The sequence below is a fragment of the Chitinophaga sp. Hz27 genome (assembly GCF_042263525.1).
Classification (GTDB): Bacteria; Bacteroidota; Bacteroidia; order Chitinophagales; family Chitinophagaceae; genus Chitinophaga.
The window spans coordinates 115,343-230,685 of sequence record NZ_JBHKFJ010000007.1; the positions used below are offsets into that span (position 1 = coordinate 115,343).

Annotated in this window: 108 protein-coding genes (2 of these 108 running past the window's edge); 35 read left to right on the forward strand and 73 right to left on the reverse strand. The window is 40.0% G+C overall.

The genetic code is table 11. The features are described from left to right. The 9 genes from traK to ACE38W_RS17450 all read right to left on the reverse strand — a co-directional run. A protein-coding gene (gene traK, locus ACE38W_RS17410) for a conjugative transposon protein TraK (protein WP_375832599.1) crosses the window boundary here: on the reverse strand, positions 1-64 show its beginning. The gene continues 554 nt to the left of window position 1, outside the view; 64 of the gene's 618 nt are visible here — the first part of the coding sequence; it begins with the start codon at positions 62-64; its stop codon lies off the left edge, out of view. Positions 65-75: 11 nt separating this feature from the next. Beyond that, positions 76-1,281, reverse strand: a complete 1,206-nt coding sequence (traJ, locus tag ACE38W_RS17415; RefSeq protein ID WP_375832601.1) for a conjugative transposon protein TraJ — start codon at positions 1,279-1,281, stop codon at positions 76-78. Positions 1,282-1,291: 10 nt separating this feature from the next. Further along, on the reverse strand, positions 1,292-1,930 hold the full coding sequence (locus ACE38W_RS17420; protein WP_116973988.1) for a TerB family tellurite resistance protein: 639 nt from the start codon (positions 1,928-1,930) through the stop codon (positions 1,292-1,294). Positions 1,931-1,936: 6 nt separating this feature from the next. Further along, entirely contained in the window at positions 1,937-2,578 is a 642-nt protein-coding gene (locus tag ACE38W_RS17425) for a hypothetical protein (protein WP_375832603.1), read from the reverse strand. A 10-nt stretch (positions 2,579-2,588) separates the two neighbouring features. Next, positions 2,589-3,140 (reverse strand): conjugal transfer protein TraI, encoded by a 552-nt coding sequence (locus ACE38W_RS17430; protein WP_375832605.1) that lies wholly within the window; start codon positions 3,138-3,140, stop codon positions 2,589-2,591. Between the two features lie 145 nt (positions 3,141-3,285). Further along, entirely contained in the window at positions 3,286-5,745 is a 2,460-nt protein-coding gene (locus ACE38W_RS17435) for a TraG family conjugative transposon ATPase (protein WP_375832607.1), read from the reverse strand. Next, positions 5,696-6,073 (reverse strand): DUF4133 domain-containing protein, encoded by a 378-nt coding sequence (locus ACE38W_RS17440; RefSeq protein WP_116973984.1) that lies wholly within the window; start codon positions 6,071-6,073, stop codon positions 5,696-5,698. Before ACE38W_RS17440 ends, ACE38W_RS17435 begins: the two co-directional genes overlap by 50 nt. A 10-nt stretch (positions 6,074-6,083) precedes the next feature. Beyond that, complete coding sequence (locus tag ACE38W_RS17445) at positions 6,084-6,425, reverse strand: DUF4134 domain-containing protein (RefSeq protein WP_116973983.1); 342 nt, start codon at positions 6,423-6,425, stop codon at positions 6,084-6,086. A 64-nt stretch (positions 6,426-6,489) separates the two neighbouring features. Next, entirely contained in the window at positions 6,490-6,945 is a 456-nt protein-coding gene (locus tag ACE38W_RS17450; RefSeq protein ID WP_375832609.1) for a hypothetical protein, read from the reverse strand. 462 nt (positions 6,946-7,407) lie between these two features. Here ACE38W_RS17450 and ACE38W_RS17455 point away from each other — a divergent pair, with 462 nt between their 5' ends. The 5 genes from ACE38W_RS17455 to ACE38W_RS17475 all read left to right on the forward strand — a co-directional run bounded on the left by ACE38W_RS17455 (position 7,408) and on the right by ACE38W_RS17475 (position 9,812). Further along, positions 7,408-7,713 carry a hypothetical protein gene (locus ACE38W_RS17455; RefSeq protein WP_375832611.1) on the forward strand — a complete coding sequence of 102 codons (306 nt, stop codon included), beginning with the start codon at positions 7,408-7,410 and terminating at the stop codon, positions 7,711-7,713. Positions 7,714-7,787: 74 nt separating this feature from the next. Further along, entirely contained in the window at positions 7,788-8,960 is a 1,173-nt protein-coding gene (locus tag ACE38W_RS17460) for a HEPN domain-containing protein (protein WP_375832613.1), read from the forward strand. Next, a complete protein-coding gene (locus tag ACE38W_RS17465; RefSeq protein ID WP_116973979.1) occupies positions 8,957-9,181 on the forward strand; it encodes a SymE family type I addiction module toxin in 225 nt (74 codons plus the stop codon). The genes ACE38W_RS17460 and ACE38W_RS17465 overlap by 4 nt, the downstream gene beginning before the upstream one ends. Further along, entirely contained in the window at positions 9,178-9,432 is a 255-nt protein-coding gene (locus ACE38W_RS17470; protein WP_116973978.1) for a SymE family type I addiction module toxin, read from the forward strand. The genes ACE38W_RS17465 and ACE38W_RS17470 overlap by 4 nt, the downstream gene beginning before the upstream one ends. A gap of 23 nt (positions 9,433-9,455) precedes the next feature. Then, positions 9,456-9,812, forward strand: coding sequence for a hypothetical protein (locus ACE38W_RS17475; RefSeq protein WP_116973977.1), 357 nt, complete (start codon positions 9,456-9,458; stop codon positions 9,810-9,812). Between the two features lie 216 nt (positions 9,813-10,028). On the opposite strand, the gene ACE38W_RS17480 is transcribed toward ACE38W_RS17475, so the two are convergent. Beyond that, positions 10,029-10,568, reverse strand: coding sequence for a hypothetical protein (locus ACE38W_RS17480; protein WP_116973976.1), 540 nt, complete (start codon positions 10,566-10,568; stop codon positions 10,029-10,031). A 64-nt stretch (positions 10,569-10,632) separates the two neighbouring features. Further along, positions 10,633-10,989, reverse strand: coding sequence for a hypothetical protein (locus tag ACE38W_RS17485; protein WP_375832616.1), 357 nt, complete (start codon positions 10,987-10,989; stop codon positions 10,633-10,635). A 559-nt stretch (positions 10,990-11,548) separates the two neighbouring features. On the opposite strand from ACE38W_RS17485, the gene ACE38W_RS17490 reads away from it, so the two are divergent. From ACE38W_RS17490 to ACE38W_RS17505, 4 genes are all read left to right on the forward strand, one after another. Continuing rightward, entirely contained in the window at positions 11,549-12,820 is a 1,272-nt protein-coding gene (locus ACE38W_RS17490) for a TlpA family protein disulfide reductase (RefSeq protein WP_375832618.1), read from the forward strand. Between the two features lie 30 nt (positions 12,821-12,850). Further along, complete coding sequence (locus ACE38W_RS17495) at positions 12,851-16,063, forward strand: SusC/RagA family TonB-linked outer membrane protein (protein WP_375832620.1); 3,213 nt, start codon at positions 12,851-12,853, stop codon at positions 16,061-16,063. A gap of 18 nt (positions 16,064-16,081) precedes the next feature. Further along, positions 16,082-17,446, forward strand: a complete 1,365-nt coding sequence (locus tag ACE38W_RS17500) for a RagB/SusD family nutrient uptake outer membrane protein (RefSeq protein ID WP_375832622.1) — start codon at positions 16,082-16,084, stop codon at positions 17,444-17,446. A gap of 98 nt (positions 17,447-17,544) precedes the next feature. Beyond that, entirely contained in the window at positions 17,545-17,733 is a 189-nt protein-coding gene (locus tag ACE38W_RS17505) for a hypothetical protein (RefSeq protein WP_375832624.1), read from the forward strand. A gap of 180 nt (positions 17,734-17,913) precedes the next feature. Here ACE38W_RS17505 and ACE38W_RS17510 read toward each other — a convergent pair whose 3' ends face one another. The 4 genes from ACE38W_RS17510 to ACE38W_RS17525 form a co-directional block, all read right to left on the reverse strand. Beyond that, positions 17,914-18,243, reverse strand: a complete 330-nt coding sequence (locus ACE38W_RS17510) for a hypothetical protein (protein ID WP_375832626.1) — start codon at positions 18,241-18,243, stop codon at positions 17,914-17,916. A gap of 314 nt (positions 18,244-18,557) precedes the next feature. Further along, complete coding sequence (locus tag ACE38W_RS17515; protein ID WP_375832628.1) at positions 18,558-19,727, reverse strand: hypothetical protein; 1,170 nt, start codon at positions 19,725-19,727, stop codon at positions 18,558-18,560. Positions 19,728-19,827: 100 nt separating this feature from the next. After that, on the reverse strand, positions 19,828-20,805 hold the full coding sequence (locus tag ACE38W_RS17520) for a helix-turn-helix domain-containing protein (protein WP_375832630.1): 978 nt from the start codon (positions 20,803-20,805) through the stop codon (positions 19,828-19,830). Between the two features lie 349 nt (positions 20,806-21,154). Continuing rightward, positions 21,155-21,508, reverse strand: coding sequence for a DUF1496 domain-containing protein (locus ACE38W_RS17525; protein ID WP_375832632.1), 354 nt, complete (start codon positions 21,506-21,508; stop codon positions 21,155-21,157). A gap of 347 nt (positions 21,509-21,855) precedes the next feature. Between ACE38W_RS17525 and ACE38W_RS17530 the strand changes: the two genes are divergently transcribed. Both ACE38W_RS17530 and ACE38W_RS17535 read left to right on the forward strand, forming a co-directional pair. Then, positions 21,856-22,062, forward strand: a complete 207-nt coding sequence (locus tag ACE38W_RS17530; protein WP_375832634.1) for a hypothetical protein — start codon at positions 21,856-21,858, stop codon at positions 22,060-22,062. Positions 22,063-22,146: 84 nt separating this feature from the next. After that, positions 22,147-23,208, forward strand: a complete 1,062-nt coding sequence (locus ACE38W_RS17535) for a DUF932 domain-containing protein (protein WP_375832636.1) — start codon at positions 22,147-22,149, stop codon at positions 23,206-23,208. Between the two features lie 234 nt (positions 23,209-23,442). On the opposite strand, the gene ACE38W_RS17540 is transcribed toward ACE38W_RS17535, so the two are convergent. Continuing rightward, positions 23,443-23,796 carry a hypothetical protein gene (locus ACE38W_RS17540; RefSeq protein ID WP_375832637.1) on the reverse strand — a complete coding sequence of 118 codons (354 nt, stop codon included), beginning with the start codon at positions 23,794-23,796 and terminating at the stop codon, positions 23,443-23,445. A 551-nt stretch (positions 23,797-24,347) separates the two neighbouring features. On the opposite strand from ACE38W_RS17540, the gene ACE38W_RS17545 reads away from it, so the two are divergent. Genes ACE38W_RS17545 through mobC form a run of 3 tightly spaced genes read left to right on the forward strand, consistent with a single transcriptional unit; the run spans position 24,348 to position 28,032 of the window. Next, positions 24,348-24,731 carry a plasmid mobilization relaxosome protein MobC gene (locus ACE38W_RS17545; protein ID WP_375832639.1) on the forward strand — a complete coding sequence of 128 codons (384 nt, stop codon included), beginning with the start codon at positions 24,348-24,350 and terminating at the stop codon, positions 24,729-24,731. Further along, on the forward strand, positions 24,716-26,005 hold the full coding sequence (locus ACE38W_RS17550; protein ID WP_375832641.1) for a relaxase/mobilization nuclease domain-containing protein: 1,290 nt from the start codon (positions 24,716-24,718) through the stop codon (positions 26,003-26,005). The genes ACE38W_RS17545 and ACE38W_RS17550 overlap by 16 nt, the downstream gene beginning before the upstream one ends. Before the next feature lie 47 nt (positions 26,006-26,052). Continuing rightward, positions 26,053-28,032 (forward strand): conjugal transfer protein MobC, encoded by a 1,980-nt coding sequence (mobC, locus tag ACE38W_RS17555; RefSeq protein WP_375832643.1) that lies wholly within the window; start codon positions 26,053-26,055, stop codon positions 28,030-28,032. A gap of 150 nt (positions 28,033-28,182) precedes the next feature. On the opposite strand, the gene ACE38W_RS17560 is transcribed toward mobC, so the two are convergent. The 10 genes from ACE38W_RS17560 to ACE38W_RS17605 form a co-directional block, all read right to left on the reverse strand. Further along, positions 28,183-30,987, reverse strand: coding sequence for a M16 family metallopeptidase (locus tag ACE38W_RS17560; protein ID WP_375832645.1), 2,805 nt, complete (start codon positions 30,985-30,987; stop codon positions 28,183-28,185). A 57-nt stretch (positions 30,988-31,044) separates the two neighbouring features. After that, a complete protein-coding gene (locus ACE38W_RS17565; RefSeq protein ID WP_375832647.1) occupies positions 31,045-32,118 on the reverse strand; it encodes a DNA mismatch repair protein in 1,074 nt (357 codons plus the stop codon). 236 nt (positions 32,119-32,354) lie between these two features. After that, complete coding sequence (locus ACE38W_RS17570; protein WP_375832649.1) at positions 32,355-33,758, reverse strand: DNA mismatch repair protein; 1,404 nt, start codon at positions 33,756-33,758, stop codon at positions 32,355-32,357. Continuing rightward, on the reverse strand, positions 33,718-36,024 hold the full coding sequence (locus tag ACE38W_RS17575; protein WP_375832651.1) for a Gldg family protein: 2,307 nt from the start codon (positions 36,022-36,024) through the stop codon (positions 33,718-33,720). The genes ACE38W_RS17570 and ACE38W_RS17575 overlap by 41 nt, the downstream gene beginning before the upstream one ends. 24 nt (positions 36,025-36,048) lie before the next feature. Next, positions 36,049-36,978, reverse strand: coding sequence for an ABC transporter ATP-binding protein (locus ACE38W_RS17580; RefSeq protein WP_375832653.1), 930 nt, complete (start codon positions 36,976-36,978; stop codon positions 36,049-36,051). A gap of 131 nt (positions 36,979-37,109) precedes the next feature. Continuing rightward, positions 37,110-38,039, reverse strand: coding sequence for a hypothetical protein (locus ACE38W_RS17585; RefSeq protein WP_116973955.1), 930 nt, complete (start codon positions 38,037-38,039; stop codon positions 37,110-37,112). A 26-nt stretch (positions 38,040-38,065) separates the two neighbouring features. Continuing rightward, on the reverse strand, positions 38,066-39,490 hold the full coding sequence (locus ACE38W_RS17590; RefSeq protein WP_375832655.1) for a RagB/SusD family nutrient uptake outer membrane protein: 1,425 nt from the start codon (positions 39,488-39,490) through the stop codon (positions 38,066-38,068). A 10-nt stretch (positions 39,491-39,500) separates the two neighbouring features. Continuing rightward, a complete protein-coding gene (locus ACE38W_RS17595) occupies positions 39,501-42,896 on the reverse strand; it encodes a SusC/RagA family TonB-linked outer membrane protein (RefSeq protein WP_375832657.1) in 3,396 nt (1,131 codons plus the stop codon). A gap of 467 nt (positions 42,897-43,363) precedes the next feature. Beyond that, complete coding sequence (locus tag ACE38W_RS17600) at positions 43,364-44,575, reverse strand: FecR family protein (RefSeq protein WP_375832659.1); 1,212 nt, start codon at positions 44,573-44,575, stop codon at positions 43,364-43,366. A gap of 97 nt (positions 44,576-44,672) precedes the next feature. Then, complete coding sequence (locus ACE38W_RS17605) at positions 44,673-45,266, reverse strand: RNA polymerase sigma factor (protein ID WP_375832661.1); 594 nt, start codon at positions 45,264-45,266, stop codon at positions 44,673-44,675. 554 nt (positions 45,267-45,820) lie between these two features. Between ACE38W_RS17605 and ACE38W_RS17610 the strand changes: the two genes are divergently transcribed. Further along, a complete protein-coding gene (locus tag ACE38W_RS17610; protein ID WP_375832663.1) occupies positions 45,821-46,270 on the forward strand; it encodes a TraM recognition domain-containing protein in 450 nt (149 codons plus the stop codon). A 210-nt stretch (positions 46,271-46,480) separates the two neighbouring features. Here the strand turns inward: ACE38W_RS17610 and ACE38W_RS17615 are convergent, their stop codons facing one another. From ACE38W_RS17615 to ACE38W_RS17625, 3 genes are all read right to left on the reverse strand, one after another. Beyond that, positions 46,481-47,554 (reverse strand): hypothetical protein, encoded by a 1,074-nt coding sequence (locus ACE38W_RS17615; protein ID WP_375832665.1) that lies wholly within the window; start codon positions 47,552-47,554, stop codon positions 46,481-46,483. Between the two features lie 3 nt (positions 47,555-47,557). Next, entirely contained in the window at positions 47,558-50,656 is a 3,099-nt protein-coding gene (locus tag ACE38W_RS17620) for a sacsin N-terminal ATP-binding-like domain-containing protein (protein ID WP_375832667.1), read from the reverse strand. A 337-nt stretch (positions 50,657-50,993) separates the two neighbouring features. Further along, a complete protein-coding gene (locus tag ACE38W_RS17625) occupies positions 50,994-52,028 on the reverse strand; it encodes a hypothetical protein (RefSeq protein ID WP_375832669.1) in 1,035 nt (344 codons plus the stop codon). Positions 52,029-52,867: 839 nt separating this feature from the next. On the opposite strand from ACE38W_RS17625, the gene ACE38W_RS17630 reads away from it, so the two are divergent. Continuing rightward, entirely contained in the window at positions 52,868-53,215 is a 348-nt protein-coding gene (locus tag ACE38W_RS17630) for a hypothetical protein (protein ID WP_375832671.1), read from the forward strand. A gap of 102 nt (positions 53,216-53,317) precedes the next feature. On the opposite strand, the gene ACE38W_RS17635 is transcribed toward ACE38W_RS17630, so the two are convergent. The 5 genes from ACE38W_RS17635 to ACE38W_RS17655 form a co-directional block, all read right to left on the reverse strand. Continuing rightward, the gene (locus ACE38W_RS17635) at positions 53,318-53,974 is read right to left on the reverse strand and encodes a hypothetical protein (protein WP_375832673.1); all 657 of its coding nucleotides are present in this window, start codon (positions 53,972-53,974) and stop codon (positions 53,318-53,320) included. A 2-nt stretch (positions 53,975-53,976) separates the two neighbouring features. Beyond that, positions 53,977-55,275, reverse strand: coding sequence for a hypothetical protein (locus ACE38W_RS17640; protein WP_375832675.1), 1,299 nt, complete (start codon positions 55,273-55,275; stop codon positions 53,977-53,979). A 482-nt stretch (positions 55,276-55,757) separates the two neighbouring features. Beyond that, the gene (gene grrM / locus ACE38W_RS17645; protein WP_375832677.1) at positions 55,758-56,888 is read right to left on the reverse strand and encodes a cyclophane-forming radical SAM/SPASM peptide maturase GrrM/OscB; all 1,131 of its coding nucleotides are present in this window, start codon (positions 56,886-56,888) and stop codon (positions 55,758-55,760) included. 3 nt (positions 56,889-56,891) lie between these two features. Beyond that, positions 56,892-57,224: a hypothetical protein gene (locus ACE38W_RS17650; RefSeq protein WP_375832679.1), complete on the reverse strand. Its 333-nt coding sequence runs from the start codon at positions 57,222-57,224 to the stop codon at positions 56,892-56,894. 7 nt (positions 57,225-57,231) lie between these two features. Next, positions 57,232-58,188 (reverse strand): DUF2911 domain-containing protein, encoded by a 957-nt coding sequence (locus ACE38W_RS17655; RefSeq protein WP_375832681.1) that lies wholly within the window; start codon positions 58,186-58,188, stop codon positions 57,232-57,234. Positions 58,189-59,186: 998 nt separating this feature from the next. Here ACE38W_RS17655 and ACE38W_RS17660 point away from each other — a divergent pair. Further along, complete coding sequence (locus tag ACE38W_RS17660; protein ID WP_375832683.1) at positions 59,187-59,345, forward strand: hypothetical protein; 159 nt, start codon at positions 59,187-59,189, stop codon at positions 59,343-59,345. 67 nt (positions 59,346-59,412) lie between these two features. On the opposite strand, the gene ACE38W_RS17665 is transcribed toward ACE38W_RS17660, so the two are convergent. The 9 genes from ACE38W_RS17665 to ACE38W_RS17705 form a co-directional block, all read right to left on the reverse strand. Beyond that, positions 59,413-59,928, reverse strand: coding sequence for a hypothetical protein (locus tag ACE38W_RS17665; RefSeq protein WP_375832685.1), 516 nt, complete (start codon positions 59,926-59,928; stop codon positions 59,413-59,415). Positions 59,929-60,085: 157 nt separating this feature from the next. Continuing rightward, positions 60,086-60,421 (reverse strand): DUF5071 domain-containing protein, encoded by a 336-nt coding sequence (locus ACE38W_RS17670; protein WP_375832687.1) that lies wholly within the window; start codon positions 60,419-60,421, stop codon positions 60,086-60,088. Positions 60,422-60,661: 240 nt separating this feature from the next. Further along, the gene (locus tag ACE38W_RS17675) at positions 60,662-61,027 is read right to left on the reverse strand and encodes an iron chaperone (protein ID WP_375832689.1); all 366 of its coding nucleotides are present in this window, start codon (positions 61,025-61,027) and stop codon (positions 60,662-60,664) included. A gap of 11 nt (positions 61,028-61,038) precedes the next feature. After that, positions 61,039-61,710, reverse strand: a complete 672-nt coding sequence (locus ACE38W_RS17680; RefSeq protein WP_375832691.1) for a DUF998 domain-containing protein — start codon at positions 61,708-61,710, stop codon at positions 61,039-61,041. Positions 61,711-62,279: 569 nt separating this feature from the next. After that, positions 62,280-62,660: a DUF5071 domain-containing protein gene (locus ACE38W_RS17685; protein ID WP_375832693.1), complete on the reverse strand. Its 381-nt coding sequence runs from the start codon at positions 62,658-62,660 to the stop codon at positions 62,280-62,282. Positions 62,661-62,849: 189 nt separating this feature from the next. Further along, positions 62,850-63,836, reverse strand: a complete 987-nt coding sequence (locus ACE38W_RS17690) for a cyclase family protein (protein ID WP_375832695.1) — start codon at positions 63,834-63,836, stop codon at positions 62,850-62,852. Further along, complete coding sequence (locus ACE38W_RS17695) at positions 63,833-64,936, reverse strand: alkene reductase (protein ID WP_375832697.1); 1,104 nt, start codon at positions 64,934-64,936, stop codon at positions 63,833-63,835. Before ACE38W_RS17695 ends, ACE38W_RS17690 begins: the two co-directional genes overlap by 4 nt. Before the next feature lie 44 nt (positions 64,937-64,980). Then, positions 64,981-66,093, reverse strand: coding sequence for an alkene reductase (locus ACE38W_RS17700; RefSeq protein WP_375832699.1), 1,113 nt, complete (start codon positions 66,091-66,093; stop codon positions 64,981-64,983). A gap of 41 nt (positions 66,094-66,134) precedes the next feature. Further along, positions 66,135-67,118: an aldo/keto reductase gene (locus ACE38W_RS17705; RefSeq protein ID WP_375832701.1), complete on the reverse strand. Its 984-nt coding sequence runs from the start codon at positions 67,116-67,118 to the stop codon at positions 66,135-66,137. A gap of 98 nt (positions 67,119-67,216) precedes the next feature. Here ACE38W_RS17705 and ACE38W_RS17710 point away from each other — a divergent pair, with 98 nt between their 5' ends. After that, positions 67,217-68,116, forward strand: coding sequence for a LysR family transcriptional regulator (locus ACE38W_RS17710; protein WP_375832703.1), 900 nt, complete (start codon positions 67,217-67,219; stop codon positions 68,114-68,116). Between the two features lie 156 nt (positions 68,117-68,272). On the opposite strand, the gene ACE38W_RS17715 is transcribed toward ACE38W_RS17710, so the two are convergent. Next, positions 68,273-69,325: a M23 family metallopeptidase gene (locus ACE38W_RS17715; protein WP_375832705.1), complete on the reverse strand. Its 1,053-nt coding sequence runs from the start codon at positions 69,323-69,325 to the stop codon at positions 68,273-68,275. Positions 69,326-69,883: 558 nt separating this feature from the next. Between ACE38W_RS17715 and ACE38W_RS17720 the strand changes: the two genes are divergently transcribed. Next, the gene (locus ACE38W_RS17720; protein WP_375832707.1) at positions 69,884-71,008 is read left to right on the forward strand and encodes an epoxide hydrolase family protein; all 1,125 of its coding nucleotides are present in this window, start codon (positions 69,884-69,886) and stop codon (positions 71,006-71,008) included. A gap of 262 nt (positions 71,009-71,270) precedes the next feature. Beyond that, positions 71,271-71,861 carry an SMI1/KNR4 family protein gene (locus ACE38W_RS17725; RefSeq protein WP_375832709.1) on the forward strand — a complete coding sequence of 197 codons (591 nt, stop codon included), beginning with the start codon at positions 71,271-71,273 and terminating at the stop codon, positions 71,859-71,861. A 139-nt stretch (positions 71,862-72,000) separates the two neighbouring features. Here the strand turns inward: ACE38W_RS17725 and ACE38W_RS17730 are convergent, their stop codons facing one another. Together ACE38W_RS17730 and ACE38W_RS17735 are read right to left on the reverse strand one after the other, a co-directional pair. Continuing rightward, positions 72,001-72,426: a MarR family winged helix-turn-helix transcriptional regulator gene (locus ACE38W_RS17730; RefSeq protein ID WP_375832711.1), complete on the reverse strand. Its 426-nt coding sequence runs from the start codon at positions 72,424-72,426 to the stop codon at positions 72,001-72,003. A gap of 22 nt (positions 72,427-72,448) precedes the next feature. Further along, positions 72,449-72,949, reverse strand: coding sequence for a GNAT family N-acetyltransferase (locus tag ACE38W_RS17735; RefSeq protein WP_375832713.1), 501 nt, complete (start codon positions 72,947-72,949; stop codon positions 72,449-72,451). Positions 72,950-73,108: 159 nt separating this feature from the next. Here ACE38W_RS17735 and ACE38W_RS17740 point away from each other — a divergent pair, with 159 nt between their 5' ends. The 4 genes from ACE38W_RS17740 (at position 73,109) to ACE38W_RS17755 (ending at position 77,440) form a co-directional block, all read left to right on the forward strand. Continuing rightward, on the forward strand, positions 73,109-73,786 hold the full coding sequence (locus ACE38W_RS17740; RefSeq protein ID WP_375832715.1) for an NADPH-dependent F420 reductase: 678 nt from the start codon (positions 73,109-73,111) through the stop codon (positions 73,784-73,786). Between the two features lie 271 nt (positions 73,787-74,057). Continuing rightward, positions 74,058-74,888: a helix-turn-helix domain-containing protein gene (locus ACE38W_RS17745; protein WP_375832717.1), complete on the forward strand. Its 831-nt coding sequence runs from the start codon at positions 74,058-74,060 to the stop codon at positions 74,886-74,888. Positions 74,889-75,184: 296 nt separating this feature from the next. After that, positions 75,185-75,865 (forward strand): hypothetical protein, encoded by a 681-nt coding sequence (locus tag ACE38W_RS17750; RefSeq protein WP_375832719.1) that lies wholly within the window; start codon positions 75,185-75,187, stop codon positions 75,863-75,865. 315 nt (positions 75,866-76,180) lie between these two features. Then, complete coding sequence (locus tag ACE38W_RS17755; RefSeq protein ID WP_375832721.1) at positions 76,181-77,440, forward strand: NRAMP family divalent metal transporter; 1,260 nt, start codon at positions 76,181-76,183, stop codon at positions 77,438-77,440. An 11-nt stretch (positions 77,441-77,451) separates the two neighbouring features. On the opposite strand, the gene ACE38W_RS17760 is transcribed toward ACE38W_RS17755, so the two are convergent. The 3 genes from ACE38W_RS17760 to ACE38W_RS17770 all read right to left on the reverse strand — a co-directional run bounded on the left by ACE38W_RS17760 (position 77,452) and on the right by ACE38W_RS17770 (position 79,127). Continuing rightward, a complete protein-coding gene (locus ACE38W_RS17760; RefSeq protein ID WP_375832723.1) occupies positions 77,452-78,147 on the reverse strand; it encodes a hypothetical protein in 696 nt (231 codons plus the stop codon). Positions 78,148-78,338: 191 nt separating this feature from the next. Continuing rightward, on the reverse strand, positions 78,339-78,674 hold the full coding sequence (locus ACE38W_RS17765) for a hypothetical protein (RefSeq protein ID WP_375832725.1): 336 nt from the start codon (positions 78,672-78,674) through the stop codon (positions 78,339-78,341). A gap of 267 nt (positions 78,675-78,941) precedes the next feature. Continuing rightward, on the reverse strand, positions 78,942-79,127 hold the full coding sequence (locus tag ACE38W_RS17770) for a hypothetical protein (protein WP_375832727.1): 186 nt from the start codon (positions 79,125-79,127) through the stop codon (positions 78,942-78,944). A gap of 103 nt (positions 79,128-79,230) precedes the next feature. Here ACE38W_RS17770 and ACE38W_RS17775 point away from each other — a divergent pair, with 103 nt between their 5' ends. The 5 genes from ACE38W_RS17775 (at position 79,231) to ACE38W_RS17795 (ending at position 84,481) form a co-directional block, all read left to right on the forward strand. Beyond that, the gene (locus ACE38W_RS17775; protein WP_375832729.1) at positions 79,231-80,811 is read left to right on the forward strand and encodes a glycosyltransferase family 39 protein; all 1,581 of its coding nucleotides are present in this window, start codon (positions 79,231-79,233) and stop codon (positions 80,809-80,811) included. Between the two features lie 222 nt (positions 80,812-81,033). Then, positions 81,034-82,152 carry a 5-(carboxyamino)imidazole ribonucleotide synthase gene (locus ACE38W_RS17780; protein WP_375832731.1) on the forward strand — a complete coding sequence of 373 codons (1,119 nt, stop codon included), beginning with the start codon at positions 81,034-81,036 and terminating at the stop codon, positions 82,150-82,152. A gap of 5 nt (positions 82,153-82,157) precedes the next feature. Next, on the forward strand, positions 82,158-82,655 hold the full coding sequence (gene purE / locus ACE38W_RS17785) for a 5-(carboxyamino)imidazole ribonucleotide mutase (RefSeq protein WP_375832733.1): 498 nt from the start codon (positions 82,158-82,160) through the stop codon (positions 82,653-82,655). A gap of 200 nt (positions 82,656-82,855) precedes the next feature. Continuing rightward, positions 82,856-83,323 (forward strand): TspO/MBR family protein, encoded by a 468-nt coding sequence (locus tag ACE38W_RS17790; RefSeq protein ID WP_375832735.1) that lies wholly within the window; start codon positions 82,856-82,858, stop codon positions 83,321-83,323. Positions 83,324-83,404: 81 nt separating this feature from the next. Next, on the forward strand, positions 83,405-84,481 hold the full coding sequence (locus tag ACE38W_RS17795) for a class I SAM-dependent methyltransferase (RefSeq protein WP_375832737.1): 1,077 nt from the start codon (positions 83,405-83,407) through the stop codon (positions 84,479-84,481). A 62-nt stretch (positions 84,482-84,543) separates the two neighbouring features. Here ACE38W_RS17795 and ACE38W_RS17800 read toward each other — a convergent pair whose 3' ends face one another. The 3 genes from ACE38W_RS17800 to ACE38W_RS17810 all read right to left on the reverse strand — a co-directional run bounded on the left by ACE38W_RS17800 (position 84,544) and on the right by ACE38W_RS17810 (position 90,299). Beyond that, a complete protein-coding gene (locus tag ACE38W_RS17800) occupies positions 84,544-87,486 on the reverse strand; it encodes a VWA domain-containing protein (RefSeq protein WP_375832739.1) in 2,943 nt (980 codons plus the stop codon). Between the two features lie 279 nt (positions 87,487-87,765). Next, entirely contained in the window at positions 87,766-89,061 is a 1,296-nt protein-coding gene (locus tag ACE38W_RS17805) for a hypothetical protein (protein ID WP_375832741.1), read from the reverse strand. 272 nt (positions 89,062-89,333) lie between these two features. Further along, on the reverse strand, positions 89,334-90,299 hold the full coding sequence (locus ACE38W_RS17810; protein ID WP_375832743.1) for a GlxA family transcriptional regulator: 966 nt from the start codon (positions 90,297-90,299) through the stop codon (positions 89,334-89,336). 107 nt (positions 90,300-90,406) lie between these two features. Here ACE38W_RS17810 and ACE38W_RS17815 point away from each other — a divergent pair, with 107 nt between their 5' ends. Then, a complete protein-coding gene (locus ACE38W_RS17815; RefSeq protein ID WP_375832745.1) occupies positions 90,407-90,973 on the forward strand; it encodes a hypothetical protein in 567 nt (188 codons plus the stop codon). A gap of 12 nt (positions 90,974-90,985) precedes the next feature. Next, positions 90,986-91,384 (forward strand): VOC family protein, encoded by a 399-nt coding sequence (locus ACE38W_RS17820; protein ID WP_375832747.1) that lies wholly within the window; start codon positions 90,986-90,988, stop codon positions 91,382-91,384. 160 nt (positions 91,385-91,544) lie between these two features. Here ACE38W_RS17820 and ACE38W_RS17825 read toward each other — a convergent pair whose 3' ends face one another. Beyond that, entirely contained in the window at positions 91,545-92,216 is a 672-nt protein-coding gene (locus ACE38W_RS17825; RefSeq protein WP_375832749.1) for an ArsR/SmtB family transcription factor, read from the reverse strand. 98 nt (positions 92,217-92,314) lie between these two features. Here ACE38W_RS17825 and ACE38W_RS17830 point away from each other — a divergent pair, with 98 nt between their 5' ends. Then, the gene (locus ACE38W_RS17830; RefSeq protein WP_375832751.1) at positions 92,315-93,610 is read left to right on the forward strand and encodes an alpha/beta fold hydrolase; all 1,296 of its coding nucleotides are present in this window, start codon (positions 92,315-92,317) and stop codon (positions 93,608-93,610) included. A gap of 58 nt (positions 93,611-93,668) precedes the next feature. Here the strand turns inward: ACE38W_RS17830 and ACE38W_RS17835 are convergent, their stop codons facing one another. The 9 genes from ACE38W_RS17835 to ACE38W_RS17875 form a co-directional block, all read right to left on the reverse strand. Continuing rightward, positions 93,669-94,580, reverse strand: a complete 912-nt coding sequence (locus tag ACE38W_RS17835) for a haloalkane dehalogenase (protein WP_375832753.1) — start codon at positions 94,578-94,580, stop codon at positions 93,669-93,671. 60 nt (positions 94,581-94,640) lie between these two features. Next, complete coding sequence (locus tag ACE38W_RS17840) at positions 94,641-95,228, reverse strand: Crp/Fnr family transcriptional regulator (protein WP_375832755.1); 588 nt, start codon at positions 95,226-95,228, stop codon at positions 94,641-94,643. 141 nt (positions 95,229-95,369) lie between these two features. Continuing rightward, a complete protein-coding gene (locus tag ACE38W_RS17845) occupies positions 95,370-95,612 on the reverse strand; it encodes an acyl carrier protein (protein WP_375832757.1) in 243 nt (80 codons plus the stop codon). A 164-nt stretch (positions 95,613-95,776) separates the two neighbouring features. Continuing rightward, the gene (locus tag ACE38W_RS17850) at positions 95,777-96,259 is read right to left on the reverse strand and encodes a hypothetical protein (RefSeq protein ID WP_375832759.1); all 483 of its coding nucleotides are present in this window, start codon (positions 96,257-96,259) and stop codon (positions 95,777-95,779) included. Positions 96,260-96,269: 10 nt separating this feature from the next. Beyond that, the gene (locus ACE38W_RS17855; protein WP_375832761.1) at positions 96,270-97,349 is read right to left on the reverse strand and encodes an AI-2E family transporter; all 1,080 of its coding nucleotides are present in this window, start codon (positions 97,347-97,349) and stop codon (positions 96,270-96,272) included. A gap of 106 nt (positions 97,350-97,455) precedes the next feature. Next, entirely contained in the window at positions 97,456-98,421 is a 966-nt protein-coding gene (locus tag ACE38W_RS17860) for a zinc-binding dehydrogenase (protein WP_375832763.1), read from the reverse strand. 71 nt (positions 98,422-98,492) lie between these two features. Continuing rightward, positions 98,493-99,083, reverse strand: a complete 591-nt coding sequence (locus tag ACE38W_RS17865; protein WP_375832765.1) for a Crp/Fnr family transcriptional regulator — start codon at positions 99,081-99,083, stop codon at positions 98,493-98,495. A gap of 13 nt (positions 99,084-99,096) precedes the next feature. Next, positions 99,097-100,068 carry an aminoglycoside phosphotransferase family protein gene (locus tag ACE38W_RS17870; RefSeq protein WP_375832767.1) on the reverse strand — a complete coding sequence of 324 codons (972 nt, stop codon included), beginning with the start codon at positions 100,066-100,068 and terminating at the stop codon, positions 99,097-99,099. Between the two features lie 119 nt (positions 100,069-100,187). Next, the gene (locus ACE38W_RS17875) at positions 100,188-100,736 is read right to left on the reverse strand and encodes a hypothetical protein (protein WP_375832769.1); all 549 of its coding nucleotides are present in this window, start codon (positions 100,734-100,736) and stop codon (positions 100,188-100,190) included. Positions 100,737-100,876: 140 nt separating this feature from the next. Between ACE38W_RS17875 and ACE38W_RS17880 the strand changes: the two genes are divergently transcribed. Then, positions 100,877-101,047 carry a hypothetical protein gene (locus ACE38W_RS17880; RefSeq protein WP_375832771.1) on the forward strand — a complete coding sequence of 57 codons (171 nt, stop codon included), beginning with the start codon at positions 100,877-100,879 and terminating at the stop codon, positions 101,045-101,047. Between the two features lie 71 nt (positions 101,048-101,118). Here the strand turns inward: ACE38W_RS17880 and ACE38W_RS17885 are convergent, their stop codons facing one another. From ACE38W_RS17885 to ACE38W_RS17915, 7 genes are all read right to left on the reverse strand, one after another. After that, the gene (locus tag ACE38W_RS17885; protein ID WP_375832773.1) at positions 101,119-102,318 is read right to left on the reverse strand and encodes an exo-beta-N-acetylmuramidase NamZ domain-containing protein; all 1,200 of its coding nucleotides are present in this window, start codon (positions 102,316-102,318) and stop codon (positions 101,119-101,121) included. A 21-nt stretch (positions 102,319-102,339) separates the two neighbouring features. Further along, the gene (locus tag ACE38W_RS17890) at positions 102,340-103,092 is read right to left on the reverse strand and encodes an HAD-IIB family hydrolase (protein WP_375832775.1); all 753 of its coding nucleotides are present in this window, start codon (positions 103,090-103,092) and stop codon (positions 102,340-102,342) included. Between the two features lie 122 nt (positions 103,093-103,214). Next, entirely contained in the window at positions 103,215-103,535 is a 321-nt protein-coding gene (locus ACE38W_RS17895; protein ID WP_375832777.1) for a nucleotidyltransferase family protein, read from the reverse strand. Continuing rightward, positions 103,523-105,481 (reverse strand): DUF4132 domain-containing protein, encoded by a 1,959-nt coding sequence (locus ACE38W_RS17900; protein ID WP_375832778.1) that lies wholly within the window; start codon positions 105,479-105,481, stop codon positions 103,523-103,525. The genes ACE38W_RS17895 and ACE38W_RS17900 overlap by 13 nt, the downstream gene beginning before the upstream one ends. A 6-nt stretch (positions 105,482-105,487) precedes the next feature. Then, positions 105,488-105,868, reverse strand: a complete 381-nt coding sequence (locus ACE38W_RS17905; RefSeq protein ID WP_375832780.1) for a hypothetical protein — start codon at positions 105,866-105,868, stop codon at positions 105,488-105,490. Positions 105,869-105,966: 98 nt separating this feature from the next. Beyond that, positions 105,967-106,995: a threonine aldolase family protein gene (locus tag ACE38W_RS17910; RefSeq protein ID WP_375832782.1), complete on the reverse strand. Its 1,029-nt coding sequence runs from the start codon at positions 106,993-106,995 to the stop codon at positions 105,967-105,969. A 56-nt stretch (positions 106,996-107,051) separates the two neighbouring features. Beyond that, on the reverse strand, positions 107,052-107,402 hold the full coding sequence (locus ACE38W_RS17915; protein ID WP_375832784.1) for a winged helix-turn-helix transcriptional regulator: 351 nt from the start codon (positions 107,400-107,402) through the stop codon (positions 107,052-107,054). A gap of 109 nt (positions 107,403-107,511) precedes the next feature. Between ACE38W_RS17915 and ACE38W_RS17920 the strand changes: the two genes are divergently transcribed. Then, positions 107,512-108,396, forward strand: coding sequence for a PhzF family phenazine biosynthesis protein (locus ACE38W_RS17920; protein WP_375832786.1), 885 nt, complete (start codon positions 107,512-107,514; stop codon positions 108,394-108,396). Here the strand turns inward: ACE38W_RS17920 and ACE38W_RS17925 are convergent, their stop codons facing one another. Beyond that, on the reverse strand, positions 108,397-109,137 hold the full coding sequence (locus ACE38W_RS17925) for an MBL fold metallo-hydrolase (RefSeq protein WP_375832788.1): 741 nt from the start codon (positions 109,135-109,137) through the stop codon (positions 108,397-108,399). Positions 109,138-109,473: 336 nt separating this feature from the next. Between ACE38W_RS17925 and ACE38W_RS17930 the strand changes: the two genes are divergently transcribed. After that, on the forward strand, positions 109,474-109,800 hold the full coding sequence (locus ACE38W_RS17930) for a hypothetical protein (protein WP_375832790.1): 327 nt from the start codon (positions 109,474-109,476) through the stop codon (positions 109,798-109,800). 152 nt (positions 109,801-109,952) lie between these two features. Here the strand turns inward: ACE38W_RS17930 and ACE38W_RS17935 are convergent, their stop codons facing one another. The 3 genes in view from ACE38W_RS17935 to ACE38W_RS17945 are tightly spaced (at most 24 nt apart) and all read right to left on the reverse strand, a layout consistent with a single transcriptional unit that may run on beyond the window. Continuing rightward, the gene (locus ACE38W_RS17935; RefSeq protein ID WP_375832792.1) at positions 109,953-112,064 is read right to left on the reverse strand and encodes a S9 family peptidase; all 2,112 of its coding nucleotides are present in this window, start codon (positions 112,062-112,064) and stop codon (positions 109,953-109,955) included. An 11-nt stretch (positions 112,065-112,075) separates the two neighbouring features. After that, complete coding sequence (locus ACE38W_RS17940) at positions 112,076-113,740, reverse strand: RagB/SusD family nutrient uptake outer membrane protein (RefSeq protein WP_375832794.1); 1,665 nt, start codon at positions 113,738-113,740, stop codon at positions 112,076-112,078. A 24-nt stretch (positions 113,741-113,764) separates the two neighbouring features. Beyond that, on the reverse strand, positions 113,765-115,343 hold the 3' end of the coding sequence (locus ACE38W_RS17945) for a SusC/RagA family TonB-linked outer membrane protein (protein WP_375832796.1). Its footprint extends 1,841 nt past the window's final position; only the last 1,579 of its 3,420 coding nucleotides appear in the window; the start codon falls outside the window, past its right edge — the gene reads right to left on this strand; the stop codon is at positions 113,765-113,767.

Below are 115,343 nucleotides of genomic sequence, written 5' to 3' on the forward strand. Positions count from 1 at the left end.
TCACAATTGTATAGGTCCGGATGTACTTGAAAGCGCTATCAATATTTTCTAGTTGTTTAAACATACCCACACAGTTTACTTACCAGCTATAGAATCGTACATATGAGAACCAGCATTACCTGCTGCACGGCCAATACTTCCTGTTAACCCACTACCAGAACTTTTACCTGATAATCCATCACCAATGTCACCAGGTGCATTAGCAATATTTGCCGCTCCTTGTGCAATCCTGCCTGCTCCACCAGAAGCCACGGACGTAGTAATCCCGGTAATTTTCTGCAATAATGGATTGGCACCCCCTACGTGAATGATATATCCAGCTATACTTGGAACAGTGAAGTATCCAATAATTCCCATTATCAAAAAGATAATATAAGCAGTATCATTGGCCCCAAATGCTGTATCACCGTATTTCTTAATCTGCTCCATATCAAGTTTGATCATGTTAATCTGAATCTTATTGATGATCGCTCCAAAGATATTGGCGACAGGCAACCACATATAATAGTTTATATACCGCCCTATCCAACTCACAATAGACTGCTGAAAACCATCTAGTATGCTCAACCCGAAGACAAGTGGACCCAAAATTGCCAATACAATCAGATAAAAAATACGCACCGTATTTACACACAAGGAAGCAGCTTGAAACAGTACTTGTAAAACCTCAGACATAAACTGCTTTATAGAATTTTTAATTCCGTAGGCTGTTTGTTCAATGCTAAATCTAAGATCATTACCAATTCGTTCAAACATACCTTCCTTGGCTCTGGCAGTATCATTTGGATGATAGTATTTATACCATTTATCCTTATCACCCTTCCCATCGGCCCCCACATACATTTTGTATATATCTGTTTCTTTAATTGCTTGCTCTTTTTCTTGTAGCAAAACAGCAATGGCCGTATCGGAATCATGTACGATGGCAGCAGTAGCAGTAACGGTAGGCTTCAACACACCATTCATTACATTTAGTACCTGAGGAAACATACCAATTAAGATGGTGATAACAAATGGACGTAGCAATGGATAAAGGTCTACTGGTTCAGCACGGGCAATCTGCCCCCAAACCCTACTTGATATATACCAGATGGCAGCAAAACCACCGATAGCCTGGCCGATACCTGTCAACTCACTACACAATGGCATCATATCATCCATCAGCTTATCTAATACTGCGTGTAGTCCTCCAACCCCTTCAGATACCCCTTGAGCATAGCTATGGCCAGGAATTAACAATCCAGCAACCAGGACAACAAAGATCAATCTTGCACATTTCATAACTCACGATTTAGTTCCCGATACCATAAAGCATACGAATTAATCCCACATCATTTCTCTCCTTAGCACGTTGCTGGCCCAACAACTTGGCACCTGAATTAAATTCCTGCAGGAAAAGATACTTATCTTCGATATCTGCATATATTCGATCAATACTAGCCAAACGCTCGTCATCAGACATCCTTAGTTTACTTGCAGTAATAGCCATTAACAGTTCATCGAGATTTTTCAAGCTCTCATTAGTTAATTTTCCATAAACACCAGACATATACTCCAACTCTTCAAGACTAAATAAACTGCTACTTCTGAAGCCACTGTATGCATCCTTGTACTCCTTTAAAATAGCTGTCTGAATGCGGATAATATCTTGTACATGCTTATAGTTCTTAATTGCAGGATTTACCGCCATCAGTCCATTCAAGAAAGTTTCATGTAAATTGAAATTACCTTCAGATAAACTCTTTATAGTATTGTATCCCTTGCTTACAATTTCATATCCCTGGTACATATTCTGCAGAATACTTTTCAACTGGCTAAGTTTCTGGATATTTAGTGCCAGTTGAGCCAACTCATCTGCCTGCGCCCTTACCGGTATGGTAACATGGAGCATTAGCAATAAAAATATCATGGTAACAAAAAACGTCTTCATAACATCTCATTTTAATCCATAAATCTGGCGAACCATATTTGCATCTGATTTTTCGTTTATCCGTTGGCGTTTTAAAACTAAAAGCTCTTGCAGGAAGGTATTAACAAACTCGTCTCGGTCAGATACATCAGCATAAATACCATCTAAGCGGCTTAATCTTTGATCATCTGTTAACTGAAGTTTTCCAGGAACCGCAACAGCCATAAATTGACTCAAAGAACCTTCGTTCTCCCGTTGAATATTTTGCATAACAGTATTGATGTAGGCAACATCTTCAGCATTATACCAATCTTCAGCTCCAACTCTTACCATAACCTGTGCGCATACTTTATCTATCCGAGAAATAGAAGATAGTAATAGTCCTGTCTTAGAATAATGAATGATAGATGAATTAACCAATCCAAGTGACTTAAAGAAAACATCATGCAATGTAAAATCTCCGTCTTTTATCTTTGATATTGTATTCAAACCTGTCTTCGAAATATTATATCCTTTCTTCAGGTAACCTAAATACTGTTGCAGCAAAGCGACCTGTTTGGCCAGATATTCACGCTGTGTCTTCTTCTGCTGGAACCATTCCGCCGTGGTTTGTGCCTTTACCGCAACAGACAGCAGTACTATACTTATCAATAACAAAAAACTTTTCATAACCAACCGTTTATTTAATTCCATAAAGCCGCTTCACCATATCCACCTCCTGAATTCCTTTAGACCGTTGAATACTGATTCCAATATTAAAATCCGTGAATTGCTTCAATGCCATTCTATTTTCTGTAATCTGATCGGCAGCATCTGATATGATCTGTAACCTTTTCCCATCAGACATCTGAGTACTAAAAGAATTAATCACCAACTGTAGTTGATCTATATTATTCAGGCTTTCAGTTAATATACCAGCGTACACCTGGTACATATACTCAATCTCCTGCTCAGTAAAATGGTTATCCTGTTTTAACATCTGAATGGAACGCTGATATTCATTTACCAACGCTACCTGCTGCGCTATTACATCCTTCACTTTCTTGTAGGTAGAAATAGCATTTTTCACCTTCCACAGCTCATCGAAATATCCTGCATATAACTGTCGCTGCTTCTCTGTCCAGTTTCCTATTTCTTCCAGCTTCAGCTTAGACAAAGTATTTTCCAGGGTCTTTTGTACATTCTGTAACGCAATGGTATTGTTCTGCAGACGCTGTACTTGTAGATCCATTGCCTTAATAACCTTTTTTAGCGCGGCTTTAACTACAACCCAAACAATCGCATGGCTCTTTTGAGTTGGCATTATTACCAGAAAACAGCTTAGCATCAACATCAACCAAATCCTTCTTACACTTTTCATAAACAACAGTTTACAGTCAGGCAACATCTCTCACCAGCGCGGCGATTCCTTGTTCTATATCACCACCATATCTGGCTGCATAATTCAGTACTTTTACTTTTTCCGATTCCTCCGTGGTATAAGCATAATACTCTTCCGGGGAAGGTTCAAACCTATATACCTTCATAATCTGTCCGCCCAAATCAATGAATACTTCTCGATATCGGCGGCCAGGTTCATTTGATCGGTTAACCGACAACACCATATCTCTAGCCTTATCTGACAAGCCAAGCATCATCTGTATTTCCTGAAATTTGTTTTGAAACTTGCGTAGATCCAGTAGTATTTTACAATCAGCATTGGAAATAATGGCTTCCTTAACAATATTGGAACTGATCAGATCCATCAACTCCTGGGTAACAGTTATCGCTTCACCAAAATGCTTCCTAACGGTCTTATATAAATACTTCATAAATTCAGCCATACCGCTACGCATAATGGCCTTCCATGCTTCTTCTATAGTAATGACCTTATGCACACCTTTCAGCTTACGCATTTTAGAAATAAACATTTCCATTACCAGTAAGGTAACTGCCGGGAAGAGAATTGGATGATCTTTTATATTATCCAATTCAACCACAACAAATCTTTCTTCCAACAGATTAAGATTTTCTCTAGCATTTAGCAGATAGTAATACTCTCCCCCTTTGTAATAGGGTTTTAGAACATACAACAGGTTATTGATATCAAAATCCTGTCGCTGTACTCTTTCACTCTCCAATACGGGTATATAATCGGTTTGAAGAAATTCATAAAAGGTATCAAAACAAGCAAATATTGACCGATCACTTTCCAGTTTGTCATAGTAGAGCTGCAGAGCATTTGATAATGCTACATACTCAGAGCGTTTAAAAGATTCATCTTCCCGCTTCCATAAAGCCAGCAGCAAGGTTTTAATAGACTCCTTCTTTTCAATATCCAACACATCGTGCTCAGAAATATAAAAGGGATTAAAGCTTATTGGCGATTCTTCTGTATAGCTGAAATAATAACCATTCACCAACTTACACAAACCGGTATAGCTCCCTCCCACATCCAGGATAACGATGTGACTACCCTGTTCATAATAGCTACGCAGCAACGCTTGCATAAACATGCTTTTACCAGAACCACTACCTCCAATTACTATCTTATTGCGGTTGGCTATCTGCGAAAGCCGCATAGGCTCGTGCGTTATATCCACGTTTAGTGGCTTACCTGTCTGACGATCCCCTAGCCGTATTCCAAATGTACTAGGACTACTACGGTAGGCCGTCTCCAATGTCAAAAAACAACAAGCCTGCTCACAAAAGGAATCAAAGCAATCATTTTGCGGGAAATCGCCTTCGTTACCCGGCATCGCTGCCCAATAGATCTGCGGCGCTCCAATAATCTCCTGCTTAGTAGAAGCATCCATTGCTGCAAGTGCCGTGGCTACCTTATTGCGGATATCCTTTAGTTCATCCTTATCAGAAGACCATACACAAAGATTAAAATGGGCTTTTACTGGTAAGCGTTGGTCGCTCACTGCTTCCTGCAGGAAGGCATCTACAGCATCCCTTGCAACAGCATTACTACGGCTGTAGGCGGATAATGACTGCAGACGTAACTTTTTCTTTTCCAGTTGCTGGATCTTCTTGGCAGGATCAGTAATAATGATAAATTGATTATACAGATGATCGCAAGGCAAAAGCTGTCCTAAACTAGCAGCAAAGCCCACACTATATTTATAGTTGTCTGAGGAATATTTATCATAGTTAATTCTGCTACCGCATAGTCCTGGCAAATTTTCTGTATCAGAGAGCGTGTATACTTGCAGGTAATCATCACCAATTCTGATATCATCACCAAAGAGGATATCCTTACTTATAGGATTGGTATCATCTGGCAATAGGTTACAATACCTTTCGATAAGCCCTGCCTTAGTACCACTACTAATCAGGTCTTTATTCTCCAATCGTTCAAGGCGGATCATCCCGCAACCTTCCAGAATACTCTTAAACTGGCCGGCACTATCAAAAAAATCCCGGATCACATTTCTGTCCTGGTGTGCTGCCGGAATAATTGACCTTTTGCACAGATTCGAAAACACAGAACTGGACGGTCGTCTATCACTAACCATCTTTGTCAACATGATATAACAGCGATGGTCCAGAAAAGGACGTTCATTAAAAAACCGGGTACTACTCCGGGAGAGAAAAGATTCCAGCTCTCCCCTACCCACTCCCGAATATTTCTTATTTATGTACCAATCCTGCTTATGAAAAACAGTATGGGTTGGCAACACTTTCATTGCCTTTATAAAAGCCTGATGTATTATTTCATACTCAGTAGCAGACAGCGTAAATATTTCCGGTAACTGCACTTCATACACGACTGTTACATCAGCATTTTTTGACAAGATGGCATCATGCTCTACCCCCATTATCGGCAACATTTCGTTCATCACTCTTTCCATACACACCATTTAAATTGCCAACAAAAAGATCTCTATTTCTGGCTGCACGTATACTCTTTGGCACACTACGTCTTGCCAGTTTTTTTGTTAATCCATACTCTCCATACTTATGACTAAGTTTATAGATCCACATTGCCCAGGAGGCACCCGCAGACAACCCAATCACTAAACAGACATAAGTATTAATCCGGCAGGAATACAGGATAACAAATAGTATCAGTACTCCAAATACACCTACCGCCATATACCAGATATACTGTGCCTTTAAGCCCTTAAACTCTAAGGGGCGGTTGATACCTTTATTGATTGAATAGACACTATTTGCCATACAACATGCTTTACGTAGTGATACCAAAAAAGCTGCGTAATACAGTGGCAACTACAACAAGAAAAATACAGCTTCCAAACCATGCACTGGCCACGCGGCTGGTGTCCGGATCTCCCGACGACCATTTTTGATATACCTTCACAGCTCCGATTAGTCCAACAACGGCACCAACCCCGTACATCAAATCAACGCCAGTTGCAAAATAGCTACGCACTTTATCACTGGCTTCTTTGATGCCTGCTTTACCATCTTGGGCATCGGCAGATAGATAAATCAATTCCAACAATAGCGTAGTACCAACAAGCAACACAACATTCCTGTGTTGTTTTAAATTCAACCACCTCACTTTCATAAACACACATTTTAAAATCACACACAGACGCTTTACATAGCATCACCCAAAAGGGCAGATTACACTACCACAGCATTTTTACTTCATTTTCAGAAAGACTATCAGATCCAAGTCTTTTACATTCTGAGAGAATCACATTGTTAATTGCAACCTGGAAGGCAGGAACATTAAGCTCAGGGTATTCTGCGATAAGCTTTCTTAAAATTGCGACCAGCCCCGCTTTACTATACTTTTCTTCTTTTGCTACCTCTACTACCATCTTAATTCTTGATGAAAGATCGATAGCCAGAGAAAATGGATCAATAGCACGTTCTTTCACTATTGGAATTTCAGGAGTATCAAATAACGATAGTTGACCAGGAGAAGTACTTTCATTTTCCAGTGGCTTTGCAGGACTCTTGCCATTGATAAAATTTCTCACTTCTCTTCTGTAATAGCGCGCAATTACATACAGATAATAAACTGCTAAAAGAAGGGCGGCTACCAGCAGGTAGCACGCCCATGAAATTGAACTCAACATAGGCCGACTATTATTTACACCATTCAAACCACCACACAGCCTATGCGAGAAGTACACCATCCTTTCACACTATCAACTGCATCTGGTACTTTCAACTTTACAATTGCAAATATGGGGTTGATTGAAAGCGAAAAAACCTAGCAACACTAGTAGTAGGGAGGGTAACTATGTGTTTATCAGATTATATATTTTTGGAAATAATTCGTTTCACCGCAATATTTTTTCTACTTCCGAAGATTCAACCATATAGGCTCATACAGAAATGCGGTTTACCTCATTCAGAAATAAACAGGTTAATTGATTTGGTAGTATTGATGATTTTCCTATTTTTAGGATCATATTGAAACTGCCAATATCATTTTGGCCATCTACCTTATCTCTTCTCCAATCTAATATTAACCCGAATAAATTCGGCTTAAAGCCGTTGGGGCATACCTATGCCCTCAAAAAAACGCAGACTATATGGAGAAGATTAAAAAATTGTTTTTACTACTTGAATTATTCCTTAAGCAACCAGAGGATAAACGGCAACGAAAATCCTGGGAAATGTTTAATTCTTTGTTTATTATTTTCCCACCGGAAACTGTGGAAGGAATGATAAACAATATGACAGCATACTCCCAGGAAAGAGAAGAAATTTCTGAGGAGGAAAAATTACAACTACTTGTATTTAGCAAGTACTTAAATGTAACATTGAAGATGTTACATAAGGAAGTGGAAAAGGCTTCATCTACAAAGCCTTTCAGCGGAAACCTATTTTCCGAATAATTTAAATAAGCAACCATTAAATATCGGCTTATTCCCAAAATAGCTGTAATCACTTTAAGTTAAAACCAAAATTTATGTTTGACAGAACCGAAAAATGGCCTGATTGGTTAAACCAGCCTTTTAAACTCAATTCAAATGAAATTGAAAATCCATTGTCTGTTTTAGAAGATTTCTTTGATCATGATCATTTATACGGCAGTAGGTATTGTCTTTGGGAAATGCTCAGGTCAACTATTACCGGGAGTTACTTCAATGGTTTATCTGCCAAGGAGCGAGATGATATGGCACACTTCTATGAATTGTTAGAACGGTTAATTGAGGCCACCTATCTAATCAATGAACATAGAAGAACAGGCAAGATCAGCTATATTCAAAAGACGCTACCGGTATTCAAACCATACAGATCACAGGAAGACTACACGGATGAAAATTACATTCTTGATATATTAAAATATATCGGAAGTCAAATACCCGAAATAGATAAAATCATACTTATAAAATACCATTCTCGTATAGATTACAGAGCTTCTATTCTGGTACTAACTCACCAAACTTTTGGGATAACTCATGAGCAGATTTACAAAATAATAGACGACTTGTTACCTGCAGATTGGCCATTGCATGTTCTGGTCAGATCCGCTAAAGAAGCATACAGCTTATGGAAAGAAGGTAATATTTTCTTTAACCGGGTAATCTTTCAAGATGCTATAAAGTATGATGCAAACAACACAACTCTTCCATTACCTACTATCTATTCTATTGATAATGTAAAACAAAATGCAATAAAGAAATTTGAACGTATTAGTTCAGTAGTACCGGGGTTCATACAAGGGGCCCGAAATTTTGAGGCAGCAAAACACAATGAACTTTCAGCATTCTGTCTACATCAAGCAGTAGAGCATACCATAAGGGCGTTATCATTATCAATTATTGGAATTACAGTAAGTAAACATAATCTCATCACTCACCTGCGGCTATCGCTGTTCCTTACAGAAGATATGGTCAACATCTTTCATACTGAGGACTTCACAGTAGACGAATCTTTTAGTTTGCTAAACAGGGCATATTCAGGGTCAAGATACATAAAGGAAAACCCACTCGTTATCTCCGATGATCAGTTAGCGCTAATGTTCAGGAAAGTAACTGAATTCATAGAAATGACTACCAGAACCTTCCAGGAATCAATCAGCCAAATTGGGGAATTATCATCTTCTACTTACCTGGTCAACCAAAATACTCAATTATGAAATCAAATATCAGAAACGCAAAACTCCACACAAAAATAGTTCCGCGATTAATAGAACCAGTCGAAGTTCCCTGGCTTAACCTCTCTGGGCAATGGTTAGCAAAGGCGGGCTTTCACGCTGGTGACAATATTTCTATTATAGTATCTCGTAATTATTTACGTATAACCAAATTGGACACCCAAGGAAAAGGTATCTCCGTTAATCAAAACGATATCAAATGAAAACATCGCACTTCGATTCAATTATCCATGTCACTTGGCGGACTATCAGTGGCAATGGTTCGGGAATGAATATACCTCAGATTATACTATCAGGAAAATGGCTGAAAGCCGCCGGGATTAGTCCAGATGACAAACTACGTATTCGTATAACACCTGGAAAACTGACGCTTCTACCAGCCAATCCCATACCCAATACTAAGCGGCAGGCCAGGATATATTTAAGACACCTCAATAAGGTATCAAACCATTGATTAACCTAAATAAGACTTAACAGATGCTTACCTACTCAAAGATGCAAATTATTGAAAAGTGTACTCACTTTCTCAAAGCGCGGCAAGACAGGTATCCACCATTTATTTTTGAAGGCACTTATGTGTATGCTCAGAAAATAGCTGAAGAGAAGATTGGTCCAAAGCCTAACATCTATATAATCTCTTTCCTGAATGGAAGTAAGTTATTGGTGAAGGCCCATCGAAATTTTGAACAATCTTACTTCAATGAGTTGAAAACTGGTAAAATTTATCACGCTAACCAAAGAGACATTGAAGGCTATTATAAATGTTTGGTCGTCAGTGATGAAGACATTGATATCCCTGTCCACCTACGGCCATTACAGGATCAAATACTTTAAGAATAGGGGTTAGGACATACATAAAGAATAAGGCAACGTTTAGTCTTACTCAAGCCTTCATTTTAATTATTTTTTTAGACTACTTCAAATATGCAGCATTAAGTACTGCAACGGTCTTTTGTCCATTGTTTAAATCACAAATCCACAGTTATGGTGTATAGTGATCGTTCTAGGGTGTAAAAAAGGCAACGTGCATTCTTGCACAAAGCCTTTCTTTTATTCTATCATAAAATCCAGGTCTGGTTGTTCTACTATCCTCCAGCCATCATCATAGAGAGCGAAATAAGCTTTTCTATTAAGTTTAGGTTCTATTTTCAAAGTAGAAATTGGAACAAACGGAGATACATTTTTATACACTAAAGTATATTCAACAATTGCTTTGGTGTCATTTTTTAACAACCGCATACCAGTAATCGCATCGAAGTGTTGTTCTGCCAACTTCACCCTCTGCATATGAATCTTCTTATCCTTTTCCGATGTTTCCAGTAGAAATGGTTTGGATTTATCTGTAAATGTAACAATTGGAGATCCTAATTCTTCATAACTTACTTTATGCTTGACAGTTACAAACCCCTCCTTCTCTAAGTCGGTATCAATAAGCTTTGCAGCCTCTTCCGGGTTTGCTGTATAAATATTCCAGTCGATGGTATATGGATATCTAGCTTGAATTAATTCAGCGGCCTTTTCTCTGCTTAACTTCTTAGAACCGCATGAAACAAGAAATAAACCTAGTACTAGGATCGATAGCGCTTTCATATCATGGTTATTTAAGGTTACAAAAAAATCGAGGGAATTCTGGCTAACAGTACTAATTTACAGTTTATTTCTTATTAGTCTTAGAAGTTGTCTTCTTTTTTGCTTTCTTCTTTTCTTGTTGCTTAATTGAATTTATTACGTCGGCTTCAGGTATAGCTTCACAATAAGCCAACCATGTACTCAAAGGTATCCCCAATGCTTCTGCGATCTGCTCCAAAGTTGTATAGCTAGGATTGCGCGTACCTACTGAAATCGTATGTACAATATTCCAACTTAAACCCGTGGCAGTTTCTAAACCCCTTAAGGTTGTAATCAGATTAGATTCCTCTCCGCTTTCCCGTGCTGTTTTATCATTTTCATCAATCCATCTACGCAAGCCTAGACCTAATCTATACTTGAAGTAATTTTTGTCTTTTTCCATGTAGTGAAAAGTCCGGACATCTGAAAAATATTTTGATACTCGATCGAGTACTTTTTATTATTTTTCCGTATTTTTACATTGAAATAGGATAATTGTAATACTATATCTTATTGGATATACGAAAACTATTTACAAATGGTAACGATAGTATTGGCAGATACATCTTGATATTGTATCTTGCGGAATTATAATATAATGATATTAAGCGACTTGCTTAAGTTCTCAGGATCGACAAACTACGACGAATGGCATCCAGAGACTGAGTAGTTCGCTCACGCTATGGCGTGGGCGTCTTCTATTCGGTGCCAGGGTGTCGTAGCCCAGTCGGCCGGTAGGTAGATTAGCCCACGCTTTTTTGTGCCCCTACCTCGCCTCATTTCCAATAATCTCGCACCAACTAATCTGGATACTTATTTTTTTTCGCTTTGGATTGAGAAAAGATAAGGCAGCCCGTGAATATCTATTCACATGGGCTTACTAAGCATTTCATTAAACTTCAAATATTTAGACCACACCAGGACAACTTAAAACCAATTCATAACGCTTAAAACTCTTTATCATGAAAAGAATATTTTTCCTGATAGGGCTGCTATTGCCATGCCTCGCCCATTCCGGCCTACCCAATATAACCGCCCTGAGGATCGGAGATTATCTACCAAGCATCACCACATCCGCCACAGTAAACATTCCAGGGGGCAAAATATCGCTTGATAACTATAAAGGGAAACTAGTTATACTAGATTTCTGGGCAACGAACTGCAGTAGTTGCATAGCTGGCCTCAGTAAACTGGATAGTCTTCAAAAGCTCTTTGGTGATCAGATTCAAATAATCTCGGTTACCAGCGAAAAAAATAATATAGTAAAGAAGTTCTATTCTACAACCGTAGTCCAACACCCTCCCCTTCCTACCATAACCGATGACAGCTTGCTGCATAAGTACTTTCCCTATGCAACAATCCCGCATCTTGTTTGGATAGACAAAACAGGGAAAGTTATCTCATTTACATATTCGGAATATTTAACGGCTGAGAATATACGTAGCGTACTTTCTGGTAATGAAATTAACCTTCCCCAGAAAACAGATAAAATTCGCGACTATTCTCTTCCGTTCTTAAAACCGGATATTCCCTTATTGCCGGAGGCACCTACTTATTACAGCACAATTACCGGCTACGGTGAAGGGCTTGTAACCAAATCAGGTATCGATATCGACAGCTCACACCAAACGATACGTAGATATGCTACCAATTGGTCTGTAGTAGAGTTGTACTTAATGGCATTTAACAGGCTAGTAAATTTCCCCCGTAATCAGGTTGTATTAAACCTGGCAAATCCGGGAAGATATTTATATACTCCGGATCAGGGATACAAATATGATTGGGAACGAAAGTATGCACGTTGCTATGAGCTACGTTGCCCATTGACTACTACCAGGAGCGAGTTACAAACCTATATGATACAGGATTTAAATCGCTACCTACACTTATCAGCAACGATAAAGAGTATTCCAGTATCCTGCCTGATTTTAAAACAGATTATACCTGCATTACAAATTCATCATTCAAATAATAAGACATCTGATACTACAGGCAATGATCTGCATGTAGCCGGTAGCACCGTTAGTGCATTACTATATCAACTTAACAATGTACAGGGAATCCCACCCATCATTGATTCCAGCGGAATATGTAAGGTGCAAAATATCGAAATAAATATTCCTCATAGAAGCATCCACGCTTTAAAAGCTGCCTTCGCTGACTACGGCTTTACACTAACAGAAGAAATACGATCTATCGATATGCTGATCATCACAGACCAACCCGTTTTGTAAGAATCAACCACCAACCAAAACTCCACGATCATGAACATACTAAGAACAATAACACGATTTAAGAGCGGATACCTTATCCTCCTTTCCTTACTGATACAGCAGGTAGGTTCCGCCCAGGACATACCCATTAAGATCAATGGTAAATTAGTTGATCATATTACTGGCCAAAACATTCAAGGAGCCTCTGTTTACTACATAATTGCTCCTTATAAGACAAGAACAAGCAAAGAAGGCATCTTTAATATCAGCAAAGCTACTTCAGGTGACACCATCATGTTTTCCTTTCTTGGCTATAATACTTTAAAAATCCCGGTTAATAATCTAACCAATACGGATAATATCATCCGCCTTCTTCCATCACAAACCGGATTAAAGGAGGTAGTAATCAACTCAACGGGATACCAGTTGATCCCAACGGAACGCGCTACCGGAGCTTTTGAGAATATAAATCAGAGCGTATTGGACAGAAGGATAAGCGGTGATTGGTTATCAAAACTTGATGGCAGTAGCACAATTCTGTTTGATCATCGGAATAAAGGACAAGAGTTACTATTTCGAGGAAGAAGCACTTTATTCGGAAACAACTCACCACTAATCGTTGTTGACAACTTCATTGTCGAGGGAGATATGAATCAAATTAATCCGAACGATATCGCTTCCATCACATTACTTAAAGATGCCGCTGCTTCCTCAATATACGGTGCCAGAGCCGCAAACGGAGTATTGGTAATCACAACAAAGAAAGGCAAGTACAACCAATCACAACGCATAGATATAACCTCAAACGTCACCTTCACAGAAAAGCCGGACTTATTCAGGGATAATTCTATTTCCGCAAGCGATTTCATTGATGTTGAAAAAACACTTTTCCAGAAAGGTTACTATAGCGGCCAACTAAATAACTCCTATACACGGCCTCCTATTTCACCTGTTGTTGAGCTATTACAGCAAGAAGCGGACGGTTTTATCACACATGATCAAGCAACAAAAAGCATTGATGCGCTTCGAGGAAATGATATTCGTAAAGACTTTCAGCGATATTTCTACAGAACCGCTGCTCCCAAGCAGTATGCAATGAGCATGCGGGGTGGTACTAATAATGTAAACTACTATTTCAGCGCTGGATTTGACGATCAGCAAAGTAATCTGGTGCGTAATAACATACGTAGACTTACACTTCTTTCTGAAAACACATTTCGAATCACCAAGAAATTAGAATTAACACTAGGATTGCAATACGCCTATAGCAAAACGGTCAATAATAATAACTTAAACATGGTAACACCTGGTGCAGACAAAACCAAGTACTACCCATACGCCGAACTTGCTGATGCTAATGGAAATCCACTACCGATTGTAAAAGATTATCGTTTTGCCTTCATAGACACTGTAGGACATGGAAAACTTCAAGATTGGCGTTATTACCCGCTAAAAGACTTACAACAGTCCGATAATTACACCGATTTAAATGGACTACGGATGAAAGCTGCGGCTTCTTATTCCATTTCAGAAGGACTATCCGCACAAGTTAATTACCAGTATGAGCGCCAGACAAGTTCCTTGTGGAACATGAGTAATTCTGACACATATTATAGTCGTAACCTGACAAATCTGTTTACACAGATAACAGGTAGCAATATCGTATACGGTATACCGTTAGGCGGAATTATAGATCAAAGCACAGAAACCTTAACTACCCATTCCGGTAGAGTGCAACTCAATTACAACAGATCATGGAATAAAAGTCAGATTTCAGCTATTGCCGGTATGGAAATAAGACAATCTCAAACAGTTTCAAACAACAGCAGGTCTTATGGCTATGACCCCAACCTATTGACTGCTTCTAATGTAGATTATGTCAGTTATCTACCTACATTTATGAATCTGAAAGGTGACCAACAAGTTTATAACCCGCAAGATTTCAATAGGTTTATGTACCGTTTTACGTCGTACTATGCAAATGCCTCTTACACATATGATGGCAAATATGTTATTTCTGCAAGCGCCAGAAAAGATGCCAGCAACTTGTTCGGCGTCAGAAGCAATCAAAAAGGTACACCACTATGGTCTACTGGCTTAAGATGGAATATCTCACAAGAGAAATTCTATACTTCCACCGTACTACCAACTTTAGCGGTAAGGTTAACTTATGGGTATGCAGGAAATACCAGCAACAAACTTTCAGCCCTGACTATCATCAGTTATAATCCTGCTGGAACCAACTACCTGATTAATGAGCCTTACGCTACCATCACAACGCCACCCAACCCTAATTTGCGTTGGGAGAAAACTGCTACAACCAATATCGGCATAGACTTTAAAACTAAAAACAGCCTATTATCGGGCAGCATCGACTACTATATAAAGAACAGCATCGATTTGATTGGCAACGCACCGCTTGATCCCACCACCGGAGTTACAAGTATTGATATCAATAGTGCAAGTATTAAGGGGAATGGCATTGATGTTTCACTTACCGCTAAGATGATAGATATAAATCAATGGAGGCTTGAAACCAATTTACTTTTTAGCTACAACAATAACAAAATAACTAAGTACCAATACAGGTACTCAAAGGCCATCAGTTATATGGGATCTGGTATAAATCCCATTGAAGGAAAACCAACTGATGCACTATTGAGTTATCGATGGGAAGGATTAGACAATCAGGGAGATCCTCTTGGCTGGTTGTCCGGAAAGATCAGTAAGGATTATTCCGCGATACGCAGTAAAAGTACATTGGATGATCTAGTGTATTCCGGAAGATCACTACCTCCTATGTATGGTGCTTTTCGGCCTATGTTAAGTTATAGAAATTGGAGCCTTAGCAGCAGCATTACTTATAAACTAGGTCACTACTTCAGACGAAATTCAATCAACTACACGGCATTATTTCAAAATTGGAATGGACACAGCGATTTTTCTAAGCGTTGGCAAAAAACCGGAGATGAAAAAAACACCTTTGTTCCTGCAATGCCCTATCCGGGAAACACTTATCGAGATGAATTTTACTTACAGTCCTCAGTCCTGGTAGACAAAGCTGATATTATCCGCCTGAAAGATATCAGTTTACAATACTCTTTGGGCTTAACCCAAAGTAAATTCCTCAAACAATTGCAATTCAACTTATACATCGATAATATCAGCACCATCTATAAAGCTACCAAAGACATACAAGATCCAGAGTATGGTAGCGCTATACCTCCACGAAGCATATCTATGGGCCTGAAAGCATCCTTTTAATCATTAAAATATTGGGTTATGAATTACTATAAATATATATCCTTGATCTTATTGCCAATTGCAATATTATCATCTTTAAATGCCTGTCGTAAGTTTTTGGAAGCAAAGCCAGATGCAAAAATGGTTGTTCCTTCTACAATGAAAGATTTACGAGCATTACTTGACGATGTGGCTACCATGAATCTCTCATGGCCTATAGCTGGCGAAGTTGCTGCAGATAACTATTATCTGCAGACAAATAATTGGAAAAGCATATCATCACTAACAGACAGAGAGAACTATATCTGGAAAGAAGATGTAAGCAACGACATGGATTGGACCCTTACATACAGAGTAGTCCTCAAAGCTAATCTTATATTGGAAAAGATAGCGGAAATACATCCGTCTCCTGATCAGGTAAAAGAATGGAACGAGATTAAAGGAAGTGCGATGTTTTATCGATCATTTGCCTTTTTCATGATAGCGCAAGAATTTGCAATGCCATACGATCCACAATCAGCGACTTCGGAATCAGGTATACCTATTCGCTTAACCGCTGATGTTAATGAGCCTTCTTATCGCTCTTCACTAAAGGATACTTATAATACAATTATCAAAGACCTGGAATACGCATCGCAACTGCTTCCGATAAACGTTGCTTACAAGACAAGACCTTCAAGAGTAGCTGCATTAGCCTTGCTATCAAGGGTACATCTTACTATTGGAGACTATTCGAAGGCCGCTAACTATGCGGATACTTGCATAAACGCCGGGATACAACTTTTAGATTACAACCAGCTTTCTTCGGCCACTGACGGAGCTTTCAAACGATTCAACAATGAAGTAATCTTTCATATAGCAGCAAATTATTCGTATAGCCTGGATGCTTCTATTTGCAAGGTCGATTCCCTGCTGATATCAGCATACACAACAGGCGATCTTCGGAAACAACTCTTTTATAAAATAAATACAGATGGTAGCTTAGCCTTTTCAGGGAATTATGATGGGAGCAATTCTTATCAGCTCTATGTTGGATTAGCAGCAGATGAAGTCTATTTGACATTAGCAGAATGCCAAGCGCGTACAAGCAGAAACACTGACGCCCTGCGTACACTGAACGAATTCATGAAAAACAGATATGATAAATTAAGCTTCACTCCTATAACGTCAACGGCTAATCTTATAGATATTATACTATCGGAAAGACGTAAAGAACTTCCGTTCCGGGCTATCAGATGGATGGATATACGAAGATTAAATACATTAGCTGGTGGTAACATTACATTGGAAAGAAGGATTGACAATGAGATATATACATTACCTCCCGGTGATTTAAGATACGCGATGCAAATACCTACTAGTGTACTTGCGACTGCACAAAGTATGGAAAGAAATAAACGATAACAGCACTAATGTTTACATGATTGGAATTACGAGCCTATGGGTCAAATAATAATTGGTATATTCAGATTATAATTCTGTAATACTGTAAAAATTCATTCATGAACAACTCAATACCTGCTGGATATGAAAATGAATTATCTGATTATCAAAGCGTTATAACTGATAATTGGTGCGGAGAAACAATTGCCTGGGGATTTAAAATAATTCGTCACCTTGGAGATGAGCGTTTTCATCAACTCCGCAAATACGGGCAATTAGAATGCCTTAATTTGGCCATTGGGTATTAATTACCAAAATCTTAACCTATAAAGAAGCTGAAGAAAAATATGGGGCCATTACAGAAGAAGAATATGGCCCAAGAGGCGGGTGGAAATCAACCACTTTTGGTAGCAAAAAATTTGTTAGTAAGCTAATGAAACCTGAAAAATAAGATATTTGCCGTCCTGCAAAATACAGGACGGCATTTTTTATGGTTTAAACACCACCTTTCCCGCAATTGGGGTTCCTGCGTCAATATCAGACTGAATATTATTCAGTGCTGTAGCGTCCGGAAGTCCTGTACTAGCATTCTTCTCTACCCGGATAGCACATAACTGACTACCATTTAAGCAACCGGTAGAAGTAATTTCATGATAGTTAGCCGGATTCGCTGTACCACCAGAGGTAGTTGGGCTGTACTCAAACCATGCCATGGCACGACTACTGGTATTATGAGCCGAAAACGCTCCCTTAGCATAGGCACCGCCGGCTGCAATGATTAAGACAGCTCCCGCCAAAAGCAATCTGAAATTTTTCATAACATTGATTTTTGAAAGTGAAAGAAATGATTACTGCCTTTCTTTTTGTACTACAGGTGTAAGGCAATACCTGTATTGCGCCGCAATTATTTACCTACAGTTACAGTGTCGTAAATCCATCATGGCAAAGAAAGAGATTAATCAATGCATAAAAGGCTACCAACCCTAGTAGTAGCCCTGCTAAAGCTTTCAGAATCAGATCAAATTATTTCTATTTATATCTAAATGAGAAAACCCCATCAGACAGTAGAAATTACTTTCAACTGTCTAATGAGGTAAACGAATCCAATCCATAGAGGATCACTGCAATATTCTCACAACTTTCTGCTAGTATTTGCTAATTGTATGAACAAATCATAAAGCTGCTGCTTGGTTTTTGGACCTATATCATAATAACTGCTATGAATGTGGATATAACTGATATCATCAGATTTTAGTGTTGTATAATTTGCTGCCACAAATTCTAACATCTTTTTTACGTTAGCGTTACGAATAGCGCCAGCTTCTTTAAATATCCTGAAGATTGCACCTAGCACCGGTACACTGAAAGTAGTCTGCATCTTAAAATCTTTACCTACCACTGTAAGACCTTCCGTGGCCGAACTAACAGGCGGATATAGTAGCTCTATTTCCTCACCCACCAACTGAAATATTTGCTCGTCGATTCCTGGAAGATCCCGAAACAGCTTTCCTTCCGCCGAGATAGTGATTTCAGAAACACTTCTCCGGAAAGCATGCAGCAACTTTACTTTACCGTCAGTCTCAGTAATCGATGCCAGCTTCTTTGGAAGGTATATTTCAGCAAGGTAATTAGTTAGTGCAGGGCTATTGTAATTCAATCTGATAAGTATTTCCAAAAGAATTGGCAATCTCCCCTCTTGCCTGTTGTACACAGAAGAAAAACGTAGCTCATACCAGACCGCTTTCATATATAGAAATATCCGGTAAGGCAGATGAACCCTGGTATTAACGACAAATGAACGAAGGTTATCCAGTATCATTTCTACCAAAGCAGGATCTTGTTTGAAGCTATATAGCTTCTTTTCTAGTATTGGTAGTTCATTCCCTATAAGCTCTCTGCAAACAGCATGATAACTCTCTGGAACTCGTTGTTCTAAATCGAAATACTTTAGAAAGTCATTCTCAATAAAAGCCAAAAGGCTTTCCAGGCATTGCTGCAGTTTTTGACAAAGAAACCTTACAAGCCTGTTTGAGCTGGACACTTCCACCTTGTTGGCCTCGTCTATTAAATGAATTAGCAAAACCTGGTAACGATTAATGAGTACCTGCATATTTTTTTCATCCCTGGTATTGAACATATCTTCCAAAAGTCGTAAACGGATATGCTTTCTTTCTTCTAAAGCTTTTTCTAAAACTCTTCTAATAAATACAGGGTTTACCAGTACAGGTTTTTTAAAGATTTCGGGTAAGGTTTCAGTGATAAACAAATCAAACCATTCCAATGAATACTTTCGATGCTGCATAGGATTAGATGTTTAGGGTGTAACTCTCTTTCTAAATTACAACAGCTATCAGATCAACTATTTAAGCAAAACGGAAAGAATATTAGGCAATCGGGAGCATTTACGATACTGCATTTTTCCTAAAAGCTGCAGGTGTAACGCCCACACGATGTTTGAAGGCAGCAACAAAACTGGATAAATACTGATACCCTGTAGCAGTGGCAATTTCCTCTAAACTCAGATCTGTTTCCTTCAACCACTTTTGAGCAACCTGCATTCGCCTACCCAATTGGTAGTCAAATATAGTTGCCCCTGTTAACTGCTGGAAGCCTTTTTTAAGCTTATACTCATTAATATATACCATGCGGGATAAATCCTTAATCGTATAGTGAATATCCAGATTCTCACCCAGCATATCTCTGACAGACCAAATTCGCTCTCTTTCATCCTGCGACAATAGTATTTCCGTCCTGGTACTTCCTTGTGCTATTGTAAATACCTCTGTCATAATATCCATTATCCTTGCGTCAGTAAACATTCCGCGAAGACTTCCTTTGTAAATACACTGCAGTAATTTTTCAATATTATCCAAAAGAGCCGCGTTGCCAGATAATGGAGTGGCTGTAAGGCTTACTGAGGCCGAAGATCTTGCATTCTCAACAAAACCCTGAAGTATAGGGTAATAACTCATAAAAAGGTCCAAATATGATACAGGCATAGCAATTTCAAGATACCTATACTCGCTATCTGCCTGCAATAGTAACTGGCTGTAAGGACTGTCCTGATAGTATAGTAGAAACTGCCCTGGACCTAACTTAAAAGTATTTATCTCTGGCAACTCAAATTCAAGTATGCCATTTAGTGAAACCCTCAGTATCAATCGTGGTTCCGGATATTTACTGATAAGCAAATCAGTTTTTCTTGAAATCAGCACCTTATACCACAGTGCATAGTCTCTGCAGTCTGAGATACATTGAAATAACAATTCACCATTAGCATAACTGGCAGTGTAAGATTTCTCAGAAACAATTGCAGCCGTTTGTAAATTAATCGGTATTTCATCTAAATATTCTAGTGGTTCCCCACTTAGCAAGGTCACAGTACATAGCATGATTAGTTCCTTTCGATGAATAAATGGGTTGGGTATCAACGGAATACTACATATGTGGATGTACCATACAATAACTAGGATATGAAAGGGGTACGAGCAATAAAATTGTCTATTAAATCCTTATACTGTGTATTCAATATGGAATTTACAAAAATCAACGGTCAATTACCATGTCGTTTCTATACAAGATAAGAAAACTACTACTGCTATCATGCTCTATTACATTTTATCATGCAGAAGTAAATGCACTTATTTAAAAGAACAAAACCATATAGCTTTTGGACAGATAATTAACCAAATACGCTAACAGATTTCCCAGAATTACATAGTACTCTACCTATGGTTGTTTAACCCAATTACCATCGTGACAGATATAATAATAAATTGAATTCAATGAACACGGTGCCCCTTCACTATAAGCCATATTCTGGAACATGCAAGGCTTACAAGTTTTGCTCAAACTTTGATTGTGACAAGGTTTTCCGGCAGCACACCCTTGGCATTGCCACTGACCATTTGAACATTTAAATGAACAAATAGAGTTTAAGCCAGACACAGCTCCATTCGAGTACTTTTGATTTTGATAATAACAATAGTCACAGGTCTGTTGACGAGCAGAAAGGAGCCTTACTGATACAAAAACAATTACAACAGTTATAATTCCAATAATAGACATCTTAAGTATTCTCATATCTCTAATGGGGTTTAGTGATATAATATAATGAAATTACTCCATATTACCCAATACCCAATTTCTTTTTTCTGAAGACCCTGGATATCAAAGCATTCTTCCCCTCCAAAAATTATTACACCCTTCTGCTCATACGAAAGTCTGCGCCTCTGCTGCGCGTCGGCTGGCCTGCGGTTGAGAAAAAATAATCTCCACCACGTTCATGATGTCTTTTTCAGCCGACTGCGGTCGTATTTTTTTTCCTCAAACTTTCTCCTTCCATCCGGGTGTAATGGCTGGTCGCTACGGGTAATTGCAAGGCAGTAAGCCGAGCATGTAAGATTAATTCACCTAAAAATTTAGCGACTATGACTAACAACCAGCTTTCACAACTAATGCTGTTTTCCTGGGAGATCCAGCGAAGCAGGCAGGTAACGCGATCAAAAGCCCTCGCCAATGCCTGGGCCATTTTATTAAATGCAAATTTAACGGTGTGGTATCTCAAAAAAAAGTATAGCCATACCAGTTATCCCAACAGAGACAACAACCTGCAATTAACACTTCTGGCAGACTAGCCACAAACCCACTTCATTTTTTTAATTCTCTTTTTACCGCAGCTTCCCCGTGTGCGGCATATAAACAAAAACGGGCGTGATTCTATGGCACACAATATTAATTTCAACGACAAAACCGGTAAACACAGTTTTTTTTCTGTCAACCAAAAGGCATGGCACGGCATGGGTCAGCTAGTATCAGAGTACCCCACCAGCGCCGAAGCCATCGGATATGCTGGCCTAGATTATCAGGTAGAGAAAAGAAATTTATTTACCCTGGATTCTTTAAATCAGGTAGACGCCGAAAGTGCTAATATTGTGTCATCTGTACCGGTTCCCGGATATTACGCCACTGTACGCACCGACAATGATGTAGTGTTAGGCGTGGTTGGTAAAGACTATCAGATTGTACAGAATAGAGACGCTTTTAGTTTCTTTGATTCTATTGTAGGTGGTGACGGCATCTTTTATGAAACTGCCGGGGCATTGGGCAAGGGTGAACGAATATTCATAACTGCTAAACTACCCAATTATATACGTGTTGCAAATGATGACCTGATAGAACAATATTTATTTCTTACTACCAGCCATAACGGCATGGGTAGTATTACTGCAGCATTTACACCCATTCGCATAGTATGTAATAATACACTAAATGCCGCTATGGTCAATAATTCCAACAGTATTAAAATACGGCATACTGCCAATGCAAAAGACCGACTAGCACAGGCCCACCGCGTAATGGGAATAAGCAACAGGCTTTCCTATCAAATGCAGGACATTTTTAACCACTGGTCAAAAGTTCGTATCACGGACCCGGAGGTTAAAAAACTTATTCAGCTTGCAATGGTGCCTAACAAGGAAGTTTTAAGCAATATTCAAAAAGGTAACTTTGATGAAATATCAACGAGCTTTAACAACATTGTCGAAAACGTATACGAGTATGCGATGACAAACCCAACACAACAAATGGAATCAACAAAAGGCACTGTATACGGTGCATATAACGCGGTAAGCGGATACTTTCAAAACTACCGTTCTTATAAAAATGAAGAAACAAAACTAAATTCAATTATGGGCGGTACGGCTAACCAGCGTTTACAGACAGCTTTTAGCCTCTGCGATACCTTTGCCGCCAAAGGTTTAGACGGTATTATATTAAGTTAGTTGGTCTATATTAATTAACCTGTCTTTCGGACTGGCCCGAAAGACAGGTTTCCCATAAATAAAAACGGCCTGCCCTTGGGGGCAGGCCGTTACTGATACTTAATAAGACCGTGGCATCTTACCTACATAATTATTTCGTATAGCCATTAACATTATATGCAGATACAAAAACAAGCAGTTATATTTAACTATGACTTACTTATCTCCGGAAGCCATAGCTCATACTTACCCGTATCACTGAGTATCCTCTATCAAATGTGCCTCCTTTAAAGACATATTCCCATTTGAATTCTTTTCAATCCTGAGCCTATACAGCTTTCCTACCGGACATTCTCTAAAATCCAATTCTCCCTTATACAATTTGTACTCTTCACTGCGCTTATCCTTGAATACAGTCACCCTAAATTTCCTGCCTGTATCAGGCTCACAAAAAAAGCAGGTCACACCACTGCTTTTCTTAGTCCACACTTTAAAATCCAAACGGGATATTACCTCTCCCGTTGGTATTTGATGTACATCAAACGCATACGCCATGGGTTCCTTCCCTGCATTAACTGCCGTTACATAAGTTATCACATTTACACTCATCACTTTTCAATTTTATACTGGTACGAAAATACCAATTCCATGCAATACAAGCCTGTACAGAATTTACACAAGTGATACTTTGTCAGATCCCTGAGTGTAGATTTGTTTTCGTTACTAGTTTTTTTGTGAAGAAGAAAAAGATGAGAAGATGATTAGTATACTTTCAACTCAGTGGGAAACAGGCTGGATCTATATTATCCAAGCTGTCATTATAGCTTTTCTCCAACCCTGGATATCTCCATTCGATAGTAAGAAAAGAAAACGGTATTTCAGGATGTTTCATCCTCCTTCCCCCTCTCATAACGATTACCTGAAATATCCAGGTAAGTACAAAAAGATACTGCGTACTGGTATATCACCAAAGCAGCAAGACAGGTATATATCCCTCCTGATAAGATCAGGAGGACTAAGCCAAAGGATGCCGGTTCCCGCACCCGGCGAGATGTACCGATGTTGCACATCGGGATCTCGCCCTGCCTCAGGTGTCGGCAGGGTATATCTGATATCCCGCTCGGAACTCACGGGATTTTTTAAGACTAAAGACAATTTATATGGAAAAGAAGACAGACAAATGGATATCCATACGCACCAAGCCAGGCGATTATGATACCATATACAACCGCTTTCAGCAGACCACCTGCCGCAATCTCAGTCAGTACGCCAGGCAGGTATTATTAAACAAACCTGTAGTACTCAAATACAGGAATCAATCTGCTGATGAAATTCTGTCAGCCCTGATCGGTATCAAAAATGAGATCTCCGCTATAGGTAATAACTATAACCAGGAGGTAAAAAGACTGCATACGCTTAAGGATTCACCGGAAATGTTGACATGGATTTTATCTAATGAGCTGCGCCACAAACAGCTACTTGATTTTATCAGAGATATCTTTTTCAAACTTGAAAAAATTCATGAATCATGTATGCAGAAATAGGTAAGCCCACCAGTAACATCTCTAAGATGCTAAATTATAACGAAGCGAAAGTTAAGGCTGGCAGCGCCGAATTGCTATATGCAGGTAACTTCCTGCAGGAAAAAGAAAGGCTGAACTTCTACGATAAACTGGACAGATTTAATTCCTTAAATCAATTAAACACCAGGACAAAAAAGAATGCACAGCATATCATCTTAAATTTTCATCCAACAGATAAGCTGGATGATGATCTTCTACGCACTATCGGCAACGACTACATGAATAGAATTGGATTTGGTGACCAGCCATACCTGCTCTATCGGCATTCTGATACCATCCTCCCCCATCTTCATATTGTCACAAATCTTATAGATGCAAACGGAGACAGAATACCTACTCATAATATCGGTAAAAGATTATCCGAACCAGCCAGACAGGCTATTGAGATAAACTACTCTCTGCAAAAGGCTGCCGACCATCCACAGGAGAAGCAATTCTTTCTTCCAGTTCTTCAGGCACAAAAGCTAAGCTACGGCAAGAGCCAAACAAAACGAGGCATCAGTAACGTGCTGGCTAATGTCGTAGATACTTACAAATATGGCTCCCTGGCAGAATTGAATGCCATTTTACAACTATGTAACGTGTATGCTGATCCATGTAAGGAAAATTCCCGCGTACAACGAAATAAAGGTTTGCTATACCGGATGCTGGATGAAAATGGAAAAAAAGTAGGAAAGCCTATAAAAGCCAGCTCCATTTATTTCAAACCTACCTTATCTTATTTGGAAACAAAATTTCAGGAAGGATCAGTTCAGAAACAGCAACATAGTGGCAGGATCAAATCACTGATTGACTGGCACTTTCAACAAAGTCCAGGATCTGGCTTATCTGATCTATTTGGATCACTGGAACGAAACGGAATTTCTACAGTTCGCAGGATTAGTGCTGATGACAGATTATATGGTATCACCTTCGTTGATCACATCAAAAGAACTGTTTTTAACGGAAGTTCATTGGGAAAATCGTACAGCGCGGCTGAATTGTGTAAGAAAGCTGCAGCCGGCAGTTATCAGGAGCTACAGCCCCTGCAGCCTTTACCATCCATTACATATGAGAAGGATATGGGAGAACGAAATAATCTCATTATCACACCCCAACAAGCTGCTAATAGCGCCGTCCTGGCACCGGATAACAATACAACGCTGGTAGAACAATTACTACAACCAGAATACACTTACCAAGAAGCAGAAACCAAACGAAAGAAACGGCGCAAACGCCCATCTATTAACGATTAAACCTGCCCCGGCGCACATGCTGAGATTGATTTTGGAGGAAGTGAGATATGCGTACAGGAGAAAACGAACAAGGTCTTCGTAAAATCATTGACCTTACCAGGCTAATTAGCCTTGCCATCCTTATTCTTCATTTTTATTATTACTGCTATGCCGCATTTCATGCCTGGCAGTTAACATCTGACATTACCGACAGGCTACTGGATAACATTACAAAAACAGGGCTATTTTCCTATTTTCTTAAAACCAAACTAATTGCCCTGGGGTTCCTCGGTATAACACTTCTAGGCGCGCAAGGAAGAAAAGATCAACATATTAAATACACCACTGTAGTAGTCTATATCAGTATAGGGCTGGTTTTATACTTTATCAGCTACTATGTGCTACTACTCACCTATGATTTGCAGTTCCGGACCTGTGCTTATATAGGCATTACCACCTTCGGATATATCCTGATTCTTACCGGAGGCACACTCCTATCCAGGATTATCAAACTCAATATTGATCGCAATGATATATTCAACCGTAAGAGCCAGACATTTCCACAAGAGGAAAGGCTGATGAAAGGCGAGTTCTATATTAACATTCCTGCTACCTACCAACTGAAGGACCAAGTACGCAAAAGCTATATCAACATAAATTCAGTTAAAGGACTGCTGGTGGCAGGCCAGCCAGGCAGCGGCAAATCCTGGTTTATTTTAGAGGAAATTATCAGGCAACAGATAGAAAAGGGCTATTGTCTTTTCATCCATGACTGGAAATACCCGGACCTGACAACGATTGCGTATAACCATTACCTTAAGTACAGGCATCGGTATAAAGTTCCTATCAGGTTCAATGCCATTATTCCTGAAGATCCGGCAAAATCCGGCAGGTGCAATCCACTTGAGCCATCTACCATGACTGATATTACGGATGCAGCAGAATCAGCCCGTACCATCCTTTATGGTCTTAACCGTAGCTGGATACAGCGAAATGGCGATTTCTTTGTGGAATCACCAATTATTCTGCTAACAGCGGTCATCTGGTATCTGCGCCAATACAGAAATGGTGAGTTTTGTACCCTGCCTCATGCTATAGAACTACTTCAGGTAGATTACGCTAAATTATTTACACTGATAAGGTCTGTACCGGAGCTACAGATCTTAATATCCCCCTTTATTTCTGCTCTCGAAGCCGGTGTAATGGAGCAACTAGAAGGGCAGATTGCTGCAGCAAAAATTGCAATGGCGCGTCTTTCCTCACCAGAGCTGTATTTCATACTCTCCGGCAATGACTTTCCCCTGGATATTAATAATCCTGCAGCACCACAAATTCTGTGCATGGCTAATAACCCACAGAAACACATTACCTATGGAGCAGTACTTTCTTTATACATCAACAGGTTGATAAAACAGATCAATAAAAAAGGGAAATTAAAGTGTGGTATTAATTTCGAGGAATTCCCTACCCTCACAGTGCAAGGCGTTGACGCACTTGTAGGTACTGGTAGATCAAATCAGATTGCTACTACCATTGTCATCCAAAACCTGGATCAGGTAAAAAAGGACTATTCCAGAGAGATGGCAGATGTACTCATGAACCTATGTGGTAATGTAATCTGTGGGCAGGTTGCCGGTGATACCGCCAGGCAAATGAGTGACCGGGTAGGCAGGATTATGCAGGACCGTGCCAGTACCACCATTAACAGCTCAGACACCTCTGTTAACTATTCTCAGCAACTGGATATGGCTATACCTCCCAGCGTTATTAGTAACCTTTCCTCCGGTGAATTCGTGGGTATAGTAGCCGATGACCCTGGGCAGGAGATACCGCAAAAGGTCTTTCACTGTAAGGTAACGAAAGACACCAGAAAAGCCGATCTGGAAAGAAAACTTCAAAAGGAGTTGCCTGTTATCAGGAATTTAGAAAATGGAGTGGTGTATAAGAATTTCATGCAGATAAAAGATGATGTTACCGATTTTGTTGATGCGGAGATCAGCAGGATCATGAATGATCCCATGAAAGCACATTTGATAGTAAAAAGATGAAACGTCCAAAAAATTATATACACAATTGAATACCTTATTACTATATATGCCAGTTAGAGCCATAGCTAAATAATCGGAATACAAAAAACAGTAAAAGGCTGCTCCAATAAATTGGAAGCAGCCTTTTTATTGTCAATCAAAAAACTGTCTTTAATTCTTCTCAGGTAATGCTATAAAATGCATTAAATTTTTACCGCTTAAATAATTCTTAGAAGCAGCCTTAATCGATGCTCCATTTACCTTACCAAGTTGTTTTTCTATATTTGGCAATTCCTTTAATCCTTCTTTATTCTCTATTTGTCCGGCTATAAATTGCATCCAGAATTCATTACTTTCAATTTGCAATTCATACTGTTTTTGAAAACCAACTTTGAATTTCTGTACCTCATCGGCAGTAGCACCTTTCTGTTGTAAGTTTTTGATATCTTCTTCTACCAGACCTATTAAATGATCAACATGCTCCGGAGCACAACCGAAAGATACATTAATAGCAAAACGCGTATCTGGTTCTTTTACCATATTAGCCTTTACAGACGGTGTATATACTTCTCCGGCATTTTCCCGTAAGCTTGTCAGCAAACGGTATTGCAAAATATCTGACAAAGCCTGAAGTTGTACTTTGTTTTCTGGACTATATTGGCAGTCTCCATGGTAAACCAATAATACGGTAGCCTTATTATCTTTACCAGTATAAACCTTTCTCTCCAGTTTCCCTTCAGGTATTTGCTTATGAATCACCACTGACTTTTCCTTCCTATTTAATGATGGTAATGCCCCAAGATATTGCTCTAATAAAGGCTTAATGCTATCCACATCAAAATTACCTACAAATACAAAGTTAGCCTGGGAAGCATCCGCAAAACGGTCACGGTAAATATCATATGCTTTTTCAAGACTGATACTATCCAATCTCGCCAAGGTACCTGGACTTGATCTATAATCATATCCACTTATAACAGCGCCCACTGTATCTTTAAACACATTTCCCGGGTCTTTATAATGGTTGATTATTTGCTCTCTGGATTGTGCCATGGCATTTTCAAACAAGATAGTGTCTTTACGAGGTGCGGTGTATCGAAGATATACCAATTGCAATGCTGTCTCCAGGTCTTTCAGAGAACTGGCACCACCTATACCCTGGCTCTTACCACTGATAAAAGCATTAACAGACGCTGACTTGCCATTTAACACTTTTGATAATTGAAGCGGGGAAAGATCAGCAACACCAGAACCAGCAATTATACCAGAAGCACTGGCCGCCGTCGGATACTCTTCATTGGAATATTTATTATAACCTCCTGGCGCAAAAGACATCATCTGAACAACATCATTTTTGTAGGTAGTAGGCTTCATCCATACGTTCACACCATTGCTCAGCGTAAATTGTTGAATTCCCAATGTAGAATATTTTTTTTGAGAAATCACTTTTCCAGGAACTGGTAAATGATTTAGCAATACCTGATCTGTAACGTTATCCTTATACTTTTCCATAGAACTGGAAGCAACGCTATTAAACCATGTCTCAATAACAGACGAATCAGGAAGGGTATTTTTATCATTTTCATTTCCTATCACAAAAATATCCCGATTAGTATTAGTTATATATTTATTCGCTACCTCTTTAAGATCCTCCAGTGTTATATCTGGGACTACAGTTTTTAAAAAATTATACTCCCAATTAAACCCTGGTGAAGGAGAACCCTTAAGGAACATAGCCATATATTCATTCACAAAATTGCTGGATGGCATTTTATCAATCTCCCTTGCAGTTTTCTCCAATCCTTGCAAATAGGCAACCTTCGCACGTTCCAACTCTGTTGAAGTAAAGCCAAAACGCTTCACTTTCTCTACTTCTGACCATCCAATCGAGAATGCTTCCTTCAGTTTACCTGGCTTTGATGAAACGGAAAAAGAAAATTGCTCCAACCCATTCATTAAACTCTTGATGCCTGCATTTACATCCAAAAATGGGGGATTAGGCTGTTGAATTAATTCACCGATTCTTGTTACAAGTAATTGATTAAACAATGAACGCTTTACCATGTTTAGGTAGTCGGTCGTTGTATTCATCTTATTGACACGATGTTTTATAGACAATTCCAGTCCAGTGCCTCCAATCTCAGGATCGGTTACTTGTAGGAATTGATTTTTTCCAGTTAGTCCTATAGCATAATCCGGTCTGGGCCTTTCGTTTGGAGGATTTTTCAGATCGGCAAATTGTTTACGAATTTGCTGTTCTACCTGGTTAACATCAATATCTCCTACTACAATAATCGCCTGAAGGTTCGGACGATACCAATCGTGGAAAAAGCGGCGAATGGTAGCTGCTGGAAAATGAAGAAGTATGCTATCTATTCCAATTGGGGATCGGCTTGCATACTTTGAATTATTAACAATGAGCGGAAAAGTTTTTTGCTGAATGCGTTCTCCCAAACCAATTCTCAGGCGTTTTTCTTCGATAATAACACCCCTCTCCTTATCTATTGCATCTGTTTCCAGTAATGCTTCCTGCGCCCAGTCACGCATGATATCTAATCCACGGCTTACCATTTTAGGGTCGGAAGTAGGAATAGGCAACTGATATACCGTTTCATCGAAAGATGTTGTGGCGTTTAGATCAGCCCCAAAACGTACACCTGCTTTCTGTAGATAATCAACCAGCTCATTTTGAGGAAAATGTCTGGTACCATTAAAATTCATATGTTCCATAAAATGGGCCAGACCTTGTTGATCATCATCTTCAAGAATTGATCCCACTTTATTTACCAGGTAAAATATTACTCTTTTAGCCGGTACAGTATTCTTACGAATATAATAAGTAAACCCATTAGGTAATTGTCCGGTATGTAAGGCTGTGTCAACAGGAATTATAGAGTGTTGATCTACCTTCTGGGCATAGCCTGCCATCATGGATAGGCATAGCAATCCAGTGGAGGTCCAATAACGATAACGCATAAATTATTTCTTTAGTTGATTTTTTTATGTTGCATAGTCCGTATAGAAAGGAAACTCTTATAACATATCGAGAATACCTTCATTTTCAATAATTATCATTCCTTGTCTGTCTGTTGTAATTCCTTTTTGTAGTTGATAGGTGTATTTTGGCACTGCATCAACCATAATAGTGGGCATAAATTCGAACTGAATATGCTTACCTTCCTTTTGCAAAGCATCTCCCACCTCAAAAATATGTGTAGAGATAATAAAGAAACAATCCCTATAGGCTGCAAATGCTGCAGTTACTGCTAATGTAGCGTCATAAGCATCCTTCACATTGGTTCCTTTGAACAACTCATCAAAAATGACGAAAAGACGCTTTTCTTCAGCCACTGCTTCCGCTACTTGTTTAACACGAAGTACCTCTGCATAAAAATGGCTATATCCCTGATTCAGGTTATCAGGCACATTTACCGATGAATATATACCATCAAGCACTGAGAACTTTAATTCCTTTGCTGCTACAGGAAACCCCATGTGAGCAAGGTATATCATAATTCCAGTAGCTTTCATAAGAGTGGATTTACCAGCCATATTTGCGCCTGTAAGAAACAATACATTGCTATGTCCATTGAAAGACAAGGAGTTGGAAACGCCTTTATCTAAATGTGGATGCCTGACTCCTTTTATCTCCAGTGTATTTTTCTCCTTTGGTAAAGCATGAGCATAAGAAAATCCTTTCTGTTTCGCTACACCGGCAACGGCAATCAGGAGCTCAATTTCATATGTCAAAGCCAGCAAATCTTTTAATTTATCCCGGAAAACGTATCCTAACAGATAGTGTAACCTGGCTAAATGGATCAAGGATTTACCGGCGGTATTAATATTTTGTAATCGCTTATCACGTAAAATATTTCTTGCCCGTGCTGCCCACTTCCCCCATGGAGTATTTCTATCTCTTGCCTCATTTTCAAGATGTTCCAGTAAAGTATTGCAGCATTGTAATACGGTGATACAGGTTTCAATGCCTTGCACTTGCAGATAAAAAGCATCATCTTTAACAAGGATGGCGGCCACTTTTTTACGGCTTAAACGCCATAGAGCCAATGGATAGTTGCTATCGCATCCTTCATCCAAAAAACTTTCCATAGCACTAAGATGTTGTTCATCAAATGGAAATACGCAAGGTGTAACCTCGAAATATCTAAAAGCATTACTTCTGGCGTTAATGGCGTTGGCGTCAGTAAGAGGATGCAGAAACATGCTGTCCAATAGCTTTTCAGCACCCCTGGATTTCACCTGGTTGAAAAGGCTGAAGATGGAACTTGCATTATACTTACCCAGTATCGCCAAATCATCCAAAGTTTGTTTATCAGCGATAAAGCTCATGTCGTCTTCTTTATTGATTTCTTCCTGGCCAAAATATCCAGGATACCTTCATTTTCTACAATAATCATCCCGTGCCTGTCTGCGGTGATGCCGTCAGCCAATTTATGCGTGTAAACAGGTCTGTTTCCCTCCATTAATGTTGGAAGATATATGAAGTTGATATTCTCACATTTCTCTTTAAGAACCTCCCCTGCTTCAATGATATGGGTTGATACTACAAACATGCAGTTTTTCCTGCGGGCAATAGCAGAAGTAACTGCAATGGTAGCTTCGTAGGCATCTTTTACGTTAGTGCCACGAAACAGCTCATCGAAGATGACAAACAGATATTTATCCCGGCTTAATTCCGTGGCAATATTTTTTACCCGCAATACTTCCGCATAAAAATGGCTGGCTCCCATAGATAGATTATCCGGAAGATTAATAGTCGTAAATATTCCATCACGCACCGAAAACTTCATACTGGATGCTGGTACCGGAAAACCCATTTGGGCAAGGAACATAGCGATACCTAACGCTTTCATAAAAGTGGACTTTCCTGCCATATTAGCTCCCGTAAGAAAAATAATATTGCTTGCTGGTGTAATAGTCAGAGAATTAGCTACTGGTCTGGTTAGTGCCGGATGATAGAAATCCTCCAGTACTATTGTTTGTAATGCTGCGTCCAAAGCTATCGGAAAACAAAACTTACGTTCTATTGCCGTCCGGGATACCGATATATAAATATCAACAAGATAAATATGCTTTAATAGCTTCAGAATATTATCTCTATGCCGGAAACGGAGTATATTATCATACTCTGCAACCTTGGCAAATGGAAGTTTTTTCCGTATATCCTCTTCCAAAAGCTGCTTAAGAGCTGCTGTTTGTAACAACAGGTCAATAGCTACCAGTTCTCTGGAATAAGGAGTATCCTTGACTTCATTCCAAATGCGACCGACAAATTCTGAGGTAGTTTGCAAAATTGCAATCAGACTGATTACCCCTTTCTCAATGCCTTTATACATTGTATCAGCGGCAATCAGGTGATTAAATTTTCTTCCTAAAGAATAGTCATCCTCTTTCAACTTAGTCCGTACATCGGTATTCTGGAGATATTGATCTGCAGCGTCAAACCATTCTCCTTCGTAAGGAAAATGTATTTTTAAAATAGAAAAAGTGCTAATAATGGAACTTCTCTCATTGATAGCATCTACATCCGACAGCGGGTTTCGAAACATCTCCTCCAATAATTCGGCTCCACCTCGTGTAAAGGTGCGGTTGAATATAGCATAGATAGAATCTCCACCATTTTTGCCGAATATATTAAGGTCGCTCAATGTCTGTTTATCTGTCATTAGGTTCATTACAAGTATAGATTTACTTCCTTCTTCTTCTGATAAGTAAAATGGTGCTTCCAACCAGTATTAAGCCTGGAATTACACCCATTAAACCATATTTCATCACATTGTAGCTCCCTTTTGTAATGGAGATATTATTATCTGTTGAATTCGGACGACTTACATCAACTGGTACCGTGCCATAAGACAACCAATGGAACATGCCAGGAATCATATTAAAATTAGAGGCACCATAGCGTCTGATTGGAGGCTTCATTCCGCTGTTACTAATACAGTCTGCATCTCCCACGATCATAATTCGCTGCTCTTTTGCACCCACCTTCCTTGTCAGGGCCATCGCAGTAACAAACCTATCTGCCTTTTCTCCCGTAGTAACATCCAGTGTAGCAGTATCATTTATAAAATCAATGGTTTGTAATTCATTCCAGGTTTTCGAGGTATCAGTCAGAAGAACAGGAATACCCTTAAAACCTTTATCTTCCGCCATTATAAGTCCGGCAGCTTTCACCATTCCAATATAAGCGGGATGGCCACCTTTGTTCATCATTTCAAAGATTGGCGCTAAGGCCTTACCTTGTGGAGTTGGCCTACATATAACAGCGTTTGCCGGATCGTCCATTTTCGGCTGAACTAACTGACCTGGTATGGTTTTCACTCCAAACTGAGCAATAAAGTTCTCCATAACAGCAGAACCCGGCTTCAGTGTCACCACCAGATTACCACCATTTGCTACATATGCATCCAATTTAGTTTTAGAAACAGAATCCAATGGCACCTGCATATCCGCGATAACGATTATATCCACTTCTTTTGGAATCTGTTTACTTCCGGAAAGATCAATAGATTCAACATCGCAGCCCTGATTGGTAAGAGAATGGCGAAAGGTTTTTACAGAAGAAAACAATGTATAATCCCGATTCCTGTCTCCGGAAATAGATCTCTCTCCGTGCCCTTGTAAGAAAGCCACCCTGGGTAATTTCATTACCATACGTTTGAAGACAGCAGTTATCTCAGTTTCAGTAGGAAACTTGGTCATGTCATCATAAATCCTGAGGAATCCTTTTTGGCCATTTTCTCTTTCTATTACTCGCACAAAAGTATTCCCTTCATCACGCAGGTCAATCTGTTTCCTTATTTGCTCAGGTGTCAGGAAATTTTTTATATTCAAATTCATCGCATCTGCTTCTTTCTCGGCGATTTCTGCAAGCGACTTATTCTTGTAGACCATTTGAATACGGCGGTTATTGCTGGATGAATCATAATAGTATACGTACTTTAGTTTCGTTTCAGGTTTAAAACGAATGTATTGTTTTAACCTTTCCTTGTCGGTATTTACTTCCTTAGGTAAACCATGGTAAACCTCGCGATCCAGTAGATTTACATAAGTGGTAATCGTAAGACCTCCATTCAGTTTGGCCATGATTGCCTGGCTATTTGGTGTCAGTGTATTTCTCTTAGTTTCAGTCGTATCATAATACGCCATCAGCAAAGGTCTTGAGGTAGCATAGCCTAATACCAATGCCCCTATCACCACAACAACATAACCGCTCCAAACTTTGGAAAATGAAGCATGCGTACGATTGGCCTGCAATTTCAAAACGCTTAATGTCAGGAACATCGAAATAACTATGAAAAAGTATAGTATATCTTCTGTGCAGATAAGACCATTGATCATTTCATTTCCTCTGCCAGAAATAGATAACCAATAAGTGATATCACGCACAACCTCTACATCCTGCAACACCTTTCCCATATTACTCAGTAATCCCAGCAATACAAGCGTTCCCAGAGCAGCTACCACCTGATAGGAAGTAAGTGATGACATAAACAACCCAATAGCGGCATAAGAAGCAATCAATAGATACACAGCTAAAATTCCAGCCAATACAGGTGCAAGCTCAAAATTTTCTATAATACACATACTAATCACCACATATACCATCAACACAGCAACTAATACTAAACTGTAAGCCAACATCGCAATGTACTTTCCACGAATAATCTGTGAAGAGGTTATCGGAGATGAGTAAAGCAACTTGATAGATCCACTACTTAGCTCTCTGCTCATCAATGCCATTGTCAACAGAGGCATATAGAGGTATAGGTAATTCTGAACTGAAGCCAGCAAACCTCTTCCTCCTGAAAATATACCAGAGGATAGAAAGGCAAACTGATATCCCATTTTCTTTGCCTGTAACAGTTCTTCCAAATGATCTATATATACAAATCCAGTTTGAAAAGTAAAAACCACCAGAATCATCCATGCGATTGGCGAATAAAACAAAGTGAATAGCTCTGCCTTCGCTATCTTTAAAATCTGTCTCATTGAATATCTTTTATATTAACTTCTTTATTTGGTATTTTTTTTAGACAACCTGGCAAAAACTGCGTCCAGCGAACTTTTTTCAATTATTAGCTCTGTCATTCCCCAGGATCTGTTAACACTCGTTTCAGCTACTCCCTGAGCTGTTTTCTTTTCTCCATCATATCCAAGCCTAAAACGATAAGGCGACAATTCCTCAAATGACCTGACACCTGGAATCTTTAGTAATTCTTCTTTTGCAGGTGGTGTTTCCAGTTGAACTATTAATGAATTGGGCTCAATGTAATTATCAAACATTTCCAATGTTCCTGAAAATACCATTTGCCCTTCTTCAATCATTTTGATCTCTTTACAGGTTGCCTGTACTTCAGTGAGTATATGTGTTGACAACAGAACAGACCTATCAATTGCTATCTCCTTAATCAGGTTCCTTACTTCTACAATCTGATTTGGATCAAGACCATTTGTTGGCTCATCCAGCACGACGAACCTCGGGTTATGCACGATTGCCTGAGCGATTCCAACCCGCTGCTGATAACCACCAGAAAGATTGCGGAGTAAACGCTCCCGAAAGTGAGCGACACCACACCTTTCCAGTACATCCTGCACAGCCTTTTTCATCTGGGATTTCTCTACCATCCGTAAATCAGCGCAATAGGTGAGGTACTCTTCAACTGTAAAATCCAGGTATAGCGGCAACTTCTGTGGCATAAAGCCAATATTACGTTTCGCTTCTACGGGGTGGTCTTTCAGGTTGATCCCATTAATAAATACCTCTCCTTTTGATTGCTTTAATACCCCACAAATGATATTCATAGTGGTAGATTTTCCGGCACCATTAGAACCCAACAAACCCACTACTCCCTGGTTGTGGATTTCAAAATTTATGTCTCTTACTGCCCACTGGGAAGCATAACGATGAGACAAATCTTCAACTTTTACAATGGCGTTTTCCATTCATTACGGATTGTTTAGTAAATAAAATTCCAGGCATAAGCAGTTGCTTACGCAAATATTACGTTCAATTAAAATTCGTCGTGTAGAAACCTTTCGCCGGGGACTGGCCCCGGGCGAAAGGAGATTAGAGATTAATAGGTTGCATTCGCAATTGCACGAACATCAATATTGTATTTCGTTTTGTAATAATTAACTAACAGATCGAACTTCTGTTTAATAAGAGGATAGGTAAGATAAGGAGCCATCTGAGCATCCGTTCTTTGGGTAATGTTGGTAATAAAACTATTGGCATCATTAGTTTTGGCCGTTCCCCATGCATAAGAGCTATAATACCATTCCAGTGCATTACCAAATGTTGGATCATAACTGCTTGGTAGAAATCCTCTGGTTCGGTAAGCTATCATATTAGCTGGTAAGGACAACGGGGTTACCGGAGCTGCCGTGGAAGTATAATTGCTAATCGCATAAAATTCAGATGGAATATCCAGGATATTATTAGCAATATAATAACTCCACATGGCAGAAGTCACGATAATCTTTTTAGCGACTTTCTGAGCCGGCGTCATTGTACGGAGATCACTATTCATGCCTGGGAAAACAACAGCCTTGCCTACTATCTTATAATCAAAATACAAGTAAGTATATTCAGGTGGGAAATTTGGTCTGTATTGCCGGATCACATCTGCCATAAATACTCTATAAGGAATTCCCTTCCCCTTTTTGAAATCTTCTGGTAAAAACTTCAACCAAACATCGTCCAGAAATTGCAGCATATCACTTGTATAAATAGGATCACCAAGTACCGCTGTATCCAACTTCGAATTACCACTACCAGTAGATTGCACCCATTCATAATCTTTCTGTGTAAAATTATACAGAAAGTAAGAACCATACTTATCATAGAGTTGCTGAATCCGCGCATTTGCTGCATCGGGGGCATTCCCCTGTGGCAAAACATAATCAGGCTTTATCGATACAGGTGCCCCGATTTCAGTTTCCTTTTTTGAACAGGAGAATAAAAATATAGTGAAGATGAAACTAATGAAAGATATATGTTTCATATAATGATGGTATTGTGTGTTAGTAATTAGTGTCCAACTCTATCGGCCATAGTTCCGGAAGGATTTTGTTTTAGCGCAGGATTTCTAAGCAATAGACTGTTTGGAAATGGCAATGTATACATAGGATCTTTTTCTGCCAATGTATACTGCAAAATCGCTTCTCCAACTTCATTCTGATATCGATGAGTAATAGCAGGCATACCATAGCGGCGCAGGTCAAACCAGCGAAATCCTTCCATGTATAATTCCTTTCGGCGTTCAGTGCGAACCGCTAATAATAAATTCGTTTTATCATTGATACTTTCGTCCTGATATCCTATTATACGATTACGACGCAAATCATTTAGATCCCTTCCTGCCTCAGCAAGATTTCCCAATTGCACATTTGCTTCCGCCCTGTTTAACAACGCTTCTGCTGTACGTACAGCTTCTGTTACAAATGACCCTAACGTAACGAATTTTGTAATGATAGGTGAGCCTCCAGAAATAGCGAAGCCATACTTTCCGCGTATATCATTTACATCAAACATGGATCTAAACTGAACAGAAGGAATATACTCAGCAGTACCTCCTCCTTGCGCATTTCCGCCATACATCCATTCTATTTCAGCATTATTGTAGCTAATGTAGTTGCCTGTCGTTAGCCCTGTCAAATCAGTCAATATTCCACCCTGGTCAAATACCTTATTTGATTCGTTTATACAATCCTGCCATTTTTCCATAAAAAGATATACTCTTGATAAAAGAATATGAATTGCAGGTTGATTGATGTGAAAATCTCTACGTATTATAGGTAAAGGGTCCATCAGGGTAGCCGCAGTTTTAAGATCTTTTAGTATTTGTTCATAAACTTCCTTCACAGTTGATTGCTGCATATTGTCAATCACAATATTGGAGTTTAGTTTCAATGGTACAGCAAGTGCATCTGGACTACTATTATATGGAGCACCATACATATTTACCAAACGGAAATAGTAGAAAGAACGTAGTGCCAATGCTTCTCCTTTTACCCTGTCTTTTTCCTGTTGGCTGCCAATAGATCCGTCAATATTATCCAGGACAGCATTACAACCTTTTATCAATTCATAAAAGCGGTAATACGCAGTTGTGGATGGATCTGCGTTAATCACTTCTCCTAATCCATTTGTCTCAAATAATCTTGGCTGCCAGGTATAGTAATAAAAGTATCTTTTAGCACCTGAACTCCCAACATAAGTTTGTCCATTGCCTGAATCCCAATCAATATTAAAATCTACATCATCATCCATGAGTGTAAGAAAGTTCATGGGCTCTTCCTTTTGCATATAACCAGAACCCATCAATAATTCACGGAAATCATTTGCAGTTTTGGGAATCACTTCACTTTGCGATTGTTCTTGCAGAAATTTCTTGCAACTGCTAAATCCAAGCAGCACGCAAAGAGATATTAATATTAATAATTTATACTTCATGCGATTAGTATTAGAAGGTCGTATTAAAGGATAATGAAGTCACCTTGCGGGCTGGCCATCCATTTGTTTCTGGATCATATCCTCCCCATGCTTTATCGAATGTGACGAGAAACGGATTAGTCATGCTAAGCGTAGTACTCAGACTTTTCAGATGCACTCTTTTCAACACTGCAGTTGTAAACTGGTAGCCCAATGCCACCTGACGGCAACGAATAAAATCAGCATTAGCTACCATAATATCCGATTGATTATATAGCTGATAAGCTGATATCGCCACTGGTGTCATTCTTGGAACAAGAACATTTATCCTATTTGGATTTCCTGGCGGAACTGCTGGAATATTTGTGTATTGCTCATCACCAGGTTTCTTCCAACGGTCCATCAATAACTTAGGTGCATTTTGTTCTGGTGTTGGAGCTCCGGCAGTACCATAAAATACCGGAAGCCTTTTTTGGTTACCGAATGCCATTGCTAGTTGCGTACTCAGTGAAATCCCTTTATATCTTACTATGGTACTGAATCCTCCTGAAAAATCGGGTTCAAGTTTTCCTGATTTAACCAGATAGTCCAGATCATTAGACGTAGGTTTAATATCCATATTCTTAAACTTAGGTACACCATTGGTATTATTTAGACCTGCAAAGGCATAGGAATAAAAAGTAGAATATGCCTGCCCGTTAACAATAGCACTTCCACTCAGGTAGTCGTCTATAGTATTTATTCTTTGGTTTTGTTCCAGCTTATTTCTGGCAAGACCAGTATTTACAGACAATTGCCACATGAAATCCTTGGTCTTAATCGGCACTACACTAACGATCATATCATATCCTGTATTTTCCATGAGCGAGCCAAAAATCGTAGTTGAATTCATCCCATTTTCGATCAGTACTTGCCTTGATGCCAGAATGTTGCTGGTTTTCCTATACCAATTCACACTGGCATTCAGACGCCCATTCAGGAAAGATAAATCCATACCTAAATTCCAGGTTCTTGTTTTCTCCCAGCCCAAATCCGGGTAAGGCAAAGATTTAATATTAAGAATGTATTGATTAAATAGTCCACTCAGCCCACCATCTGTAGCAATTAAATAAGGAGAAACCGCTTCAACTGCATTACCCTGATAACCATAGCTTGCAGACAGGTCAAATGCATTCAACCATTTCTGGGAACTTAAAAATTGTTCATTAGCCGCACGCCATTTTGCACCTACTGACCAGGTAGGCTGGAATTGCTTATTTTTATCCTGTCCGAACCTATTGGACGCGTCCAGTCTGGCGTTGAAGTTTAAAATATAACGCTGATTAAAACCATAAACCGCGGTAAAGTATTCACTCAGGGTATTGCTGCGAAGATTTACGATACCTGAGTTAATACGCATCCTATCATACAGATTATTTTGTGTGCTTACACCGTTTACTACAGGATTCAAAGGAACCGGTGCATAGGTTTCCCCACGATAACGTAGATAACCGTAACGCGTATCATTATTACCTTGCATTAGTGCTGATTGTGCTTCAATTCCACCTTGAACGGTTACACTATGTTTGGAAGCAAATAAGCGATTATATACGAGGCTATTTCTCCAGGTGTATGCTGTATTATTAGCGTTCTGGTGTTGTACAAGTCCTCCAAAAGGCAAACGGCTAGCCTGCTCCTGCACAGAATTGGAGATTACCGATCCAAATTCGTATCCTCTTGTCTGAGTAGCATAGAAGGATAATTCTGTGGCATAGGATTTAACACTGCTAGTAGCAAGATTATAAGAAAACAGCCCCTGATACTGGAGATATTTAGACAACTGTAGGTTTGCATCCACAGTAGATGCCAATGTTGTATTTATGTTTCTGTTTCCTGTATTATTTAGCTCGTTTTGGATATTATAACGGTAGCGATTATTGCTGGTGAAAACAGTACTTGCCTCTCCTGTCTTGTCGTGATAAAACAGCGTACCATCATCGTTATACATAGGAATTGTTCTGGCAGTACCATAGGCATAACCAAAGGGATCAACTCCGTAGGCGAATCCGTTTGTTTCTCGTCTGCTTGCATTCAGAGAGACATTTATTGTTAAGCGACTACCAAATCGAAGCACAGTATTAGTAGATGCAGAAAAAGTTTTCAGGTCATTTCCTTTTGCTTCGCCATTCTGTTGTTGCAAATTGAAGGATGCCCGGGTACTGATCTTATCACTACCACCAGAAAGGCTAAGACTATGATTCTGACTAAATGGATTACGGAATAGCAAAGCAAACCAGTCGGTATTCTGATTCTCCAGTTTTCTATAACGCTGAATATATGTAGCATAATCAATTTCCTTTTGTTGCAATTGTTGTATAAGACCAGCATAACCTATCGGCAAGACTTCAGCATTGTAACTATCACGCGCCTCATAAACTTCCTTTGAGAACTGCATCAATTGCTGCGAATTCATCAGATTAAAGTTACTATATGAAGGTCGCTGCCCAATAGAAAGGTTTGTATTATATGACACAGATAAATCTCCAGCCCGTGCTTTTTTTGTGGTGAGTACAATTACTCCATTTGCAGCTTGTGAACCATAGATAGCAGTAGCCGATGCATCTTTCAGTACCGTAATCGTTTCAATATCATTTGGATTTAGCCAGGATATAGCATTAGAAGCAATTAATCTTAACTCTCCCATATCATTGCCCAATGTGCCACTACTAGAGGGTATAGGTAAAGGATCTCTCTGAATTACACCATCTACTACCCAAACTGGTTCCTGGTTACCCAGGATAGTGGAGGTACCTCTGATTCGAATCTTGGGAGTAGAACCAACTTGACCAGACTGCGTCATTACTGACATGCCGGGTACAACACCTTGTAACATCTGATCAATGCTGGTTTCACCTGCCACTTTAATATCGTCTGCTTTTACAGAATAAACAGCACCAACGTAATTCTTTTTGTTCACGTTCATATATCCGGTTATCACTACATCCCCCATATCATAGCCTCTCTTCTTTAGTGTAATATTCAACACCAGATTATTGCCTGGCTGTGCCATGATAAGTTCTGCCTGGTTAGGATTCAAAGTATAGGCTGAAAAACCTCTATCTGTTTTTCGGGTGCCAATTTCCATTGGCTCATAACCTAACATCGACAGTTGTAACACTGTATTTTCTGGTAGCTGATTAAAGTAAAATGTACCTGTAGCAGAAGTTACAGTTCCGGTTACTGTATTTTTAATACGTACGGAAACACCAGGCAACAATTCACCTTCTATAGAACGTATCACTCCACTAATAGAAGTGGGAGCTTCTGTAACACTAGCTGCAGTTGTAGATGTAGAAGATTTTCCGGAAACAATGATCACCTTATCTTCTATGGCAAATTTTAAAGGTCGGTCTTGTAATAGCACTGCTAAAAATTCCTTTAAAGGCATGTTTTTAACCGAGACTGATGCCGGAGCTGCAGCCTTGAGAAGGGAACCATCACAGAAAAACAGATAACCTGTTTGTTTTTCTACCTCAGTAAAAACTTGCTTTAAGGGAATATCTCTTCCTGAGAAAGTCACTGATTGTGCAAGACAACTTGCAGAAATTTGTAGTAAGCCGACAAGCGTAAAGAAAATGAAAGTTAGCCTTTTACTGAAGGTTAAGGCGGAAATGCGACAGTTGCTCCCACGAGCATACCGATCACAAATAGCAATTTTTTGCATACATTTGCGTTGATTGGTTGATAAAATATGAAGTCCTAGTCGACTGAATTCATTCAACATTTCAAACTTCTGCCAGGGATCTTACACATCCCTGGCTCTGTTTTAGGATTGTTGGCTGATTTTTGAGATATAAATAGTTTAAAAATCATTTACTATTTTCATTGGCATACTTGATTTATCCTATTATATGCTTACTCTATAATTAATACTTTTCCTTCAAGCCTGGTTTTGATTCCCATTTCATCCAAAATTCTTAAAACTTGCGACAGATGCAGATTACGAGGTAACTTACCTTGAAACTCACGTTCTGGAATTGTTCCTTCATACCTAACAGTGATATCATACCATCTTTCCAATTGTTTCATCATTTCTCCAAGCGTAGCTCCCTCGAAATTAAACAGTCCATTCTTCCATGCTACTGCTCTATCAACATTCGCATTATTGATAACAGTAATTGCAGCGGATAAATTCTGATTAATATTAGCTTGTTGGCCCGGCTGTAGTATTACACCATTATTCCTTGATCCATTGAGATCTTTCATGGAATGTACACGCACTCTCCCTTCTAGTAAAGTTGTGCTCAACAGTTGCTCATTTTCATAACCATTCACGTTAAAATGTGTTCCTAAGACTTCTATTACGGCTTTATCATTCACAATAACTTTAAAAGGCAATTTCTCATTTTGGGCTACCTCGAAATATGCTTCACCAGTTAGTTCTACTTTTCTTTCATGTCCGGTAAACCCTGTAGGGAAACGCAATGCACTGGCGGCATTCAGCCACACCTTTGTACCATCTGGAAGCACAACATTAAATTGCCTGCCATTAGGTGTTGATATAACATTGTATACCACATCACTACTTGACTTACCGACTAACGAATACGCCAGTTCGTCATTATTTAATTGAACCTGTGCTCCGTTTTGATTAGCTACAACCCCGTTGCCCAGACTATCCAACACTACCTGCGAACCATCCGCCAACGTAAGCACCGCGCCATTTTTACCCGGCGCTATATCAACTCCCAATGGTGCTAAATGATATGGCTGATTACCTGTAATTTTTGTTGTCAACTGATAACTACCAATACTTACTATGAGTACAATGGCTGCTGCCACCCATCCCCATTTTCGTATGTAACGTAAATTCCCCCTTCCGGAATCAACTGTCTTTTCTTCCTTGACTGCTTCATATTCATGAATAGCCTTCATTATCAGAGATGTTTTGGCATAATCATAAGGCTGATTATCAGATTGAACATATCTGGCTTCCAACGCGTCAATAAGGTCTGGCAACAGTTCTTCATCCTTTAGCTGCTCGTAAAGCTGTTGGATATCCTGTTCAGATTCATTTGCATTGAACCATCGCTCCAGTAATTCGGCGTATTTATTTCCAGTATTCATATAATCTTCTATTATAAGAACAAAAAAAAAAGAAAAAAGGGGATAGTGTTTTCAAAAAAATAATTCAAATTTTATAAATCCTTTACCGGTGAGGCTTTTAGGATTTATAGAATACTAAGGCTATCAGTAGGCAGAATTCGGGGTGAGACTCTATATATTTAACAATTGCTGCAGCAGCGAACTGGAGGTATTTCTTGACGGTTTCCCTTGTCAAATGTAGTTCAGCAGCGATTTCGTGGTATTTTTTCCTTTCATGTCTGGCCATTACCCATACCTTCTTTTGTTGCGGAGGTAAGTTTTCTACAGCTACATCAAATAAACGCCATTTCCATGTATCATTATCTTCAGCTTCTCTATCTATAGTAGCATCGGGTGATTCTGCCAACCACTGAGAGTGGTACATTTTAGTTTTTATCGTTTTTTTCAGGGCGTTAATAGCCAGATTCCGGCTAATTGTAAAGAGATATGCTTTAAAATTGGACACGAACACAAGACCTTCCCGGGTTTGCCATATCTTTAAAAAAGTGTCTTGAACAAGTTCGTCGGCCACAAAGCTGTCTCGGGTTAATTTTACAATAAAATCATGTAAATGGCCACCATATTGGCGAATGACTATTTCAAAAGCCTTTTCATCCCCCTCTGCTACCAGCGAAAGCAGATCCTTTTCCTCATATGAATGATTGAATAACAAATACTATCCGGTTCTAAACGACTATTACAATTTGATTAAAAAGATGCATATCGAAACAATTTAGTTTTCTGAAAAGAAAACTCATAACCCGATATTTAAAAATTAAAATTTGGCAAATAAGGATTTAGACATGGCTACAAACTAACGTAAAAAAATTATAAGATGGAAGCTTTATCGCTAATAAATTTATTTTATCAGGTGCTTATTATGTTAAATAATAGCAATACATAAATATTACATTATTTTATAATAAATAAAATATCTAATCCGGTCTACAAAAATCCAATTCAGGAAAATTAATCTTACTTCTTCAAATAAGGCAGTGCGATTCAATAATCAAGGCATCAACTTTTGTGCTGCTTTTAAATTATTGATCCTTACATAATATATTACCAGATCTTCCTTTAGATCCAGGCTTTACTCTAAGAAAGTTTTTTCACGAGTAACAATAAGCCATGTCGACTTAGTCAGTTTGCCCAATGGTACATTTTTGCATTATTTGGAATAAACTCTACCTTGTGGCTGCAACTCACTAGCCCCACAAGTGCAATCCAGTGAGTAGATCCAAAGCTCTTTTAACAACACATTCAACTACTACCCTTGTCATCCAAAACCTCGATCAGGTAAAAAAGGACTATTCCAGAGAGATGGCAGATGTACTCATGAACCTATGTGGTAATGTAATCTGTGGGCAGGTTGCCGGTGATACCGCTAGGCAAATGAGTGACCGGGTAGGCAGGATTATGCAGGACCGTGCCAGTACCACCATTAACAGCTCAGATACCTCTGTTAACTATTCTCAGCAACTGGATATGGCTATACTTCCCAGCGTTATTAGTAACCTTTCCTCCGGTGAATTCGTAGGTATAGTAGCCGACGATCCTGGGCTGGAAATACCGCAAAAGGTCTTTCACTGTAAGGTAACGAAAGATACCAGAAAGCTGATCTGGAAAGAAAACTTCAAAAGGAGTTGCTTGTTATCAGGAATTTGGAAAATGGTGTAGTGTATAAAAATTTCATGCAGATAAAAGATGATGTTACCGGTTTTGTGGATGCGGAGATCAGCAGGATTATAAATGATCCTACAAATGCATACCTACTAGTCAAAAGATAATGGCTATTTAACCAATTCTTAATTGCTATAACTAGCCGTTCATGTATATCTTTAGTAAACCATTATCTCAATCTATCTGAAAATTTTTTTTAAATTCAGATCAGGATATAATAGTTGATAATGAATATTTTTCAACTGCTTTTTTATCTACTTCACTAACTAGTTTGACTAAGTACTCAATTTTATCCAGGACTTCTTTTATTGAAAGTTGATGTTCTGTTTTTAACTGGTACTTTCCTTTAAAATGTAGCAAAAAACTTTCATCAACAATTCCATTTCGATGAGCATACAGATGTCTAATCTGAAGAGTGCGCTCAATTTCAGCAATTTCATCTGGTTGAAATGCATTTAATAATGAAATTTCCTGGTTGTCTTTTATAAATCCTTTTATGCTCCCTTTTTGTAACCTTGAAACTCGTTTTGAAGCAAACCTTTTAACAAATTCTTCAATGTCTTCACATTCTAATATTTCAGAAACTTTTACTGTTGATTCACCACTTTTCAAGGTTTCTGGCCTAGCAATGTAAATCTCATGTAATAGATCAGACAAATATGTCTCGAAGTTATCTACACAGCTTGAAAACATCACCCTATTAAAAATCTTCCCTTCAGGTATATGAGTCAGTACATCTATTTCATAAGGAAAGAACACCGTCAATGTAGGCTCATAAATCCTTATTATATTTGAGTAATGGCTTACCAACTTAATTTTTGAACTTGTACCATCACCACCCTCACTTTCCAAGAATGCAAGAGTCTTATTAAATGGGCCAATATTAGGCAAGCTGCCACCATAATATTTTGTTGTAGTTTTAATAAATCCATTAAAACTTAATCCATCCACTGTTAAAGGATCTTCACTTTTAACCACACTTATGCCATAAAGCTGTTTGTCATTATGATTAAAATATCCATGTTCAATTGTTGGAGTTGGATTAATTAAGCTCAAAGCTTTTTGCAGAATTGCTGTCACCTTAAAATCACTTGACAAGCCTTCTACACTCAGCTTTTCTTTTGGAAGGCTACGTACCCCAAATATTATTGCACCTCCATTTCGACATGCAAAGTCTGCAATTCTATATGCCAAATTTTTCGAGGGAATGAGCGTAGGAATATACTCAAGTTGCTCTCCACGCGGCGCCCCAACTATACTATTAAAATTAATATTATTCATTTATTATCTGAATATAATCTTCTTTATATCATTATCTTCTAAAATTCTCCCCAATGTTAATTGAAAAGGTTCATTTAAGCCACTATCTACCCATAATTCAGCATTTGGATTTTTTAATGTTGACGTTTCGGAACCATAATAAAAAATTACTTGCCCATTATCTCCTGGTCTAAAAACAATATCGATTAGTCTTCCTTCTTTAATTACCCCAGAAAAGACCGTTGTAGCGGTTCTATCAGCATTTTCAAAATTGTATCCAAGTTCTTCTAAAAATAACCGTACCCTATCATGGGTGCGATCAATTTTAGCCTGCACAAAAATAAAATACTCAGGATCAGGTATAGATGTATGTCCAAATACTTCAGCAAGATTCTTATCCATCAGGGCATCTTTTAGCTCTTCAAAATTCTTTACACCCAAACTTAATAATATATCCTGTGTAAGTGGCTCAAAGACGCCATCATGTGAGTTCCGATCTCTTTTGTTTTTTAAGATTTCTCGTAATTGTTCAGGGCTATCTAGTTCATATTCACTTAATAAAGAATCTAGAGTTGCTGCTTTCTCCATCGAGCTTACAATCTGTTCTGGCTGACATAAACGATGCCTATTCAAATACAAATCTCCAAAAATTGAACTAGCAAGACTTGGATTTTCGTTAAACCAAATAAATAGTTTTTTAAACGCATTTATCGTATCTTCATCTTGCTCTAAATCAGCCATCAGACCACCTATCAACATAGATATTTTCTCTGCAACAAGCTTATCATCAATGTATCTAGATTGCTCAAACTTTAGGGGCATAAGGTCAGCTATTAGCAGATCTCTATAATCATATCCCAAAAAAGCTGATATATCTTTTAAACGCTCATTTGTATTTACTCCGGAAAACAAACTTTCCTTACTACAAAATTGACCATTCTGATTAGGAAGAATAGGATTTTTAATCCCTAGTATAGATTCTTCTTTTCCCATTTCAATAGACATAGTCACAAAGTCTACCAACCATCTTAAGGCTTCTTCTTCGTTGAAGAATTTATATTCCTCCTTAAATCCTTTTATGTTTTTGCATTTGGATATTAAACTAATAATACTATTAAAAATAATTTGGTCTGATTCAGTGTAAACTTCTTCCCAATATTCATCAACATATAATTTTTCAGCACCGAGCAAAGGATAAATTCTTTGCAGTGCATCAAAAATTTTTTCTCTACATGCAGGGTACTCTCCTGATCTTGGAAAAACACATGACATGCTGAATGCTGCTATAAACGATTTATCACCATCAACTTCCTTCAATCGTGAATTAATGAGTTTGGGTAAATTTTCCTTTTTAAATGTACTATGCTGTATTTTATATTTAGCTTCCGGATCTTTTGCAGCAGTATAAACATTTGTAATTCTTAATTCATTTCTTATATCATAATCAAGCTCTATCAATATATCTTTATAAACATCTTCTATCCCAGGATCAAACTTTAACTCCTTCATTAATTTGAAGACTCTATTCTGATTAGGAATAACAGCAATATTATTACTAACTACCTCTGAAATATAATTGGCTTCTTTATTTAATAAATCATAAAAATTCTGTAACCACTCGATTGCATCTAAATCAAGAATCTTTTCCTGTAAAACCTCAATATTTTCTGAATCATGAATAATAGCAGCAAGGCGCTTCACTGTTAATCTATAGCATTTGGGCCACAATACACGATACCATTCATGTATTTCAGATTTACGAGGCATATGTGAAGGATAAACAGAGGAACCTATTTCAAAGATCATATCTCTAACCTCTTCCATTGAATCAGATGGAAAAGTAATAGTACTTCTTCCTTCTTCATTTTGTATGGACCGTCTTTCCAACATCTCTGTATCTACCAAAGGCAGACTTGACAATGTTTTCAAAAGCGGCGTTATTACATTTGTCTTATACCATTCTTTACTAATCCAATTCTGACTAGCTTCTGCAGCGTCAGCCAAATAAAACAAGTTTTCAACACCGTTCTTGGAGCAATATTCCAATAACTTTTGTAATAAAGTAACTGCTTCAACTATCAAGCTTTTATTTTCTTGTATTTCGGGTTCCGAGTTATCTGTTAATCTTACTATACTTCTTGGGTCATTAACATTAAATTGAGGGCTATTAATGATAACAGGGAAAGGAAACCCCTCTGTTCCAATTAGTGGAAAGTCACAAAATAATTTTGGTTGCCGATTTTTATCAATTGGACTAATAGCAACTATGCCATTGGACTTTTTAATAGGAACGGCAATATGGGTATTATTTCCACTTACTGAAAGGAATTCTATTAACTCGGTTCCATCAGGTCCAATCTCTTCTATTGTATGATAGGTAATATTCTCAATAGAATAGGATAATTCCGGTTTTATTCGGTAAATTTTCGAAGAATTCTCTATAGTAACTTCCTTTATGGTAGGCACAAAGATTAAGGTTAAAGGAATAGAAAGTTCTAAGTCTTCAATACCAGTCTTTGCAACATCAATTCCTTTCTTATCCAGATCATATATGAAAGCAGTATTATAATCTTGCGGTCTATAACTTGTAATAGTCTCAATATTATCTAAATCCTCAAGAATGTTTAAAGACCGTCGAATACTTTCGATTATACCAGCCTCTGCTCTCGGACTTCTATCAAGCTCTATCTGACACCTCTTATACTCAAGACCATCAGCTTTAATTACACTTTCAATTTTAACCGTTTCAGAGAGTAAATGCGTAGTTAGAAACCCGCTCCCGAACTTACCGGTTGGAGGTGTTCCATCTTCATAATCTTCCTGATCTTTAGAAGAAACTTGTTCGACTAGATACGTAATATTTTTAACAGAAAATGGCTTCCCTGTATGTTTAAACTCTAGGTGTCCTTTTTCTCCAAAATCGGAGAGCTTAATCGATACCTTAAATGGGATACCAGGAATATGAACATCTTTCCCATTTTGAATTAATTCCCATATCCAACGTCTTTCATCACCTGGATTTGCGCTTTGCCTTAGTTCACTCAATTTTGTTTTAATATTTCCCGCAAGTTTTTTCATGTAGCCATCATGAGTAAACTGCTGCACAAGGTTCTTATAAGTCATAGGTGTAACAATATTATTAACTAATAGTCAGAGTATGTAAATTATTACTTTCTCTGCCTGCAGATGACAGAATACTGGCACAAAACCAAATTGCAAATTTGTCTAGGGCCTCTCAAAACAATTCAAAAATCTGACGCTTACCAAATTAAGTAAAATGTTATAAATTCTCAAACTAATAGGCTGTTTTCTACCTGTTAACCCCATCTCCGCTCATTTTTTATTTCCTCATAGGGTCCAATACATCTGCATAATCATAAAAATTTCCCTCTAACTTTTATGTACGGGAATAATATAAAATTACTCATATAGAAATCTTCTGAATACTTTTAATATCACCTCAAATCAAGTTTGCATTAATAGCATCAAGAATTTTTTGCGTTTCTGAGGGGTACGAGCCTTGAAAATATTCAAAAACCAGTGGATTTCCATGCATAAAATGGCTAATCATATCAATCCAGGTACTAGTCTCAATATTACCATTAAGCATAAACATTTTCTTTGACTTCCCTTTTATCTGGTTTAAACTTTTGGAATTATAGTTCAGATCCGAGTCTCGCAATGCTAAATACTCCTCTAAATCGTAAAAATGTATTGCTCCATCAAAATGCTTAATTGCATTTATATTGGGGCTGACCTCTGAATGAACATATCGTGTTGGATAAAACTCACCATCTACTGTTTGAACTGTCAAATTCTCAGTTTTAAACTCTTCTGCATAAAAGTTTTTAATCCCTTCTTTGGAAGTATCCCATTTCATAACTAGGGAATGGCACTCTGCAAAGAGGAAATCGATTTGCCTTGCCGCAAGATCGGAAGGAGGACAAAGTTTAATTGGCCCGTTGGGAATTTGAATAATACTACCATTAAATTTTGCGCCATACCACGTATCGAATTCCTTCCATTGTGTATTGTCAACATTAATGCGAACTCTGTCTTCATCCAAAGCAATAGAATGCACAATGCGAGAGTCCTTCAACTTCCATAAAAGGTTTACAAAACTTGATGTAAAATGGCTGGTCGGATTAAACCCCCGACGAAAATACGGGTGCGCCATTACAATGCATGATTCCCCGTATAGATAGCCACTCGCAATTTCATTTTTTTTGAAGGTCTTAAGTAAAGTAGCAAATTCGACAAGGCCATCCTTATCTCTAACTAATTCAGGGTAGAGAAGCCAGAGTATACCAGGATAGTTAGCCACAATTCCAATCGTTTCAATATACTCGAAGTCTTCATCTTGAAGCTCAATACCCTTGGAAGCAGCAAGTTTCTTAAAGCGTCCAATCAAATTTAGATTATCGGCAAGTTGTTTCTTTGCATACTCTTTCTGAGCGACAATGCTTGCTTTAAAACTTTCTTCCTGAGATTCCATATATAACTAAACGGATTATTTTCTTATTGTAAATTATTATTTTTTTAAACCACCACCATTACTTATTCAGAAAATTAATAGTTTACAGAATACATTTTACGTTTACCTACTATCATTTTTCAGTTACATAATCGGTGAAATCCGCACTAATAAAAGTACAATAGTCTTTCTGATAACAGCCAAACCTAGAATCCTTATAAAATAGTCCAATTGGCCTAATCTGATATTTTGGAATTATTTAGTACAATTTTTATCTTGTGGCAAAATCACTGAATACCTTGGGGAGTAATCCCGTGAGTAGATTCGAAGCTCTTTTAACAACACATTGAAATCAAATAAATTACGATATCAGGGCGTCGTATTGTCGTCCCGACACAACTGGAGAGAATGGTTTCATTACCATTCTCTCCTTTTTTATTTATATCTGAAACAGTGTTCAGGCTTGCGATTAGGGAAAATACTTCATTCGTTCTCGTGGTTCGAAATGCTCTATTTTTCAGATTGTAGAAAACTCCCTCTGGAAATATTACCTTTCGCAACATCTCCTTTTGCGTATGATCTGCGGTTTGTGTTAAGTATAACTAATTTTAATGTTAGGCTTGACCCACCTATAATATATTATACAACAATGGATGGGATGGATGCGAAACGTGTTTCTCAAATAATGGGATTATCAGGATCTTGCAGTCCAATGCCGCCCGCCTTTGCTCCAATAGCCGTAACATATAGTTATATAGTTAACTGCACTTATACTTGGAGTAATGGAACTGTATTTACGAGGCAATATTCGTATACTACAGTTGATCATGTCCTATAGCAATTACCACAATACAATTTAAATGAGAAAGAAAAAGTCGGTAACAAGAAAGTTTGTTTCAAAACATATAATTGACAGCGGAGACCTACAAAAAGAAAATTTTTCAGCTACTATTGTAGTCCTGAGGCAAAATGCTGCGGCAAAGGATATTTTGCTACCTGATGCCGAAATAGCAAATAGTATTGACATTACTATCTCGACATATAATGAGTACATGAGCAATAGTGAAAATGTGCCAGAGGAGATCTATGTTAAGCTACGTAGTATTTATAGTGAATTCCTGAAGGGTAAAATCTATATAATCGAATCTTTTCATAGCCATCATGATCCTTACACAGAAATGGGAACGGAAGAACTTGATGATATATGATCAGAACTAATGTGTTGTAAAAAATATCCCTTTCAGAAAATAATGGCTGCTCATTTAAAATGACCAGCCATTATTTCCTATCATGGTGTTTTCCCTGCCCAATTAATTATGCTTAGCATCTTTGTTCTCATCTTGCTTATCCAAATTATCACTTATACTTTTTTTCTGAGGCATAGAACTAGCCTGAGAATCCAGTGGGAAAGGGAAACGGTGAACCAGTGTTTCACTGACAAAAATACAATAGGGTGGCGCAATAAATAGCTGACTACCCCCTGGCTGCTGAACCATTGAAAGTGCATTGTTCATTTGCTGGACCATATCGACCGACGACCATGGCTGTCGCATTGAGCTAAGGACATCCAAAACGTAACAGTGCATCCAAAATATTCTGAAATCTTTCAGCCCTTTTAAACCAGGTATTTCTGTCTCCCAGGGCAATGCTTCTATGCTTTTTAGATTACTATTAATAAAATCTATATAGGCTTGCGAAGCTCCTTTGGAGAATACTGGCGCTAAGATTTTAGAATCTTTAAATTCTAGCACAACTGAAAAAATAAGTGGATGGCAATCATCGCCCACAGCACCATTAGGTGTCATTCGATTGAACTTACGCAATCCTTTACCAAAAGCATCTAGCTTACCATAAAGCAATCTCATTGCTGCTAGATCTTCCTTAGTTATTGGAGCTATTTTTTCCTGTGCCATTCCTACTAGTGGGAACAGTAGAATAACTAAATAAGTCAATAATAAATTTCTCATTGTTAATTACATTTTGTACCTAAAGTTCCATTACGATATTTACGCGCCACATAATCAACATTGTCTTTGTAACTATTCGGTAAGGCCTTGTATGCATCTGATTTATCTAAGCCTATCCAAACTAGTATTTTCGCATCATCCAAAGATAAATTAGGAAATAAAGCTTGAAGTGCCGCTACTTGTACATCAAAGTAAAAACCACTTGACATCGTTTCGTGATCTTGCTCATTAGTCGTTGACGCAGTTTTTGCAAAAAGAATTCCATGGGTTATTTCGTGATAAATTGTTGCCGCGATATACTCCTGGGATGCGTTATTTAATACCGTATTGATGTTGATTCTAACGCTAAGGTATTTAGTGCCATTGTTTATATTAAGGTATCGGTCTGTAAGTCCGTCCATCATAACATCTGCAAATGTCGAATCCTTAAATTCACAATCCACTTCATCACCTACATTAAAAGTACCATTAAATGTCTGAGCAAGATAGGAGCTAAGCCCGTTGAAGGTCACCATACTCACTGTAGATGTCAGACATGGGCCTTTAATATTCATTCTTACATCCCTAAGGGTACTTGGAATCGCTGCATTATTATTACCAGGGGTATTGCCGCTCATGTCCACTCCACCGCCTCCATTATCTGGAGGCAATTCCTGGTTTCCTACCGGTAAGTTTGAACCTCCATTATCAGCAACGTCGTACCAGTTGCAATATGTATTACTAAAGTTATACTGCCATGGGCCACCATTAACTGAGTAGTAGTAATTAATGGTTATACAGCTATAAACAGCCCTTGCATTATTATTTCCTGAACCCTGAGGTGCTGGCATTTTTACTATTTGGCCATTTTCCATTATATATGCAGTAAGTTTGTTGCCGGTCAAATCTTCCAGCATTACTGCTCCTGTGAATCCCTCTTGCCTGCTGCTTGTACGAATCAATTTCATCACCAGATAATGGAAATTGCTATCCGATCCTTTATATACCAACAGATAGTTTTCTAGCTTCAATGGCAGTATATGGTTGTCAAAAGTCCCTTTCTGTGTGGAATCTGAAAACAGTGGTACAGAGACTGCATCAATCTTACTAAAATGCCTGATGATTGCCTGCCCCCATAAAATTGAGTCGCTGCCTGTGGCAGATCTTCCATTAGGAAATACTTCTTGCCTGATACTATCAACATAATACTTTGCATCTGTTATCAGTTGGTTGGGCTTGGCCGGGGTGTTCTTCAGTTTATCCGTCTTATTGCAAGACAGCAAGAAAACTATTCCAAGTAGGGAATAAAGTAGTCTTCTCATGAAATACAATTAAAGTTTAGGGTACATATGTGTTTAGGGTTCAAAAAATTGGTTGTGATTTGCTGTTTGAGGCAGTAAAGTAGGGCTACACAAAACATCTGTCATTTGGTTGAATGCTACTTATTATATCTATCGGTCTACTTTATCCTTTTGGGTATATGGTATGTCAAATTATAAATACTATTAAATCGATGATTGATTAGATATACGCAGAATATCTTTATTTGGTTCTTATGGATTATTGAAACGGAGATTTAAATAATCAAGATAAGGTTAGTGTCTATTTTTAAATAAAAGTTGACGACCTGAAATATATTCAACAACTGAAATAACCTGTATCTAAGCATTCATATTAAATAGCCCAAGGACTGGATTTATTACATCTAATCCCTGAGCTAATTAATTCTTTAGCTAGAAAAAATTATGATTTATACTTTGGTGATTCTGATGGCTCAGGGTCACCAACAACTCTTACCTACCTGTTATTGAATTTTCTCCTCTAAATATTTGAGTACAATAGAGGCTGGGATTTGTATATTGTATTTGCAATACAAGGTTTCTGTTGAGTTGAATGTTTCATTTTCATAAAACTTGTTTGCTGGGGCTCCTCCGCCACAAATTGAATAAAACTCGCATTCCTTTTTACATTTTTTTATCCCGCTTTTAATTTCGGCCGTCATTTTCTTTAGTAATCGGTTTTTTCTTAACACATCGAAAGTATCAGTTGAAAAATTTCCGAAAATAAAATTATTGTACTCTGAAGAATTCTGGCCTATTAACTCAGGAGAAAATGTAGAAACATCCCCTTTATAATTCACCGATGTAATTGCAAACGGTCTTATCTGGTGAGATTGTATGTCTAAAACGTTTATATCCAGAATTTCTGGATTTCGAAGAATAGCCTGTAAATAATTATCAAATTCACGTATTCTCATTTTTTTCATTCCACTATTAACGTACAGATCAAACAATTCTTTATAAAATGAATAGATAGCCTCATATGAAGTATCCTCCATTGAGGACTTCACATTATGACCTTCAATCTCTTCAATATTTAATCCCAATTGATAAAAATTATTTTCATAGAAAAAATCAAATAATTCTTTAGCAAATAATAAGGAATGCTTTGAAATAACTGCAATGCCATGATACCTGATGTTATTAGCGCGTAATAGCTTAATTCCAGCCATAACAGAATTAAAGGTTCCTTTTCCAGATCGAGTTTTCCTATTTACATCATGAAGATTCATAGGGCCATCTATGCTAATACCAATGTTGATGTTATATTTAATTATTAAGTCGCACCAGTCTTGAGTAATTAAAACTCCATTTGTTTGAATTGAATGAGTTACCGAAATTTTTTTATTATGGAAGGCCTGATTGGCTCTTTCAAGTAATAAAGCAAAATAATCTACTGGTATAACCAATGGTTCTCCTGCGTGCCAAACTATAGTAATAGTATCTCCACAGAGATTGCTATTAAGGACCTGTTGAATTATGCTATCTAATACACTTAAAGTGATTCTGTCGGGGTTACTTCGATCTGACAAATAACAATAGCTGCAATTGATATTGCAGAATGGGGTCGGTTGAATTACAAGTAAGTCTATCATGCATTAACCTATATTACCCCATTGATTCCCCCAATTAACCCAATTATCCCATTTTGACCACTTAGCCCAATTGTCCCAGTTATTCCAGTTGTTCCAATTGCCCCAATTGCCCCAGTTTCCCCATTGCCTTTCAATTTCCCCAAAAGCGGTGTCATCGTTAGGTATATCAATGACTTCCCTTTTATTTATTTTTTCCTTTAGCTCTTTACGAACAATATTCACTCTGTTAGAAAAATTATTTGGTTTCGCTATAGATACATGGCTCCACACTAGTATACTAGTTAAGCTTAAACTAAAAATTCGAAACAATTTGCGAAATATAATTATACGTTTCATAAATAGATCAGTTTCTAATATTTGAATATTTTTTTAATCCTTCAATCTGCTGTTTTATAGTGCTCAGCGCTAGTTGATTGTTCGGCGTTTCTTTTTCAATTAACTTATAAACTTCGCTGTAAATATTAATTGCATCCATATAATTTTTATTACTTGCTAAGTACTTTGCCTTAACTGTGAGGTTAGTAGCATTTCTATTTATTGCAATTGAAGAATCTATCCATGGCTCACCCATGGTAGTTGTTAATGAATTGTCAAAACAGAATTTTGATGCTTCATAGTATTCGTCCCACGTTATAGTACCCTGATTTTCTTGCTTTTGTTTAAAATAATCCTTAATGCTAGTGAGAATTTTATCTGCATTTAAAAATTTTATTGCAAAATCAATTTTAAAGTTATTCCAAACAATATTTGCAATTCCACTATTCAACGTCCTATCAGATAAAAAAACGTTCAAATCATTACCATAATCCTTGTCTGACTTTATAGAGTTCCTTCGTATTTTCAAAACACTTTTAGACGAATCATATCCATGTTTAGGAGTTCCTATTGTAAATGCCAAAATATACGTCGAATCATTTTCCTGAAAGGTAAATAGTGAGTAACTACCAGCTAAAAGTTTATTGTCATTAATAAAACAGTCTGATGATGTGGTAAAGTTAATTGCAGGATAGACAAGCGTTGCATTTTGATTTAAAGTCTTACTGGATTTGGGATTGAAACTTCTATTTACTTTTACACTATTAAACGAAAATGTCACCAAATCTACGCCTATCATTCCCTTAACTTCACTAAATGGGGCTTCATTTGGTAACCCTAATCTCGAGTTTAAATAGTAAGAAGCTGTAAATAATGAATCAGCCGTTTCTTTCTGCAGATTTCTCTTACTTCTTTCTTTTGTATTACACGCAAATAGAATAATCGATAGCGAAAGGATACTAAGGACTTTTTTCATATTTTTCATATGAATATATGATATAGAGCGTTATTTTCAAAATTTTTCACAAGCTCTCACTAGATAAGTTTATTGAAGTTTCCCTACAAAAATTTGATTGTAATCAATTACAGCCTCTAACTACTAATCGATTGTTCCAACATTCTAGGATTATCTTTTAGAATTGCTTTTCTCTTTTTGTTAGAACTGAACTTTTCCAAAAACTTTCAAATCTTCAATAAACTGGTTCGAAATGTATCCAGTTGCCCCGACCGAAATGAAGAGCCTTGCTTTTAGTAAGGCTCTTTTTAATTTAAACCCTACTTACCATGAAAAAATTACTCGACGCCTTGTAACACTAAATGTGTTTACAAGTGAGAAAAAAGAAAATCCTTAAAACCACATACCATCGCAGAACTTACAATCTTGTACTTAAGAATATGTATGCCAGCTGCCCATACTGCAGGTGGCATTCTAATTTTTACAAGAGCTGCTGCGAGAAGCCATTTCCATGCATGCATTATGAAGATGACCGGACTGATTGTTCAGAAGCTTCAAAGTATTCGTTTCATCCCAACTGGAAAATTGTTTCAAAAAATAAGAAACGGTGGATGAAGAAAAGATTTCTGACAAAACGGTTTATGAGGTATGATGGACCCCTCCTTATTTGGATGGGATGGATGTAAATTAATGCTTAAAAGCCTTACAGCGAAGAGTTGTAGGGCTTTTTAGGCAATGACGTTGCCATTGCTATTGCTTAATAATACACCGGCCCATGCCGCATTGCAGGACAGAACAGCCTTGCTTTCTGTAAGGCACTTTTCAATTTAAACTCCTATTTATCATGAAAAAACTGCTTGATGCCTTGTAACACCAATGTGTTTACAAGTGAAAAAAAAGAAAACGCTTCAAACTACCGACCATCGCAGAACGTATAACCTGGTTAAAAGAAAAATGTTTGCCAGGTGTTCAAGATGCCCATAGCATCCTACATTTTGCGTAACTGCTCAGGTAATCCTATAATTTGGATGACATATTATGGAGATCCATATGCTACCATGAGGTTTAAAAATCCACCCAGCTGGAAAATCGTTTCTAAAAACAAAAAGCAGTGGATGAAGAAAAAGTTCTTCACTGAAAGTAATATCATCGAGGATGGTAATATTGACATTGAAAGGTGGTGGTAGTTGTAAAATTAAGGAAAGCCTTACAACTCAATATTGTAAGGCTTTTTTGTTTGTAGTAGTACTACCTTTAAACCAGATCTAGTGCAATACAACTATTTATTATGCTATTACGGGTGGCGGTAAATAGCTTGGCTACATCCTGGGAGCCACCATAGACTATTTGCTTGCTATTTTCTGTTTTCCATTCTGCAGCAATATGTTTGGGGTTTTTACTGTAGCAATTCATAAATAGTATCATTTTCGCAGCATTGGCGTTGCACTTTTTCAGCAAGGCTTTCACACTGCTGGTTGTAACTTCCAGGTCCGGTGTGTTGGAAAATAATTTATCTGCTGTTCTCGGACTACCATGTGCAAAAACAATAATATAGTCATCCTTCGTCATCACAAATTTAGAGTCCGCATATACAATCTCAAGGCCTCCTTTTACTATGTGTGCATCGATATGTTTTCCGATCGTGGACTTGGCATTTTTTTCCATTACCGTGTTAAATTCGTTAAGAGCCTGTGTAGCATCTTTCAGGAGATCAACATTTACATCAAGGCTGCTTTTATTAAATGGAATAAAAATGAATAATTTCGCCATGGAATAGTTTTTTTGAGGTTAAATATTAATGAGAAGGAATTACATTTATAAAGTAAAAATGGTTCAAAATAATACGAAATAATATAGAAACCATTCGCATATTTAGATCTGTAGGGGCTGTTTTGTCCGAAATTTCCATACTACTTACGGACTAAATTTAAATATAGTCACCATTCAAAATTGCAATAGCTTCAAGATTCACTTCTTCTTCAATTTCGTCTTTTGTTGGATGTTTTGCAATTCGTTCAATTTCTTTTAATAACCTTTCGTCTTTCGTTTTCCTTGCAAGCGTTGTTAATATCCAATATTTCCAAACACCATCATTTGTTTTCAAAATCTCAAGTATTTCAGGAACCAATTTATCTGAAAATGGCTCCAGGTTAGAATCCCATACAGTAAAGAGATTTGAAGAAATTGAGATTGCTCGATCCAAGTATTTTTCCAGAACCGGAGCTAATTTCCAAAAAGGCAAGAACTTCTTTCTGGTTTTCATGATAAAACAACCAAAAAAACTTAATTACTGATTCTAATTCCTGCTACAGCGAGCGGCTCTGTGTTATTTAATAAGGCCCTTAATTTTATAAGTTTTATAACTTGTAAAACATGCGCCTTATTCTTAATAAATAACTAAAACATAACAGGTTTACATGATTTGAGTTTTTTATGATAACCATTATGCCATGTCATTCGAAGCCGAAACCATATTGATGTTAATGGTTGATGTTATTACTGGTTATGAAATTTGCTTTTTCTTAAATTGAATAATTTCAATTATTAATTTTTCTGGCAATGGTTGATTGTTGGGAAACTGTATGGATGCTTTGCCTACGACATATTCCGATAACTCTTTTGCAAAGTTTTGCAAAATCCCTGTTCCTACATAAAATCCTGCAAACTTTTTATACCCGGCAATCATAATTTGCTTGTCTCGTTTCCCGCCTTTTACTAAAGCGTAGGCTGGAATATCATAATTAATTAACTCTTCCGCATTGGGAGCAGTTTTTAAAATTATTTTCTTTAAAGCAAGTAATGTTTTTAGGGTATCTTCAGGTTGCATTGCAAAATACGCTGCTACTGTTTTAAATTTTGATGTTGCCATGATTGCTAACTTTAATTGTGATTTGATTTTTGAATTCTAATAAGTTGTACGTTTAAGATTATTAGCCATACCAAATAAGTTAAAAAAAGTAAACGAGGTGGATAGCCTAATGGGACATCGGGTCCATATGCGTAGTCGCCTTTTGGTACTACATAAATAGAGAGATGAATAATAAAACCGACTAAGCCAAGTAATGGTATAACAGATGTCCATATCAAAACTTTCTTTGCCGCAGCCCATGATTTATTTTTTAAAGCGATGCTTATGTTAATCAATAACGCAGCAATTGGAAAAAGAAACAAACCTGCCATACCTGAAAACATGTGAATTAAACCTATTGTTGATATTTTATCAGGTGCGGTCGTTAAAGGGTCGGTGGTAAACACTCCAACGCAAAAAGTTCCTGCACAGCAGATAAATAAAATGGCCAATCCAAGTTTTCCAAAAAATCCTTTTACATGCGATTTAATGTTAAATAACAATATTCCATAACTGAAGGATGAAATAATAAATGCTAAAGACATCATCCATCCATAAGAACCAATGGCGTATTCACTTAATGGATGCCAATATGGGTCTAAGTCCGGTCTAATTAAAATTAATACACTTATTAAAAGATGATAAGTCATTGCTGCTGCTATGGAAAGTTTTGCCAAAACAATAGAGGCTTCTTTATTTACCATTTTCTTGAAATTTAGGATGTAAAGATGCACAAGTATGATAAATTGAAGGCTGTATAAACACGCCATAAATAGGGTGTTTTGTGACATTTTCGTCCGATAAGTTTGTAGAGGGCAGTTACAGTGTTGGCTTACTTATTAATAAGTGCAATAAATAGTATCATATATGGCAAAGGGCCCTCTTTGACAGAATGCCTTTATTCCTATTTTTTAAGGTCAGTTATTTGAGTACAGAATGTATCAATTGCGGCCAAATCTTTAATAAAAAAGTTCGAACTCGGTCCAATCATCCCAACCGAAAAGAAGAAGGCCCGCCTTTACAGCGGGCTTTCTTCTATATCTATTACGTACTCCTTTTAATATTCCTGACTATGAGTCAGGTAGAATCCAGCGAAATTGATTCCTTAAATGTGAAAAGCGCCAATAAAGGTATTCCTTCTTCCTAAAGCGATTTTGCAGTGGTATTTCAGAGATAATGCGAACACAAGTTCCAGGCGGTTCCCCTGGCAAATGAGTGTCTAATGAAGGGGCACACTTCGATACTCATCCTCAGTAACAGCTTCAAACCATTTTTAAACATAATCAACATTCAAAATTGCTATCGCTTCAACATTAACTTCTTCTTCAATTTCGTCTTTTGTTGGATGTTTAGCTATACGTTCTAATTCCTTCAATAAGGTTTCGTCTTTAGTTGATCTCACAAGGTTGGTCAATATCCATAGTTTCCAAATACCGTCGTTTGTTTTCAAAACCGTAAGTATGTCAGGTACCAATCTATCAGAAAATGGCTTCAGTACTTCTGCTATGCGTGCGGCTATTGGCCAATTGATATCTTGAAGCCATGTCAATAAATCAGGAACAATAGGCTTTATCTCTTCAAATGAAAGTTTTTTAAGCGCTTCAATTACTTCCTGGTCGTCCTTATGTTTAGGTATCAATTCTCGGATATCCATTGATCTTCGTTTATATTAGCTAACAGTATAGCCCACAAATTACTATTTAGTCAATATTTAAAACTTCTATTTAAATCAAATTTTCGATCCAATGTTCCAGCAGTTCTGGCTTAAATCAGAAAACCCGCTCTTATGGCGGGTTTTCTGATTTTTACTATTATCAGGAATTACGACAGTATCTCCACTTTATTAATGAATGGCTACAGGATTGATATTCACCTGTGTTGAACCTTTATATAACGGTTGCCCCAGTACGAAAAGAAATTCCCAAACTTTATCCTGAACAAGCGCACGACTATCAATTAACTCGAGGTTATAGATTCCTTTTTTTGCCAGCATAAACTGGTTGATAGGAAATTCTTCATTACTCTTAGGATTAGGATATACTTCAGATGCCCAGGTGTCGCCACCAAAGGCTACGATACCCTGGTCGGCAAGCCATTGTGCTGCATCCATACCAATGCCAGGCTCCACTTCTAAAAATTGTTTATTGTCTTTCCCGATCAATTCCAGCCATCCGGTATTGAACAATACTACATCACCTTTTCGCAATGTAATTCCTTCTTTCTTTAATACTGCCTGTATATCAGCAGTTGTAAACTCAGTACCACCAGGTACTATCTTCTTTCCATAGTGTGCTGTCATATCCAGTACTACGCCACGTGTAACCATTGGCGGTACTTTCTCAACACCCAGTTTCTTCACACCTTCTACTGTTACGAAATCAACGGATTTATTGCCATTATAGTAAACGTTATCAATTCCAATATGGCCAATACCGTTTAGCTGTGTCCCTACGCCTGTCCATCCATTTACCAGTTCATCATTAAAGCTGAATTTGTTAGGGCCAAGGGTTTTCCCTCCTTGTTCGCCTGGCTGTATGTTATACAAATGAAAGCTGCGATGACGAAAGGCCGGTAGGTTTTTGTCTACAGGAACCGCCAATGGATAGGTTTTTCCTGTTTTAACCAATTTGGTGGCAGCTAATACTACCTCCGGCGTGATAAGATTGGCTGCGCCAATTTCATCTGATTTGCCGTAAGGAGATTGATACCAACTGGTGTCGGAAACATTAATCGTCTGGGCGTTGTGGTCCTGTCCAAATGCAGGCATTACAGCCACCATGATCATACCAGCCAATGCTGGAATTTTATTAAAATATTTTGTGTTCATCATTTATCACTTTTATAAGTTGCGTAATCGGTATATCCATGTGCGGCACCGCCATAGTGCAAACTTCTATCTGGAGCGGAAAGCGGCCAGTCGTTCTTTAAGCGGGGCACCAAGTCCGGATTAGCAATAAATGGTTCTCCAAATCCAATAAGATCTACAAGTCCTTCCCGCAAAATAGCCTCTGCTTTTGCTTTGTCCATTCCTCCTGCCAATATCAGCACACCATCGTACCAACCTCTGAATCTTTTTAAAAATCCTTCCGGCAAAGCATAACTACCCCTGGATTTCTGATCCATTATGTGGATATATGCAATCTTTCGTTGAGCCAATTCCGTTGCCAGGTATTGATAGGTGGCCTCAATTTCTTCGTAATGGGGCAACTCGTGCAAGCCACCGTAAGGGGTTAGTCTGATGGCTACTTTGGATGCACCAATCGCAGCGATACTTGCATCTACCGCTTCCAGCAGAAAACGGGCACGATTCTTCATGTTTCCGCCATATTCATCGGTTCTATCGTTAACGAACGGATTCAGAAATTGTTCGATAAGATAACCGTTGGCGCCATGCAGCTCTACACCATCAAAACCGGCTTTAATAGCATTGGCAGCAGCGATGGCAAAATCTTGCACAACATCTTTTACTTCCAAAGCACTCAACCTGCGGGGCTTCGAACTGATTACAAAATTTTCCTTACCATTTTCATCATATCCCCAGGCAAATGAGTTGCTGGCCTGGATCTCTGAAGCACCAACCGGTTGCTGGCTTCCTGGCTGATTGGTTACGTGGGAAATTCTTCCCACATGCCACAACTGCGTGAATATTTTACTTCCTGTACGTTGCACCTTGCTGGTAACCAGCTTCCAGCCGGCCACCTGTTCTGAGGTGTACAAACCTGGTATATGTAATACGCCCATAGCAGTGGGAGATATAGCAGTACCTTCTGTAATGATCAGGCCTGCCCCCTCCTTCCCGCTTCTTTGCGCATAATATTCGGCGTTCATTTCGTTGGGAATGCCATTGGGATTGCGGGCGCGCGTCATTGGCGCCATCACCACCCGATTCAATAATTCAAAATTTCCTTTGCTGAATTTCTCGAAAAGCATCTTCACATAATTTCATCAATGAGATAATTTTTATTCAAACATCACTATGAATTTACCGGAACAGCAACTGGATAATCTGTGTAACCCTGTTCATTACCACCAAAGAATTTGGTTTTATCAGGTGCATTAAGTGGAAGATCATGTGCTAATCGATAAGGCAAGTCTGGATTGGCAATAAATGGACGACCAAATCCGATGAGATCTGCCCAGCCATTGCGTAATGCCTCTTCGGCGCGGGCTTTGGTGTATTTACCAGAGTAGATCAATGTCCCCTTAAATGCATGACGATATGCTTCTTTGAAAGCTACTGGCATTACAGGCGCATCCTCCCAGTCGGCTTCAGCGATATGTATATACGCTACACCAGCTGCGTTCAATAGTTTAGCGGCGGCGATATAGGTTATTTCCGGTGTGTCGTCCAAGGCCCCCATGAGGGTCGTGAGTGGCGCCTGTCTGACACCTACACGATGTGCACCAATAGCAGTAGATACCGCAGTCACCACTTCATCTAAAAACCGAAGCCGGTTTTCCAATGTTCCACCATATTCATCGCTACGCGTGTTCGTCTGCGAGTCGATGAACTGTTCTATGAGATAACCATTGGCGCCATGTAATTCCACTCCGTCAAAACCTGCGGCTATCGCGTTTCTGGCGGCTATCGCATAGTCTTGGACAATCTGTTTTATTTCCACTACAGATAATTCGCGTGGCATGGAGTGTTGTATCATTTCTCCAGCTCCTGCTGTAGCGCCTTTCCCAGCTGCATCCACAAAAACTTTGACACCTTCGGCAAGTATTGCTGATGGCGCAACAGGCGCCATGCCATGCTCCTGTAAGGATACGTGAGATACCCTTCCTACATGCCAGAGCTGCGCGAATATCAATCCACCATTTGCATGCACGGCATCTGTAACCTGTTTCCAGCCGGCTACCTGGTCTTTGCTGTATATGCCTGGTGTCCAGGCATATCCCTGACCCTGTCGGCTAATTTGCGTTCCTTCTGATATAATTAAACCGGCAGAGGATCGCTGGGCATAATACGCTGCCATTAATTCTGTCGCTACTTCTCCCTGAGCGGCTCTTGACCGTGTCATTGGAGGCATTACAATTCTATTTTTCAGGTGTAAGCCACCTAATGTATATGATTGAAAAAGCATAAAAATTAATTTTGAATGTCTTTGCTGATATTTGCAATCAATCAATGTTTTGCCAACGCTTGCTGAATGAATTGCAGTTCCTCGGTAGATAAAGTGATATCCATTGCTTTAGCGTTGCTTTCTGCTTGTGCTGCATTTCTTGCACCTGCCAACACCACTGAAATACCCTTCTGTACAGAAGTCCAGCGGAGTACCAGTTGCGCCAATGATGCATTTTTGCTTGCTGCCAGCGGTTGCAGGTCGGCTAACAATGCTTTCACTTTCTCAGGATTAAACTGTCCGAAGTAACCATTGCGGTGATCATCAGATTTCAATTTTGCATCAGCGAAATATTTACCTGACAACAAGCCTCTTTCGAGCGGACTATAAGCGATGATACCAATATTATTTGCAGTAGTATAAGGCACTAAATCCTGCTCAATGCTCCTATTCAGCATGCTGTAAGGAACCTGGTTGGAAGCAAGTTCCAATGTTTGGGCTGCTGTTACCACCTGATCAAGACTATAGTTACTAACGCCTGCCGCTTTGATTTTCCCTTGCTGGATTAAAGTCTGCAATGCTTCCATCGTTTCATCAATTGGAGTGGAAGCATCTGGCCAGTGCAATTGTAACAGGTCGACGTAGTCAGTTTTCAGCCGTTTAAGACTTTCTTCTACTTCTTTTATTATATTTTCCTTTGCAGCATATTTATATACAGGAATAATTTTACCGTTTTCTTCCGCATCGAAGAAATGCTCGCCTTTCCCATTATTACTACCATCCCATACCAGGCCGAATTTGGTCAGTATTTGTACCTTTGTACGGTCTTTTCCGGCGAGAGCATCACCAATGATCTCTTCACTAAGTCCAAAGCCGTAAAAAGGGGCGGTATCCAGGGAGGTTACACCATTATCGATAGAGGCATGGATGGCAGCAATAGAATCCTTACGTTCATTGCCTCCCCACATGCTGCCTCCGATGGCAAAAGCACCATATGTAATGGCAGATAATTCGAGTGGCGATTTTCCTAATTTTCTATATTCCATTTTCTTCTTTTTTGATTTGATAGTGCAAAGCTCCTCCCATTTTTATTATTTTTAAAATAGCATAAGTTATATCTTTGTATCAGAAAAATTATAGCAACATGATGTTGAATTTAGAATGGTTGAGATCGTTTAAAGCGATTTATGAGCAGGGAACACTCACCCAGGCTGCAGATGCCTTGTTTATCTCCCAGCCGGGAGTAAGTCTTCACCTCAATTCCCTGGAGACCTTTACAGGTTACAAATTATTTGACCGGTCACCACGCAAAATGGTTCCTACCGAAAGAGGGAAAGCATTATACAATTTTATTATAGAGCCATTAGGCAAGCTGGAAGCAACGGAACAGCTGTTTAGCAGAAGTACCAAGGCAGAGCGCCCTACTATCAGCATAGGAATGTGTTTTGAAACTTTTCAGTATACACTTGAAGAGCATATCTCCAGGCTGCCATTTAACCTGATCATCAAATTTGGTGAATATCATGAAATGCTACATGATCTTGATAAAGGTGTGTTGGATATGATCATTACGCCACATAAAGGTGAGGAGAAAAACCTGCTGTTTGAGCCATTCTCAAAAGAGAGAATCGTATTGGTGAGTGGCTCCGAATTGGATAGCCGTCCTTTCCTGGAAAATATTAAAAAGAACAATCTTACTGAAGCAGCAGCTTGGCTGAAAGATCAGCTTTGGTACAGTACGGCATCAGACATGGAGCATTTAAAGCGTTTTTGGCAGAATAACTTTAAACATCATATCGACTTTAAACCGAATTACATCGTGCCTAATATCAGCTCTATTGTGCGCTGTCTGAGCAATGAAGAAGGTTTATCGGTGATACCTGATTTCTTATGCAGGGAGGAGATCAAATCCAGGAAGTTAAAACTGGTATGGGAAGGCAACAATATTATTGAAAATACACTTTATTTCGGTACCCGGAAAAAGACCATGTATGCAAAAGAGCTAGACAGGATTAAGAAGATTTTTGAAAAGCGTATGAAGTAAAAAACTACCAGCTCATCTTATTAACAATTTTTTTGTAACGCTTTGCCAGGATATGGGAAAAAACCCCGGGTCCACTAATAAACACGGGCTTTCTATTTTAATGTATTTTGCCGGGGAATACGGCGACTGCCATCTGTTGCCAAAACATGCAATCAATCATCTCCCATCAAATTTTATTACCGAATTCGATGCAGGACGTTCTGCAGTAATAATCGATATAGAAGAATCTTTTACTGGTACCCAGAGATCCTTCCCAAATTTGCTGAAATCATCATATCCGCCCACAACCGTAAAACGTTCAAATACAAAAGGAATACCTTCCGCTCCCAGCGCTGAATGCTGATCAGCAACATGGAAGTGAAGATGTGGACCGGTAGTCTGACCGGTAAACCCAACAGCTGCAATGACATCTCCTTTTTTTACTCGTTGCCCGGCTACAACTTTAATGCTTCCTGGTTTCAGATGTTCGTAAAATGCGATGCAGTTATTTCCTATGTCTAGTGAAATATAGTTTCCTGTTGCCTTTCCAGCGGGGCATTCAGGATGATTTGATAACGTCTTACTTTCCTGAAAATCATCTCTGGTTGCTGAGATAATACCATCACTTACGGCAAGTACCTCTGCTGCATACCCGTACCAATTTTTCACCACATCATTATCTCCGTTTGAATAGTGTCCCAACTTATCAACTTTGATGAAATCTATAGCAAAACGTCCTGGAATCCGGGCTTTCCCTCCAACAGTATAAATCACCCTGCGATGGCCGCGGCTCCAGGAAGGATCATAAACTGCCACCCAAGGCCCACCACTTAAAGGTGCTCCAAGAATTATTTGCGGCTTCTCTGAAAAATGAATAACTGCGCCCTGAACTGAAAATGTTTGCTTTTGATTACCCTGTGATAATACAAAACCAAGACGATGAACCAATTGCAGATCGGTTTTATCATGTCTCAATTCGAGATAGACTACCCTTGAATTACCTGGCGCAATAATATTTTCTTTATCCTTTAATTGTAACCCCAGCTTACTAAACCTATTCATCAAATTATCTCTGTCAAATGAAACAACAACAGAAGAATCAACGACATTCAATATTTCCAACTTTTCCAGGCTGATGGAATCATTTGAGAAATTGGTCAAATAAAGCTCATAGTAAACAGTAGGTTTTCCATTTATAAGTACGGGACCAGGCATAAAAGGAATATTCATATCGATAGATTGCCGGTATTCCTGGCTGAAACCCGACTCATTACCTGCGATAAGTATTATGAGGATGTATAACAATCTTCTGACTATTGCCATTCTGTATGTTTTTAGATGTAAGGCTGATTTAAATTTAAGCAAAATAGCATTGAAGGCATGGCTCTACTACAAACAAAACCTGTGAGAAGGTCTTATTACAGCCCTTTCCTGAAACAATACTAGCCCAGCTATATTAATTCAGCATCATGCTGTCTTAAAATAAAGCTATCAAGTACATGATTTTTCTTTATAAAACGTCAATACATGAATACAAAAAATGCATAATTTGAAAAATTGCATATTATTGCAAAGAGTGCAGGTAGCATAGTTGATCTGTATTCAACAAGACAACTTTAAGCATTATTGTACCATCAAACTTCTTATAATTTGTCATGTATCATTTGCCCGTTATTACCTCATAAAAAATATTTTCATACCCGATCTTACTACTGACATACTGTTGTCACCTGCCAGTTAGAACTTTGAATTACAGTTAAAGAAAACCTACTAATAAAGTATACAATTATGCAAAAAATGAAACCCTTTCAGATTAATGTAGCCCAAGACATTTTAGATGATTTACAGGTACGTTTAGCCCGGACACGTTGGACCGATGAGCCAGCAGATGCTGGTTGGAACTACGGTATGAATCCTGCTTATTTGCGAGAGCTGGTAGACTATTGGCAACATAGCTATGACTGGAGGAAGCAGGAAGAAATACTGAACAGTTTTCCTCAGTATAAAACAGAGATCGATGGCGTTGGTATCCATTTTATTTGGGTAAAAGGCAAAGGGAACGGGGCCAGACCATTAATTCTTACACATGAATGGCCAGATAGTTTTCAGCGGTTTTATAAAATTATTCCAATGCTGACGGAAGACAGCACCTTCGACCTGATCATTCCATCGATGCCAGGTCACGGATTTTCCGATCCGGTAAGCTTACCATCCGCCGAAACCGCCAGGTTATGGGGAAAGCTCATGACTGAAGAATTGGGATATACGAATTTTTATGCCGGAGGCGATTATGCAGTGACAACCTCCCTTGCCAACCAATACCCTGAGCAAGTAAAAGGAATTTACCTAACCGATGCCGGCTACCCTAACGGTACTGAAGACTGGTCTCAACTTACGCCAGCGGAGCAGGTATTCGGACAACAAATACAGCGTTGGTTCTATGCAGAAGGGGCCTTCAACATGATCCAGTCTACCAAACCTCAAACATTGGGTTATGCGCTTAACGACAGTCCCGTAGGACTTGCATCCTGGATACTGGAAAAATTCTATACCTGGAGTGATACAAAGGGAAATATGGACAATAGCTTTTCCAAAGATGAACTATTGACCAACGTCATGATCTATTGGATTACCGGGACGATAAACACTTCCATCAGGAGATATGCAATGGATATGCGTGCCATGTATGCGCAAGGATTTCCTGCACCAGTGCAGCCTGTAACTGTCCCTTCTGCTGTGGCTATCTTCCCTGCAGACAGTGATACGCCGAAGGAATGGGCAGAGAGAAGAGTAAATCTTCAATATTATGATAAGCTGCCAAAAGGCGGACGCTTTGCAGCATTGGAAGTACCTGAGCTATATACCGATTATTTACGCAAAGCTATAAAGACTCTTGAAGAGAAAGCTCTTTAGGTCGAAGTTTGTCAGACTCCTCCGCTTACAATGTCAAATATCACGCTGACAGAATGTACAGCCCCAAAAGCCCGTTTCTACTAAGTAGAAACGGGCTTTGTCATTTTTTCGAATATCAGGATATTATTAAACTACTACGCATATACGAAGTTCCAGATAAAGTCATAGCTATCAAAGCCATAGGAGGCTCGATTTGGAACAATAATAATTTGATGTATCTTGGATTTGTTGCTAAAAACATCCATGTTCACAAATATTCTCCATGCCAAATTCAATTACAGATCAGTATTTAAAGGGGTTACAGGAACGCTTGTCAGAAGCCGATGTGCAACAGTTGTCCTATGCCAGTGGCGCTACAGAAGAACAAATTACAGCGCTGAAAACAAGGTACCCTGAATGCCCGGCATCTTTAATACAATTGTTACAAAAATTTAATGGAACTTATTGGCAGGAATACGGGCAACATACTGTTGCTGTGCTGATGCTGGGCTCTGATGTAGACAGATATCCCTATTATTTGAAATCTGCGGATCAAATGCTTGATAATAACGAATATAATGAGAGTATTTGTGAAAGATATGGCATTTCTAAAGAAGGAGACACTGACCTGGTAGGGATTGGTATAGATCCGACCATAAAAATTGACAACTGGCTTTGTTTCTCCGACTGCACAAACAATGGAGGCACATCCAAGCTGTATATCGATTTCAATCCAGCCGCAAATGGCCGCTCAGGGCAGGTAGTACGATTCCTTCATGATCCGGACAACTATACCGTTATTGCTGGTAGTTTTGATGAATACCTCCAGTTATTGATCAATAAGCATTATGATTTTATTGGTGTGAAATGCTAAAGGATCTCCTTAACAACAGTTCATTCACAAAAATGATTTTATAATTGCTATAAGTGGAACTTTTATTCTTAACTAATGCCGCAGTGATAACTGGATCGACTGAACGAAATTATGTTGCAGATCTAAGAGGGGCAATGGCTTATAGTAATTTTTGAATAGCCTGCATATGCTCAACAAGCGCTCGTTGTTCTTCCTGACTAAGTTTATTGACCAACATAGATATCTGATTTTCGGAGGCGGTATTTAATTTATGAAACAGCACTTCACCTTTAGCGGTGAGAGAAAGCTGCGTAATACGCGCATCCTCAGCAGAACGTTTCTTTGAGAGAAGACCATTTTTCTCAAATTGCTTCAGCACCTTACTCAGGTAGCCTTTGTCTATATCAATTTCAGACATTATTTGAGAAGCGCTCAAAGGGCCATGCGTATGTATTTCATAGACAATGCGCGCTTCCACCAGCGAATAATCGCTTTTTAGCAAGTCTTTATCCAATAAGCCCAACAGCTTTGTGTAATAGCGGTTAAAAGCCCTGATACTTTCTATTGTCGGTTGTTTAGCTTTCATACAGTAGTTATGGTTAGTTCCATCAGGTTAAGGTTAAATCATATCGCCTTTCTCTTATTGGTTTACCAAAGGTATCAGACATGCTTTCAGCAGTTAATCGAAATCCTGCGCGCTCATATAAGACTATCGCCGCCTGTTGTTCTTCAGTAGTCCAGAGATATGCTTGTTTTATTTGTCTTTCTTGCATAAAAGCGATGAATTCCGCCATGAGCAGTTTGCCTAAACCAATGCCACGGTATGCAGGAAGGAAAATAAAATAACGTAGTTGTAACTGGTCTTTGCGATGTTGCGCTATCAGGGAGCCTATTATCCGGTCGTTGTGAAGGCATATCCATACTTTGTCTTTCTCCACATCATAATCCTTTGCAAAATCTTTCAGGCCATCGAGCACATAAGACTCAAATCGCAGACTGTAATTACATTCTTTAGCGTATAAATCACCATGAATATATGCTATGTATCCCAGATCTCCTGGCAATAAGATATTCCTGATATGAACGTCGGATAATGCGATTGCAGACATAGATTCTCTATTTTAGGACAATTAGTTGAATAATTCAACAATACAAAGGAAATCAATTTAGTTGAATAATTCAACTAAATTTCAACACACTATATCCGGTATTTTTCAAATGGCATATCTGCACAGAAAATTTAGTTATTTTTAATAAAACCCAGGATGATGAAAATAGGTATTTTTGGAACCGGCGTTGCCGGAAGAACGCTGGCAGAAAAATTAGCGGCTGATGGCAATGAAGTAATGATAGGCACTAGGGATGTAGCGGCCACGCTTCAAAAAGGACAAGATGCATCCGGCAAACAATCCTATCAGGCATGGCAGGAAGAGCATCCATCCGTAAAGCTGGCTACTTTTGCCGATACTGCTAAATTCGGTGAAATAATTTTTATTGTTACATATGGTAATGCAGCTATTGCTGCTATTGACCTGGCAGATGTAAACTCTTTCACAGACAAAGTGGTAATAGATACCACCAACCCCCTTGATATTTCAAAAGGCATTCCACCCCTCTTTACTGCTACCCCAGGCAATTCACTCGGGGAGCAAATCCAGCAACATCTGCCAAGAGCTAAGGTGGTGAAAGCTTTCAACACACTGGGTATGCCTATTATCGTTAATCCGCAAAGAGCGGAAGGCGATCCTGTTTTGCTCATTGCCGGCAACGATGAAAGCGCCAAAAAAGTGGTGAGTAGTATTGCAAAGTCATGGGGATGGAAAGACGTAGTAGACTATGGCGATATTGGGGAATCATTTTATCTGGAAGCATTTGCCATGCTATGGATACGATATGCCTTTAATCATAAAAGCTGGACACATGCATTTTCATTTTTGCGGAAGTAAATGTTTATAGTTGGTCGATAATTAATCATTTAATCCCAAAAATAGTTTGGCACCTGACCTGCCAATTTCGTATATTTATATACGTTGCAGTTAAACGTATATTTATGAAATGACAGTTATGAAAATCAAGCGGTTGCTCCCTTTTCGACTGTGTTTTACTGGAAAAACAGGGTGATACATATGCTCATTTCCCTAAAATTCATAAAGTACACTGCAATTTTTCTACTTGTTGGCCTACCTATGTAAAAGCAGTACCTATAATGCTTTTGTGATGTTTACATTCCAGCTATATTATCCATCGGCCACATTGCAACATTATGTGCAATACTATCTGGTAACGACTATTTCTGACCTCAACGATCAGATGGCCGTGCAGGAAATATTTCCGCTGGCGCTGACTGGTATTCATTTCATGGATACCTCTGGCTTAGTGCTTTTCAATAACAGCGAAAAAGAATTTATTGCTGCCCCACCCATATCTATGATAGGCCAACTGGCAACAAAACGAGAGAACAAATTTGTGCAACAAGGACGTATTATTACAGCAATTTTTTCACCATTTGGACTTTATAAGATATGGGGAATACAAATGAGTGAGGTCGCCAATAATGTCTACGATGCCTGTGACACTTTAAATACAACCAGTTTAAATGATTGCCGGGAACAGCTATTTGATGCGAAATCATGTGAACAGTCCATTCAGATACTGGAACGGTTCCTTCTCTCCCATTTAAAAAGAAATGATTTTGACCTGCGTGAAATGGATAGTATTGTCGGATGCATCCATGCTAACAGAGGAAACATAAATATTGACTGGTTAGCCCACGCATCTAATATGAGCACTAAAACCTTCGAAAGGCACTTTTCCGAGAAAATTGGCCTGGCGCCTAAAGTCTTCACAAGGATTGTTCGTTTTTCAAATGCCCTGAAAATGATACAACTGAAAATGGGAACATTTGACATCCTCGAAACATGTGGCTATACGGATCAATCACATCTCATAAAGGAATTCCAGGCCTTTACCGGGAAATCGCCCAAGCAATATCATCCCGGATTCCAGGAAATGCTAAGCTTCTATATGGAGCATTCCATCAAAGAATGACGAAAATTTACAATTCTAAGTAATACTTATTGTTGAAATTTATGGTAGCAAAAAGGTCTGCTAAAAATATACTTGCCTGATCTTTCTATTATTTGTTTAACAATAGATAAGCTGATGAATTTCAACTTAGGAAAGTACTTGTAGTCTGAAAAATTTGTTTGGTTATTACCTCAAATTCATCTTTTATTTAAACCTTCCAACAAAAAAAATATCACCCTAAATACTTACCAGCAGCGGATTTCATCATCTGCTGCCTATCAGTTCTTTTTCTTACATAATCATCTTAAAAGAAAAACATGGAAACGAAAAATGCAACACTGGGATCGACCGGTGTTTCCAGCCAGCAGTTTGTTTCTTTTGTGCGTGAAATGTTAGGCGGATCTCCAAAACGGGAAGGCCCGATAACAACGAGTCGTTGGGATCCGCTCATTCGCGCAGCACTGGAACAAATGAATCCTCCTTTCAGCTCGTTGTATCCTTTTGACGACGGGCCATGGTGGCCGCATCCGAAACCAAATTGGCGGCAACGTTACACCGATTACGGTCCACTCCCTGAAACATGGCACCATGCATTCCCACTACCGTGGATGCAGACAAACGCAATGGTATCGGCACTTAATCCGCAACCATTGCCTCCCATACTTTTATTTGCAGCATTGTTAGCGAACCAGGTCATTGCCGATATAATTTATCGCCAGGAGCTGGCCGATATTATCGGTAAAAATGATGGGGAACATGCCGTAAGCCGATTAAAATTCTTTATTGATGATTGTGGTACCTGGTACCACAAATGGCCCCACCCCGGACCACCACCACCCTGGTGGATGCAAGAGCTGCTCGGATCACAGTTAGTGGTGATTGGCGTTCAACTCGAAACGGCGGCAGGTCTTACGCTTAATGAAAGTTTGCAAAAAACATTTACCGGTGGAGGCGCTCATCTCATTAAAGCCGGCATTGAACGAATGGGAGCTGTATAAACCTTATTTCACTAACCCCAATTAATAGACACAGATTACAGGAGGAGATCTTACATGTTTGTGAAAACATGGAGATAGCCTCTTGTATTTTTGAAAAATTTGTAGAAAATATGCTCACTTAGATTCGATCATCCTATTCATTTTATAAAGCTTCCAAAAGCTTCTATAAGTTATCGCAAATAACAAACTACTAATAATCAAATATTTATATTATATTTATCTATAGATCTTACCATACTATATTTCTTTATGGTACAATATTTATGAAAATGAATAATTGAATATTCCCCATAATAAAATATCAGTGGCCCCTCTATGGAGAAAAAAACAAACGATTCCCGCATTAATAAAATCCTTAAAAGTATAGGTCCGGGGCTGGTTACCGGGGCCAGTGATGACGATCCCTCCGGCATTGCCACCTATTCACAGGCAGGTGCTCAATTTGGGCTTTCCACACTGTGGACAGCATTACTTACTTTTCCATTGATGGCTGCAGTGCAGGGAATGTGTGCCAGGATAGGAATTGTTACCTGCCAGGGACTATGCGTTACATTAAGGCAGCATTATTCGAAGACGCTTTTATATTTCATGATCCTTTGCAGCTTCCCTGCCATAACTTTAAATATTGGAGCTGATATACAAGGAATGGCAGCGGTTTCTCATATGATTTGCCCAAGCATTCCTATATGGGTATTTAGTATAGCCATTACCGCTATACTACTATTCATCATCATAAAATACCCTTATCAAAAAATTGCCCGGATACTGAAATGGCTGTGCCTCTCGTTACTACTTTATATCATCGTTCCTTTCATGGTAAAACAAGACTGGATACTGGTGGCAAAGCATGCATTTATTCCGACACTCAAATGGAACAAGGAATTTATTTCCATCATCGTAGCGTTGCTGGGCACCACAATTTCCCCTTACTTGTTTTTCTGGCAAGTCACCATGGAGGCAGAAGACCAGGCACATAACAAAAAATCTATCATGGTCAATAAGGAAGTATTATCAGAGATGAAAACGGATGTCAATATAGGCATGCTGCTATCCAATATAGTGATGTTTTTTATGATCCTTACTACTGGCAGTGTGCTATTTCCTGCAGGTATTCATCAAATAGATACGGTTGACCAGGCAGCCAAAGCGTTGGAACCACTCGCAGGTAAACTTACTTACCTGATCTTTGCTAGCGGCGTATTAGGAAGTGGCTTGCTGGCAATCCCTGTATTGGCAGGATCACAATCATATATGCTTGCAGAAACCTTTGGATGGGAAGCAGGGCTGGATAAAAAATTCCTACAGGCAAAGTTATTTTACATTGCTATCACGCTATCATTGTTAGTAGGCCTTTGTATGGAATTTATGGGCCTTAGTCCCATTAAGGCGCTTGTGCTGACAGCAATCGTATATGGCCTCACCGCTCCCATTATGATTGCAATAATTATGCATATTGGTAATAATAAAAAAATCATGCGGGAGTATACCAATTCCCCGCTATCGAATATTTTAACAGGCATTACCCTTATCATCATGACCGTTGCGGCGGTTGCCATGATTTATCTGTTATTTTAAATGATAAATCATTAGCAAATCATCAGCAATCTATATCCGGATCTTTCCTTTGGCGCACGATGAACACATGGGGGCACCTGACTCTCCGGATGATCCACCGCTAAGCGCCACAAATGCCCATGACCTAAATTGATTGGATGCGAACCTGGTTTAGCCTGATAGTGCAAATCAAAAGAATATTCACTTAAAAATGATTCAAAACCTTCTGCTGGCCCATCGTACAACTTTTTGAGTTCCTCCCGGATAGCAGGAATCAGTACTTTCTTTTCTGCCTGGGAATTGGGTAATATTTCACTGGCATCGCCATAATAAGTACATAAAAAAGTATCAGTCGGAACAGGCGAACGATCTACGTGAAAAGAGTATACATCTGTAGAAATAAACGGGTATGTATCATCTTCTTCATAGTATTTAATCACATTAAGCACCGGCAATGCACCATGATCTCTTAATAACTGTAAGTCATGCAAAAGTATTTCACGTGCAAGCTGCCCTTGTTCGCTTAGCTCCAGCGCACGCAACTCCTCTTCCTCCACCTCTGTGATATTTCCGCTTAATGTAATCTTTCTAACAACCTCAGAAAAATCACCCCGGAGTTCACGAACCCAGCACACGGCATTCACAACACCTGCAAATGGCGTAGATACCAGGTCCTGGAAATTTGTAACACATTGAATCTGGTTCTCCGCATGAGATAAATCAATCATAACGCTTAATTATAAAATCGTTTGGCAACGAAGAAGCGTTGCCGCTAGTTCATTTCTTATATCATGCAAAGATAGTTAATGATAAGGTTAATGACCAATCAAAGGTATTAGTTGCAAAACAAGCGTTAGCACTTTTCTAACGCTTGTTTTTTGAACAGGCCAGCATAGACAAAATAGTTTTAACTATTCCACTATACCATTGTAGTTTGGTCTGGTTTCCTGAATACAGTAATATCCGTTGCAATATTGATTGGAGTGTTACAGTCTATTTGCAGATAAAACTCTACTCCACCTGTAATAGTATCTCCAGGATTGGGGCCATGTGGACGGATATTTTTCACCCCGATTGTTGCAAGGCCACGATATCTCCATACATCCGCTATCCCAGCAATACTATGGGATGCCATTTGGATTTCAGCCGTGGAGATGTGAATAACGGAGTCTGGATAGATAGTACCATCCCAATTGAAATTGAACCATCCAGTTTTGGCATTTCGCCAATAAACACGAATTGTTTTTGCGTCCATAAAAATAAATTTAAGAATGAGAGAAAGGGGTTATAAACTTTCTAATGCTTACATGTACATGCTACCGGTAGAATAATACTGTTGGGATCTGGGATTGGGTCAAAAAAGTGTAAGTATAACGTTAGACCATATCGAAATTCAAATGTAGCAAACGGCACTGCAACATCAATGATAGCAGGCATTTTGACAGCATTACATCTACTAAAACCTTACAAAAAAACCGCGCCGCATTTATTTTACTATGCGTCTCTTTGTAAAATTCTTTCGTTATTTAGCACTCAACATTTCTTCAATTCTTGCAGGCATTTTATCTTCATCAGGCATGGAAGCCTCTGCATCAAATATTCTTCCATCTCTTTCAATAATAATATAATGTGGTACTCTCTGGATTTTGAAAGCCTTATCCACTTCACTTTTCCTTTCACCGGCAGACAACCTCAGACTATTAAGCACGTTTCCTCTTACTATATCTGCTTCCTATAGCAGGACGTCACTAAAATCGTGTCATTGGTCAAAATCGTATAGGCGTCCTTTATTTTCTTTGTAACTTTTTGGTATGAAACCGATTCATTTCCTTTACCTCCTTGCTCTGGCTAAGATACTTATGCCTTTCATATTACAGGACCCTCAATGGGGGCCACATCGCGACGAGTTCCTATACCTTGCGGAAGCCCGGCATATGGCCTGGGGTTATATGGAAGCGCCTCCCCTGCTATCCGTCTTTGCCTGGCTTACCAACCTAATGGGTGGCGCTATGTGGGCGATAAAAATATGGCCTTCGCTGATGGGTGGCCTTACGTACCTACTGGTAGGCCGCCTGACGCTTCATCTGGGTGGGCGCTGGTTTTCTCTTATATTGGCATGGATGCCTTTTGTGGCAGGTGTTTGGCTACGGATGCATTTCCTCTTCCAGCCTAACTTCCTGGATATATTCTGGTGGACGGCCATCGCATATAGCCTGGTAAGGTTTCAACAAACAGGGAAAAACAAATACCTCTATCTGGCAGGACTCAGCATAGGCCTGGGTATGCTCAGTAAATACACGGCTGCTTTTTATATCGTTGGGCTGCTGGGAGGGCTGTTAGTTACCTGGAACAAAAAAGTATTCTTCAATAAACATTTCTATTTTGCCATGGGACTGGGTTTCCTAGTATTCTTGCCCAACTTATGCTGGCAGATAATTCATGGCTTCCCTATTGTTTACCATATGAAAACCCTTCAGGAAAGCCAGCTTCAATACCTGAGCCCCTGGAGTTTTGTGACGGACCAGTTGTTGTACAACGTGGCCACTATCGCTACGTGGGTAACCGGCCTTATCTATGTGGCCTATACGAAACAATACCGTTTCATCGCCTGGGCATTTATAATTACGCTGGTGCTGCTGATACTCGGCCATGGCAAAAGCTACTACTCACAAGGAGCCTATCCTATATTGTTTGCTTTTGGAGCTGCCCGGTTGGAAACCTGGGCCCACACCTGGTGGAAAACAGGTATGGTTGCATTTTCCCTCTTCATTGGTTACAGAGAGTTACCGCTCCTATTACCTACAAAGGCGCCGGCGCCCCTATCAAAATACTATGAGCAACATCAACTGGCTCATATGGTAGGCGCCCTTCGCTGGGAAGATCTTCGGGACCATGCCTTACCACAGGACTATGCAGACATGTTATCCTGGGAAGAGATGACCCAAAAGGTTGCCAAAGCATATTCCTCGCTGGATAGTACAGAGAAAGCACATACCCTGCTTTTCTGCGATAACTACGGCGAGGTCGGAGCAGTGAATTATTATGGCCCAAAATATCAGCTGCCAGCCGCTTATAGCGACAATGCCAGTTTCCTTTACTGGATGCCGGAAAATTTCGACCAGTTCCAGGTAATGGTGCTGGTTACTGACGACCGGCAGGAAATGCAGCATGCTTTCATCAAAGAGTTCAGAGAGGCTCATGTGATAGATAGTATCGCTAACCCATTTGCAGTTGAGTATGGGTCATTGATCATCGTGCTGAAAGGCCCCAGTCCTGTACTACAGGCTGCATTCAGGGATAAAATTGAACGGGGCAGACTTAAAACTACCGCACAGGGCAGCATGCAGGCGCTGAAGCCCAATGCCCTGGAATCGGGAGGCGCTTTGCATTGAAGCAAATCACCAGGCTAAAGCCTTATGAACTTTGATGGCAACGCGATTATCATAAATGAGTGATTTTGCACAGCTGTTTCCTTTGAGATGGCATTTATTTAGATATTAATCTAAATTTCAATTTATTAGCTGGCGGCGCGGGATATCGTAACTTGCTGTAAATTAGAATAGTACTACTATCATTAAAAATAGTTTAATATCTTTGCACCGCAATTTAAGATTATGCTAGAAAATTTGAAAGTAGGAATACTAGGAGGTGGCCAGTTAGGTGGTATGCTTATCAGACATGCCATAGATTTTGGTCTCAGCATTTCGGTAATGGATAAAGACCCTAATGCGCCATGCACACGATATACTTCTTTATTTACTTGTGGCAATCCTACTTCCTATGAAGATGTTCTGGCATTTGGTAAAGGCCTGGACGTGATTACCATAGAGATGGAAGCGGTTAATATCGATGCTTTGCGCGAACTGACCCAGCAAGGAGTTAAAGTATTCCCTTCTCCTGACACTATTAAAACGATTCAGGATAAATATACTCAAAAACAATTTCTGCTCTCCCACAACATACCTGTAGTACCAGGCGTAGCAATTGAAGGCAAAAGTGATCTTCACAATTACGAAAATAAACTACCTGGTTGCCTCAAAAAACGCCGTGATGGCTATGATGGCTATGGCGTTATGGTACTAAGAACAGCGGCTGATATTGAAAAAGCTTTTGATGCACCATGTGTATTGGAAGAATTGGTAGATATCAAACATGAAATTGCTGTAATTGTAGGAAGAAATGAGCAGGGCGAAATCAAATGCTATGATCCGGTGAAGATGATTTTTTCGGAAGAAAAATTCGTACTTGATTTCCAGGAAGCGCCTGCACAAATAGAGGACAGCATTAAAAAAGAAGCGACTGCCCTAGCAGAAAAAATTGCAGACGCATTACAGCTCGTAGGTATTCTGGCAGTCGAAATGTTTGTCACCAAAGAAAACAAAGTCTTAGTGAATGAACTGGCTCCAAGACCACATAACAGCGGTCATCATACCATAGAAGCCAGCACCACCTCACAATATGAACAATTGCTTCGTGCAATTCTAGGTATGCCACTCGGTGACACTGGTCTTCATCTACCATCATTAATGATGAACATACTTGAAACGGAAGCATTGAGTGCAAACAGACAGGAGAAGCTCCAGCGCTTATTAGCAATACCAGGTGCACATCTGCACTGGTACGGCAAATCAGGCGGCAAGCTGGGAAGAAAAATGGGACATATCACCATTACTGACAGCACAATGGAAAACGTTGTTGCCAAGGCTGAAACTATTCGGAAAATTTTAAATTAAAAAATATGAAACAGGTAGAAGTAGGCATTATTATGGGCAGTAGTTCAGATGCGCCTATTATGAGTCAGGCAATCGAGGTGTTGAAAAGATTCGATATCGGTTATGAATTTAACGTGGTATCAGCGCACCGCAGCCCTCAGCGTATGTTTGAGTATGCAGCTGCTGCTGAAGAACGCGGTTTGAAAATCATCATCGCCGGCGCTGGTGGCGCTGCTCACCTGCCAGGCATGGTAGCCGCTATCACCACTTTACCTGTAGTGGGCGTACCTATCAAATCGTCCAACTCCCTGGATGGTTGGGATTCTCTCTTATCAATCGTACAGATGCCAGGTGATGTTCCTGTAGCCACTGTAGGTGTTAACGGTGCACGCAATGCCGGCTTACTGGCAGTGCAAATCCTTGCTACCCACAACCCAGCGCTAAGAGAAAAACTCGCAGCCCTGAAAAAAGAAAATTATGAAAAGGTACTGAAGCAAAATGATACCTTAGATCAATTTGCATAATCCTTTCACAAACCTTATCATCTCCGATCATCTGGTTTGAAAATATACTTTAAAAAGACAGCATGGTTTTATGACTATGCTGTCTTTTTGTTTTAAGAATATGCTGCAAAATAGCAACCGCAGCAGCTTTATAGCCGATATAAATAATGAGAATTTCCAACTTTTTTGAATAGCTGGTGTTGTCCTGCTATAAAAAGATTGTGAAGAAATTCTTCAACATAGTCATCTGTATCGCGCTCCCGCTTATCACCGGCGGCGTATCTGCCTATATAACGGCTCAGCATGTACGAACCTGGTATCCATCTCTCATTAAGCCATCCTTCAACCCTCCTAATGCCATATTTGCGCCAGTTTGGACGGTGTTATATATCCTGATGGGCATATCACTCTACCTTGTACTACAACAGCCTAAATCCAACGAACGCACAAAAGCTATCATTCTATTCGGGATACAATTGTTCTTTAATTTCTGCTGGAGCATTCTATTCTTCCGATTTCAGTTAATAAGCGTGGCACTCATCGATATCTTACTCTTGTGGTTTAGTATCGTATTCATGATCCGACAATTTTACAGGGTAGCTGCTACCGCTGCAAACCTGCAATGGCCCTACCTCGCATGGGTAAGCTTTGCAACAATATTAAACGCTTCTATCTGGTATCTGAATTAATGCAACTCAGCTTTCATTTTTTCTGGCATAAGAATCTATACGTGATAATAACTACTGCTTCACCAATAATCTTCACGTACCATGGATCTTTCTGATATTATCATCAACAAAATCCAGCAGGAAGGGCCTATCTCCTTCCATACGTTCATGGATATATGTCTTTATCACCCCGACCATGGCTATTATACAAGCACAGGTGATAAAATTGGACGGGATGGCGACTTCATCACCTGTAGCAGCCTGACCAGTTCCTTCGGCGCCACCATTGGCAAACAGATGGAGGAGTTATGGCACATCCTGGGGAGAAAAGACTTCACCATCGTAGAATACGGTGCAGGCCAGGGTTTGCTTTGTTATGACATGCTGGAGTACCTAAAAAATAATAGCTGTCTTTATGATCAACTCCATTATTGTGTTATAGAGAAAAGAAAAGATTCACCTGTCAGATCACTATCAGAGAAGATCGTAATTTATAATACCATTGAAGAAATACCAGGTAATATTGATTGTATTTTTTCCAATGAGCTGATAGATAATTTTCCCGTACACCAGGTTGTAATGGAAGATGAATTGATGGAAGTATATATTGATTATGATCGACAGTTTACAGAACTACTTAGGCCCGCTGCGGCGCCACTACAGCAATATTTCCAGGAGCTTCAGGTAACCCTACCCAAAGGATACCGCACAGAGGTAAACCTCGATGCCATTAACTGGATAAAACAAATAGGTCATCATCTCAAAAAAGGTTTTCTGATAACGATCGACTACGGCGCGTTATCAGAAGAGCTGTATAAACCACGCAGAAGTTGTGGAACTGTGCTTTGTTATTGCAAACACCAGATCAGCGAAGATTACTTCTGTAATATAGGGCAGCAGGACATTACAGCTCATGTCAATTTCAGTGCATTAAAACATTGGGGAGAAATGGCAGGGTTAAATACCAATGGTATTACTTCTATGGGCTGCTTTCTGCAAGCCCTGGGATTTAAAGAACTATTAAGGAGCGCCAATGAAAGAAATAAGAAGAGCATACTACAAATGGCGATGGATGAATCTTACATCAGCTTTACATTAATTTTTGAAATGGGCAGCAAATACCAGGTACTCATTCAATCTAAAAATATCCCTGCTACAAAAATAACAGGTCTTCCTTAGCCTCTCTCTATCAATAAAAAGGAATGGATCTCCCATGAGACCCATTCCCTGCATCCGCTTGTTTAACAACAAATAAACATCATTGCAATCAACAATAACAACAGTAATAATAAAAGCCAATAAAACCAGCGTTTCCATTTTTTACCATCATCTCCTGTTGCTGCCGGACAAGGATCTGCGGTTAATACCGGCGGCCGCTCTGGCTGACCAATGATCACACCTGGTCTTCCGCCAGATGCCGGATCGAAGGTCACATTCACCGTATAAGTACCGTCACCGTTATCCGTTACACCATTTACAGTGTTACCTCCAGCACCACTTATATCAATGTCTCCGGCACGTCCTGGTCCGAGATTATTACCATACTTATCTTTTGGCGTTATCACCACTTTCACCTGTTGCTTGCCATCTGGCAACGTAGCCGTAACGGTGGTTTGCACACTGGTCTTGGAACCATCAATGCCACAATCCACATGGATACTCCAAACGGTCTCCCTTGTTGCAGTACAGCCTTCTCCGTATTTTGCCTGTGCATAAAACGTATAGTTACCTTCCGTACGAAGGAGGTCATTCAGCTGCAGACCAAATAAGCCATGTGATTCAAATACACCGCCTGTATTGGCAGGATCATCCAGCAGGCTATGTACTTCATCCACATATTTTACAACGGGGGTACCTCCTGCTTCCAAAGCCATCAGGGTGGCTTGTCTTGAAGGAATCGTATCCGCATCAAGTGAAATGCCCTCTTTTAATTTATTCCTGCTTAAAATATTACCAACGCTATCTCCCGGACGCGTAACCGTGACTTTTATATCTACATTATCCGGAACATCGCCATTGGCATATCTTATCATCATCATTGGGTTGAAGGTATCGCCGGTATAATATTTCTTCCTGAGACCCGTGAAATATAACAGCGGCCCTCCTTTCGCAATAATGTTGATGAAATAGTTGAGGTCTACCTGTGGTGGAGGGAACTCTCCTCCGCCATATTCGCGATGCATGATCACCTGCCAGGTACCATCACGCTCACCCATATACGGAAGATTTATCCGCATGAAGGTCCAGGTGTTACCACTCGCCGTTTCCACACCACTGGTGCCAGGAATGATAGATTTTCCGCCTGGTGTAATCACTTCAATATATAAGCTGGAAGCTGCATTATCCCAACCAGCAACCACCGTCACTGTTTCTTCACCACATACAGAAAACGTGACAGGATTGGATTTCGGCGTAGCCGCAGGCAGGAAGTAATTCGGATCCGAAAGTGTTCCTGATGCAAAAATATTTCCGAATGCCATGGCGAAATATTTTTTCAGGGCCAGTGGATCGCCAGCTCTGGTATAGATACCATTATGCCTTTCAGCGAGGCGACTGAGCAAAGTGCCGTCCAGACTCGATTCTGTACCGAAGCCTATAACGTTGATGTCTATATCACTAAGCGTAGGCTCAATGGTGTTAATCATCGGTGGCGTGTTTTGCAAGCCATCCGTCATGAGCAGGATGGTACGTTGATTACCTCCTGGAGGAGGGAAATAGAGATTCGCTGACTTCAGACCACCTCCAATGGTAGTATTGCCACCAGGAGTGATACCGCCCACTATGCCAGAGGAATATGGCGCCGGGCCTATCAATAATTGCTTGGCCGCTGCCGTCACTGGTGTAACGCCAAAATCTGGTGATGCTGGCGGCACAGGTGATGTAGTACTGAAGGAAACCAGTCCTATCCTATGACCAGCGCCTGCGTTGATTAATTGCACAAAGAGAGAGGTCGCATCTCTGGCTTCTTCAATTTTTGTTTTGCCTGTACCTGCTGCCATCGACATACTCCCTGAACGATCAAAAACGATCATGATGTCTTTGGCAGTCACTGGCGGCGGAGTGGCCGCTATGTCTTGCATCGCAGTGGCTACTGGAAAATAAGTCAGGCTACAAGGCCCTCCATTAGAAAGGACTCCTAATATTCTTCCACTGGTATCAAACAATCCTGAACCAGAGCTACCGCCAGAAACGTCCAGGTTGACACGAATACCAGCGCTGCTGCTATTTAGCACCGTCGCAAAGGAAGGGTGTGGGACAGATAACTTTTTCACCGAACCATTAGGATGGTGTACCCCAAAAATCTGTTCTCCCACTGCCGGCAGATCTGGCCGCATCGCAATCGGTGCAATGGGAATGCCTGCTACAGGCGTTTTCAGCTGAAGTACACAGTAATCATACCCAGGAAAAGAAGGGTCCAGGTAGCGGTGTTTTATCAGTTTTTTCACCTTATAGAACATAGGGCTGTATCCAGCTGGTCTGGCACCACCACAAGTGGTTTCGTAGTTAAAGATCACTGAGGCGCTACCAATTTCCAGTGCGTTATCAGAGATACAGTGTCCCGCGAAGATGATCAGGTCTGCGCCTATAAGCGTAACAGAGCAGGTAGATAGTACATCCTGCCCCAACGAAGCTTCGTGGTCAGCATGAATGATCATACCCACGCTGCGGGCCACTACCCTGCGTATATCCGAGGTATCTGATTCGCATTGCAGGTTTTCCCAATTGGGATTGGGAGGATTACAAAACCAGAACGGATCATATATGGGTTCTACATAATTAGCATCCAGCAGGAAAGGATCACTGTTGGAAAGAGCAGAGGGGTCCTGGATTCCGGCATGCCTTTCACCGCGGCCGTATGCGATCAGGGTAACACTGCCATTGGATGCGCCATTGGTAATATACCTGATAGGGATATTGCCGCCGGCAAAGGCGGTTACATTGATAGGACGCGTCCAGAAATCAGCGCCATCAGCGGAGGTGAAGACATCCATATCATAGCCCAGGTCTACCTCCAGCCTGTTATTGGCTGGCAGTACCGCACCGCTGAAATGAAGGATGGCGAATTTGAGTCCTCCGGGAGGAGGCGCAGGATCAGGATGAAACGTAGTGGTAGAAATGCCTGCATCAGGCCCGATAATTAACGGTACGGCCAATGTCTGCACAGTACCTGTAACATGTGACATGGGGTGTTGTTTTAAGGATGATGAAAAATTGGGGTGCTACATCATTGAATGTAAATTACCTAGTAATGATTATACCGGTCGGAAAGTGCTCAAATTTGGGGTGTAACTTCTTCTTAAAACTATAATTTGACTATTAAGTTAGTACTAATTGTCGATATCAGGCGATTTTATTTTTTACTATTATCTGCATGATTATCACCTTGCTGTTGCCACATTTAAATGAAAACAGCCTTCAACAAATAATGTTGAAGGCTGCAATTATAATGCTGTTATAAAATACTATCGTACATCTTTCAGGTTAATATCTACCTTATCACCATCTTTCTTAATGGTAACATATTCTTCTATTTGAGCAGTAGCGCCGGTGGCGCCATTGGCAGTATTATACACGTTATTGGACGACAATACGGCGCCGCTGGGATGCATTAAATAATTGGTACCTGCGTAATAGGAGTAAGAATATTTGTGCGTATAGCCGAAGGAGGTAAACAATATATATTCACCAGGCATGAGGTTCGTAAACTCAAAATGACCTTTATCATCGTATACGGTTGTGGTTTTAACGCATGCGGCAACATTAGGATCGATAGGCACTTCAGGCAGTTTTTTTCCTTTCCTGATTTTCTTGTTCACTGCTTTCCATTCATCAAGGTAGAGCGAGTTAGGAAGTATCGACACTACGGTTCCTCTTGGTGCAAACTGTGCCCTGTTAATATTCAGTACTTGTCTACCGCCTCCACTATGATCTCTGGCGAATGCCGTGCCCTTAATCACACTATTTCCATTCTCTAATTTCTTCAGGTTGACATCTTTATCAAAGCGGCTTTCTATCGGCTGATAATCTAATTCCTCATCTACACAAATCTCTGTTGTACCCCCACCCACAGGCATCTCCCTTTGCCATATTCTATGCTCTTTTTTATCGATGATATAAGTGTAGACAGCATTTGATTCTACCTCCAGCACACTTACCAGCCAGCTTTCGTGGTTACCTGTTTTAGGGGAACGTTGCATATAGCTTTTTACATCTTTAATAATGTAATCAGATAATACGCTATCCGGACTTTTATCATAATAAAACTGTGTAACAGTAGCCTTATAACCAACATCCAGTGGCAGCGTAGTGAAAAGCATTTCTGCCATGTTGAAGTCAACATATTTACCCGCAGGCTTTATCGTCAATTGCTTGTCTTTTCCCGCTTTCAGATCGCGGTATTTTCCTGTCACAGTACTTCCAAAAGTCAGGTCCAGGGTATTCTTCAGGCTATTGGTTTTATAGCTGACAGGAGATAGTGTTTTTGCATCAGCAACAGAAGTTCTGCTTCTATACCATTCATCTTTCTCATCTTTATAGTCTACTGCAAATTTCAGTTCATTTCCTGAAATAGTTAATTCATTTAAATAAGTACCTTTTTTTGTCCAGTTGTTATCTTTTACATAATAAATCGTGTAGAGAGATTTTCCAGGTTTCAAACGGTTGGTATTGATGTCTGGGTTACCGGGCAAAACAGTTTTCTGGGCAACGCTGGCAAATGGCAATAACAGCAGGAATATAGATTTTAATGGAAATTGCATACAGTCCGTATTTTCTTACCTAATTATAATGATGCCTATCATGGGCCGCCATCTATCGATGTGATGCTGTTGGCTGGCTTTCCGGATATGGCTTATTTCCTAAAGTTTGATGCAAAAGGCATTCACTGACCTTTTTAAAGCAGGGGCAAAAATAACCACTTTTATTTTACAATGAAATAGATACGGATTTTTATCTGACAAATATTTTTATGGATAGTTATCCGATCATTGGATATAGATCGTATAATCGGCAACGTTATTAGCTTAGATCGCTATTGTTGATATTTCTTTCTGTAATTTACCGGCGACATCCCCGTATATTTCCGGAACACTTTTCTGAAGGCGTTAATATCGTTGTAGCCAATGTCAAAGATTACCTCATTAATCGTTTTAGAGCCAGATTCCAATTGCTTTTTAGTGGCTTCTACCTTCACTCTTTGTATATATTCCAACAACGAATTTCCGGTAGATTTCTTAAATCTTCTCTCAAATGTTCTGCGGCCAATACCAAATTTCCTGCTTACTTCATCGATAGTAAATCGTTTATCAGGATTGTCTTCGATGTACTGCTGCGCCTTTAGTACTTCCTGATCATCATGATTTTTCTGACCCATGAAAATGAGGAATTGATGCTGGGTTTTCCTTTCGATATCAATTTCAAACATTTTTGACGCCAGTACAGCCATATCCCTGCCCAGGTGTTTTTCAATAATATACAGTAGCAGATTTAAATAGGAATACGTTCCACCACTTGTATAGATGCCGTTTTCATCTGTGATGATAACATCTTCCATTAGACGCACGCTGGGAAACATCAACTCAAAATCATTCTTAGCAGCCCAATGTGTTGCACATTTTCTACCATCCAGCAGGCCTGTTGATGCCAGGAAAAAAGAGCCTACACAAAGACTCGCTATTTCGGCGCCCTGCTGATACTGATGACTTACCCATTCACAGAATGCTTCATTAGACTTCAACGTTTTAGGAAAATCACCGCAAATGATAGGAATGATGACCAGGTCCGTCTTTGTGACATCAGCAATCGTTTTGTCAGCGTTGATGGTATATAATGCCCCGTTTAAAGAAGTCTGCGCTCCCAACCCTACCACTTCAATCTTATAAAAAGGCGGTTGTCCTTTATATCTAAGGAAGTCATTTATTCTTGAAAACAGTTGCAGACTCCCGTCGATACTGGTCATGGTAGCATCCTGTAGCGCAAGAATGGAAATATGTTTCATGTACCAAATTTAGTGAAAATAGCTGTCGCAAATGGCATATAAGATTGTCATTCCTGCCGTACCTATCCTTCCTAAGATCCAGGTAATTTTGTGATAAATCAGTAAAAATGAAACGAATATTGACTGCGGCCATCAGTGGCACTATTGTCCTTTTCCTGTGGGGCGCCTTATCCCATCTTATCTTGTTTATAGGTACAGGATTTACACCACTGCCCAAAGAAGATACCGTTATCCAGACATTGGAGAATGCACTTCCGGGCCAGGGGCTATACTTTTTTCCTGGAAAGGATTTCAGACGAACCACAGCTGAACAGGAATCTGCATTTGAGAAGAAATTTGAAACAGGCCCGGTAGGCATGATTATTTATCGGCCTGTAGGTGGCAAACCTTTCTCACTGAATAAATTATTGACACAGTTCATCTGCTGCCTGATCACCAGCTTGATAATTTCATTTACAGTATCAATCATGACCGGCTCCTATCAGCAACGTGTATTGGCCGTCAGTCTCCTCGGAGCTTTATCCTGCGCATCGGTAAGCAGCATTTATTGGAACTGGTATGAATTTCCGACCAGCTTTTTTTTAGCGCAATGCATGGATCAGTTAATTGGAGCCATTCTGGCGGGCCTGGTCATTGTTAAACTAATTCCAGCACCTATTGCATATAAAAATTAAACAAGCAATCATATGGCTATAATCAATGCATATCTCACATTCGATGGCAACTGCCGCGACGCAATGATGTTTTATAAAGAATGCTTTCAGGGAGAACTGATACTGCAAACCGTAAAGGGCTCTCCCATGGAAAGCGAGTGGCCAGCGGAATACCATTATAAAATTTTGCACGCCTCTTTACAAAATGAAAACCTGACCTTATTAGCAACAGATATGGTGGAATCATCAGGGTTGATTAATGGCAACAACATTTCTTTATCGTTGATCTGTAAAACAGAGGAAGAGATTAAGTATTTATTCGAAAAACTGGCAGAAGGCGGAACTGTCAAATACCCGCTGCATACCTTTTATGGTGGAATACTCGGCGGAATAACAGACAAATTCTGCATTAACTGGATGTTGAAATTGTAATATCCATGTAAATACACTCTCCGCTCCTTACGCTAACATATCTTACGATTTTAAAAATAGGAAACTGCATTACCTGCTATCACTGTAAATATCTCCCCGAAATAAAATAGCCACCAGATCTAACATCTGATGGCTATTACAAAACATATAATTACATTATTCAAATCTCCATCTGCAGTTGCTTCCAGAAGCCCTGTTTTCCTGTAGCGGTAATCACCAGAGCCCTGGAATTGGGCATTCTCCGGACCCAATCATCTTCCAGCATTTTCTTTAACAAAGCATTGCCCAACGAACCTGCCAGATGAAATCGTCTTTCACTCCAGTCCAGGCATGGACGTAAAAATGGACGCCGCTGCGTCAATAATCCTGCTTCTATTCCAAATTCTTCAAAGAAGGACTTTCCTGTCTCGGTTATACACAACTTATCATTTTCCAGTAGGATGTAATTCAATGCAATCAGTCTGTCAAACAATTTAACGCCTGTTAAACCAGCCATATGATCATAACAGGTACGGCAATATTTTACCGGCTCCGGCTTTGTAGCATGCGGGGTTGCCGGCTTCGGCGCCAGGGCAGACATAGCCTCAATCGCATAAGCAATTTCTTGTGTGGCAAAACTGTAGTATTTGTGCCGGCCTTGGCTGTTCACTTTCAGCAACCCTGCTTCCACAAGCTTACCCAAATGCATGCTGGTGCTTTGTCGGGAAGCATCCGCAACGATGGATAGCTCAGTGGCAGTATAAGCCCTGCCATCCAATAAGGCCCACAACATTTTCATTCTTGAAGGATCTCCTAATATAGAAGCCATCCTTTCCAGTTGTTCCTTTTCCATGATTCAAAGATAAATCAATGCATACTGCAACAGTTCAATCTATCATGAACTGTCCGGATTTTATTCATAATAATTTTGAGGTAGATAATTGAACAGATATGAAAAATAATGTCATAAAAATAGAAAGCCATTTGCCACAGCTCAAACTCGCCATGCTGCACATGCCTGCCAAAACAAAAGTAGGTAATACGCCTATTTTATTTATTCATGGCGCGAGCTTTCCTTCCGCATTGTCATTCGGATTTCAGATGAGTGGCTGCTCCTGGATGGATCATCTATCAGATCATAATTACGAGAGTTATGCTTTGGACTTCCTGGGCTATGGAGATGCAGACAGATATCCTGAAATGAGCCATGATAAAGGATTACCAACAGGACGCTCCACGAGTGTGTATCTCGATATAAACAAGGCTATTGATTATATTCTGCAACAGGCGCAGCAGAGACAGGTTATCCTGATCGCCCATTCATGGGGCGCTTCTGTGGCTGCACTATATGCAGAGAAATTTCCGGAGAAGATCGAAAAGCTAGTCTTATTTGCCCCCATCACTCCCAGCGATGATAAAGCCACTCCTATTATTCCTGACCGTCCCTATGATAGTCTGACGCCCGACCAGCGCGTGCAGGCCATGGTAGACCTGACGCCTGCAAATGAATCGAACCAACTGGAACCTGAATTATTTCACCAGTGGAAAGAAGATTGGCTGCAGTCGGATATTACAACAGAAAAAATCAACGGCAATGTGATTCATTTTCCATCGGGACCATTGCATGATATCGCTGACCTCAGGCTTGGCAAAAGCTTTTTCAACGCAGCTAACATTCACGTGCCTACGTTGATTATCCGTGGAGAATGGGATGCATGGCCTAATAACAACGATGCCTTGCAGCTGCTACATTCTTTGCCGGGAAATATTTCCAAACAATATATTGTAATTCCTAAGGGCACACACGTGATGCACCTGGAAAAATGCCGGCATCAATTATACACATCCACTTTACAATTCATTGCTGCAACTCCGCCGGCAGCCAATAATACCAGCATTGCAGTAATATTTGAGGTAATACCAAACGAAGGTAAAAAGCAGGCCTATTTAAATATAGCAGCGGATTTGAAACCAACGTTGACGCAGATGGATGGATTTATCTCTATTGAAAGATTTCAAAGCCTTAGCCATCCTGAAAAAATATTATCACTTTCTTTCTGGAGAGATGAGGAATCGATACTGGCCTGGCGTAACCTGGAGCTGCATCGCCATGCGCAAAGTCAGGGCCGGAATGGCATATTTAAAGACTACCATCTTCGTATAGCCCATGTAGTGAGAGATTATGGCATGTTCGAAAGGCAGGAGGTGCCAGCGGATAGCCGTTCTTATCATGCGCATGCACACTAATGAATTGTGGTAGATTCCTGGAGGGGCAGCCTTACAGGAATCTACCTCTTCCTTGCTATCATTCCCTTACTTTTTTCACGAAAGAAGCAATAGCTTCGCCGATTTCCAAGGGGCTGTCTTCCTGTAGGAAATGTTTTCCTTTTACGGTAAGTTCGGATTGATTGGGCCAGGTACTGCAAAATTTCCGAAGACTGTCATTCTCCACTGCGCCAGGATTGCCGTGGATCCAGAGTTTGGGCAGCTGGCTTTGTTGCAGCCATTTGCCATAGGCTTTCACTATTGCGGTGACATCTGCCGGCGATCCATCCAGGGATATCTGGCGAGGGAAGGCTAAGGTAGGGCGGCGATCTTCTCCTTCCTGGAAATATGGACGGCGGTATTCATTCATTTCGGCTTTGCTAAGTTCCCGGACGATACCTGCTGGCAATACTTTCTCTATAAATACATTATGTTCCAATACCATCTCCTCTCCTGCTGGCGTTCGTAATGCGCGGAATAAGTCACGCATTTTAGGTTCAAATTCTTCCCACATAAATGGAATGGCTAATGCTTCCATATGAACGATGCCCTGCACGCGTGCAGCATGCTGACTTGCCCAATCGAAGCCTAATACGGAGCCCCAGTCATGCAGTACCAATATTACGTTTTTATCCAGCTTCAATTCTTCCCAAAGTGCAAAAAGGAAAGCGCGTTGCTCCTGGTAGGAATAACTCTCAGGGCCTGCAGCAGATATTTTTTCGGAGTCGCCCATGCCAATCAGATCGCAGGCTATTAATCGGCCAAGGCCCTGGCAATGCGGCATAATATTCCGCCATAGGTAGGATGAGGTAGGGTTACCATGTTGAAATACAATAGGATCGCCTACACCTTCATCTATGTAGGCCATGCGGTGGCCTTTTATCTCAATAAATTTCTTTTCTGCAAAGGGTTTTTCGCTGAAAACAGGCTGTACGTTTGCTTTGTGTTCCATTGTTTGATGATTTTATACTACAAAGCAACGATCATAACGCAGGCCAGAAAATAAGGTACATTAAGATTTTTTTCGAAGAAGATTTGCTTTCATCTGGCTAAAAAATTCTGGTGTAACACCTATATAAGAGGCAATATATTTTTGTGGAATACGGCTTTCGAGATCAGGGTACGACCTGGTAAACAGTTCATACCTGCCATCAGCAGGCTGGGAGAGGTTGGCACTGATCCGGGTTTGATGAAATACAAAAGCATTCTGAAACAATATCCTGAAAAAGCGCTCAAATTTCGGCGCCTGCTGAAACAGGACGTCCAGGTTGTCTTTACTGATTTGCAGTAAAGTAGTGGGTTCCAGCGCTTCCAGGTTATTGACGCTCTCTTGCCCGGACAAAAAGCTATACAGATCACCGCTGCACCACCAGTCTTCCGGCGCAAACATCAATACATGTTCTTTGCCATTAGCATCGATGGTGAAAGTACGCAGGCAGCCGTTGATAACAAAACATTGTTGCCTGGCAACGTCGCCTTCTTTCAGCAACAACTCTTTCCTTTTAAATGTCTTCAGAACGGCGAGCGACAGGAACAATTCTGTTTCTTCCTTAGTAGGCTCAATATGCCGCTGCAGGTTCTTTAATATAGCCTCGTACATCTGTAATGATGGCGTTTGTTTATGGAGATGCAGGAATTATCTGATTCCCGATTTCTATTGGAATTTAATAAAAAAAAGCATTATACGATCGCGTATAATGCTTTTATAATTATTTTAAACAAATGAAATCGCCATCCAGCTTTAGTTTGCAGACGATCTACTTTTCACATAGTTAACGATATCACTGATAGTATTACAATGCTGCATTTCGTCCAGGTTGGCTTCAAATCCAAATTGTTCTTCTAATTTAGAGACAAGCTGAACTGCCAGGATAGAAGTCATTCCTAAATCTTGTAATGATTGATCCGGATTAATATTCCCTGCAGGAATTCCGGCCAGGTTGCTAATCGTATTAATTACCTGTGATGTAGTGGGCTGTTCCATCAGAAAATGATTTTTTTGAAGGTGAAAATTGTTGATAAAAAAGGGTTATTCCATAAAAAGTTATAGATAACGCTCTTCCTCAAAAATGGTTCAATGGAGCAGCTATATGAGTGGGATGGATTTTCTTCTATAATAAAATGGAAAGATAATCACGTATTAAAACATCAGGCATCCACATCCAGTTCATTCACCATCTTAATATATTCGTATTGTAAATCCTCATGCAAGGTTTCAATTGCTTTCACTGATTTCTTTAATAACTGCATGTAGATATTCAATATTACCTGATTCTTCTTACTTACCATGGCAGCGTCTTTCATCTGCTGACATATGTATAGGAGCAGCTCCGCTTCTGTTTCTTTACTGCCCACATAGCGTATATACTTATTCGTTATACGGATGGTTTTTCTTAGTTTCTTTTTTGCGAGATAAGATTTATCATGGTTTATTTCTGTAAATGCCTCATCTATTTCTGCTTTAACTGCTGCTATATATGCTGGTAAATCATCTGCTTCAAATAAAAGATAAGTGAGTAGCTCTTTATTATCTGCCTTAAATTTCACTAACCGCAAACACAAAGCCGTCAAGGTGGCGGGTGGTAAATTTTGTAATTCTTTCTTAATATCGTTTACTGATGCGGATTTCATAAATTCTCAATTATTCTTTAGGCGCTGGCACTGCTTTTCCTGCTAACCAGGAATTAAAGATAGTATAGAAAACGGCCATAATAATAGCTCCTTTAAAAATTCCTGTAAACCCCCATGCAGTAAGGCCTCCCACTACTCCCAGGAACAGAACCAGAAAGGGCAGCTTGCCGCTTTTTGCTATGAGCAAAGGTTTCAGGATGGCTTCTCCAATTTGTAAGCCAGCACCATAGATAACCAAAAACAAGGTGGTACCTGGATGTCCTTGGGTGGCCATCCATATCATTACAGGCACCCAAATAACGAGCGGCCCTATCTGAATTAATACCACCAGGAATACCAGAGCAGACAAGCCTAAGGCAAACGGTACGCCACCAATAGCAAAACCTATCCATGATACAATACCTGTAATAAAAGCAGTACCCATCACACCAATGGAAACACCTTTTACAGCCATGATGGTGGCATCCAGTAATTCTTCTCCGTCTCTCTTGCCTAATAAATGCTGAATAGCTGATTTCACTGGCCGCACCGCATTTTCGCCTGCTACAAGAAAGAATGCGGATATGATAATTCCTAATAACAACTGCACCGCAGCTTCAATGATGCCTATGCCGCTGCTGATCACCTGCTTCACCACCAGACTTATTTGCCTTTCATGACCAGTTAGGGTGGCATGCGGACTCTCTTGCAGACTCCGCCAGTAAGCGTTTATATCAGGCCCCAAAAAAGGAATGTTAACCAACCAGTTTGGTAAGGGTGGCAGTCCATTTTGACGCGTGTCGTTGATCCATTCAACGATATCCCGCATATGCGCGCTGAGCGCACTGATAATATAAGTTACCGGCAATGCGATAATGGTCACCAGGATGATAGCGTAACAAACAGCCACCAGTTTGCGCCGGCCTTTGAATTTCATCACCGCTCTTTCAAACAGGGTATGGAAAGAGACAGAAAATATCAAAGCAAATGTGAGCACGCCAAAGAAAACATGCAGTACTTTATATAGTGCCAGCAGTAAGCCTAGTAGTAATAGTAATACCAGAATCGTTTCGATCAGGTTCCTGGAGCCAGGGCGAAAATGTACATTCATAAGCGGTACTTTTCAGTACTATGAATTTACTACTTATATGTCATCCGTAACGCAACGATTTCAGTGTTTACAGCCCTGGCCTGAAAAGGGATTGCCTACATAATTATTATTCCGTTATATGCATGACCAGCTTGCCATTGACCCGCTGTTGTAACAACAGTTGTGCAGCATACACTATCCGGGTCCATGGAAGTTCGCTGTCTATCGGAAGTAACAGCTTCCCTGCTGTTACCATTTCTGCAAGCTTTTCCAACAGCGGTGTACTTGGATATAAAGGCTCTCTGCCAAGCCATACGCAACGGATATTATGCAGCGGCCATCCGGTAGCCCTCACCTCCAAGCTGGTAGGCTGCCGCGAAGAATTACCATAATTAACACCGCAGCCATTACGAGCCAATGCTGAAAGTGCCGTTGCCAGCGTATCTCCACCCACAGCATCCCAAACTATATCATATTCACCAGCCGCTTTTGCTGTATGAATGTTGCTAAATATAGTCGTAGCCGTTAGCCCCTCTTTTTCCAGTTGCTGCGCGAGCTCAGCACGGCTGCTGACTGCAAATACTTTTGCGCCGGCCATGGCTGCTATCTGACACGCGAAACGCCCTACGCCACCCGATGCGCCGGTGATCAGGACACGCTGGTCTTTGATGTCACCACTTGCACCCAGACAAGCCAGGGCCGTCATGCCTGCAATCGGCAAACAAGCCGCTTGTGCCGCAGTGATGGCCTCCGGAATTTCAGCCATTAGTCCGCCGGGACAAGCGAGATATTCGGCCCATGAGCCTTTGGCGATGTAGCCGAAAACGCGGGTGCCTGCCGGAGGGGTACTACCGTTAGTAGCAGCTTTCACTATCACGCCAGCAAAATCCCATCCAGGGGTATAACAGCCGGTGGCAGCCAACGCAGTGCGGGTTTCGCCCTGATTAAGCGAAAAGGCATTCACTTTTATCAGTGCTTCATGTGGCGCAGGAACGGGAATGGCTGTTTTACGGATGGTGAAGCTGGCCTCGGTACCTGGTGTGGTAAAAATGGCGTTCATCAAAGGATCAAGAGCAGACGTATTATTTTCCATCGAAATAAGTTTCGACCAAAACTAACGTGCACGCCTATGGTAAATGTTGATTTGCATCAACAAATGCAGTCTTATTTAATGGTATGACGCAATCTGCTGAGGGTCTCCTTCGTAATGCCGAGGTAGTTGGCAAGGATATGATGAGGTATACGCAAAAAAAGCTCAGGAGCAGTATTCATTAGTTGTTCATAACGCAGTTGGGGTGTTTCATAATAAGAAGCTACCAGTCGCTCCATGGTATAACAGGCTGTTTGCTCTGCAAGATGCCGGCCAGCTTTCTGCCATGCCATTGACCTGTCAAACAGTTTCAGCAAACTATCTGCCTCCATACAAATCATCGTGGTATCTTCTACCGCAATAATATCTACATCGCCGGGCTTTTGCATCAGGATACTTACATAATCTGTCACAAATTCATTTTCAATAGCGAAATCAAAGGTTTTCTCCATGCCATTGAGGTTCTTCACCCATCTTACGCAGCCCTGTAAAATAAATCCAACAGATTTACATTGTTTGCTTGCGGTTTGAAAATATGTTTTCTTGTTAAAATGTTTGATAGATAAGAGATCATCCAGGTATTGCCATTCCTGCTCATCGAAACTTGCCAGTTGCCCCAGGTAGGCGTGCAGCGGTGCGTAGTCCCATTCCGTATTGGTAGCCATGGTCGATTTACAACTAATTTCTGAGTAATGTTTTGGCCTGCTCAATAATCTGCTCCCGCTTGGGCGAGACGATATAATGCGTCCAGGAATCGCGGCTAGGTCCAAGGAAACGATATAGCACCTGTACCGCAATATGTGCGTTTAATGCTTCCCGTATATCCGCGTATTGTATGACAGTATTGATGCTGAAATAGAGCTCCAGCATACGCCTGATGGTTTGCTGCATGGCATCTGATTCGAAATACCATTGATGAATCAGTAATTCGCTCAGCAGATAAGACAAGTCATAAATTGGATGACCTATATGCGATTGCTCAAAATCGATGATTCCAATGGCTTCTGTACCCTCGTTCAGCACAATATTTCTGGAATTGATATCACCATGTAATACGCAGTATTGCTGTAATTTATAGTTATCTGCGAGGAGACGCACCAGCGCGGCCAGGTCTGGCTCTAATTGCCGGGAGAGTTCATAGTATTGCAAGCCAAGCTTATAATCGCGGAAGGTAGTATTTCGATACAGGAATTGCTCCGTATAGGCGGTTACGTTATAAGTTGCGGTATGTAAGCGGGCAAGAACACGGGCAACCGCCACCAGTGCAGTTACCGGAACTTTCCCCGTGGAAAGGTAATCTATCAATGGTCTGGCATTGGCAACAGCTGCAATCACCAATGTATTACTGCTTTCATCCTGGCGGATTTCCGGAACATGCGCTTTATTACCTTCCATTCGCCGACAAAGGTCATGTACCTTATAAGCCAGCTGACGACGTTGAGTAGCAGGAATCTCCGGAGGACTAAATATCCCACTCACCTGTTTATCAAGATATTGCTTCACATACCAGGTCTGTTGTTCATCGCTGATTCGGTATACCTGGTTGAATAGCCCGCCAGCTACGGAATGTACAGATACCTGATCCAGCTTTATATGTAGTCTTTCCTGAAAAAATTGCTTCCAATAGGATATGTCATTTGTTTGCTGCATGGTAAATAAAATAGAAAAATTTTGCCAACACTTTAATTATTTTAATTCATTTACACTTAACACAAACATGGCTTCTAAAAAAATGAAAATGGAATATCGATGTAAGATTTTATTTATTACTACCTCCTGATATATTCTACTCTATATACAATTGGAAGCTTAATTGTAAATTGTCCTGAGGGTAAAGGGGCATTATAATCTTTCGAAAAAATAACCTGTTCATTTATACCAGTTGCCGGTTTTGAAACGAAGGTCGACATTTGAAGCACAGGATTTGGCCGATCAAAATCAGGATGAAAAAGCAGATTTTGAAACATCTGATTATATACATCAATACTATTTGTAGTAAAAGTCAGCCTGTATACAATATTTTTGACTCCACCCGCAACATAATTTTGGTTTTCTATGACCACCTTCTCACTTGAATTCTTGATATTATCATAATTAAAGTCGTAAAACCTCATGTCAGCAGAGGAAACATTAGGAATAAAACTTGTGAGAGGGTATCCTAAAAGTTGTAATGAATCGGTAGCATCCACATATCCACGACCATTAATGTGATAAGGATTATTCATTAGGCGGCCAATATTTAAAATGCTTCCTATGGATATCTGGGAATAAGATTTTTGAAAAAATAAAATAATGAAACAGAAAATTAATCTTTTCATCTTAATAGGAATTTCAATAAAAATATCCTTTTTGCTCTAAAATCTAAAATAGTGAGCAATTATTTAACGCATTCTGTATTCAATTCCGATTAATCAATCTATTATCAATGATTTATAAAAAATTCCGGAAATAGATAACCATGGAAATTCTCACGGCACCTACCTGTGGAATAGAATCGCTATTGGCGTCCGTAACACTCAACATTATCAATGCAACGCCCTTTGTCATCAGTAGCTATCTGTTGTCTCTAGCTACAATTAAGAGCAGAGATGATCATCAGGTGTTCTTTCCTGAAAAAAGGATAACGTAACCGATTGCTTAAAATGAATAAAAAATTGCAGAATTTATCTCTAAACAAACATCTCACTTAAAAATCCTCACTTAACGTACATGGTCATACGAAGCAATACAATAAGGCTTCATCTTTTCTTCCCATTCCGGAACAGCAGTATACTCGTCCAGCTTTTTAAGAAAAGTCGCCAATTCAAGCTCAAAAAGGGTTTCAGGATGCGCCTGGCCTAGCAGCAACTTCAGGTGGTTTTCTCCTTTACCATTGACATGCGTTTTATAAGGCGCCCACTCAAAATGCTGAGGGTAAGCATCGTGGATTAATTTTATTATCAACAACCCTGTATTAACTGCCCGAAACCGGCGTATATCCATAACATGCAGCATGATGCCTTTACAGGAACGACCGAGATATCGCCCGGATTCTGGCACAAAATCAATTTCGCGCGCCACCACAGCATCCCCTGCATGCTCATTAAATAGTGTAGCCATTTCCGTTGCATTCATCCACGGCGCTCCCACCACCCTGAATGGAACCGCTGTTCCCCTTCCCTCACTGATATTGGTGGCCTCCAGAAAACAAAGACAAGGATATAGCAATGCTGCCTCAAAACCATTGATAGCAGGCGATGCGGGCACAAATGATGTGCCCCAGTCGGTATAAAACATTTGGCGCTCCCAGTGCTCACAATTGATCACCTCCAGGTCAGCACCCAGGTTCCTGACGGCATTGAAGTACCTCGCCAATTCACCCAAGGTACAACTATGACGTACCGGTATCGACCATCTCCCTATGAAGCTTGCTGCCATGGCTTCATCCAACATAGGCCCCTCCGCCAGCAACATCTCACCGGAAATTGGGTTAGGTCTGTCCAGTACAATTAATTTCTTATGATACCGTGCGGCGGCTTCCAATGTGTAAGTAAGTGTCCATAGATAGGTGTAAAAGCGACTGCCAATATCAGGAAGGTCCACCAACAGCACATCCAGGTCCTTCACATCATCTTCGGCCGGCATTAGTCTTTCTCCATATAAACTCACAACAGGCAACCCCGTCAGCGTATCACTCCCACTTAACATGAAATGACCATCAGGACCAGTAGTATCAAGTCCGTGTTCAGGAGAGAACAGTCTTACCAAATTGAAACCCGCTTGTATCAATGCTTTCCGCGAAGAAATAAAGGAAGAGGTAACTGCAGCATTGTTAGTAACAAACCCTATCCGTTTGTTTTTCCAAACAGGAGCAAGTGCTAATAGTTGGTCAATACCGAATTGAATGGAATGCTTCATCATCCAATTTACGAATAATAATTTCTACCCCATACATGCCAGAATCGTTTCTATCACTCGCTTGGTTTCGTGTATATCCCGCACGGCGATAGATAAAGCGCCTGCCTGCTTTGCCGGATAATCATTACCACCCGGATAAATAGCATCGCCAATAAAAATCATATCAGCAATGGCTATACTTAAAATTTCGTTTAATTTCTTTATCCCATAAGCCTTGTCTATACCGGCTCTCGTGACATCAATAGAAGTAGTGCCGCCAATATTGATAGAAAAGCCTGCTAGCGTTTGATCAAGTATTGCCTTGATCTTTTTCCGCTTGGCACTATCGGGATCCCATACACGCTTTGCTTCTAACGGCGCCTGCTGCCCTAATGCGGAAAAAGTAATCTGGCTGCCCCTATCTTCAATCTGCTCACCCCATGTTTGTGGCACAGTATAACCAGTTGTCTGCACAGCAGCTTGTATGGCCGCAATGATACGCGATTTTTCTTCCCGCGTAAAATCCTCTGCATATAGCTGCTGCCAACCGCTTTTAAGGTCTTTGATACTATAGAATTTTGTACCGCTGGTAGGCAGCAAAGATAAATTCGTCCAGTTTTCATTTGCCGGCAAATTACCCAGTACCTGCGTTTCAAACTGTTGCCAGTTGCCACCAGAGATAATCGCCACCTTAACAATGGCCAGCAGCCTGTTTATCAAGGCAGCCATCTCCTGATCAATAGCGGATTTACTTTCTGCAATAGTACCATCGAGGTCAAACACAACTAGTTTTTTCATATGACATTGCTGTTAAAAAAATATTCACTGCAAATCATTCTGTTTAAGAAAAAACATACCTGACATCGCTTTTGTTTGACGATGACAAACCGTTGAAACCGCTTAACACTCCATCATGCCCCCTACGCTGGATATATCCTTACCTGGTATATGGAAAGATATTTTTTAAAAGTCTCTCCACGTATGCCCTCTTTCAATACCAGGTCTACTTTACATGCCAACAAATCCTGCAAGCCTAACCAGATGCGCAGCAATCTCCTGGCCGTTTCTACTGCCGGGTCAGGCCGCAGGTCTATCCATAAATCAATATCACTGCTACCAGGCCTGAACCGCCCATCGATGACAGAGCCGAAGGCATACAGCTCGGCAATACCATGACTTTCACAGAATACCCGCAATGCCGGCAGCCGATCTTTCAACTGGGCATGCATTATGACTTCCATGTTTCCTTTATTCTACTCAGTAAATATTCATCCGCAATAAGGTTATCTTCCGCCAGCAGATTAGCTTTGCTGAGAATAACCGTAAGGAGGATGTCGCCTTCATCCGGCAGGAACAGATTCGCATTTTTCACCGAAACTTTCGGTTCAATATGAATATACCTGTCTGATTTTGTATTCCATACTTCGCCGGATCCGATATGAATTTTATAGGCTGCTAATTCGCCCTGTACATGGAGATACTGCTCCACTATCTTGCAACGGCTACCGAAAGCCGTTTGCGGTAGCAGCAACTCCAGGATGTCGCGTCGCACAATACCCATCGGCGATAAGCTTCTTTTCGTATAGGTTTCATAGTAAGTCCTTGCTTTGTCTATAACTTCATTCACCGGCGTGTATTCGTTACCGATAGTAGATACACTGACGATCATATCCAGATCGCGCATTACCTCCGAAAACGCCACCGCAGGCACTTCTGAAATCTTCAGGTCCTTTCTCTTATTTTTGAAATATGCCATACCCGTCACTTGAAGGTATCCGCCAGATGAGGAATATTCATCTCTCCATTGGTCCGCAATTTGGAAATAAGCACCGAGGTTATAAGCAGGTAATTTAATAGTAGAATCTTCATGTGAAAAATCTCCGCAAGACCAGCCCCGCATCTTACACAAGGCATTATATTGTTTTTGCTTTACTACATGTCCTTCGAAATGATCAGCAATCTTATCGTTGTTTTCATTAGGGCGATAGACTTCGCGGAAAGCCTGGCGAAACGGCTGTTGGAGCTGATGTTTCATACAATAATTCCGCCAACTGCTTACCACTTCACTACTTGCGGTTACCGGATGCCAGAGTTTTACGGTGGTATTGGGATCTTCTATCCAATCAAGGGTTTCGCCCCGGCTATTTACGAATCCACCCTGACTATACACAGCGCTGCCTGATTGGGTTCCATTGACAAACTCCCATATCAGCTGTTTGCCTAATGCTCCCGCAAACGGATGTACGATATAATAAGGTTCCCATTCCTCGTATTTCCAGCTGCGGTCATGGCGGTATATTTCTTCCAGCCTATTCTTCTGTAAGGTATACTGGGCCTTTATTTCCTTATGTTGTTTTTTGATAGATGTGATTTGCGCTGATAATGTTTTCTTAATAGGCGCAGGTATTTTCGCTACCGGCATCCCTTTTTCAAACAACCCGATTTCTGCCACTCCTGATTTGATCAGATCTATACCCATGGCATAATTTCCCTCTACTACCATTAACTGGTGACGATGGTTGAAACCCATTTCGGGAATAAACTGTTCTTTGATCGCTTCTGCGCCAGATTTATTGTTCTTTCCGCCAAACTTCGAGATGGCAGTATCTATCGCCTTTTTGTATGTTTTATGTTTGATGGCATCGCGCAGCGCCATTAGTCTTGGTACTGCAAATGCCGGCCCCATACTTGCATAGATCTCTAATACATCTATATATAGTTCAGGAGAAACACGTACTACCTGGTCCATAACATTAAAAAGCACCTCATTTTTAAGTACCATATTGGTATGAAGAGCACCACGTATAATCCTGCCACCAAGGGTATAGAAATAGTAATAACCATCGCGGGTATAGAGCGGGTTTTCTTTGGTATACATATAGTCTTCCGTCAATACTACGCTCACCCAGCCAGGGTTCTGATTTCGCATGATTTTTTCCATACGTTCACGTAACCAATAATCATCCAGCTTTTTAGCATTACGTTCTATTGTGGCCATTTTTTCTGTTAACCAGTTTACTGTCAGGTCAAGGTAAGTTTGATGGCCAATCTTATCCAATACTGCCGCCACCTGATCGTACCAGGCATTATCTGGGCGCTTTTTGTGGTTGTCCAAAGAAAAGAAAAGGGTAAACAGGTCTTCCCATTCTTCTCCTTCCGGCAAGGGGAAATCATACATCGTTCTCATAGGTGATCAAAAGAATTTTATCAATTTTATAAACAGTACCGTCAGCTTTTCATTAACAGGAATAGGTTCGTCCAGTGCATACTGTACCTGGTTTACAGATACAGTAAAATTATGCTGCCAATATCTTTGCAATACCAGGTGGAAATGTTCATGGAATTGTAATGGTGAATAGGCGCCCTTCATCGTTTTGTTGAGCCAGGTGTCTACGTTTGTGGGCTGTACAAGTCCTGTGGGCAATAGTTTGCGATTGTCATTCATCCAGTTGATTTCGTGCATGACCTTTTCGTATATCAGTTCCCGTACGGTGATATACGGCAGTTGCCATTCGATCACAAGCGATGCGCTGCTGGATACGGCCACGGACGTATTAAAGAAATGGATTTCCACAGGTACAGGATTTGAGACAATATAAGCAAACTAATGGTTTAAAAAAAAGGGAAAGCCGTTCCTATCAGCTTTCCCTTTTATCTGCTTGCAGCATGTAATTATTTACTATTTTTTATCGCAGCAATAAACGCATCTACTACCTGTTCTTCAGTAGCCCAGGAGGTGATGATTCTTACAGCAGAAGAGTGTTCACCGATCGCTTCCCATTCATAAAACTGATAATCTTTACTCAATTCATGAATCAATGTTTTGGGAAGTATAGGAAATAATTGATTAGTAGTAGCCTTGGTAAGAAAAGAAAAACCTTTCTCTTCTACGGCCCTGGCGATTTTCATAGCCAGCATATTCGCTCTTCTGGCTAATGTAAAATACAGGTCATCTTTAAAGAGTTCCAGAAATTGAATACCCAGCAAACGTCCTTTTGCCAGCAATGCACCTTTCTGCTTGAGTACATAGTCGAAATCTGCTGCCAGTGATGCATTATTGAAAACAACCGCTTCTCCTATTAAGGCACCGTTTTTGGTACCGCCAATGTAACATACATCCGTCAGTTGCCCGATATCAGCGAGCGTGAGATCATTGCTATCTGCAGTAAGGGCATGGCCTAATCTAGCACCATCCATATACAAAATCAGGTTATTAGCCTGGCAGAAGGCGCGTAATTTAGTTAGTTCTGCCTTACTATAGATCGTCCCTATTTCGGTAGAATTGGAAATATAGACCATACGAGGCTTCACCACATGCGGACGCATGCTGTAGTCGGCCAGCACCTTCTTTAAGTCGGCAGGGTTGAGCTTTCCTTCTTTGGTATCAACTGTAATCACCCGGTGACCGGTAGCCTCAATAGCCCCTGTTTCATGCGAAAAGATATGTCCCGTTTTAGCGCTGATAACAGCTTCATGTACCTTTAAAAGAGAAGAAATTACGATCAGGTTAGATTGTGTACCACCCGAAAGAAAAAATACTGGTGCATTGGGATGACCGATTTTTAGTCGCAGTAATTCCTTTGCCGCCAAAGAATATTCATCCTCGCCATACCCGGATTGCTGTACCAGATTGGTTTCCACCAGCTTTTGCAGGATATTGGGATGCGCCCCCTCCGAATAATCATTTCTAAAACTATACATACCGCTGTTTTAATATCTACTTATCTACACAAAAATAATAGTTGGTAATGGGTATATTAAATACCCTGCTGTATTCTTTTTTTATGATTCAAGCCCCAGCTGATCAAACTCTCTGTTACTGGAAAAACACTCTTGCCATAGTCTGTAATATCATATCGCACAGTGGTGAGTTTCGCTTCCTGCACGGTTCTGCAGACAAGCTGGTTTAGTTCCAGGTCCTGCAATTCTTTAGAGAGCATTTTAGCAGAGATGCCTTCTACACTTCGTTGTATTTTCTTAAAAGTATTTATCTCGCCAATATGATTATTGAGATGCCGCATAATCCTTAGCTTCCACTTGCCGCCCAAAACTTCCAGGCTATCGCGGATCGCATTCAGCTCCTGTTCACAGATATCTCCCTGTTTCATATCTAAATAAATTTTTAAATCGGTTAACAATAGGTTACCGGTTACCTTGGGGTAACTGGCAATAAAAGTAATCCATTTCCCAATAGCTTTGGAGTGCAAAAATTACAACATGGAAAAACTGGATTACTATGTACTGGATGTCTTTACAGATCAGCGTTACGCCGGAAATCAGCTCTCGGTGGTACATTTACAGCATACGCTAAGCCTGGAGCAATATCATCAGATTTCCAGGGAATTTGGCTACTCAGAAACATCTTTCGTATTATTCGATACAGTAGCACAAATTTTTAAAGTCAGGTCTTTTACACCAGCTGGTTTTGAAGTAGAAGGCGCAGGACATAACCTGCTGGGAGCCGTATGCCTGGCTATTCTCCAGGACTGGAATATTTTCCGGGCACAAGGCGATGAACCTGTAGTGTTGATAAAAGATACCCGTATACCGTTAAAAATAGAATATAAAGAGGGCGTGGCTTATGTGGCGATGAAACAAAGGCCTATTAGCATTCCCGGCACCGTTCCGATGTCCGATGTTGCTGCTGCTGTTGGATTAAGCACCCAAGAGCTGCTGTTACATGACTGGCAAATTAACATTGTGCAAACGGAAGTACCGCATTTGATGGTACCGGTGCGGGATTTACAGGCGCTAGAGAAAGCCGCCTGCCATAAGCCATTGCTCAAATCATTGTCGGCCCGTTATGGATTCGAAGGCGTCTATCTGTTCACCACTGAAGGCATTGCTGCTGGGTATCTGGCAGAAGCCAGGTTTTTCAACCCTGGCATGGGTATAGACGAAGATCCGGCTACAGGTACTGCAGCGGGGCCGCTGGCGGGATATCTGGCGAATCTGGAATATATTCCTGCTGGCGAATCATTCCGTATTCTTCAGGGAAAATATATTGCGCATCCTTCGGATATCCAGGTGCAGGTGGTATCGGACGGCATCTGGGTAAGCGGCACTTCTGTTATTGTAATGGAAGGAAAAATTTTCGTGTAGTTATGCCTCTTCTTTCAGCAATAGCATTGGCGCATGCATATCATGATATAGTAAACATTGCCAGTGCTGTTGCTTACCTTCTTTTTCCCAGGCAGTACGCAGCTCCATGGCTCGTTTTCCATCGTAGTCACTTTTGTAGGCTACATGCGGATGAAGGTAGTTGGCCTGTGGCAAATCATCTGCACCAAAAAAATAAATCGTCATATCATCTCTTAACCAAAATACCTGATGGAAAGGACTATGGCCCCCCACCACCTGGTAGGTAATGCCTGGCAGGATTGTGCCTTCATCCTCGTTCATTAACTGAAGGTTGGGCAATGTACGCAACTGTTCCAGCATAGGTCTGTTGTAAGCATAGCTCTCCCGCTGTGTCAGCGCGTATTCCAGCTCACGCTCCTGGAGGTAAATAGTAGCATTGGAAAAATGCGTATATAGATCACCGTTATCGATATAACCAATGCCGTTTAAATGATCTTTATGGAGATGTGATAATATTATTTTAGTTACTTGTGAAGGTTGTTTCCCCTGCTGCGCTAATAACGACAGAAGGTCATATCCTTGAGCGGATTCCTGCCCTAAGCCCGTATCCAGCAAAATAACCTCCGGCCCCGACTCCACCAGGAAAGGCCTGATGACATAATGGATATTTTTCTCCTGGGCTGCATTTCCGGGTTCATATAAAGCAAAGCGTTTCTGCTTATCTACGCTGTAAATTCCTTGTTCTAATGGTGTTATTTTCATGCGCTTCTCTTTATTCAACATGCTATTATCTTCACAATACCAATATTTCAAAATTGAAATGGAAAATTACGATATATTCTTAAATCGATAGCACGACACCTCGTGTACTATGTTAACTACTGTCAAGTAATGTTATTTACAGTTAATTAAATTCACATTTACATATATAAATAATTAATAATTATTAATCTAATTGTATGATTATTAATATTTTAAACAAAATGTTAAAGGTATATGCCACCCCGGACTATAACGTCAACCATTAAACGTTGGCATCTTATCTGCATCTATATCCCTGTAAACAGGAATTAATAATTCATTTTAAAATTGATAATTATGATGAAACATTTCTTCGCAGCAGGTATATTGATGATGACAATGGTGACTGCTAAAACTTACGCTCAACAGCCACAGCAACAGGAACCACAGCAGCATCAACCAGGTGACAGAGAAGGCTTCTTTAAGAAAATTGATAAAGACGGCGATGGTAAACTCAGCAAAGCTGAAGTAGAAGCTGCAAGTAAAGAGAATAAAAGACTGGAAAAATTAAATGAAAATTTTGCTACAATTGACACCAATAAAGATGGCTTTATTGACAAAGCGGAGCTGAAAGCTTTCAGACAAAGCCAGCCACATCCTCATAAAGACGGTGGTACTAAATAATCTCCCTTTAGTATAAACGAAAAGCGTGTCTACCAAGGTAGACACGCTTTTTTCTTAATGGTTGGTTGTTGATTTATGGTAGGAATTTTTCAATGCCCATTCCACTGCATATCACCTTGGCAAACAAGGTAGCAGCGTGTTTGAGAGCAATGTTATTTCTTATCTTCTGCCTGCAAAAGATATTTTGAAATAAATTTATTCGTTATATCATTATAGTGCGATAACTTATCAGATATTACACTATGCCTGTTTCCAGGATATAACATCAACTCAAAATTGGTATTCTGTTCCTCTTCCAGTTTACTTACCAGCGACAGTGTATTGTTCACATGGACATTATCATCCTTCACACCATGAATCAGCAGCAGCTTTCCTTTTAGTTTATCCGTATACGTTAGTACAGATGATTGCTTGTATCCTTCCGGATTTTCTGCTGGTGTATCCATATAGCGTTCGGTATAATGACTATCATACATGCGCCAATCCACCACGCTGCCGCCAGCAATACCATATTTGAAATACTCCGCGCCAAAGGTCAACGCATAACAAGTCATATATCCACCAAAACTATAACCGGTAATACATACTTTTTCCGGGTCTACCTGTTCATTAGCGAGCAACCACTTGAGACATTGTATCCAGTCTTTCAGTGCCCATCCTGCCAGGTCGCGATGCATATAGTTCTGTCCTACCTTACCAAATTCTTCTGATCCTCTATGATCAAAGCTGGCATGAATTACTCCATCATCTGACAGGAATCTTGGATTGACGAATCTGTCCTGCACCACGGAAGACTCCGGACCACCATATATAGCAATTACAATCGGATACTTTTTCCCTGGCTGATAATTCTTAGGAAAAGAAAGATGTACGGGCAAGTCAAACTTTCCATCTTCACTCTTCACATAAATCGTACGTACTTTATTTGCAATTGTACTATCAAAATCAGGGCCTTTGCTATCTCCCAGCTGACTCACAACCTTACCTGTATTGGTCACCAATGCAAGTTTGTCGGGAGTCCCTGCATTACTATACTGTGTAGTAAAGTATTGATGATCCGGTGAAAACTTTACCTCGTGCGTATAAGGCCCGAAGGTCAAACGTTGCAAATGTTTTCCACTGAAATCCACCCGATACAGGTCTTTTCTATTTAAACCATCTTTGTTACAGGTAAAATAGATGACTTTATTTTTCTCATCGATGTAATTGACTGCTTTTACAACAAAATTACCGCTCGTGATAACATTCTTCAATGTTCCATCTGCATTGTGCAAATATAGCTGTCTATAACCTGATTTATCGGAGGCCATGATAAACTGTTGCCCTCCGTTGATGAATGTTAAACGATCTTCATCATCGAGGTTGATCCAGGTAGATTGTTTCTCTTCGTACAATAATTTCTTCTTGCCATTATCTGCTTGCACAGCATAGAGCTGGTAATGATCCTGGCCTCTGTTGAGCCACTGCACCAATAAGGATTTATTATCCGGGCTCCAGAGCGGTGTGCCGAAGTATTGGTCAACATCCTTATCAAAGTCTGTCCAACGGGTATTACCACCGTTAACCGAGACAATACCTATTCTCACGCTTGGATTAGTATCGCCTGGCTGCGGGTAACGCTGATGTTCCACATATCCATGATATCCATCGCCGGCGTCAGTAATGGTGTATACGGGGACTTTGCTATCATCGGTCTGGAAGTAAGCAATAGACTTGCTGTCAGGGCTCCACCAGAACGCCTGGCCTTCATTTTGTCTTCCTAATATTTCCTCCATATACACCCAGGAAGCCATGCCATTCATCAATGTTTCAGTGCCGTCGAACGTCAACCTGGTTTCCTTTCCTGTAGCCAGTTCTAAGGTGTAGAGATCATGCTCCCTGGTGAAAGCGATGAAGTTACTATCCGGAGAAAATACCGGCGTTGCTTCCAATAGCGAATCATGTGTAAGCTGCTGCTTTTTAGCACCTTGTTGCAGATAGATATCGTTGTGGAGAATGACCAATTTTTTGTCAGCCGCAAAACCTTTTCTTCTATAGGTAGAATCGACCGTTTCTTTTCCGGTGGCAGCATTCACGTTAACATAGTAAATTTTGTTCTGCTCATTTGTTCTGGACAGCACAAAATGCTGATTATCTGTCCATTGCTGCACTAACGGCAATGAATGCACGTAATTCTTTCCTTTCTGTTGTGCATTGGTACTGAAGGCTGTCAGTAATCCTGCTGCCAGCAATCCGTGTTTACGTATCTTTTTATATTGATGCATGATCAGTTGTTTTATTTCCAGTAAGTATTTTGGATCATATTTGAGTTGGCGAGCAGCTCCGAATAAGGAATAGGGAAGCTATAATTTTTGAGTTCAAAGAATCGGCTTTCTAATAATTTAGGTGTACCATACACTTTGGTAGTACCTGAAAGGGTGATGTTGGCTCCATAGATATTTTTACTTGCCACCTGGTCAGCAATATGCCAACGGCGTATATCCCAGAATCGCTGGTCTTCGAAAGCAAATTCTATTCTTCTTTCATGACGGATGCATTGGCGCATATCTGCCTGGGACAAACCTCCGGGTAGATCCGGTTGTCCAGCGCGTTTACGAATAGCATTTACCGCATTATAGACTGTACCATCCGGGCCTATGGTTTCATTTTGTGCCTCCGCATAATTCAACAGGATTTCTGCATAGCGGAGATACTGCCAGTTCTGATCGCTGCCATAAGTAGCATCACCTAGAAAGTTGAAAGTTTCGTTACAGGCTTTTCTTACCAGATAAGTGGTTTGTGTTTTGTACAAGCCTGCATTCGTTTGATCGTAGCCGTTAGCATAGGTACGTAGTTCCAATCCTCTGTAAATGGAGCCATCATAGGCTACAGAGGCGTAAAAGCGGGCATCTCTGTTAGCATATGGAGCGGCTGCATTATATAATGGAGATGCTGTTGGTAGTTTACCATCCGTCATTTCGTAATCGTCTACGAGGTTTTGTGTAGGGTTACTTCTGGAAGTACCACTCAAAGAACCTACTGCCATATCTTTGTCGTAGGTATGTCCCCTTTCCTTAGCGACGTTATTATGCTGTATAGAGAGGATACATTCCTGGTTGTTTTTTATGGTAAAGAGGGTTTTATAATCTGGATACAGACTGTATTTCCCCAGGTCCATTACGGCTTTGGCGGCAGCAGCTGCTGCCTGGAAGCGGCCGGCGTATAGTAGTACCCGTGATTTCAAGGCCATGGACACGCCCTTATTGAGGCGGCCGGCAGGATTGGTATAACTCGCTGGCAACGCGCCTAACTCAGTAGTCACCGCATCCAGCTCTCCGATAATGTAATCTACTGTTTGCTTACGGGTACTACGTGGCACATTCAATGAATCTTTTCCATATTGTTGTGCCTTTTCTACGATTACTACACCAAGCGCATCTTCATAACCATCTACCAGACCTGAAGGTGCAGCAGCGCCTGGGGCTTTGATCGGATCATCACCAAAATAGTTTAGCATCTCGGTATAATAGTAGGCCCGGAAGAAACGCAGCTCCGCTCTGTATTGCTTACGCAGCAAAGAATCCCCGGGAACGGCATCTATATGCGCCAGGAAATCATTTGCTTTACGAATGACCTGATAGGTAGATGTGTAATAACCATTGAAAGGAGCATTCGTCGCATTCCAGCTGGCATCCATGGTAAGCGGTTTTATATAGAAGATATCATTTGCCAGCCCATTCATCCCATCATCGGTAGCTGCCGAGAGATAAAAATTACGGCTGTATCCGCTTTGCAGTGTAGAATAAAAATAGTTCACGTAATTGCCTACCAGGCCCATATCATTCCAAACTGTCAGTTCGTTGATGCTATCCTGTGGGCTTTTATTAAGAATATCTTTAGTGCAGGAAGCAAAACATACCAGGCAACCAGCGATCCATCCGAGTGCTATATTTCTTTTCATGACTTTTCGTTTAAGGATAAAAAATTAGAAACTAACGTTGACGCCTGCACTGAGTGTTTTCTGCGCACCATACGGCGTGACGTTATCGTTTTCCGGGTCCATGAATTTTACTTTGGAGAACACCAGCAGGTTACCACCTTGAAGGTTAAATACCACATTATTGAAACCTACCCTTTTCAACCATACCGACGTGAGTGCATAAGCTACTCTCACATTACGCAATCGCAGGTAATTACCATTCAATCCATAAAAATCAGAAGTCCGGCCATCGCTGGCGATGCTGCCTAATTTAGGCCAGCTGGCATTAGGATTGTCAAGGGTCCAGCGGTCCAGCTGACGCGTATCATAGTTTGTCCAGATTTTGTTCAAATAGGTATTCGTATAGTCGCCAATACCCTGTAAGGTAACGTCAACGGTTAAACGTTTCCAGGTAGCGCCAAATGATACACTATAGTTCAGCAATGGCATATAGGCATTATCCTTCACAACTACGTCCTGCTGATCGATAATACCATCATGGTTCAGATCAGCATATTTAATATCTCCGGGATTGATGGTCGTATTTTTTCTACCATCCTGAACGGCCCAGTTATCAATTTCTGCCCTCGACTGAAATAATCCCAGCGCATGATAGATACGCACGGTGTTTACACCCCAGCCATTTTTCTGACGGTCGTCCCAGGCAGCTAATCCACTTTGCTCACCAGAATCATCCACAATCGTTTTGGTATGTGAGATGCTTGGACGCACGTAGTAACTGAAGTTTTTACTTACCTGATTCGTATGAGTAATGCTCAACTCAAAGCCTGTGGTATGGTTATTTCCTCTGTTTACCTTTGGTGTATTGGCGCCATAAGTAGCCGGTACATTATCCATAACAGATATTAATACGTTGGTATTGTTTTTACGATACACGTCAAATTCGGCACTGAGCAAGCCTTTCAGCACGCTCATATTCAAACCCAGGTTAGCAGCTTTGATAGTTCCCCAGGTGATGTCCGTATTAGGCGCCGTTGTACCTGGATACACAGAAGGCACATAAGAGCCGCCAAAAATATAACCGTTTTTACCGGTAGTAGAATTCGGCCCTGAATTTTGTCCTACCGAGAAATTATACAGATAAGCGCTATATCCTGATCCAGTTTCATCACCTGCCATACCGTAGGAAGCGCGGAGCTTCAGTTCATCCAGCCAGGTCACATTATCTTTCAGGAAGCTTTCCTCCGACATCCGCCAGCTGGCAGAAATAGAAGGAAATGTTCCCCAACGATGCCCCTCAGGATAGTTTACAGAGGCCTCTGAGCGGAAGCTCGCATCTACATAATACTTACCATTATAAGAATAACTCGCACGTCCTACATATCCTACCCTTCCAAATGCAGTAGCAGTGCCATTATTGGTCGAGTTTGTACTGGCATCTCCCGCAAACAACTGATCTATACTGGAAGAAAAAATATTGGACCTCGCCGCACTCAGCGTGCTGGAATTAGACTCATTGGTTGTATACAATAACATACCTGATACATGATGCAGACCAAAACTTCTGTCATAGTTAAAACCAAATTCCATGTTGGTATAATTGGCCCTGTATAAATTTTCAGAC

Bases quoted from the DNA above. Each gene is read 5' to 3' on its own strand.
- traJ (WP_375832601.1), bottom strand. From the start codon at position 1,281: ATGAAATGTGCAAGATTGATCTTTGTTGTCCTGGTTGCTGGATTGTTA.
- ACE38W_RS17420 (WP_116973988.1), bottom strand. From the start codon at position 1,930: ATGAAGACGTTTTTTGTTACCATGATATTTTTATTGCTAATGCTCCAT.
- ACE38W_RS17425 (WP_375832603.1), bottom strand. From the start codon at position 2,578: ATGAAAAGTTTTTTGTTATTGATAAGTATAGTACTGCTGTCTGTTGCG.
- ACE38W_RS17430 (WP_375832605.1), bottom strand. From the start codon at position 3,140: ATGGATCTACAAGTACAGCGTCTGCAGAACAATACCATTGCGTTACAG.
- ACE38W_RS17435 (WP_375832607.1), bottom strand. From the start codon at position 5,745: ATGGAAAGAGTGATGAACGAAATGTTGCCGATAATGGGGGTAGAGCAT.
- ACE38W_RS17440 (WP_116973984.1), bottom strand. From the start codon at position 6,073: ATGGCAAATAGTGTCTATTCAATCAATAAAGGTATCAACCGCCCCTTA.
- ACE38W_RS17445 (WP_116973983.1), bottom strand. From the start codon at position 6,425: ATGAAAGTGAGGTGGTTGAATTTAAAACAACACAGGAATGTTGTGTTG.
- ACE38W_RS17450 (WP_375832609.1), bottom strand. From the start codon at position 6,945: ATGTTGAGTTCAATTTCATGGGCGTGCTACCTGCTGGTAGCCGCCCTT.
- ACE38W_RS17455 (WP_375832611.1), top strand. From the start codon at position 7,408: ATGGAGAAGATTAAAAAATTGTTTTTACTACTTGAATTATTCCTTAAG.
- ACE38W_RS17460 (WP_375832613.1), top strand. From the start codon at position 7,788: ATGTTTGACAGAACCGAAAAATGGCCTGATTGGTTAAACCAGCCTTTT.
- ACE38W_RS17465 (WP_116973979.1), top strand. From the start codon at position 8,957: ATGAAATCAAATATCAGAAACGCAAAACTCCACACAAAAATAGTTCCG.
- ACE38W_RS17470 (WP_116973978.1), top strand. From the start codon at position 9,178: ATGAAAACATCGCACTTCGATTCAATTATCCATGTCACTTGGCGGACT.
- ACE38W_RS17475 (WP_116973977.1), top strand. From the start codon at position 9,456: ATGCTTACCTACTCAAAGATGCAAATTATTGAAAAGTGTACTCACTTT.
- ACE38W_RS17480 (WP_116973976.1), bottom strand. From the start codon at position 10,568: ATGAAAGCGCTATCGATCCTAGTACTAGGTTTATTTCTTGTTTCATGC.
- ACE38W_RS17485 (WP_375832616.1), bottom strand. From the start codon at position 10,989: ATGGAAAAAGACAAAAATTACTTCAAGTATAGATTAGGTCTAGGCTTG.
- ACE38W_RS17490 (WP_375832618.1), top strand. From the start codon at position 11,549: ATGAAAAGAATATTTTTCCTGATAGGGCTGCTATTGCCATGCCTCGCC.
- ACE38W_RS17495 (WP_375832620.1), top strand. From the start codon at position 12,851: ATGAACATACTAAGAACAATAACACGATTTAAGAGCGGATACCTTATC.
- ACE38W_RS17500 (WP_375832622.1), top strand. From the start codon at position 16,082: ATGAATTACTATAAATATATATCCTTGATCTTATTGCCAATTGCAATA.
- ACE38W_RS17505 (WP_375832624.1), top strand. From the start codon at position 17,545: ATGAACAACTCAATACCTGCTGGATATGAAAATGAATTATCTGATTAT.
- ACE38W_RS17510 (WP_375832626.1), bottom strand. From the start codon at position 18,243: ATGAAAAATTTCAGATTGCTTTTGGCGGGAGCTGTCTTAATCATTGCA.
- ACE38W_RS17515 (WP_375832628.1), bottom strand. From the start codon at position 19,727: ATGCAGCATCGAAAGTATTCATTGGAATGGTTTGATTTGTTTATCACT.
- ACE38W_RS17525 (WP_375832632.1), bottom strand. From the start codon at position 21,508: ATGAGAATACTTAAGATGTCTATTATTGGAATTATAACTGTTGTAATT.
- ACE38W_RS17530 (WP_375832634.1), top strand. From the start codon at position 21,856: ATGACTAACAACCAGCTTTCACAACTAATGCTGTTTTCCTGGGAGATC.
- ACE38W_RS17535 (WP_375832636.1), top strand. From the start codon at position 22,147: ATGGCACACAATATTAATTTCAACGACAAAACCGGTAAACACAGTTTT.
- ACE38W_RS17540 (WP_375832637.1), bottom strand. From the start codon at position 23,796: ATGAGTGTAAATGTGATAACTTATGTAACGGCAGTTAATGCAGGGAAG.
- ACE38W_RS17545 (WP_375832639.1), top strand. From the start codon at position 24,348: ATGGAAAAGAAGACAGACAAATGGATATCCATACGCACCAAGCCAGGC.
- ACE38W_RS17550 (WP_375832641.1), top strand. From the start codon at position 24,716: ATGTATGCAGAAATAGGTAAGCCCACCAGTAACATCTCTAAGATGCTA.
- mobC (WP_375832643.1), top strand. From the start codon at position 26,053: ATGCGTACAGGAGAAAACGAACAAGGTCTTCGTAAAATCATTGACCTT.
- ACE38W_RS17560 (WP_375832645.1), bottom strand. From the start codon at position 30,987: ATGCGTTATCGTTATTGGACCTCCACTGGATTGCTATGCCTATCCATG.
- ACE38W_RS17565 (WP_375832647.1), bottom strand. From the start codon at position 32,118: ATGGAAAGTTTTTTGGATGAAGGATGCGATAGCAACTATCCATTGGCT.
- ACE38W_RS17575 (WP_375832651.1), bottom strand. From the start codon at position 36,024: ATGAGACAGATTTTAAAGATAGCGAAGGCAGAGCTATTCACTTTGTTT.
- ACE38W_RS17580 (WP_375832653.1), bottom strand. From the start codon at position 36,978: ATGGAAAACGCCATTGTAAAAGTTGAAGATTTGTCTCATCGTTATGCT.
- ACE38W_RS17585 (WP_116973955.1), bottom strand. From the start codon at position 38,039: ATGAAACATATATCTTTCATTAGTTTCATCTTCACTATATTTTTATTC.
- ACE38W_RS17590 (WP_375832655.1), bottom strand. From the start codon at position 39,490: ATGAAGTATAAATTATTAATATTAATATCTCTTTGCGTGCTGCTTGGA.
- ACE38W_RS17595 (WP_375832657.1), bottom strand. From the start codon at position 42,896: ATGCCTTTAAAGGAATTTTTAGCAGTGCTATTACAAGACCGACCTTTA.
- ACE38W_RS17600 (WP_375832659.1), bottom strand. From the start codon at position 44,575: ATGAATACTGGAAATAAATACGCCGAATTACTGGAGCGATGGTTCAAT.
- ACE38W_RS17615 (WP_375832665.1), bottom strand. From the start codon at position 47,554: ATGAATAATATTAATTTTAATAGTATAGTTGGGGCGCCGCGTGGAGAG.
- ACE38W_RS17620 (WP_375832667.1), bottom strand. From the start codon at position 50,656: ATGACTTATAAGAACCTTGTGCAGCAGTTTACTCATGATGGCTACATG.
- ACE38W_RS17625 (WP_375832669.1), bottom strand. From the start codon at position 52,028: ATGGAATCTCAGGAAGAAAGTTTTAAAGCAAGCATTGTCGCTCAGAAA.
- ACE38W_RS17630 (WP_375832671.1), top strand. From the start codon at position 52,868: ATGAGAAAGAAAAAGTCGGTAACAAGAAAGTTTGTTTCAAAACATATA.
- ACE38W_RS17635 (WP_375832673.1), bottom strand. From the start codon at position 53,974: ATGAGAAATTTATTATTGACTTATTTAGTTATTCTACTGTTCCCACTA.
- ACE38W_RS17640 (WP_375832675.1), bottom strand. From the start codon at position 55,275: ATGAGAAGACTACTTTATTCCCTACTTGGAATAGTTTTCTTGCTGTCT.
- grrM (WP_375832677.1), bottom strand. From the start codon at position 56,888: ATGATAGACTTACTTGTAATTCAACCGACCCCATTCTGCAATATCAAT.
- ACE38W_RS17650 (WP_375832679.1), bottom strand. From the start codon at position 57,224: ATGAAACGTATAATTATATTTCGCAAATTGTTTCGAATTTTTAGTTTA.
- ACE38W_RS17655 (WP_375832681.1), bottom strand. From the start codon at position 58,188: ATGAAAAATATGAAAAAAGTCCTTAGTATCCTTTCGCTATCGATTATT.
- ACE38W_RS17660 (WP_375832683.1), top strand. From the start codon at position 59,187: ATGACATATTATGGAGATCCATATGCTACCATGAGGTTTAAAAATCCA.
- ACE38W_RS17665 (WP_375832685.1), bottom strand. From the start codon at position 59,928: ATGGCGAAATTATTCATTTTTATTCCATTTAATAAAAGCAGCCTTGAT.
- ACE38W_RS17670 (WP_375832687.1), bottom strand. From the start codon at position 60,421: ATGAAAACCAGAAAGAAGTTCTTGCCTTTTTGGAAATTAGCTCCGGTT.
- ACE38W_RS17675 (WP_375832689.1), bottom strand. From the start codon at position 61,027: ATGGCAACATCAAAATTTAAAACAGTAGCAGCGTATTTTGCAATGCAA.
- ACE38W_RS17680 (WP_375832691.1), bottom strand. From the start codon at position 61,710: ATGGTAAATAAAGAAGCCTCTATTGTTTTGGCAAAACTTTCCATAGCA.
- ACE38W_RS17685 (WP_375832693.1), bottom strand. From the start codon at position 62,660: ATGGATATCCGAGAATTGATACCTAAACATAAGGACGACCAGGAAGTA.
- ACE38W_RS17690 (WP_375832695.1), bottom strand. From the start codon at position 63,836: ATGATGAACACAAAATATTTTAATAAAATTCCAGCATTGGCTGGTATG.
- ACE38W_RS17695 (WP_375832697.1), bottom strand. From the start codon at position 64,936: ATGCTTTTCGAGAAATTCAGCAAAGGAAATTTTGAATTATTGAATCGG.
- ACE38W_RS17700 (WP_375832699.1), bottom strand. From the start codon at position 66,093: ATGCTTTTTCAATCATATACATTAGGTGGCTTACACCTGAAAAATAGA.
- ACE38W_RS17705 (WP_375832701.1), bottom strand. From the start codon at position 67,118: ATGGAATATAGAAAATTAGGAAAATCGCCACTCGAATTATCTGCCATT.
- ACE38W_RS17710 (WP_375832703.1), top strand. From the start codon at position 67,217: ATGATGTTGAATTTAGAATGGTTGAGATCGTTTAAAGCGATTTATGAG.
- ACE38W_RS17715 (WP_375832705.1), bottom strand. From the start codon at position 69,325: ATGAATATTCCTTTTATGCCTGGTCCCGTACTTATAAATGGAAAACCT.
- ACE38W_RS17720 (WP_375832707.1), top strand. From the start codon at position 69,884: ATGCAAAAAATGAAACCCTTTCAGATTAATGTAGCCCAAGACATTTTA.
- ACE38W_RS17725 (WP_375832709.1), top strand. From the start codon at position 71,271: ATGCCAAATTCAATTACAGATCAGTATTTAAAGGGGTTACAGGAACGC.
- ACE38W_RS17730 (WP_375832711.1), bottom strand. From the start codon at position 72,426: ATGAAAGCTAAACAACCGACAATAGAAAGTATCAGGGCTTTTAACCGC.
- ACE38W_RS17735 (WP_375832713.1), bottom strand. From the start codon at position 72,949: ATGTCTGCAATCGCATTATCCGACGTTCATATCAGGAATATCTTATTG.
- ACE38W_RS17740 (WP_375832715.1), top strand. From the start codon at position 73,109: ATGAAAATAGGTATTTTTGGAACCGGCGTTGCCGGAAGAACGCTGGCA.
- ACE38W_RS17745 (WP_375832717.1), top strand. From the start codon at position 74,058: ATGTTTACATTCCAGCTATATTATCCATCGGCCACATTGCAACATTAT.
- ACE38W_RS17750 (WP_375832719.1), top strand. From the start codon at position 75,185: ATGGAAACGAAAAATGCAACACTGGGATCGACCGGTGTTTCCAGCCAG.
- ACE38W_RS17755 (WP_375832721.1), top strand. From the start codon at position 76,181: ATGGAGAAAAAAACAAACGATTCCCGCATTAATAAAATCCTTAAAAGT.
- ACE38W_RS17760 (WP_375832723.1), bottom strand. From the start codon at position 78,147: ATGATTGATTTATCTCATGCGGAGAACCAGATTCAATGTGTTACAAAT.
- ACE38W_RS17765 (WP_375832725.1), bottom strand. From the start codon at position 78,674: ATGGACGCAAAAACAATTCGTGTTTATTGGCGAAATGCCAAAACTGGA.
- ACE38W_RS17775 (WP_375832729.1), top strand. From the start codon at position 79,231: ATGAAACCGATTCATTTCCTTTACCTCCTTGCTCTGGCTAAGATACTT.
- ACE38W_RS17780 (WP_375832731.1), top strand. From the start codon at position 81,034: ATGCTAGAAAATTTGAAAGTAGGAATACTAGGAGGTGGCCAGTTAGGT.
- purE (WP_375832733.1), top strand. From the start codon at position 82,158: ATGAAACAGGTAGAAGTAGGCATTATTATGGGCAGTAGTTCAGATGCG.
- ACE38W_RS17795 (WP_375832737.1), top strand. From the start codon at position 83,405: ATGGATCTTTCTGATATTATCATCAACAAAATCCAGCAGGAAGGGCCT.
- ACE38W_RS17800 (WP_375832739.1), bottom strand. From the start codon at position 87,486: ATGTCACATGTTACAGGTACTGTGCAGACATTGGCCGTACCGTTAATT.
- ACE38W_RS17805 (WP_375832741.1), bottom strand. From the start codon at position 89,061: ATGCAATTTCCATTAAAATCTATATTCCTGCTGTTATTGCCATTTGCC.
- ACE38W_RS17810 (WP_375832743.1), bottom strand. From the start codon at position 90,299: ATGAAACATATTTCCATTCTTGCGCTACAGGATGCTACCATGACCAGT.
- ACE38W_RS17815 (WP_375832745.1), top strand. From the start codon at position 90,407: ATGAAACGAATATTGACTGCGGCCATCAGTGGCACTATTGTCCTTTTC.
- ACE38W_RS17820 (WP_375832747.1), top strand. From the start codon at position 90,986: ATGGCTATAATCAATGCATATCTCACATTCGATGGCAACTGCCGCGAC.
- ACE38W_RS17825 (WP_375832749.1), bottom strand. From the start codon at position 92,216: ATGGAAAAGGAACAACTGGAAAGGATGGCTTCTATATTAGGAGATCCT.
- ACE38W_RS17830 (WP_375832751.1), top strand. From the start codon at position 92,315: ATGAAAAATAATGTCATAAAAATAGAAAGCCATTTGCCACAGCTCAAA.
- ACE38W_RS17835 (WP_375832753.1), bottom strand. From the start codon at position 94,580: ATGGAACACAAAGCAAACGTACAGCCTGTTTTCAGCGAAAAACCCTTT.
- ACE38W_RS17840 (WP_375832755.1), bottom strand. From the start codon at position 95,228: ATGTACGAGGCTATATTAAAGAACCTGCAGCGGCATATTGAGCCTACT.
- ACE38W_RS17845 (WP_375832757.1), bottom strand. From the start codon at position 95,612: ATGGAACAGCCCACTACATCACAGGTAATTAATACGATTAGCAACCTG.
- ACE38W_RS17850 (WP_375832759.1), bottom strand. From the start codon at position 96,259: ATGAAATCCGCATCAGTAAACGATATTAAGAAAGAATTACAAAATTTA.
- ACE38W_RS17855 (WP_375832761.1), bottom strand. From the start codon at position 97,349: ATGAATGTACATTTTCGCCCTGGCTCCAGGAACCTGATCGAAACGATT.
- ACE38W_RS17860 (WP_375832763.1), bottom strand. From the start codon at position 98,421: ATGGAAAATAATACGTCTGCTCTTGATCCTTTGATGAACGCCATTTTT.
- ACE38W_RS17865 (WP_375832765.1), bottom strand. From the start codon at position 99,083: ATGGCTACCAATACGGAATGGGACTACGCACCGCTGCACGCCTACCTG.
- ACE38W_RS17870 (WP_375832767.1), bottom strand. From the start codon at position 100,068: ATGCAGCAAACAAATGACATATCCTATTGGAAGCAATTTTTTCAGGAA.
- ACE38W_RS17875 (WP_375832769.1), bottom strand. From the start codon at position 100,736: ATGAAAAGATTAATTTTCTGTTTCATTATTTTATTTTTTCAAAAATCT.
- ACE38W_RS17880 (WP_375832771.1), top strand. From the start codon at position 100,877: ATGGAAATTCTCACGGCACCTACCTGTGGAATAGAATCGCTATTGGCG.
- ACE38W_RS17885 (WP_375832773.1), bottom strand. From the start codon at position 102,318: ATGATGAAGCATTCCATTCAATTCGGTATTGACCAACTATTAGCACTT.
- ACE38W_RS17890 (WP_375832775.1), bottom strand. From the start codon at position 103,092: ATGAAAAAACTAGTTGTGTTTGACCTCGATGGTACTATTGCAGAAAGT.
- ACE38W_RS17895 (WP_375832777.1), bottom strand. From the start codon at position 103,535: ATGGAAGTCATAATGCATGCCCAGTTGAAAGATCGGCTGCCGGCATTG.
- ACE38W_RS17900 (WP_375832778.1), bottom strand. From the start codon at position 105,481: ATGAGAACGATGTATGATTTCCCCTTGCCGGAAGGAGAAGAATGGGAA.
- ACE38W_RS17910 (WP_375832782.1), bottom strand. From the start codon at position 106,995: ATGTATAGTTTTAGAAATGATTATTCGGAGGGGGCGCATCCCAATATC.
- ACE38W_RS17915 (WP_375832784.1), bottom strand. From the start codon at position 107,402: ATGAAACAGGGAGATATCTGTGAACAGGAGCTGAATGCGATCCGCGAT.
- ACE38W_RS17920 (WP_375832786.1), top strand. From the start codon at position 107,512: ATGGAAAAACTGGATTACTATGTACTGGATGTCTTTACAGATCAGCGT.
- ACE38W_RS17925 (WP_375832788.1), bottom strand. From the start codon at position 109,137: ATGAAAATAACACCATTAGAACAAGGAATTTACAGCGTAGATAAGCAG.
- ACE38W_RS17930 (WP_375832790.1), top strand. From the start codon at position 109,474: ATGATGAAACATTTCTTCGCAGCAGGTATATTGATGATGACAATGGTG.
- ACE38W_RS17935 (WP_375832792.1), bottom strand. From the start codon at position 112,064: ATGCATCAATATAAAAAGATACGTAAACACGGATTGCTGGCAGCAGGA.
- ACE38W_RS17940 (WP_375832794.1), bottom strand. From the start codon at position 113,740: ATGAAAAGAAATATAGCACTCGGATGGATCGCTGGTTGCCTGGTATGT.